The 111,496-nt window shown below is 73.4% G+C and carries 114 protein-coding genes (1 of these 114 running past the window's edge); 50 read left to right on the top strand and 64 right to left on the bottom strand.

Annotated elements, in window-relative coordinates; all coding sequences use genetic code 11:
* The 7 genes from O7600_RS02675 to O7600_RS02645 all read right to left on the bottom strand — a co-directional run.
* Positions 1-1,460: the 5' portion of a discoidin domain-containing protein gene (locus O7600_RS02675; protein WP_281592104.1), read on the bottom strand. It extends 2,827 nt beyond the left edge of the window; the window shows 1,460 of its 4,287 coding nt (coding positions 1-1,460); the start codon lies at positions 1,458-1,460; its stop codon lies off the left edge, out of view.
* A gap of 97 nt (positions 1,461-1,557) precedes the next feature.
* Positions 1,558-4,431: a discoidin domain-containing protein gene (locus O7600_RS02670; RefSeq protein ID WP_281592103.1), complete on the bottom strand. Its 2,874-nt coding sequence runs from the start codon at positions 4,429-4,431 to the stop codon at positions 1,558-1,560.
* A 151-nt stretch (positions 4,432-4,582) separates the two neighbouring features.
* Positions 4,583-6,214 carry a glycoside hydrolase family 13 protein gene (locus tag O7600_RS02665; protein WP_281592102.1) on the bottom strand — a complete coding sequence of 544 codons (1,632 nt, stop codon included), beginning with the start codon at positions 6,212-6,214 and terminating at the stop codon, positions 4,583-4,585.
* A 50-nt stretch (positions 6,215-6,264) separates the two neighbouring features.
* Complete coding sequence (locus tag O7600_RS02660; protein ID WP_091575051.1) at positions 6,265-7,152, bottom strand: carbohydrate ABC transporter permease; 888 nt, start codon at positions 7,150-7,152, stop codon at positions 6,265-6,267.
* A gap of 3 nt (positions 7,153-7,155) precedes the next feature.
* Complete coding sequence (locus O7600_RS02655; RefSeq protein ID WP_281592101.1) at positions 7,156-8,115, bottom strand: sugar ABC transporter permease; 960 nt, start codon at positions 8,113-8,115, stop codon at positions 7,156-7,158.
* 57 nt (positions 8,116-8,172) lie between these two features.
* Positions 8,173-9,549: a sugar ABC transporter substrate-binding protein gene (locus O7600_RS02650; protein WP_281592100.1), complete on the bottom strand. Its 1,377-nt coding sequence runs from the start codon at positions 9,547-9,549 to the stop codon at positions 8,173-8,175.
* 245 nt (positions 9,550-9,794) lie between these two features.
* Positions 9,795-10,796, bottom strand: a complete 1,002-nt coding sequence (locus O7600_RS02645; RefSeq protein ID WP_099161186.1) for a LacI family DNA-binding transcriptional regulator — start codon at positions 10,794-10,796, stop codon at positions 9,795-9,797.
* A gap of 212 nt (positions 10,797-11,008) precedes the next feature.
* Here O7600_RS02645 and O7600_RS02640 point away from each other — a divergent pair, with 212 nt between their 5' ends.
* Positions 11,009-13,039 carry a glycosyl hydrolase family 28-related protein gene (locus O7600_RS02640; protein ID WP_281592098.1) on the top strand — a complete coding sequence of 677 codons (2,031 nt, stop codon included), beginning with the start codon at positions 11,009-11,011 and terminating at the stop codon, positions 13,037-13,039.
* A 100-nt stretch (positions 13,040-13,139) separates the two neighbouring features.
* Here O7600_RS02640 and O7600_RS02635 read toward each other — a convergent pair whose 3' ends face one another.
* From O7600_RS02635 to O7600_RS02620, 4 genes are all read right to left on the bottom strand, one after another.
* Positions 13,140-13,949: a SigB/SigF/SigG family RNA polymerase sigma factor gene (locus O7600_RS02635; RefSeq protein WP_099161188.1), complete on the bottom strand. Its 810-nt coding sequence runs from the start codon at positions 13,947-13,949 to the stop codon at positions 13,140-13,142.
* Between the two features lie 140 nt (positions 13,950-14,089).
* Positions 14,090-14,650 carry a GerMN domain-containing protein gene (locus tag O7600_RS02630; protein WP_281592097.1) on the bottom strand — a complete coding sequence of 187 codons (561 nt, stop codon included), beginning with the start codon at positions 14,648-14,650 and terminating at the stop codon, positions 14,090-14,092.
* On the bottom strand, positions 14,647-15,996 hold the full coding sequence (locus O7600_RS02625) for a HAMP domain-containing sensor histidine kinase (protein WP_281592096.1): 1,350 nt from the start codon (positions 15,994-15,996) through the stop codon (positions 14,647-14,649). Before O7600_RS02625 ends, O7600_RS02630 begins: the two co-directional genes overlap by 4 nt.
* Positions 15,993-16,667 (bottom strand): response regulator transcription factor, encoded by a 675-nt coding sequence (locus O7600_RS02620; protein WP_281592095.1) that lies wholly within the window; start codon positions 16,665-16,667, stop codon positions 15,993-15,995. The genes O7600_RS02625 and O7600_RS02620 overlap by 4 nt, the downstream gene beginning before the upstream one ends.
* A 151-nt stretch (positions 16,668-16,818) precedes the next feature.
* On the opposite strand from O7600_RS02620, the gene O7600_RS02615 reads away from it, so the two are divergent.
* From O7600_RS02615 to O7600_RS02595, 5 genes are all read left to right on the top strand, one after another.
* On the top strand, positions 16,819-17,190 hold the full coding sequence (locus tag O7600_RS02615; RefSeq protein WP_281592094.1) for an STAS domain-containing protein: 372 nt from the start codon (positions 16,819-16,821) through the stop codon (positions 17,188-17,190).
* Positions 17,191-17,199: 9 nt separating this feature from the next.
* Positions 17,200-17,499 (top strand): hypothetical protein, encoded by a 300-nt coding sequence (locus tag O7600_RS02610; RefSeq protein WP_281592093.1) that lies wholly within the window; start codon positions 17,200-17,202, stop codon positions 17,497-17,499.
* Complete coding sequence (locus tag O7600_RS02605; RefSeq protein ID WP_281592092.1) at positions 17,496-18,032, top strand: STAS domain-containing protein; 537 nt, start codon at positions 17,496-17,498, stop codon at positions 18,030-18,032. The genes O7600_RS02610 and O7600_RS02605 overlap by 4 nt, the downstream gene beginning before the upstream one ends.
* Positions 18,033-18,054: 22 nt before the next feature.
* A complete protein-coding gene (locus tag O7600_RS02600; RefSeq protein WP_091575089.1) occupies positions 18,055-18,345 on the top strand; it encodes a BON domain-containing protein in 291 nt (96 codons plus the stop codon).
* A gap of 149 nt (positions 18,346-18,494) precedes the next feature.
* On the top strand, positions 18,495-19,943 hold the full coding sequence (locus tag O7600_RS02595; RefSeq protein WP_281594056.1) for a cellulase family glycosylhydrolase: 1,449 nt from the start codon (positions 18,495-18,497) through the stop codon (positions 19,941-19,943).
* A gap of 43 nt (positions 19,944-19,986) precedes the next feature.
* Here O7600_RS02595 and O7600_RS02590 read toward each other — a convergent pair whose 3' ends face one another.
* Positions 19,987-20,889 carry a diiron oxygenase gene (locus tag O7600_RS02590; RefSeq protein ID WP_281592091.1) on the bottom strand — a complete coding sequence of 301 codons (903 nt, stop codon included), beginning with the start codon at positions 20,887-20,889 and terminating at the stop codon, positions 19,987-19,989.
* A 48-nt stretch (positions 20,890-20,937) separates the two neighbouring features.
* Between O7600_RS02590 and O7600_RS02585 the strand changes: the two genes are divergently transcribed.
* From O7600_RS02585 to O7600_RS02570, 4 genes are read left to right on the top strand one after another with little or no spacing between them, the layout of a single operon-like run.
* Entirely contained in the window at positions 20,938-21,654 is a 717-nt protein-coding gene (locus O7600_RS02585; protein WP_281592090.1) for a TetR family transcriptional regulator, read from the top strand.
* A complete protein-coding gene (locus O7600_RS02580) occupies positions 21,651-21,920 on the top strand; it encodes a DUF4873 domain-containing protein (protein ID WP_091575103.1) in 270 nt (89 codons plus the stop codon). The genes O7600_RS02585 and O7600_RS02580 overlap by 4 nt, the downstream gene beginning before the upstream one ends.
* A gap of 20 nt (positions 21,921-21,940) precedes the next feature.
* Positions 21,941-22,594 carry a YdcF family protein gene (locus O7600_RS02575; RefSeq protein WP_281592089.1) on the top strand — a complete coding sequence of 218 codons (654 nt, stop codon included), beginning with the start codon at positions 21,941-21,943 and terminating at the stop codon, positions 22,592-22,594.
* Between the two features lie 57 nt (positions 22,595-22,651).
* On the top strand, positions 22,652-23,416 hold the full coding sequence (locus O7600_RS02570) for a glycosyltransferase family 2 protein (protein ID WP_281592088.1): 765 nt from the start codon (positions 22,652-22,654) through the stop codon (positions 23,414-23,416).
* Between the two features lie 8 nt (positions 23,417-23,424).
* Here the strand turns inward: O7600_RS02570 and O7600_RS02565 are convergent, their stop codons facing one another.
* The 4 genes from O7600_RS02565 to O7600_RS02550 all read right to left on the bottom strand — a co-directional run bounded on the left by O7600_RS02565 (position 23,425) and on the right by O7600_RS02550 (position 29,108).
* Positions 23,425-23,547 carry a 50S ribosomal protein L36 gene (locus tag O7600_RS02565; protein WP_091575115.1) on the bottom strand — a complete coding sequence of 41 codons (123 nt, stop codon included), beginning with the start codon at positions 23,545-23,547 and terminating at the stop codon, positions 23,425-23,427.
* Between the two features lie 109 nt (positions 23,548-23,656).
* A complete protein-coding gene (locus O7600_RS02560; protein ID WP_281592087.1) occupies positions 23,657-26,242 on the bottom strand; it encodes a discoidin domain-containing protein in 2,586 nt (861 codons plus the stop codon).
* 275 nt (positions 26,243-26,517) lie between these two features.
* Positions 26,518-27,867, bottom strand: a complete 1,350-nt coding sequence (locus O7600_RS02555) for a PHB depolymerase family esterase (RefSeq protein ID WP_281592086.1) — start codon at positions 27,865-27,867, stop codon at positions 26,518-26,520.
* Between the two features lie 134 nt (positions 27,868-28,001).
* Entirely contained in the window at positions 28,002-29,108 is a 1,107-nt protein-coding gene (locus O7600_RS02550; protein WP_281592085.1) for a DUF4037 domain-containing protein, read from the bottom strand.
* 100 nt (positions 29,109-29,208) lie between these two features.
* Between O7600_RS02550 and O7600_RS02545 the strand changes: the two genes are divergently transcribed.
* Positions 29,209-30,132 (top strand): 5'-3' exonuclease, encoded by a 924-nt coding sequence (locus tag O7600_RS02545; RefSeq protein ID WP_281592084.1) that lies wholly within the window; start codon positions 29,209-29,211, stop codon positions 30,130-30,132.
* A 147-nt stretch (positions 30,133-30,279) separates the two neighbouring features.
* Here O7600_RS02545 and O7600_RS02540 read toward each other — a convergent pair whose 3' ends face one another.
* Positions 30,280-31,167, bottom strand: coding sequence for an MHYT domain-containing protein (locus O7600_RS02540; RefSeq protein ID WP_281592083.1), 888 nt, complete (start codon positions 31,165-31,167; stop codon positions 30,280-30,282).
* 164 nt (positions 31,168-31,331) lie between these two features.
* On the bottom strand, positions 31,332-34,124 hold the full coding sequence (locus O7600_RS02535; RefSeq protein ID WP_281592082.1) for a DEAD/DEAH box helicase: 2,793 nt from the start codon (positions 34,122-34,124) through the stop codon (positions 31,332-31,334).
* Between the two features lie 86 nt (positions 34,125-34,210).
* Between O7600_RS02535 and O7600_RS02530 the strand changes: the two genes are divergently transcribed.
* Both O7600_RS02530 and O7600_RS02525 read left to right on the top strand, forming a co-directional pair.
* The gene (locus O7600_RS02530) at positions 34,211-34,975 is read left to right on the top strand and encodes an HAD-IA family hydrolase (protein WP_281592081.1); all 765 of its coding nucleotides are present in this window, start codon (positions 34,211-34,213) and stop codon (positions 34,973-34,975) included.
* 27 nt (positions 34,976-35,002) lie between these two features.
* Positions 35,003-35,935, top strand: a complete 933-nt coding sequence (locus tag O7600_RS02525) for an EamA family transporter (RefSeq protein ID WP_281592080.1) — start codon at positions 35,003-35,005, stop codon at positions 35,933-35,935.
* On the opposite strand, the gene O7600_RS02520 is transcribed toward O7600_RS02525, so the two are convergent.
* The gene (locus O7600_RS02520; RefSeq protein ID WP_281592079.1) at positions 35,898-36,824 is read right to left on the bottom strand and encodes a diacylglycerol kinase family protein; all 927 of its coding nucleotides are present in this window, start codon (positions 36,822-36,824) and stop codon (positions 35,898-35,900) included. The two genes, O7600_RS02525 and O7600_RS02520, sit on opposite strands and share 38 nt — an antisense overlap.
* A 95-nt stretch (positions 36,825-36,919) precedes the next feature.
* On the opposite strand from O7600_RS02520, the gene O7600_RS02515 reads away from it, so the two are divergent.
* A complete protein-coding gene (locus O7600_RS02515; protein WP_281592078.1) occupies positions 36,920-37,663 on the top strand; it encodes a hypothetical protein in 744 nt (247 codons plus the stop codon).
* Between the two features lie 45 nt (positions 37,664-37,708).
* On the opposite strand, the gene O7600_RS02510 is transcribed toward O7600_RS02515, so the two are convergent.
* The 3 genes from O7600_RS02510 to O7600_RS02500 form a co-directional block, all read right to left on the bottom strand.
* Positions 37,709-38,359, bottom strand: coding sequence for a fasciclin domain-containing protein (locus tag O7600_RS02510; protein WP_281592077.1), 651 nt, complete (start codon positions 38,357-38,359; stop codon positions 37,709-37,711).
* Positions 38,360-38,449: 90 nt separating this feature from the next.
* Complete coding sequence (locus O7600_RS02505; protein ID WP_281592076.1) at positions 38,450-39,493, bottom strand: zinc-dependent alcohol dehydrogenase family protein; 1,044 nt, start codon at positions 39,491-39,493, stop codon at positions 38,450-38,452.
* Between the two features lie 106 nt (positions 39,494-39,599).
* Positions 39,600-40,298, bottom strand: coding sequence for a hypothetical protein (locus tag O7600_RS02500; protein WP_281592075.1), 699 nt, complete (start codon positions 40,296-40,298; stop codon positions 39,600-39,602).
* 177 nt (positions 40,299-40,475) lie between these two features.
* Between O7600_RS02500 and O7600_RS02495 the strand changes: the two genes are divergently transcribed.
* Positions 40,476-41,360 (top strand): ABC transporter substrate-binding protein, encoded by an 885-nt coding sequence (locus O7600_RS02495; RefSeq protein WP_281592074.1) that lies wholly within the window; start codon positions 40,476-40,478, stop codon positions 41,358-41,360.
* Between the two features lie 462 nt (positions 41,361-41,822).
* Here O7600_RS02495 and tatC read toward each other — a convergent pair whose 3' ends face one another.
* The 5 genes from tatC to O7600_RS02470 form a co-directional block, all read right to left on the bottom strand.
* Positions 41,823-42,776 (bottom strand): twin-arginine translocase subunit TatC, encoded by a 954-nt coding sequence (gene tatC, locus O7600_RS02490; protein WP_281592073.1) that lies wholly within the window; start codon positions 42,774-42,776, stop codon positions 41,823-41,825.
* Between the two features lie 21 nt (positions 42,777-42,797).
* On the bottom strand, positions 42,798-43,139 hold the full coding sequence (gene tatA / locus O7600_RS02485) for a Sec-independent protein translocase subunit TatA (protein WP_091575150.1): 342 nt from the start codon (positions 43,137-43,139) through the stop codon (positions 42,798-42,800).
* Between the two features lie 217 nt (positions 43,140-43,356).
* Positions 43,357-43,605: a hypothetical protein gene (locus tag O7600_RS02480; RefSeq protein WP_091575152.1), complete on the bottom strand. Its 249-nt coding sequence runs from the start codon at positions 43,603-43,605 to the stop codon at positions 43,357-43,359.
* A 10-nt stretch (positions 43,606-43,615) separates the two neighbouring features.
* Positions 43,616-44,641, bottom strand: a complete 1,026-nt coding sequence (locus O7600_RS02475) for a YafY family protein (RefSeq protein WP_281592072.1) — start codon at positions 44,639-44,641, stop codon at positions 43,616-43,618.
* Complete coding sequence (locus O7600_RS02470) at positions 44,638-45,639, bottom strand: WYL domain-containing protein (protein ID WP_091575158.1); 1,002 nt, start codon at positions 45,637-45,639, stop codon at positions 44,638-44,640. Before O7600_RS02470 ends, O7600_RS02475 begins: the two co-directional genes overlap by 4 nt.
* 115 nt (positions 45,640-45,754) lie before the next feature.
* On the opposite strand from O7600_RS02470, the gene O7600_RS02465 reads away from it, so the two are divergent.
* Both O7600_RS02465 and O7600_RS02460 read left to right on the top strand, forming a co-directional pair.
* Positions 45,755-46,738 (top strand): cation diffusion facilitator family transporter, encoded by a 984-nt coding sequence (locus O7600_RS02465; RefSeq protein WP_281592071.1) that lies wholly within the window; start codon positions 45,755-45,757, stop codon positions 46,736-46,738.
* Positions 46,739-46,781: 43 nt separating this feature from the next.
* Positions 46,782-47,867 (top strand): DUF3866 family protein, encoded by a 1,086-nt coding sequence (locus O7600_RS02460; protein WP_281592070.1) that lies wholly within the window; start codon positions 46,782-46,784, stop codon positions 47,865-47,867.
* Positions 47,868-47,879: 12 nt separating this feature from the next.
* Here the strand turns inward: O7600_RS02460 and O7600_RS02455 are convergent, their stop codons facing one another.
* The 9 genes from O7600_RS02455 to arc form a co-directional block, all read right to left on the bottom strand.
* Positions 47,880-48,110: a hypothetical protein gene (locus O7600_RS02455; protein WP_281592069.1), complete on the bottom strand. Its 231-nt coding sequence runs from the start codon at positions 48,108-48,110 to the stop codon at positions 47,880-47,882.
* A 63-nt stretch (positions 48,111-48,173) separates the two neighbouring features.
* Positions 48,174-49,532 carry a Pup--protein ligase gene (gene pafA / locus O7600_RS02450; RefSeq protein ID WP_091575167.1) on the bottom strand — a complete coding sequence of 453 codons (1,359 nt, stop codon included), beginning with the start codon at positions 49,530-49,532 and terminating at the stop codon, positions 48,174-48,176.
* Positions 49,533-49,678: 146 nt separating this feature from the next.
* Entirely contained in the window at positions 49,679-50,512 is an 834-nt protein-coding gene (gene prcA / locus O7600_RS02445; RefSeq protein ID WP_281592068.1) for a proteasome subunit alpha, read from the bottom strand.
* Between the two features lie 55 nt (positions 50,513-50,567).
* Positions 50,568-51,407: a proteasome subunit beta gene (gene prcB / locus O7600_RS02440; protein ID WP_172967792.1), complete on the bottom strand. Its 840-nt coding sequence runs from the start codon at positions 51,405-51,407 to the stop codon at positions 50,568-50,570.
* The gene (locus O7600_RS02435) at positions 51,326-51,808 is read right to left on the bottom strand and encodes an endonuclease VII domain-containing protein (RefSeq protein ID WP_281592067.1); all 483 of its coding nucleotides are present in this window, start codon (positions 51,806-51,808) and stop codon (positions 51,326-51,328) included. The genes prcB and O7600_RS02435 overlap by 82 nt, the downstream gene beginning before the upstream one ends.
* Positions 51,809-51,999: 191 nt before the next feature.
* A complete protein-coding gene (locus tag O7600_RS02430) occupies positions 52,000-52,206 on the bottom strand; it encodes a ubiquitin-like protein Pup (RefSeq protein ID WP_073836803.1) in 207 nt (68 codons plus the stop codon).
* A 107-nt stretch (positions 52,207-52,313) separates the two neighbouring features.
* Positions 52,314-53,831, bottom strand: coding sequence for a depupylase/deamidase Dop (gene dop / locus O7600_RS02425; protein ID WP_091575175.1), 1,518 nt, complete (start codon positions 53,829-53,831; stop codon positions 52,314-52,316).
* 168 nt (positions 53,832-53,999) lie between these two features.
* A complete protein-coding gene (locus tag O7600_RS02420) occupies positions 54,000-54,761 on the bottom strand; it encodes a hypothetical protein (RefSeq protein WP_281592066.1) in 762 nt (253 codons plus the stop codon).
* Positions 54,762-54,853: 92 nt separating this feature from the next.
* Entirely contained in the window at positions 54,854-56,635 is a 1,782-nt protein-coding gene (gene arc / locus O7600_RS02415) for a proteasome ATPase (RefSeq protein WP_281592065.1), read from the bottom strand.
* 177 nt (positions 56,636-56,812) lie between these two features.
* Here arc and O7600_RS02410 point away from each other — a divergent pair, with 177 nt between their 5' ends.
* Complete coding sequence (locus O7600_RS02410) at positions 56,813-57,106, top strand: ferredoxin (protein WP_013286103.1); 294 nt, start codon at positions 56,813-56,815, stop codon at positions 57,104-57,106.
* Positions 57,107-57,160: 54 nt separating this feature from the next.
* Here O7600_RS02410 and O7600_RS02405 read toward each other — a convergent pair whose 3' ends face one another.
* The 3 genes from O7600_RS02405 to O7600_RS02395 all read right to left on the bottom strand — a co-directional run bounded on the left by O7600_RS02405 (position 57,161) and on the right by O7600_RS02395 (position 59,924).
* On the bottom strand, positions 57,161-57,733 hold the full coding sequence (locus tag O7600_RS02405; RefSeq protein WP_091575184.1) for a hypothetical protein: 573 nt from the start codon (positions 57,731-57,733) through the stop codon (positions 57,161-57,163).
* Between the two features lie 191 nt (positions 57,734-57,924).
* Entirely contained in the window at positions 57,925-58,869 is a 945-nt protein-coding gene (locus O7600_RS02400; RefSeq protein ID WP_091575186.1) for a tRNA (adenine-N1)-methyltransferase, read from the bottom strand.
* Positions 58,866-59,924, bottom strand: a complete 1,059-nt coding sequence (locus tag O7600_RS02395; RefSeq protein ID WP_281594055.1) for a site-2 protease family protein — start codon at positions 59,922-59,924, stop codon at positions 58,866-58,868. Before O7600_RS02395 ends, O7600_RS02400 begins: the two co-directional genes overlap by 4 nt.
* Before the next feature lie 165 nt (positions 59,925-60,089).
* On the opposite strand from O7600_RS02395, the gene O7600_RS02390 reads away from it, so the two are divergent.
* The 4 genes from O7600_RS02390 (at position 60,090) to O7600_RS02375 (ending at position 65,538) form a co-directional block, all read left to right on the top strand.
* Positions 60,090-61,007: a PD-(D/E)XK nuclease family protein gene (locus O7600_RS02390; protein WP_281592064.1), complete on the top strand. Its 918-nt coding sequence runs from the start codon at positions 60,090-60,092 to the stop codon at positions 61,005-61,007.
* 274 nt (positions 61,008-61,281) lie between these two features.
* The gene (locus O7600_RS02385; protein WP_281592063.1) at positions 61,282-61,965 is read left to right on the top strand and encodes a response regulator transcription factor; all 684 of its coding nucleotides are present in this window, start codon (positions 61,282-61,284) and stop codon (positions 61,963-61,965) included.
* Between the two features lie 256 nt (positions 61,966-62,221).
* Positions 62,222-62,989, top strand: a complete 768-nt coding sequence (locus tag O7600_RS02380; RefSeq protein WP_091575196.1) for an ABC transporter ATP-binding protein — start codon at positions 62,222-62,224, stop codon at positions 62,987-62,989.
* Complete coding sequence (locus O7600_RS02375; protein ID WP_281592062.1) at positions 62,989-65,538, top strand: ABC transporter permease; 2,550 nt, start codon at positions 62,989-62,991, stop codon at positions 65,536-65,538. The genes O7600_RS02380 and O7600_RS02375 overlap by 1 nt, the downstream gene beginning before the upstream one ends.
* Before the next feature lie 52 nt (positions 65,539-65,590).
* Here the strand turns inward: O7600_RS02375 and O7600_RS02370 are convergent, their stop codons facing one another.
* From O7600_RS02370 to O7600_RS02360, 3 genes are all read right to left on the bottom strand, one after another.
* Positions 65,591-66,229 carry an HAD family phosphatase gene (locus O7600_RS02370; RefSeq protein WP_281594054.1) on the bottom strand — a complete coding sequence of 213 codons (639 nt, stop codon included), beginning with the start codon at positions 66,227-66,229 and terminating at the stop codon, positions 65,591-65,593.
* A gap of 113 nt (positions 66,230-66,342) precedes the next feature.
* Positions 66,343-67,167 (bottom strand): neutral zinc metallopeptidase, encoded by an 825-nt coding sequence (locus O7600_RS02365; protein WP_281594053.1) that lies wholly within the window; start codon positions 67,165-67,167, stop codon positions 66,343-66,345.
* Between the two features lie 20 nt (positions 67,168-67,187).
* Positions 67,188-67,688, bottom strand: coding sequence for a hypothetical protein (locus tag O7600_RS02360; protein ID WP_281592061.1), 501 nt, complete (start codon positions 67,686-67,688; stop codon positions 67,188-67,190).
* Between the two features lie 55 nt (positions 67,689-67,743).
* On the opposite strand from O7600_RS02360, the gene O7600_RS02355 reads away from it, so the two are divergent.
* Together O7600_RS02355 and O7600_RS02350 are read left to right on the top strand one after the other, a co-directional pair.
* Positions 67,744-68,160: a hypothetical protein gene (locus O7600_RS02355; protein ID WP_281592060.1), complete on the top strand. Its 417-nt coding sequence runs from the start codon at positions 67,744-67,746 to the stop codon at positions 68,158-68,160.
* 43 nt (positions 68,161-68,203) lie between these two features.
* The gene (locus O7600_RS02350) at positions 68,204-69,019 is read left to right on the top strand and encodes a class I SAM-dependent methyltransferase (protein WP_281592059.1); all 816 of its coding nucleotides are present in this window, start codon (positions 68,204-68,206) and stop codon (positions 69,017-69,019) included.
* Between the two features lie 11 nt (positions 69,020-69,030).
* Here the strand turns inward: O7600_RS02350 and O7600_RS02345 are convergent, their stop codons facing one another.
* Positions 69,031-69,210, bottom strand: a complete 180-nt coding sequence (locus O7600_RS02345) for a hypothetical protein (protein ID WP_091575208.1) — start codon at positions 69,208-69,210, stop codon at positions 69,031-69,033.
* A gap of 273 nt (positions 69,211-69,483) precedes the next feature.
* On the opposite strand from O7600_RS02345, the gene O7600_RS02340 reads away from it, so the two are divergent.
* The 4 genes from O7600_RS02340 to O7600_RS02325 all read left to right on the top strand — a co-directional run bounded on the left by O7600_RS02340 (position 69,484) and on the right by O7600_RS02325 (position 71,461).
* Positions 69,484-70,143, top strand: coding sequence for an HNH endonuclease family protein (locus O7600_RS02340; protein WP_281592058.1), 660 nt, complete (start codon positions 69,484-69,486; stop codon positions 70,141-70,143).
* A gap of 177 nt (positions 70,144-70,320) precedes the next feature.
* The gene (locus O7600_RS02335; protein ID WP_281592057.1) at positions 70,321-70,665 is read left to right on the top strand and encodes a hypothetical protein; all 345 of its coding nucleotides are present in this window, start codon (positions 70,321-70,323) and stop codon (positions 70,663-70,665) included.
* Positions 70,662-71,129: a MerR family transcriptional regulator gene (locus tag O7600_RS02330; RefSeq protein WP_281592056.1), complete on the top strand. Its 468-nt coding sequence runs from the start codon at positions 70,662-70,664 to the stop codon at positions 71,127-71,129. Before O7600_RS02335 ends, O7600_RS02330 begins: the two co-directional genes overlap by 4 nt.
* A complete protein-coding gene (locus tag O7600_RS02325) occupies positions 71,126-71,461 on the top strand; it encodes a YnfA family protein (protein ID WP_281592055.1) in 336 nt (111 codons plus the stop codon). The genes O7600_RS02330 and O7600_RS02325 overlap by 4 nt, the downstream gene beginning before the upstream one ends.
* Here O7600_RS02325 and O7600_RS02320 read toward each other — a convergent pair.
* Positions 71,389-71,922 (bottom strand): hypothetical protein, encoded by a 534-nt coding sequence (locus O7600_RS02320; RefSeq protein WP_281592054.1) that lies wholly within the window; start codon positions 71,920-71,922, stop codon positions 71,389-71,391. The genes O7600_RS02325 and O7600_RS02320 overlap by 73 nt on opposite strands.
* A 178-nt stretch (positions 71,923-72,100) precedes the next feature.
* On the opposite strand from O7600_RS02320, the gene O7600_RS02315 reads away from it, so the two are divergent.
* The 5 genes from O7600_RS02315 (at position 72,101) to O7600_RS02295 (ending at position 76,566) form a co-directional block, all read left to right on the top strand.
* On the top strand, positions 72,101-72,955 hold the full coding sequence (locus O7600_RS02315; protein WP_281592053.1) for an ABC transporter ATP-binding protein: 855 nt from the start codon (positions 72,101-72,103) through the stop codon (positions 72,953-72,955).
* Positions 72,952-73,776 carry an ABC transporter permease gene (locus O7600_RS02310; protein ID WP_281592052.1) on the top strand — a complete coding sequence of 275 codons (825 nt, stop codon included), beginning with the start codon at positions 72,952-72,954 and terminating at the stop codon, positions 73,774-73,776. Before O7600_RS02315 ends, O7600_RS02310 begins: the two co-directional genes overlap by 4 nt.
* On the top strand, positions 73,734-74,960 hold the full coding sequence (locus O7600_RS02305; RefSeq protein WP_281592051.1) for a sensor histidine kinase: 1,227 nt from the start codon (positions 73,734-73,736) through the stop codon (positions 74,958-74,960). The genes O7600_RS02310 and O7600_RS02305 overlap by 43 nt, the downstream gene beginning before the upstream one ends.
* The gene (locus O7600_RS02300) at positions 74,957-75,580 is read left to right on the top strand and encodes a response regulator transcription factor (RefSeq protein ID WP_281592050.1); all 624 of its coding nucleotides are present in this window, start codon (positions 74,957-74,959) and stop codon (positions 75,578-75,580) included. The genes O7600_RS02305 and O7600_RS02300 overlap by 4 nt, the downstream gene beginning before the upstream one ends.
* A 230-nt stretch (positions 75,581-75,810) precedes the next feature.
* Complete coding sequence (locus tag O7600_RS02295) at positions 75,811-76,566, top strand: hypothetical protein (protein ID WP_281592049.1); 756 nt, start codon at positions 75,811-75,813, stop codon at positions 76,564-76,566.
* 69 nt (positions 76,567-76,635) lie between these two features.
* Here the strand turns inward: O7600_RS02295 and O7600_RS02290 are convergent, their stop codons facing one another.
* Together O7600_RS02290 and O7600_RS02285 are read right to left on the bottom strand one after the other, a co-directional pair.
* The gene (locus O7600_RS02290; protein ID WP_281592048.1) at positions 76,636-77,277 is read right to left on the bottom strand and encodes a nucleoside monophosphate kinase; all 642 of its coding nucleotides are present in this window, start codon (positions 77,275-77,277) and stop codon (positions 76,636-76,638) included.
* 160 nt (positions 77,278-77,437) lie between these two features.
* Entirely contained in the window at positions 77,438-77,851 is a 414-nt protein-coding gene (locus tag O7600_RS02285; RefSeq protein ID WP_281592047.1) for a MarR family transcriptional regulator, read from the bottom strand.
* 108 nt (positions 77,852-77,959) lie between these two features.
* Between O7600_RS02285 and O7600_RS02280 the strand changes: the two genes are divergently transcribed.
* Positions 77,960-78,874 carry an alpha/beta hydrolase gene (locus tag O7600_RS02280; protein WP_281592046.1) on the top strand — a complete coding sequence of 305 codons (915 nt, stop codon included), beginning with the start codon at positions 77,960-77,962 and terminating at the stop codon, positions 78,872-78,874.
* Positions 78,875-79,096: 222 nt separating this feature from the next.
* Here the strand turns inward: O7600_RS02280 and O7600_RS02275 are convergent, their stop codons facing one another.
* A complete protein-coding gene (locus O7600_RS02275; protein ID WP_281592045.1) occupies positions 79,097-79,504 on the bottom strand; it encodes a CPCC family cysteine-rich protein in 408 nt (135 codons plus the stop codon).
* Positions 79,505-79,649: 145 nt separating this feature from the next.
* Between O7600_RS02275 and O7600_RS02270 the strand changes: the two genes are divergently transcribed.
* Both O7600_RS02270 and O7600_RS02265 read left to right on the top strand, forming a co-directional pair.
* Positions 79,650-79,943, top strand: a complete 294-nt coding sequence (locus tag O7600_RS02270; RefSeq protein WP_013289120.1) for a transposase — start codon at positions 79,650-79,652, stop codon at positions 79,941-79,943.
* A gap of 11 nt (positions 79,944-79,954) precedes the next feature.
* Entirely contained in the window at positions 79,955-80,854 is a 900-nt protein-coding gene (locus tag O7600_RS02265; RefSeq protein WP_281590201.1) for an IS3 family transposase, read from the top strand.
* Positions 80,855-81,270: 416 nt separating this feature from the next.
* Here the strand turns inward: O7600_RS02265 and metH are convergent, their stop codons facing one another.
* Complete coding sequence (gene metH, locus O7600_RS02260) at positions 81,271-84,786, bottom strand: methionine synthase (protein WP_281592044.1); 3,516 nt, start codon at positions 84,784-84,786, stop codon at positions 81,271-81,273.
* Positions 84,787-85,026: 240 nt separating this feature from the next.
* Between metH and O7600_RS02255 the strand changes: the two genes are divergently transcribed.
* A complete protein-coding gene (locus O7600_RS02255) occupies positions 85,027-85,896 on the top strand; it encodes a PAC2 family protein (protein WP_091575251.1) in 870 nt (289 codons plus the stop codon).
* Between the two features lie 115 nt (positions 85,897-86,011).
* On the top strand, positions 86,012-86,803 hold the full coding sequence (locus tag O7600_RS02250; RefSeq protein WP_281592043.1) for a GntR family transcriptional regulator: 792 nt from the start codon (positions 86,012-86,014) through the stop codon (positions 86,801-86,803).
* Between the two features lie 102 nt (positions 86,804-86,905).
* Here the strand turns inward: O7600_RS02250 and mshC are convergent, their stop codons facing one another.
* The 4 genes from mshC to O7600_RS02230 all read right to left on the bottom strand — a co-directional run bounded on the left by mshC (position 86,906) and on the right by O7600_RS02230 (position 90,421).
* Positions 86,906-88,144 (bottom strand): cysteine--1-D-myo-inosityl 2-amino-2-deoxy-alpha-D-glucopyranoside ligase, encoded by a 1,239-nt coding sequence (gene mshC / locus O7600_RS02245; RefSeq protein ID WP_281592042.1) that lies wholly within the window; start codon positions 88,142-88,144, stop codon positions 86,906-86,908.
* Positions 88,145-88,210: 66 nt separating this feature from the next.
* A complete protein-coding gene (locus O7600_RS02240; RefSeq protein WP_281592041.1) occupies positions 88,211-89,029 on the bottom strand; it encodes an SCO1664 family protein in 819 nt (272 codons plus the stop codon).
* Positions 89,026-89,607 carry a DUF3090 domain-containing protein gene (locus tag O7600_RS02235; protein ID WP_281592040.1) on the bottom strand — a complete coding sequence of 194 codons (582 nt, stop codon included), beginning with the start codon at positions 89,605-89,607 and terminating at the stop codon, positions 89,026-89,028. The genes O7600_RS02240 and O7600_RS02235 overlap by 4 nt, the downstream gene beginning before the upstream one ends.
* 103 nt (positions 89,608-89,710) lie before the next feature.
* Entirely contained in the window at positions 89,711-90,421 is a 711-nt protein-coding gene (locus O7600_RS02230; RefSeq protein WP_281594052.1) for a histidine phosphatase family protein, read from the bottom strand.
* A gap of 411 nt (positions 90,422-90,832) precedes the next feature.
* Here O7600_RS02230 and O7600_RS02225 point away from each other — a divergent pair, with 411 nt between their 5' ends.
* Entirely contained in the window at positions 90,833-91,414 is a 582-nt protein-coding gene (locus tag O7600_RS02225) for a hypothetical protein (protein ID WP_281592039.1), read from the top strand.
* Positions 91,415-91,475: 61 nt separating this feature from the next.
* On the opposite strand, the gene O7600_RS02220 is transcribed toward O7600_RS02225, so the two are convergent.
* Together O7600_RS02220 and O7600_RS02215 are read right to left on the bottom strand one after the other, a co-directional pair.
* Complete coding sequence (locus O7600_RS02220) at positions 91,476-92,312, bottom strand: undecaprenyl-diphosphate phosphatase (protein ID WP_099161247.1); 837 nt, start codon at positions 92,310-92,312, stop codon at positions 91,476-91,478.
* Positions 92,309-93,361, bottom strand: coding sequence for an LLM class F420-dependent oxidoreductase (locus O7600_RS02215; RefSeq protein WP_281594051.1), 1,053 nt, complete (start codon positions 93,359-93,361; stop codon positions 92,309-92,311). Before O7600_RS02215 ends, O7600_RS02220 begins: the two co-directional genes overlap by 4 nt.
* A gap of 164 nt (positions 93,362-93,525) precedes the next feature.
* Between O7600_RS02215 and O7600_RS02210 the strand changes: the two genes are divergently transcribed.
* Both O7600_RS02210 and O7600_RS02205 read left to right on the top strand, forming a co-directional pair.
* Positions 93,526-94,497, top strand: coding sequence for an aldo/keto reductase (locus O7600_RS02210; protein ID WP_281592038.1), 972 nt, complete (start codon positions 93,526-93,528; stop codon positions 94,495-94,497).
* 101 nt (positions 94,498-94,598) lie between these two features.
* Entirely contained in the window at positions 94,599-94,790 is a 192-nt protein-coding gene (locus tag O7600_RS02205) for a DUF5703 family protein (RefSeq protein ID WP_091575272.1), read from the top strand.
* A 55-nt stretch (positions 94,791-94,845) separates the two neighbouring features.
* Here O7600_RS02205 and O7600_RS02200 read toward each other — a convergent pair whose 3' ends face one another.
* Positions 94,846-95,499, bottom strand: a complete 654-nt coding sequence (locus tag O7600_RS02200) for a hypothetical protein (protein ID WP_091575275.1) — start codon at positions 95,497-95,499, stop codon at positions 94,846-94,848.
* 61 nt (positions 95,500-95,560) lie between these two features.
* Positions 95,561-96,880 (bottom strand): M20/M25/M40 family metallo-hydrolase, encoded by a 1,320-nt coding sequence (locus O7600_RS02195; RefSeq protein WP_281592037.1) that lies wholly within the window; start codon positions 96,878-96,880, stop codon positions 95,561-95,563.
* Between the two features lie 115 nt (positions 96,881-96,995).
* Between O7600_RS02195 and O7600_RS02190 the strand changes: the two genes are divergently transcribed.
* The 3 genes from O7600_RS02190 to O7600_RS02180 are packed head-to-tail and all read left to right on the top strand — an operon-like array spanning position 96,996 to position 98,904.
* Entirely contained in the window at positions 96,996-97,613 is a 618-nt protein-coding gene (locus O7600_RS02190; protein ID WP_281592036.1) for a hemerythrin domain-containing protein, read from the top strand.
* 47 nt (positions 97,614-97,660) lie between these two features.
* Positions 97,661-98,647, top strand: coding sequence for a LysR family transcriptional regulator (locus O7600_RS02185; protein ID WP_281592035.1), 987 nt, complete (start codon positions 97,661-97,663; stop codon positions 98,645-98,647).
* A 20-nt stretch (positions 98,648-98,667) separates the two neighbouring features.
* Positions 98,668-98,904, top strand: a complete 237-nt coding sequence (locus O7600_RS02180; protein WP_091575286.1) for a hypothetical protein — start codon at positions 98,668-98,670, stop codon at positions 98,902-98,904.
* Between the two features lie 46 nt (positions 98,905-98,950).
* Here the strand turns inward: O7600_RS02180 and O7600_RS02175 are convergent, their stop codons facing one another.
* From O7600_RS02175 to O7600_RS02165, 3 genes are all read right to left on the bottom strand, one after another.
* Positions 98,951-99,301: a DUF3140 domain-containing protein gene (locus O7600_RS02175; protein ID WP_091575288.1), complete on the bottom strand. Its 351-nt coding sequence runs from the start codon at positions 99,299-99,301 to the stop codon at positions 98,951-98,953.
* The gene (locus O7600_RS02170) at positions 99,301-99,474 is read right to left on the bottom strand and encodes a hypothetical protein (RefSeq protein WP_157779062.1); all 174 of its coding nucleotides are present in this window, start codon (positions 99,472-99,474) and stop codon (positions 99,301-99,303) included. Before O7600_RS02170 ends, O7600_RS02175 begins: the two co-directional genes overlap by 1 nt.
* 62 nt (positions 99,475-99,536) lie before the next feature.
* A complete protein-coding gene (locus O7600_RS02165; protein WP_281592034.1) occupies positions 99,537-102,086 on the bottom strand; it encodes an ATP-dependent Clp protease ATP-binding subunit in 2,550 nt (849 codons plus the stop codon).
* Positions 102,087-102,199: 113 nt separating this feature from the next.
* Here O7600_RS02165 and O7600_RS02160 point away from each other — a divergent pair, with 113 nt between their 5' ends.
* The 5 genes from O7600_RS02160 to O7600_RS02140 all read left to right on the top strand — a co-directional run bounded on the left by O7600_RS02160 (position 102,200) and on the right by O7600_RS02140 (position 107,243).
* Complete coding sequence (locus O7600_RS02160) at positions 102,200-102,577, top strand: hypothetical protein (protein ID WP_281592033.1); 378 nt, start codon at positions 102,200-102,202, stop codon at positions 102,575-102,577.
* Positions 102,578-102,767: 190 nt separating this feature from the next.
* Positions 102,768-103,028: a hypothetical protein gene (locus O7600_RS02155; protein WP_091575295.1), complete on the top strand. Its 261-nt coding sequence runs from the start codon at positions 102,768-102,770 to the stop codon at positions 103,026-103,028.
* 9 nt (positions 103,029-103,037) lie between these two features.
* Positions 103,038-103,916, top strand: coding sequence for a hypothetical protein (locus tag O7600_RS02150; RefSeq protein ID WP_281592032.1), 879 nt, complete (start codon positions 103,038-103,040; stop codon positions 103,914-103,916).
* Positions 103,909-106,581, top strand: a complete 2,673-nt coding sequence (locus tag O7600_RS02145) for an FtsK/SpoIIIE domain-containing protein (protein ID WP_281592031.1) — start codon at positions 103,909-103,911, stop codon at positions 106,579-106,581. Before O7600_RS02150 ends, O7600_RS02145 begins: the two co-directional genes overlap by 8 nt.
* Positions 106,578-107,243, top strand: coding sequence for a hypothetical protein (locus tag O7600_RS02140; RefSeq protein WP_281592030.1), 666 nt, complete (start codon positions 106,578-106,580; stop codon positions 107,241-107,243). The genes O7600_RS02145 and O7600_RS02140 overlap by 4 nt, the downstream gene beginning before the upstream one ends.
* Positions 107,244-107,312: 69 nt before the next feature.
* Here O7600_RS02140 and O7600_RS02135 read toward each other — a convergent pair whose 3' ends face one another.
* Both O7600_RS02135 and O7600_RS02130 read right to left on the bottom strand, forming a co-directional pair.
* Positions 107,313-108,584, bottom strand: a complete 1,272-nt coding sequence (locus O7600_RS02135; protein WP_281594050.1) for a cupin domain-containing protein — start codon at positions 108,582-108,584, stop codon at positions 107,313-107,315.
* A gap of 9 nt (positions 108,585-108,593) precedes the next feature.
* Entirely contained in the window at positions 108,594-108,896 is a 303-nt protein-coding gene (locus tag O7600_RS02130) for a hypothetical protein (protein ID WP_281592029.1), read from the bottom strand.
* Between the two features lie 187 nt (positions 108,897-109,083).
* Between O7600_RS02130 and O7600_RS02125 the strand changes: the two genes are divergently transcribed.
* Positions 109,084-109,827, top strand: coding sequence for a PIG-L deacetylase family protein (locus O7600_RS02125; protein WP_281592028.1), 744 nt, complete (start codon positions 109,084-109,086; stop codon positions 109,825-109,827).
* Positions 109,828-109,875: 48 nt separating this feature from the next.
* On the opposite strand, the gene O7600_RS02120 is transcribed toward O7600_RS02125, so the two are convergent.
* From O7600_RS02120 to O7600_RS02110, 3 genes are all read right to left on the bottom strand, one after another.
* Positions 109,876-110,304 (bottom strand): DUF2267 domain-containing protein, encoded by a 429-nt coding sequence (locus O7600_RS02120; RefSeq protein WP_281592027.1) that lies wholly within the window; start codon positions 110,302-110,304, stop codon positions 109,876-109,878.
* Positions 110,305-110,309: 5 nt separating this feature from the next.
* Positions 110,310-110,492: a hypothetical protein gene (locus O7600_RS02115; RefSeq protein WP_091575315.1), complete on the bottom strand. Its 183-nt coding sequence runs from the start codon at positions 110,490-110,492 to the stop codon at positions 110,310-110,312.
* An 84-nt stretch (positions 110,493-110,576) separates the two neighbouring features.
* Positions 110,577-111,467, bottom strand: coding sequence for a DUF72 domain-containing protein (locus tag O7600_RS02110; RefSeq protein ID WP_281592026.1), 891 nt, complete (start codon positions 111,465-111,467; stop codon positions 110,577-110,579).
* Between the last annotated feature and the right edge of the window lie 29 nt (positions 111,468-111,496).

Below are 111,496 nucleotides of genomic sequence, written 5' to 3'. Positions count from 1 at the left end.
TTGCTGTTCGCCGACACGTTCCCGGCCGCGTCGCGGGCCCGCACGTGGTAGGAGACGGTGGCGCTGTCCGGCTGGCTGTCGGTGTAGGTGAGCGTCGAGCCGCTCACGGTGGTGCGCAGGGACCCGTTTGCCCACACCTCGTAGCCGGTGACGCCGACGTTGTCGGTCGACGCGGTCCAGGTCAGCCGGATCTGCCCGCTCGCCGGCTGGGTGTAGGCGAGGTTGGCGGGCGCGGTGGGCGCGGTGGTGTCGCCGGTGTTGCCGGTGCGGGTGACCGTGTTGCTGTTCGCCGACACGTTGCCGGCAGCGTCCCGGGCCCGGACGTGGTACGACACGGTGGTCCCGGCCGGCTGCGTGTCGGTCCAGGTCAGCGTGGTGCCGCCGACGCTGGTGCGCAGCACGCCGTTGGCGTAGACGTCGTAGCCGGTGACGCCGACGTTGTCGGTCGACGCGGTCCAGGTCAGCCGGACCTGGTCAGTGGCCGGCTCGGTGAACGCCAGGTTGCCCGGCGCGCTGGGCGCCTGGGTGTCGCCGGTCGCCGTGCCGTAGATCTCCAGCTCGGAGAGCTGCCCGGCGGGCCAGGCGCTGTTCGCGGTGAACAGCAGCCGCAGGTAGCGGGTGGACGCGGTGGGCACGGTGACGGTCACCGTGTTGCCGCCGGCCGGGTCGAACGCGTACGACGCGGACCCGACCAGGGTGCCGAAGGAGGAGCCGTTGGTGCTGCCCTGCACGGTCAGCGTCTGGTTGCGCGCGCCCCAGCCGGTGGGCAGCCGCAGCACCAGCCGGTTGACGCTGGTCGCGGCGCCCAGGTCGGCCTGGATCCACTGCGGGAACGCGTTGTTCGGGCTCTCCCAGTAGGTGGCCGCGTTGCCGTCGTTGGCGTTGCCGGCGGCGTAGACGTCGGAGTGGCCGCTCTCGGTCATGGTCTTACCGAGCGCCAGGTTGGTCGACGAGGAGGCCGTGCCGTAGACCTCCAGCTCGGCGAGTTGGGCGGCGGCCCAGCCGGTGTTCGCGGTGATCACGACCCGCAGGTAGCGGGCGTTGGTGGCGGTGAAGCCGAGCGTCACCGTGTTGCCGGCGGCCGGGCTGAACGACCGGGCGGCGGACGCGACGACCGTGGTGAAGCCACTGCCGTCGGCGCTGGCCTGCACGGACAGCGTCTGGTTGCGCGCCTCCCAGGCGGCCGGCAGCTCGAGCACCACCTGGTCGACGGCACGGCTGGTGCCGAGGTCGACCTGGGCCCACTGGGGCAGCGTGCCGCTGCTCTCCCAGTAGCTGCCCTGGTTGCCGTCGGTCAGGTTGGCCGCGACGTAGGGGCCGTTGACGCTGCTGGCGGTGGCGGTCCGGCCGGCGGCGAGGTTCGGGCCGCCGGCGGCGAGGGCCGGCGGGGCCGGCGCCGCGGTGACGGCCAGGCCGACCGCGGCGAGCACCGCGACCACTCTGGTACGGAGTCTGGACATGGTGGACGGACACCTTCTTCCGGGGGAGGTGGAGAGGCGTTGACGGGGGTGGGGGTGTGGTGCGGCGGGGACCCGGGCCGGGTCCCCGCCGCGCCGGTCAGGAGGCGTAGACCTCGAACTCGGACAGCTGGCCGGCGGGCCAGCCGGTGTTGCCGGTGAAGGTCAGCCGCACGTAGCGGCGGTCGCCGGCGGGCAACGCGATCGACACGCTGTTGCCGCTTGCCGGGTCGAACGTGTAGCCGGCCGCCGCCTTGAGGGTGGCGAACGACGAGCCGTCGGTGGAGCCGAGCACGGCCACCGTCTGGGTTCGGGTCTGCCAGGCCGTCGACGGCGGCAGCTTGAGCACCACCCGGGACACCGGGCGGGCGCTGCCCAGGTCGACGGTGACCGACTGGGGGAAGGCGTTGTTGGCGCTCTCCCAGTAGGTGGTGGCGTTGCCGTCGACCGTGTTGCCGGCGCCGTAGACGTCGGCGTGGCTGGTCTCGGCGACCGGCCGCCCGGCGGCGAGGTTGCCGGTCGGCGGCGCGGTGGTGGGCGGCGGGGTGGTGGTGGGCGGCGGGGTGGTCGTCGTGCCGTCGCCGTACACCTCCAGCTCGGAGAGCTGGGCCGCCGGCCAGCCGGTGTTAGCGGTCACGGTGACCCGGACGTACCGGCGGGCGCCGGACGGCAGCGCGATCGACACGCTGTTGCCGGCCGCCGGGTCGAACACCCGACCCGCCGACGCGGCGAGCGTGGCGAACGAGGAGCCGTCGGTGGAGCCGAGCACGGAGAGCGTCTCGGTGCGGCGCTCCCAGCCGGCCGGCAGCTTGAGCACCACCCGGTCGACCGTGCGCGACGCGCCCAGGTCGACCGTCAGCGACTGCGGGAAGGCGTTGTTGGCGCTCTCCCAGTAGCTGGCCGCGTTGCCGTCGACCGCGTTGCCGGCCGCGTAGACCTGGTTGACGCTTGTCGCGGTCGCCGGCCGGCCCAGGGCCAGGTTCCCGCCGGTCGGCGGCGGGGTGGTCGGGGGCGTGCTGGTCGGCGGCGTCGTGGTCGGGGGCGCGGTGGTCGGGGGCACGCTGGTGGGCGGCGGGCTGGACGGTCCGTTGCCCCACTGCGGCTGCGGCCACGGCCCGCAGTACGGGGTGGACGTGTACCAGCCGGAGTTGCCGGCGCCCTGGGTGATCTGGAAGCCGCTGCCGACGCAGTTGTGCATCGGGTTGGACTGGGCGATGTTGGTGGCCCGCACGTTCGTGAAGCTGACCTGGCTGGGTGCCTGGACCTGGAGCGCGTACGTGCCCGCGCCGTCGATCCGGACGTTGGTGAACGAGATGCCGCTGGTCTGCCCCTCGATCCAGTGCAGCGCCGCGTAGGAGCTGTCCAGGATGTCGGTGTCGGTGACGTTGATGCTGGCGCCCTGGATCGGCTCGTTGAGCGCGGAGAACCAGATCGCGCCCACCCCGAACTGCCAGTTGTAGTCGGAGTTGCCGTTGCGGATCAGCGTGTTGCGGGCCACCGTGATGGTCCCCGCGACGGCCGTCGACCCGTTCACCCCGGGATAGCGGTTCGCCACGTGGATGCCGCCGCCGTTGGTCACCGAGTCGGCGGTCACGTTGTCGGCGATGGTGATGTTGCGCCCACCGTACGTGACCAGGTGGTTCGCCAGGATGGTCACGCCGATGGTGTTGTGGGTGAAGGAGTTGCCGACGTTCGGCACGCTCTGCGCCCACATGGCCAGCGCGTCGTCGCCGGTGTTGCGGACGAACGTGTTGGTGACGGTGGAGTTGGTGACGCCCCAGTGGAAGTTCACCCCGTCGGCGGTCTGGTCGAGGATCCGGCTGTTACGGATGGTGAAGTTGTCCATCGGCCCGTCCATCCACGCGCCGACCTTGGTGTGCTGCAACCAGAGGTTGTCCACCACCGAGTCGGTCATCGCGCCGCCGAGCGCGTTGACCTGGTCCTCGTCGACGCGTTCCCGGATGTCGCCGATGATGGCGAAGTCCCGCAGCGTGACGTTGCGGCTCGGCCCACCGGCCTCGTGCGAGCGGATCTCACCGGAGTAGCCGCCGCCGGGCACGTACTTGCCGTAGATGCCGGCGGCCCGCTTGCGGTCGGTGGGGTGCCGGCCGCCGAGCACCGAGTACCACGGCCCGGCGCCGCGCAGCGTCACGCCGTCGACCAAAACGTGGTCCCAGAGCGTGAACGTGCCGGAGGGGATCCACACCGCTTTGCCCTGCGCCTTGCCGGCGTCCACCGCGGCCTGGAACTTCGCGGTCGAGTCGGTGGCGCCGGTCGGGTCCGCGCCGAAGTCGGTGACCACGTCCAGCGCGCCGGACGGCTTGCTGATCGGCGCCCCGACCAGCTCGAAGTCGGCCAGGTCGATGGTGAAGGTGGGCGACTGCGCGGTCGAGGAGACCTGCAGGCGGATCTTCGTGCCGGCCGGCCAGGTGGTGCCGAACATGGCCCGGGTCTCGTCGTAGAAGTGGTGCGGGTTGGTGTCGCCCGGGTTGTTGTTGAACGGGTAACCGCCGTAGTACCAGCCGTACCGGGAGGTGACCGGGACGGCCTTGACCAGGGTGCCGTTGGCCCGCAGGTCGATGCTGGCGTCCCGGCCGGTGCCGGCGGCGCTGTCCGGCAGGCTGTAGCGGAAGGTGACCGCGTTCGCCGGGGCGGTGAGCGTGAACTCGACGTACTCGCCGACGGCGTCGAGGGTGACCGCCTCCCGGCCGGACGCCTCGGAGGGCAGCGTGCCGTAGCGCCGGTCGGGGCCGATCTTCGAGCCGGTGTGCGTGGCCTGTTCCGCCTCCTGCTCCCGGAACGGCACGGTGGCGCCGCGGCCGGCGATGTCGAACGGGGACAGTCCGGCGGCGTGGGCCGGCGTCGCGGTGGAGGTGAGCGCCACGACGGTCAGTGTCGAGGCGGCGAGCGTGGCGGCGGCCAGGGCCGCGAGCCCGGTGGTGCGGTGGCGGTGCGGGGTGCGGTGCTCGGCCATGCGGGGTGTGCTCCCTTTCGTCGGTGGCCAGGTCCCCCGTGCGGCGGTGCTCCTGTCTCCTTCCTGTCCTCCCCAGGTGCTTCTGCGGCGGCCGGACGGGTCGCCGGATGCCGCGGCGCCGGCGGCGGGACGGTGCCGCCGGCGCCGCGGGTCAGGTCGTCCGGGTACGCAGCCAGACCGCGGTGTCCGGTGGCAGCCGGTCGTCGTCGAGCGGGCCGCTGGCCAGCAGCAGCTTCTCGTGCGCGGGCAGCGGCACGGCCCGGTCACCGAGGTTGACCAGGCAGGCGAACCCGGGATCGCGGCCGAAGGCCAGCACCCGGTCGGGAGCGGGCAGCCAGCTCAGCGGGCCGTCACCCAGCGCGGGCTCGGCCCGGCGCAGCGCCAGCGCGGTCCGGTACAGCTCCAGCATCGAGTGCGGGTCGCCGGTCTGGGCGCGGACCGTGCGGTCCTTCCAGTCGGCCGGTTGCGGCAGCCAGGGCGCGACGGCCGCGCCGTCGGGGCTGAACCCGAACGGCGGGGCGTCGCCCTGCCAGGGCAGTGGCACCCGGCAGCCGTCGCGGCCGGGGTCGACCCGCCCCGAGCGCTCCCACATCGGGTCCTGCCGCAGCTCGTACGGGATGTCCTCGACCTCCCAGAGCCCCAGCTCCTCGCCCTGGTAGACGTAGGCGGCGCCGGGCAGCGCCAGGGACAGCAGCGCGGCGGCCCGGGCCCGGCGGGTGCCCAGCTCCAGGTCGGTGGGGATGCCCTCGCGCTTGGCGGCGAAGCTGAACCGGGTGTCGGCCCGGCCGTAGCGGGTGACGTGCCGGGTGACGTCGTGGTTGGACAGCACCCAGGTGGCCGGGGCGCCGACCGGGGCGTGCGCGCCCAGCGTGCCGTCGATGCTCTCGCGCAGCGCGGTGGCGTCCCAGGCGCAGCCGAGGAAGTCGAAGTTGAACGCGGTGTGCAGCTCGTCCGGGCGCAGGTAGTTGGCGAAGCGCTGCCGGTCCGGCAGCCACACCTCGCCGACCAGCGCCCGGTCGCCCGGGTACTCGTCGGCGATGCGCCGCCAGGCGCGGTAGACGTCGTGCACGCCGTCCTGGTCGCGGAACGGGTGCGGCCGGTCCGGGTGGACCTCGGGCAGCGTGCCGTCCTTGACCAGCAGGCCGGCCGAGTCGATCCGGATGCCGTCCACGCCCCGGTCGAACCAGAACCGCAGGATGTCGGAGAACTCGGCGCGTACCCGGGGGTGGTCCCAGTTGAAGTCGGGCTGCTGCGGGGCGAACAGGTGCAGGTACCAGTCGCCGGGGGTGCCGTCCGGGTCGGTGGTGCGGGTCCAGGTGGGGCCGCCGAACTCGCCGGTCCAGTCGGTGGGCGGGAGGTCGCCGCCGGGACCGCGTCCGGCGCGGAACCAGAACAGCTCCCGCTCGGGGGCGTCCGGCCCGCCGGCCAGCGCCGCCCGGAACCACGGGTGCGCGTCCGAGCAGTGGTTGGGCACCACGTCGACGATGGTCCGGATGCCGAGCGCGTGTGCCTCGTCGATCAGCGCCTCGACCTCGCCGAGGGTGCCGAAGACCGGGTCGATGTCACGATAGTCGGACACGTCGTAGCCGGCGTCGGCCATCGGGGACGGGTACCAGGGGCTGAACCAGATCGCGTCCACACCGAGCGCGGCGAGGTGGTCCAGGCGGGAGCGGATGCCGGCGAGGTCACCGATCCCGTCGCCGTTGCCGTCGGCGAAGCTGCGTGGGTAGACCTGGTAGATCACCGCTGATCGCCACCACGGGCTGCTGTCGACAGTGGACACGGGCACCTGCTTTCTGCGGGTCGGTTCTGATGCGGCGGGCGGTGCGCCCGTCAGCCCTTGAGGCCGCCGGTGGTCAGGCCGGACATGATGTTCCGTTGGAAGATCAGGAACAGCACGACGGTGGGGATCGCGGCGATGACGGAGGCGGCGATCACCACGTTCATCGGGGTGCCGCCGGAGAAGGCGTAGATGCCGACGCTGACGGTCCGCGTCTCCGGCGACGGCATGACCAGCTTCGGCCAGAGGAAGTCCTTCCACACCGCGGTCACCGCGAAGATCGCCACCACGCCGAGGATCGGGCGGGACATCGGCAGGACGATCGACCAGAGCGTGCGCAGCGGTGAGGCGCCGTCCATCACGGCGGCGGCCATCAGGTCCTCGGGGATCGAGTCGAAGAACCGCTTGAGCAGAAAGATGTTGAACGCGTTGGCGACCAGCGGCAGCCAGATCGCGAACGGCGAGTCCAGCAGGTTGAGGTGCACGATCGGCAGGTCGATCACGGTCACGTACTGCGGGACGATGAGCACCATCGCCGGGATCATCAGCGTCGCCAGCATCAGGCCGAGGATCAGCCCGCCCAGCACCGGGCGCAGCTTCGACAGCGCGTACGCGGCGGCGGTGTCGAACACCAACTGGAACAGCACCGCGCCGGTGGCGTAGTAGAACGTGTTGAACAGCAGTTTCGCCAGGTCGAGGTTCGTCCAGGCGTCGACGTAGTTCTGCGGCTGGGGGTCGCGCGGGAACAGCGACGGCGGGGTCTGCGCGATCTCCTGGCCGGACTTCAGCGCGCCGGTGACCATCCAGTAGAGCGGTCCGAGGAAGACCAGGGTGAACGCCACCACGACGACGGTGAGCACGGTCCAGTAGAGGACCCGGCCGCGACCGCGCCGCAGTTGGGCCGGGGAGATGAGGGTCCGGGTGGTGCTGTCGGCTGCCATGTCCTAGTCCTGTCTCGCGGTCAGTCGCACGTAGACGGCGGAGAACCCGGCCAGCACCACCAGCATGATGACGCCGAGTGCGGCGGCGCCGTTGAGGTCGTTCTGGAAGAACCCGTGCTGGTAGATCAGGTAGGCCACCGAGGTCGCGGAGTCCTGCGTGCCGGCGCCGTTGGCGAGGATCAACGGTTCGATGAACAGCTGCATGGTGGCGACGATCTGGAGCATCGCCAGCAGCGCGAGGATCAGCCGGGTCTGCGGGATCGTCACGTGGCGGATCCGGCGCCACACCCCGGCGCCGTCGATCTCGGCCGCCTCGTACAGCTCGCCGGGGATGTTCTGCAACGCCGCCAGGTAGATCAGCACCGCGCCGCCCATGTTCATCCAGGTCGACGCCAGCACCATGGCGGGCATCGTCATCGTGGGTGACTGCATCCACTCCGACGTGGGCAGGCCCACCGCGGTGAGGATCGCGTTGAACAGCCCCGCCTCACTCGGGTCGTACGCGTAGAACTTGAACAGGAACAGCGCGGACGCCGGCGGCAGCATCACCGGCAGGTAGACCAGCACGCGCAGGTAGCCCTTCGCGTGGCGCAACTCGTTGAGCAGGATCGCCACGAGGAACGGCACGGCGTAGCCGAGCACGAGCGCCAGGCCGGTGAAGACGAACGTGTTCTTCCAGGCGGTCCAGAAGCTCGGATCGGCCATGATCCGGGTGTAGTTGTCCCAGCCGACCCAGGTGGTCTCGCCCCGGCGGGTGCGCTGGAAGCTCATCACGACGCCGCGGACCATCGGGTACCAGGAGAAGACGGCGAAGCAGGCGACCGCGCCGATCAGGAACGTGTGCCCGGTGAGGTTGTCCCGCACCCTGCGGCCGAGACCGGCCCGGCGCGCGGCGGCGCGCGGCGGTGTCGGTGCGGGACGGCCGGGGCGGCGGGTGGCACCCGGGGCGGTGGTGAGCGCCAAGGCGACTCCTGCGGTAAGGGGTGGGGGCCGGTCGGGGCCGACCCCCACCCGGTCGGGTCAGCTGCCGGCGGCCAGGAGCTGGTTGACCTTGTCCTCGGCGGTCTTGAGCAGGGCGTCGATGTTCGCGTTCGGGTTCGTCAGCACCCCGGACATCGCCGCGTCGAGCACCGCGTAGATGGCCTGCGCGTTGCGCGGCTCACCCTTGATCGGCACCGGGTTGGCCTCGAAGGCCGTGAAGTTGGTGGTGTCGACGTTGGCGTTGGCCTTGCGCAGGTCGAGTTCCTGCTTCTGCGCGTCGCTGCCGTTGGTGAACAGCAGCGGCTGGGGCAGGCCGACCGGGTAGTTCTGCGGCTTGGCGCGGACGTAGTCGAACTGGCCCTTCCCGGGGGTGAGCTTCTGGTAGGCGATCCACTTCAGACCGGCCTTGACCTGCTCCGGGGTCAGGCCCTTCTTGAAGAAGTAGCCCTCGCCGCCGCCGAGGGTCGCCTTGGCCGGGCCGTCCTGGCCGGGCAGCGGGCCCATCGCCCAGTCCTGGTACTTGCCCTGGAACTGGCTGACGATCGCCTGGGTGGCGTCGGGTGCGCCGATGAACATGCCGACCTTGCCGGCTCCGGCGTTGGTCAGCAGGTCACCCCACTGGAGCAGTTGGCGGCTGCCCATGCTGTCGTCGCCGTAGCGCATGTCCTTGAGGTTCTGCAGGACCTGCTTGCCCATCGGGTTGTTGAAGTCGGCCTTCTTGCCGTCGGCGCTGAGCACCTGGCCGCCCTGCGAGTAGAGCAGCGAGGTGAAGTGCCAGCCGCCGGTGTTGCCGGCGCTGTACTCGGAGTAGCCGGCGACGCCGCCGCCGAGCGCCGAGATCTTCTTGGCCGCGGCCCGCACCTCGGACCACGTCTTCGGCGGGTTGGCCGCGTCGAGGCCGGCCCGCTGGAAGAGCGCCTTGTTGTAGATCAGACCCATCGAGTAGTTCTTCACCGGTACGCCGTAGAGCTTGCCGCCGTCGGTGAAGACCTCCTTGAGCGCCGGGTCCACGCTGTCCCAGGTGGGGATGGTGTCCTTGGTGGCGTACTCGGTGATGTCCATCGCCTGACCGGAGTCCAGCACCTGCTGAAGGTCGGTCATGTAGCCGTAGAACACGTCGGTGACGGTGCCGCCGGCCAGGCGGGCGGTGAAGTCCGGCGGGTTGTTGCACTGCTCGCCGACGCTGACGCTCTTGACCACGATGGTCGGGTTCTGCCGCTGGAACTCGGCGACGTCGTCGTTCCAGTTCTTCAGCAGTTCCTTCTGCGCGCCGACCGGCTGGCAGTCGACGGTGATGGTGACCTTGCCGCCGGCCTCGCCGGAGTCGTCGCTCTTGGTGGAGCACGCCGCGAGGCTGAGCCCGAGGCCGGCCGCGAGGGCGACCGCCGCGACCTTCCGATACTGCGGTACGGACATGTGTCCATCCCTTCGGGAACGGGTGTATCGATGGTTTGCACTGATCTGCGGTGACCGCGCGGCTGCCGCGCCCCGAGGTCCGGTGGAAGTGGAGTCAATGTAGCGACGCCGACTCTTTACAGCAAGGTGTCGACTCGAAGACGAAAGAACACGACTTTGCAACGGCTGATCACGACGGAGGCGTCCGAGGGCACAAAAAGGCCGCCGACCGCGGGTAGCGGTCGGCGGCCGGGTGGCGCGTCGGGTCAGGTGCGGGGAGCGGGGGCGGTGGAGCCGCGGACCACCAGCTCGGGCTCGAAGAGCAGCTCGTCGTGCAGCACGCCGGCCCCCTCGATCTGGGTGACCAGCAGGTCGACGGCGGCTTGACCCATCGTCTCGATCGGCTGGCGCACCGTGGTCAGCGGCGGGTCGGTGCAGGTCATGAACGCGGAGTCGTCGAAGCCGACCACCGAGACGTCGGCCGGCACCGCGCAGCCGAGCCGCCGGGCGGCCCGGATGGTGCCCAGCGCCAGCACGTCGCTGGCACAGACGATGCCGGTGGCGCCGCGCTCGATCAGCTTCGTGGCGGCGACCCGCGCGCCCTCCATGGAGAAGCTGGACCGCTCCACGAGGGACCGGTCCTCGCCCCAGCCGGCGGCGCGGACCATGGCGTCGAGCTTGCGGCGCGAGGGCACGTGGTCGCCCGGGCCGAGCACGATCCCGATCCGCTCGTGGCCGAGGGAGCGCAGGTGCCCGTACGCCTGCTCGACGGCGACCGCGTCGTCGGTGGACACCCGGGGGAAGCCCAGCTCCTCGACGCCGGCGTTGACCAGCACCACGGGCAGCCCGCGATCGGTCAGGCGCCGGTAGTGCTCGTGCGAGGCGTCCGCGAGCGCGTACGAGCCGCCGGCGAAGATGACGCCGCTGACCTGGTGGTCCAGCAGCATCTCCACGTAGCCGGACTCGGGCACGCCGCCGATGGTGCGGGCGCAGAGCGCCGGGGTGAAGCCGCGTTGGGCCAGCGAGCCGGTGACCACCTCGGCCAGGGCCGGGAAGATCGGGTTCTGCAGCTCGGGCAGCACCAGACCGACCAGCCGGGCGCGCTCCCCGCGCAACTTGGTCGGGCGTTCGTAGCCGAGCACGTCGAGGGCGGTCAGCACGGCCGTCCGGGTCGCCTCGGACACGCCGCCGCGGCCGTTGAGCACACGACTCACGGTCGCCTCGCTGACACCCGCCTTGCGGGCCACCTCCGTCAAGCGTTTCGTCACGGCGGCAATCCTACGTCGGGTTCTTGCAAGAAATGAACAGCCGGACCGCCCGATTCTTGACGCCCCAACGCGCAGCACGAGCGAAAGATTCGAACATGACAATGCTTGAAAGAGAGCAGGGGGCAGGAATAACATGAGGCACCTTGTCGGCGGGCACCTCTCACCCGCGCCGAGGCCACCACCGTCCCCTCCTCGCGAAAGTGGGTGCTCCGATGCAACGGAGCGTGCAAGGCACCACGGGCCGCCGCCCGTACGTGCCGAGGATCCTCGCGGCGGCGGTCACCGCCGCCGCCCTGGTCGTGCCGCCCGGCTCCGCCGCCGCGGCGACCGCGCCCCCCGGCCCGGCGCCGGCGGTCACCCGGGCCGCCCTCGACCCGGCACTGGTGGCCGGGCGCGGCGCCGCCGTCGACTACGTCGAGCAGGAGGCCGAGAACGCCCGCACCACCGGCACCGTCATCGGCCCCGACCGGTCCGCCTACACCCTGGCCGGCGAGGCGTCCGGCCGCCGGGCCGTCCGCCTGCTCCCCGGCCAGTACGTCGAGTTCACGCTCCCCCGGGCCACCAACGCGCTGACCGTGCGCTACAGCATCCCCGACGCGCCGCGCGGCGGCGGCATCACCGCGCCGCTGCGGGTCGCCGTCGGCCGGGCGCCCGCGCGCACCATGACGCTCACCTCGCAGTACGCCTGGCTCTACAACCAGTACCCGTTCACCAACGACCCCGACGCGGACCTGCTGCACCCGGACTGGTGGATCACCGAGTGCGCGTGCGTGCCGGCGGCCACCACACCGGCCCCGGTCGTCGCCAAGCCGTTCCGGCCGCACCACTTCTACGACGAGCAGCGGATGCTGCTGGGGCGGACCCACCGGGCCGGCGAGGTGGTCCGGCTGACCGCGCCGACCGGCACGGCCGCCACCTGGACCGTGATCGACCTGCTGGACGCGCACCTGGTCGCCCCGCCCCGGGTGGTTCCCCGCGCGGTGAACGTGCTCGCCTTCGGCGCCGACCCGACCGGGCGGCGTGAGTCCGCCGGCGCGTTCGACCGGGCCGTGGCGTACGCCCGCCGGGTGGACCGCCCGCTGTACCTGCCACCGGGCATCTTCCAGGTCAACCGGCACGTGATCGTCGACGACGTGACCATCGTGGGCGCCGGCAGCTGGTACACCGTCGTGAAGGGACGCGAGGTCGCGCTCGACACCCCGGCGCCGGACGGGTCCCGGCACACCGGCGTCGGCTTCTACGGGCGCGCCGCCGCCGACGGCGGCAGTCGCCACGTCCACCTCTCCGGTTTCGCGATCGAGGGCGACGTCCGCGAGCGCATAGACACCGACCAGGTCAACGCGATCGGTGGCGCGCTCAACCACAGCACCGTCGACGGCCTCTACCTGCACCACACCAAGGTCGGCATGTGGTTCGACGGGCCGATGACCGAGCTGCGGGTCACCGACACCGTGATCGCCGACCAGATCGCCGACGGGCTGAACTTCCACACCGGCGTCACCCACTCCTCGGTCACCGACTCGGTGGTCCGCAACAGTGGCGACGACGCCCTGGCCATGTGGTCGGAGGGGACCGCGAACGCGTCCAACACGTTCGCGTACAACACCGTGCAGTCGCCGGTGCTCGCCAACGGGATCGCGCTCTACGGCGGCGCCGACCTGACCGTCGCCCACAACCTGATCGCCGACCCGGTCCGCGAGGGCAGCGCCATCCAGATCGGCTCCCGCTTCGGAGCCGAGCCGTTCGCCGGCCGGATCCGGATCACCGGCAACACCACGGTCCGGGCCGGCACGTACGACCTCAACTGGAACATCGGCCTCGGCGCGATCTGGTTCTACGCGCTGGACCGCAGCATCGACGCCGACATCCAGGTCACCGGCGACGCCTACCTGGACAACACCTACAACGCGATCATGCTGGTCAGCGACTGGCCGGTGAAGGACAGCGTCCGGATCGACAACGTGCGGTTCCGCGACATCCGGGTCGACGGCACCGGCACCTCGGTGGTGAGCGCCCGGACCGCCGGGAGTGCCAGCTTCAGCGATGTCGACGCGCGCAACGTGGGCGCGGTCGGGGTGAACAACTGCGGCTCGTTCCACTTCACCCCGGCCGGATCCGAGTTCGGCCTCACCGACCTCGGCGGCAACGACGGCGGGTGGCTGGCCCCGTGGCTGCTGCCGAACACCGTCACCTGCGACGACCGGCCGCCGGTGGTGCCGCCGCCCCCACCGTCCACCTGGTGACGGGGGCGGTCCACGACGGCACCCTGCGGGTGGTCAGAACGACGCGACCGCCACCGGTCGAGGACACCGGTGGCGGTCGCGGACGGGGAAACGGGGTGGATCAGGCCTCGGTGAGCTGACCCCGCAGCTTGGTCAGGGCGCGGGCGAGCAGCCGCGACACGTGCATCTGGGACACGCCGACCCGGGCGGCGATCTCGCTCTGGGTCAGGTTGCCGTAGAAGCGCAGCGTGAGGATCTTCTGCTCGCGCTCGTCGAGCGTGGCCAGCGCCGGCCCCAGCGAGGCGCGCAGCTCGGCCAGCTCGTACTCGTTGTCCTCGGTGCCGAGCGTGTCGCCCAGCTCGGTGGCGCTGTCGCCGTCGCCGATCGGGGTGGAGAGCGAGACCGCGTTGTAGGCGCGGGCACCCTCCAGGCCCTCCAGAACCTCTTCCTCGGTGACGTCGAGGTGGGTGGCGATGTCGGCCACGGTCGGGGCCCGGTTGAGGGTCTGGGTCAGCGTGCTGTTCGCCTCGGAGATGCGCAGCCGCAGCTCCTGGAGGCGACGCGGGACCCGGATGTTCCAGGTGCGGTCGCGGAAGTGCCGCTTGATCTCGCCGAGGATGGTCGGGATGGCGAAGCCGGCGAAGTCGACCCCGCGGGAGGCGTCGAACCGGTCGACCGCCTTGATCAGGCCGAGCGCCGCGGTCTGGGCCAGGTCGCCGGCCGGCTCGCCGCGACCGCTGTAGCGGGCGGCCAGGTGGTTGGCCAGCGGCAGCCACGCCTCGATGACCTGATTGCGCAGGCTCGCCCGCTGCGGGTGGTCCGCGGGCAGGGCGGCGAGCGCCCCGATCAGCTCGCTGGCGCGGGACTCCTCACCGGTCTGCGGCGCGCGGTGCACCTCGGTGGCGGACGGTGCCATGGTCATCGTGGTCATGCTGCCCTTCCTGTCCTCGGAGAACGGGTGGCCTCCCACACCGGTCGTGCCAGCCACACTAGACCAAAGGTCACCGCCAAATCAACCGAACGGACGATGGAGATTTACGGCTATATCGGACAAAAACGCATGGGATCCGGTCAGCGGGGTAGCAGCGGCCGGTAGTCGGCGGCGGTGAGCGGGAGCGCCGAGACGCTCCCGTCGGCCCGGGGCACCTCCAGCGGCTGCCCGTCCCGGCGGAACGCCACGCTGTCCACGTCCGGCCGTTGGGTGAGGCTGCACACGATCTGCCCGAAGGCGAGCACCTCGTCGCTGCGCCCGGTCTCCTCGCCGGCCTGGCGCACGTCGACCGTTGCGACGCTGCCGGCCAGGGTGGCCCCCGCGACCGCCACCGTGCCCGGCAACGCGGTGGCCAACCCGCGACCGCGCTCCCAGCGGTCCGGCCCGGCCAGCAGGTGCTGGAGGTGGGCGTCCACGCCGGGCAGACGGTCCGCCGGACGGGTGATCACCGCCAGGCCGTCCTCCCGGACGAAGCAGAACGGCTCGTCGACCCGACCCTCCGGGTCGGCGGTCGTGGTGCCGGCCGGGGTCGGGAACCGGCCGGGCGGCGGCTGCACCAGCCGGGGCTCGTCGTCGACCGGCACGCCGCACCCGGCGAGCAGCGCTGCCGCGAGCAACGTGGGGATCAGCCGGCGCCTCATCGGACCGCTCCGGGCAGCTCGACCCGGAACCGGGCGCCGGAACCCCGGTCCAGCACGACCGCCGTTCCGCCGTGCGCCGCCGCGTGCTGGGCCACCAGGGCGAGGCCGAGACCGGTCCCGTCGGTGTCGGCCCGGGCGTGTGCCGCCCGACCCCGGACGAAGCGGTCGAAGATGATCTCCCGGTCCGTCACCGGCACGCCCGGACCGTCGTCGTCGACCTCCAGGACGCCGACGCCGTCCTGCGCGCCGAGCCGGACCGCGACCGGGCCGCCGCCGTACCGTTCGGCGTTCTCCAGCAGGTTCAGCAGCACCTGGGCGAAGCGGCGACGGTCGACCCACCACCGGTGCGGCGCGCCGGCCGACACCTCCACCAGGTTCTCCGGCAACGACCGCTCGCGGCAGGCGGACCGCGCGAGGTCGACCACGTCGACGGTCTCCCGGTGCGCCGGCTGCTCGGTGCGGGCCAGCTGGATCAGGTCGTCCACCAGGCGCTGGAATCGGGCCACCTCGTCCGCCACCAGGCCAGCCGCGGTGGCGGTGCGCTCGTCCTGGTGGTCCCGGCGGCGGGTCAGGACGCTCGCGGCGGCGGCCAGCGTCTGCAGCGGCGAGCGCAGCTCGTGGCTGACGTCCGCGGCGAAGCGCCGGTCCCGGTCGATCCGCCGGACCAGCTTGTCGACCATCTCGTTGAACGAGCTGGACAGGCGGGTCAGGTCCGGGTCGGTGGTCGGGTCGAGCCGGGTGGCGAAGTCGCCGCCGGCGATCCGCTCGGCCGCGTCGGCCACCGCGGTGAGCGGCCGGAGGCTGTGCCGGGTGGCGTACCAGCCCAGCGCCGCGCCGGCTCCCGCGATCATGATCGCGACCGCGGTCAGCGCCAGCCCGACCACCTGGAACGTGTCCTCCACCTCGCGCAGCGAGGTCAACTCGTAGTAACCCAGCTCACCGGGGAGCGGCACCCCGACGAGCAGCGTCGGTTGCCCGTCCAGGCGGATCCGCTGCACCGCGGGCCGACCCTCGGCGACCACCCGTTGCAGTTCGACCGGCACCGAGCTGGCGCCCACGTCCGCGGTGCGGGCGTACCAGCCGTCACGCAGGTGCAGCAGCGGGCGTCGGGCGCTGCCGGTGTCCAGCGAGCGCAGCACGGCCACCACGTCCGGGGTGCCGGTGTCGAGGCCGGACCGGACCACCGCGGCGTCGTAGTAGGCGGCGCGGACGGCGGTGCGCTCCCGCTCGTCGAGCAGCGAACGGCGGGTCAGGTCGTAGGAGAAGAGGGCCATCGACGCGGCCAGCAGCAGGGCGCCCACGGCGAACGCGGCGGTCACCCGGGTACGCAGTCCGGGACGGCTCATCGCTGGAGCTTGTAGCCGAGACCCCGCAGGGTCACCAGGTGGCGGGGGTTGGCCGGATCCAGCTCGATCTTCTGCCGGAGCCGGCCGACGTGCACGTCGACCAACCGCTCGTCACCGGTCTCGTAGCCCCAGACGCGGCTGAGCAGCTGTTGGCGGGACAACACCTTGCCGGCGTGGTCGGCCAGCTCGCAGAGGAGCCGGAACTCGGTCCGGGTCACCGGCACCGGCCGGCCGGCGCGTCGCACCTCGCCGGCCTCGGCGCTGATCTCCAGGTCGCCGAAGAACTGCGCGGGCGCGGGGCCGGCCACGGTTCGGACCCGGCGGCGCAGGGCCCGCAGCCGGGCCGAGAGCTCCTTGATCGCGACCGGCTTGACCACGTAGTCGTCCGCGCCGGCCTCCAGTGCGGCGACGATGTCGTGGGTGTCGTCGCGGGCGCTGATCACCACGACCGGAACGTCGTCGTCGCGACGTAGCTGCCGGATACCGGTGAAACCGTCCATGCCGGGCAGCATCAGGTCCATCAGCACGTAGTCGGCCGGGTTCTCCCGCTGCCGCCGCAGCCCGTCCTCGGCGGTCGCCGCGCCGTAGGCCTCGTAGCCCTCCTCCTCCAGGGCGAGCTGCAGCGCGAGCCGGATGCGGTCGTCGTCCTCGATCACCAGTACGGCCGTCATATGGGCATCATGACCGGCTCGCCACGGGTCGCCCAATCGCGTCGGCCGTTCAGGGTTTTTGTCACCGAACCGTCATACAACCGTCCGGTGACCTCCAAGGTCGCTGACCAGAGTGGGAGCCGAACCGGAACCCCGTCACGGAAGCGACCTGATGACCAGCACCCTGCCGTCCGCCCCGCCGGAGTCCACCGTGCCGCACGTCCGGGTGGAGATCACCGACGAGCTGGACCTCGCCGGGCTGTCCGAGGTCGCGCACGTGCTGGACCGCGTGCTGGCGCTACGACCCCGGAAGGTGACGATCGACCTCGCGCAGTGCCGGCACGTGGACGCCGCCGCGATCGCGCTGCTGCTGGACGTGCACCGCCGCCTGGCCCGCCGGGACGCGGTCCTGGCCCTGGGCAATCCGCACCCCCGGATCCGGCGGATCCTGGCCACCGCCGGCCTGGGCGCGTCCGTGCCCGTCGTCGACACGCCCCGCCCGGCCGCCCGCGGCCGCGCCCGGGTCCCGTCCGCGCGGCGCTGAGGAGGAGTGGTGACCGGCAGCACGCTCGTCGGAGCGCTCGTCGTGGGCCTCGCCGTCGGTGCGGTGGGACGACTCGTCCTACCCGGGCGCAAGGCCGTCCCGGTCTGGTTGACCCTCGCGCTCGGCGTGGCAGCGGCGCTGCTCGGCGCGATCGTGGTCGGGCTGGTCGACCGGCGTCCCGGAGGCTCCCCGCTGCTGCCCCTGGTGGTGCAGACCGGGTTCGCCGCCGTGGCGGTCGTGCTGGCGGTGGTCGCCGCCGGCCGGCAGGCGTCGCCCGACCCGGCCGCCCGGCGGAAGGAGGAGGTGTGACGGTCGTACCGGCGGAACACCTGATGATGCTCATCTGCGACGGCTGTGGTGACAGCGTCACCGGCACGGGTGCCACGCTGCCCGACGCCGAGGTCGTGTGGACGCTCGTCTTCGAGCACGACTGGGTCGGCTCCCCCTTCGCCTCCGGGCCGCACCACTGCCCCCGGTGCAGCGCCCGGGCGGCGGTCGCCGACGACGGCCTGGGCCTCGACGACGTGGAGGCGGTCGCCGGGCCGCGGCCCACCCCCGACGCCGACGCCGCCGAGGCGGTACGTCGGGCGCTGGCCGACCGGTTGATCCGGGCCGACCGGGAGCTGGTCGACCTCGCCGGGCTGGAGGTGATCGACTCCGCCGGGCTGGGTCTGCTGGTCCGGGCGCACCAGGAGGCCCGGCGGGACGGTCGACGGTTGTGCCTGGTGGCGCCGTCCCGGTTCGTGCTCACCGTGTTGCACACCATGCGGCTCGACGGCGTCTTCGCCGTCGTCGACGACCGCGCCGCGGCGTCGGGCGTCGCGCCCGCCCCCCGGTCCTGACCGAGCAGAAGGAGCCCTCCCCGTGATGATGCCCTGGCCGTACCCGGACTTTCCGTTCACCGGCGGCGGGCCCGAGCCCGACGGCGCGGACGTGGCGCTCGCGTCGCTGGTCGCGCAGCGCCTGAGCACCGACTGGACCACCCGGCGCCAGCAGATCACGGTCACCGTGCAGAACCGGGTGGTCATCCTCGCCGGAATGGTCGCCGACCCGGAGACCCGTCGCGTCGCCGCCGAGCTGGCCTGGGACGTGCCGGGCGTGTTCGACGTCTGCAACGCGCTGCGGCTCTACGGCGGCCGGCGCGCCCGGCGCTGACCCCGCCGCGACGCCTCGGGCGGTTGCACGCATCGGCATCCGCCTCTACCCTCTGCGTGGGAGCGCTCCCCCGGGCACCGCGTCGACCTTCCGGGCAGGTTCACGTCGGGCATCCTCCGATCACCACCCACCAGATGGGACCTTCCCGCATGTTCTCCATCCCCCGGCCGTCCCGGCGGCACCTGTTCGTCGGCGCCGCCGTCGGCGCGCTCGCCCTGGCGGCGACCGCCGTCCTGCCGTCGACGAACGCGATGGCGGCGACCGGTTGCGCCGTCACCTACACCACCAACTCCTGGCAGGGCGGCTTCACCGCCACCGTGACGGTCAAGAACCTCGGTGACCCGGTGAACGGCTGGACCCTGGGCTTCACCTTCCCGGACGGCGGCCAGCGCGTGGTGCAGGGCTGGTCGGCCACCTGGCAACAGAGCGGATCCGTCGTCACCGGGCGCAGCCTGGACTACAACGGCGCGCTCGGCACCGGGGCCAGCACGACCGTCGGCTTCAACGGGTCCTGGACCGGGTCGAACCCGAGCCCGACCTCGTTCACGCTCAACGGCACGGCCTGCACCGGCGGCACCGGCACACCGCCGCCGAGCACGCCGCCCCCGACCACTCCCCCGCCCACCACCGCGCCGCCGACGACCCCGCCGCCCACCGGCACCACGCCGGTCGCGATCAACGGTCAGCTCCGGGTCTGCGGGGTCAACCTCTGCAACCAGTACGGCCGGCCGATCCAGTTGCGCGGCATGAGCACGCACGGGTTGCAGTGGTTCGCCAACTGCTACCCCGACGCCTCGCTCGACGCGCTGGCGAACGACTGGCAGGCCGACCTGCTGCGCATCTCGATGTACGTGCAGGAGCAGGGCTACGAGACCAACCCGTCCGGGTTCACCGCCCAGGTCAACTCGCTGGTGGACAAGGCCGAGGCGCGGGGCATGTACGCGTTGGTCGACTTCCACACGCTGACCCCCGGCGACCCGATGTACAACCTGGAGCGGGCGAAGACCTTCTTCGCCACCGTGTCGGCACGCAACGCGGCCAAGAAGAACGTGATCTACGAGATCACCAACGAGCCGAACGGCGTGAGCTGGTCGACCATCCGCACCTACGCCGAGCAGGTCATCCCGGTGATCCGAGCCAACGACCCGGACGCCGTGGTCATCGTCGGCACCCGGGGCTGGTCCTCGCTGGGCGTCTCCGAGGGCGGCGACTCCGACGAGATCGTCAACAATCCGGTGCGGGCACAGAACATCATGTACACGTTCCACTTCTACGCCGCCTCGCACCGGGACAACTACCGCAACGAGGTCGAGCGGGCCGCCGCCCGGCTGCCGCTGTTCGTCACCGAGTTCGGCACGGTCACCTACACCGGTGACGGCGCGGTGGACACGGCCAGCAGCAACGCCTGGCTGGACCTGCTGGACCGGTTGAAGATCAGCTACGCCAACTGGACGTACTCGGACGCGCCCGAGGGCAGCGCGGCGCTGCGGCCGGGCACCTGCGCGGCGGGCACCTTCGCCGGCACCTCGGTGCTCACCGAGTCCGGCGCGTTCATGCGTAACCGGATCCGCACGCCCGACAGCTTCCCCACCTCCTGACCGGGCGGCCGGCGGCGGTCCATCCCCTTCGGGCCGCCGCCGGTCAGCCCTCGATCAGCCCGCACCGGCGCCACAGCAGCCGTCCCGGGCCGGCGATCAGCCCCAGCTCGGTGAGGTGCTCGGCGATCCGCTGGGCGGACCACCGCAGGGTGGCCTGCCAGTGCGGGTTCGCGCGGGCCGCGGCCAGGCCGACCGCCGGCGCGATGCCGACCGCCGCGTACGCCCGCGGGTTCACCAGGCGCCGGGTGATCGAGTACGCCGCCCGGCCGATCACCAGGCGCGCGTAGCCGAGCGCCGCCGGGCCGGCCGCCTCCACCTGGCGGCCCAGCTCGTCGCGGGCGAAGCGCACGTGCCGGGCCTCCTCCACCACGTGGATGCGGGAGACCATCCGGATCAACGGCTGCAACGACTCGTCGGCCATGATCTCCCGCTGGAACGAGTCGAGGATCTCCTCGGCGATGAGGATGGCGGCGTACATCTGCGGACCGGTCGCGGTGGCCTTGAGCCAGCGGCCGAGCAGGTGGTCGACCGGGGCGGCCCGGTAGACCGGGGTGCCGATCGCCTCGATGAGCCGACCGAACATGATGGAGTGCCGGCACTCGTCGGCGACCTCGGTGAGCGCGTACTGGGCGTGCCGGCTGGTCGGATCGGCGTCGTAGTAGTGCCGGATCAGCATCTGCATGAGGATCGTCTCGAACCACAGCCCGGCGCTGGCGGCGCTGGCCACCTCGTGCTTGGTCAGCTCGACGCGCTGCTCCTCGGTCATGTCGTCCCACAGCGGGGTGCCGTAGAGGCTGCTGCGCCGTGGCGGCAGCCAGTAGGCCCCGGGCACCGGCGGCGCCGACCAGTCGAGGTCGACGAGGGGGTCGTAGCTGGTCCGCACCGAGGCGGTGAGCAGGCGGTCGGCGACCGCCTCCCGCGGGAATCCGGCCGACGTCCGCTCCATGACCCCTCCAGGTTGACGTAACTTCCAGTAACTGTTACGAGTGGTAGCATGCGACGCACCTCCACCGATGTCAATGGCTCCGGCGCTCCGGCGGCGCCGCCCCCGCCCCGGTCCGGCGGCCGGCGCGACCGCTGGGCCGACCACCGCGAGCAGCGACGTCAGGAGCTGGTCGCCGCCGCCGTGCAGGCGTTGCTGCGGTACGGCCCCGGCGTCGACATGGACCAGGTGGCGGCCACGGCCGGAGTCAGCAAACCGGTGCTCTACCGTTACTTCGCCGACAAGGCGCAGCTCTGGCTGGCGGTCGGCGAGGTGGTCGCGGCGCGGGTGGTGGACGCCATCGCGCCCGCGGTGGAGCAGGTACGCGAGGAACGGGCGCTGGTCGAGGCGACCATCGACGCGTACCTGAGCGTCATCGAGTCCGAGCCGACGCTCTACCGGTTCCTGGTGCACGACTCCGGCCTCCCCGGCCTCCAGCAGGTGGTCAGCGGCACCAGCCGGCAGGTCGCCACCGGGCTGGCCCGGGTGATCGGCGACCGGCTGCGCGCGCTCGGCCTCGACGCCGGCCCGGCCGAGCCGTGGGCGTACGGGCTGGTCGGGTTCGTCCAGGCGGTCGGCGACTGGTGGACCACGCACGGCCAGCCGATCCGCCGGGCCGCGCTCACCGACTACCTGACCACCCTGCTCTGGAGCGGCATCGAAGGCGTCCGACGCGGCGCGGACCTGCCGCCGGAGCTGACCCGCGCGCACGAGCGGATCGACAGGTGAGCTGGCAGGGCCCCGCCGAGATCGCCGGCACCCCGGTCCGGCTGCACGCCGGCGGCCGGTGGGAACCGGTCGACGGCCGCTACCACTGGGCCGGGCGCACCGACCCGGAGCCGCGCCTGGTACGGCTGCTGCGCTCCGGCCGGCGCGACGTGGAGGTCCGTGTCGGCGACCGGGTGACCCGGGCCCGGCTGACCGAGGTGGACCCGTGGGGCGGCGTCCGGGTCACCGGGGTCGGCGCTGCGCCCTGGCCGGCGGAGGAGGACTGAGCCGCACGTACCGTGGGGGAATGACGCCGACCGCCACCGTGCTGCTGGTCTTCGGTCGCGGGGTGGTGGCCGCCGACGACGGCTACCGGCTCACCGCCGAGAGCGCCGCGCGCACCGACGCCGCCGTGGCGTACGTCCGCGCGCACGCCGCCGCGTTCCGCCGCGACCCCGCGGCGCGGGTGGTGTTCACCGGCGGCTGGCCGCACGGGCCGGCCGGCGCGCCGGGCCCGCCGGCCGGCTTCCGGGAGGGCGAGCTGATGCGCGCGCTCGCCCGCGACGCCGGTCTCGACGCGCACGTCCGGTCGGCCGTGGAGACCCGGTCCCGGACCACGTTGCAGAACCTGGCGCACACCGTGCAGGACGGGCTGCTCGACCCGGCCGAGTTCGGCGTGGACCGTCCACTCGGGCTGGTCACCCATCCCTGGCACCTGCCGCGCGTCCGGCTGCTCGCCGGGCGTGCGCTCGGACTGTCCGGCCCGGCGCTGCGGGACGTGCCGGTGACCGGGCCGGATCCGGTGCCGGCGCGGCGGGAGCGGGCCGCTCGGGTCGCGTGCCGGCTCGGCTATCTCGGCCTGCGTACCCCGGAGGCGCTGCTGCGCCGCGAGCGCGGACTGACCCGGGCGGCCCGGCTGCTCGGCGGCGGGCGGGGATTCGCCGGCGGACGACCGGGGTAGAACGCTCGTCGATCGACCCGCGGACCTGCCGGCGGGCGAGTCCCCCGGGAGGTTTCCGTGATCGCGCTCGTGCCGGTGTACCGACCGGGTGACCGTCTGCCGCCGCTCGTCACCGACCTGGTCGCGGCGCTGCCCGGGGTCTGCGTGCTGGTCGTCGACGACGGCAGCGGCCCGACCGCCGCCGCGGTGCTCGCCGAGGCCCGCGCCCGGGGCGCGACGGTGTTGCGCCGCCGGGTCAACCGGGGCAAGGGCGTGGTGCTGCGCACCGGCTTCCGGTACGCCGTGACCGACCGTCCCGGTCACGACGTGGTGTGTGTGGACGCCGACGGTCAGCACCGGGTGGACGACGTGGTCCGGGTGACCGACCGGATGCGCGCCACCGGGGCGGCGACCCTCGGCGTGCGCCGGTTCGACGGCGAGGTCCCGGCCCGCAGCCGGTTCGGCAACGCGACCACCCGGGCGGCGTTCCGGCTGGCCACCGGCCGGGACGTGCGGGACACCCAGACCGGGCTGCGCGCCTATCCGGCGGGGATGCTCGGCTGGCTCGGCACCGTCCCCGGCGACCGCTTCGAGTACGAGATGAACGTGCTGCTGCACGCCGTGCGGGACGGGCTGCCGATCGAGCAGGTCGACATCGCCACCCGGTACCACGCCGGCAACTCGGGCTCGCACTTCTCCGCGCTCGCCGACTCGGTGCGGATCTACCGGCCGCTGGTCGGCTTCGCCGCCGCCCGCTTGTTCTCCCCCACGCCGCCGGAGCCGCACCCCCCGGTGGACGGCGTCACGCCCGCGCGTCCCACACCTGTGACTCGAACCCCCTGACCACCGGCTCAGCCCTGCCGGGCCTTCTGCCGCCGGTCGGCCTTGTTGATCACGAACAGCTTGCCGCGGCGGCGGACCACTATCGAGTTGGCCTTGCGCTTCAACGCGCGCAGCGAGCTCCGGACCTTCATCTGCGCCCCTCCCGTTCCCCCGGTGTCTTCTCCGGCGCGGGTACCCGCCGGGGTGGCGGTCATGCCCGGGGGCGGCCGGCACGTGCGGCCGGCCGCCCCGGGGCTCCGGTCAGGGGTAGCTGACCACGTTCACCGGCACGGTGTTCGTGCCCTGTGCGGTGCCGCCGGTGTCGTTGATGACGTGGGTGATCGACCCGTTCCCGCCCAGCGAGACGGTGAGCAGGTCGTGGAACCGGACGCCCGACCTGGTGGGGGCCTCGAAGGAGTGGTAGGCCGCGATGGTGGGGTCGACGTTGAAGTAGCAGTAGCTACCCATGCCCCATCCCTCGAACGTGGTGACCGCGTCGGCGACCTTGAACGCGGCGTAGCCCACCCGGGAGCCGTTCATCCAGGAGGCCGCGTTCGGCGGGTCGTACGGCAACTCGTTCTGGAAGAAGATCGTCCGCCCGTTGTTGCCGTTCCAGATCACCTCGTACTTCTGGTAGTGCTCGACGAAGAGCCCGAGCGCGGTGACGTTGTCGCCGTTGACGATCAGGCCGGTGTCGGCGGTGTTGACGGTCCAGCCGATGCCGGTGCCGTGGTCGCCCCGCCAGGCCCAGATGTGGTCGATCAGTGCGTCGTCCTGGTTGACCACCAGGCTGGTGGTGGCCTTGCCGGCGTGGGCGCCGCCGATGCGGAAGAAGACGTCCTGGATCGAGGTGGGGTTGGTGGCGTGGCTGGCGGCCGATCCGGCCGGGCCGACCTGGAGCAGTACCGGCGAGTTCACCGCGCCGGCGTCGAAGAGCAGCCCGGCGAGGCGGACGCCGTCGACGTCGGCGACCGTCATCGGCACCACGCCGTTCTGCGGCACCAGCGTCGGGTAGCCGATGCCGAGCACCACCGTGCCGGCCCGGTTGACCGCGATGGTCTGGTCGACGGCGTAGACGCCGGGGGTGAAGAGCAGGTTCAGGCCCTGGGCCAGGGCGGCGTTGATGGTGGCCGCCGAGTCGCCGGGCTTGGCCACGTAGAACTGGCTCAGCGGGATCGACGTGCCCGGGGTGGCGCCGCCGAGCCAGGACGCCCCGCTGGCGTTGGTCCGGGTGGAGGGCACGAAGACCTGGTAGGCGCCGCTCCCGTCGAGGTAGAGGTAGGGCACGTCGCGGCTCACCGGGGTCTGTGCCAGCGTGGTGTACGGCGGGTTCGGGAAGCTGGTCGCGGGCGCGCCGACCACACCGGAGTTGGTCACGTTCCACACCGCGTTGAGGTAGCCGCCCACGTTGCTGTCCCGGGTGTACCACTGCTGCTGCGAGTACGGCTGCACCACGCCGGTCACCCGGCTGTCCGCGATGTAGCCGCCGCTGGCCCAGCCGTAGCCGTTCGGGGCCAGGTTCAGGTCGCCCTGGATGTCCATCCGACGGAACGGCGCGGCCTGCGACACCGCCCAGCGGGTGAACCCGGCCGACGGGAAGACCTGCATGTTCGACGCCGAGCGCCAGAAGTTCTGGGTGGCGTTGCCGTTGAACCAGCCGGCGTCCACCGTGATGTCGCCGTGGATCCGCACATCGCCGGGGTTCCGGCCGAGCCCCATGATCGAGGTGTAGAAGCCGATCTGCGCGTTGATCCCGGAGTAGTCGCCCGGCTTGAACATCAACGCGTATCGCTGGGTGCCGAACTGGTTGGACTCCTGGGTGCGGAAGACGGAGTCGAGCTGGCCCTGGATGCTGGCGGCCGACATCGACGGGTCGAACGTGATGACGTTGGGTCCGAGCGACCCGCCGCCCGGCACGGTGCCGCCGCCGGTGGTGTGCACGGTGAACTCCCACAGCGAGTAGCCCCAGCCGGTGGCCCGGGCGGTCCCGTAGACGCGGACGTAGCGACCGGAGCCGTTGACCGTCAGGGTGTCGGTCCCGCCGTCGCCGCTGGTGGTGCTGTAGACGGAGGTCCAGGTGGCGCCGTCGGTCGAGGTCTGGATCTGGTACGCGCGCCCGTAGGCCGCCTCCCAGCTCAGCACCACCCGGCAGACGGTGCGGACGCTGCCCAGGTCGACCTGGAGCCATTGCGGGTCGGCGGCGGCGCTGGCCCAGCGGGTGCCCGGGTTGCCGTCGACCGCCGCGCCGGCGGGGGTGCCGGCGTTCTCGGTCGAGGAGGCGGTGGCGGGCCGGCCCTGGGCCGCGTTCGTCGCGGTGTCGCAGCCGCTGCCGCCGCCGGTGCTGCCGTAGACCTGGAACTCCCAGAGCGAGTAGCCGTAGCCGGTGGCGCGGGCGGTGCCGTACACCCGCACGTAGCGGCCGGTGCCGCTGACGGTCAGGTCGTCGGTGCCACCGTCACCGGTGGTCGTGCTGAACACGGTGGTCCAGGTGGCGCCGTCGGTCGAGGTCTGCACCTGGTACGCCCGCGCGTAGGCACCCTCCCAGGCCAGGCTGACCCGGGAGACGGTGGCGGTCGCGCCGAGGTCGACCTGGATCCACTGGGGATCGGCGAAGGCGCTGGACCAGCGGGTGCCGGAGTTGCCGTCGGTGGCGTTGGACGCCGGGGTGCCGGCGTTCTCGGTCGAGGAGGCGGTGGTGGGCCGCCCCTGCGACAGCAGCGGGTCGGCGGCGCGGGCCGGACCGGGCGGGCCGACCAGCGCCACGGCGGCGAGCAGGGCGGTCAGCGCGGCGACCTTCCGCCGGGCCGACCGGCGGGGTGGGGACAGCAGGAGTCGTACGGGTGACATGGGCATCTCCGGGACGGGTGGAGTGCGGGGCGGGGGTGGCGGTTCCGGTGCGGCGGACGGGTTCCGGCCGGATGACCGGTGCCCGCCCGTGCGGTGGACCATCCCCGCGCGCAGTGGCGCATGTCAATTCCCGAGCACTCCGCGCACACCTTTTTTCGCGCCTTGTGAAAAGTCCGGAACAAAGGCTCTCGCCATGATCGGATCCGGCGTGCCGGGGTGGTGGCACCGCTGCGGCGCGACGCCGCCACCCCGGCTGGTGGCCCGGGTCAGCGGGTTCAGGCCACGGCGCAGGGGCTGCCGTTGAGCGTGAACGCGGCCGGACTACCGGTGTTGCCGGTGTGGGTGGCCTGGAAACCGATGGTCACCGAGCCGCCCGGCGCGACGGCGCCGTTGTAGGAGACGTTGCGGGCGGTCACCGCCCCGCTGGTCGGCGCGTACGTGGCGTTCCAGCCACCGGTGATCGTCTGCCCGCCCGGCAGGGTGAAGGCGAGACTCCAGCCGTTGACCGGCGAGGTGGCCGTGTTCGTGATCGTCACGGACGCGGTCAGCCCGGTGTTCCAGGCGTTCACCACGTACCCGACCCGGCACGCGCCCGACGGCGGCGCCGTCGTGGGCGGGGCGGTGGTGGGCGGGGCGGTGGTGGGCGGGGCGGTGGTGGGCGGGGCGCTGGTCGGCGGCGTGGTCGTCGGCGGCGTGGTGCTGTCCAGGCCGAAGAAGCGGATCGCCTGGGCCGCGTCGACCGGCAGGTTGTGCGAGACGCCCTGCATGCTGATCGCCTCGACGGTCGCGGTGCCGCCGGTGCCGCCGTAACGGGTGCGCGTCCAGCCCGGCTGCGGACTGTCCGTGTAGGCGGGCGTCTGGCTCAGCCCGTTGATGTTGGTCCACTGGTCGATCTCCTCGCCGAAGTTCGGGTAGCGGAGCGTCTCGTCGTTGGTGCCGTGCCAGAGCTGCATCCGGGGCCGTGGGCCGGAATAGCCGGGATACGCGTTGCGCACCAGGTCGCCCCACTGCTGCGGGGTCTTCAGGACCTGGCCGTTGGCGCACTCGCTGTTCCACTCGGAGCCGTTGGTGGTGGCGAAGCACCCGAACGGCACCCCGGCGAAGGCCGCACCGGCGCGGAACACGTCCGGGTAGACGCCGAGCAGCACGTTGGTCATCATCGCCCCGGACGAGGTGCCGGTGGTGAAGATCCGCTCCGGATCGACCGGGTACCGCTCCCGCACGTAGTCCACCATGGACTTGATGCCCACCGGGTCGCTCCCGCCGTCGCGGCGCAGCGCCTGCGGCGACGAGACGTCGAAGCACTTGCTGCTGCGGGTGACCGACGGATAGACGACGACGTAGCCGTACCGGTCGGCGAGCGCCGCGAACTGGGTGCCGGAGTACATCGCGGGTCCGCTGCCGGTGCAGTAGTGGTTGACCACGAGCAGCCCCGGCCGGGCCGCGACGGTGTTCGGGACGTACAGATACATCCGCAGGTTGCTCGGGTTGGCGCCGAAGTTCGTCACCTCGGTCAGCGACGCCGCCGCGGCCGGGCTCGGGGCGGCCAGCGCCGCGACGGCGGCGAGCCCGGCCGCGGCCAGGGCCGCGCCGAGCAGTCGGAGTCTGCTCCTTCTGGACAGCATGGGTTCTCCTCGGTGGTGGGGACACCGCGCGGTGGCGCGTCGCGGCGTGGTCGCCGACGAGGCGCCTGCGAAGGGCGGCCCGGACCCTCGGAGACGAGATAGACGGTCGCAGATCGATGCGACCGAGTCGGAGTCTAGGCCCCCGGCCCGGAGTCGACAACCGGCGGCCGGTCCGGCAGCACCGCCGCGGCCACCCGGCGGGCCTGGCCCGGGCGGGTGAGCACGTCGACGTTGTCGAGGTACTGGTCCACCGCGCCGAGCGGCGGCCGGTCGCGCAGGCGCGGGTCGGTGATCGCGGCGCGCAGCGCCTCGGTGAACCGCCCCGCGTCGAGCACCAGGAAGGGCCGGTCGTGGAACGGCCGTGCGGTCGGCTCCACGGGCGCGGTGAGGCCGGTGCCGTTGGTCCAGTCGGCCACCGTCTCCAGCGCGCGGACCAGGCCGGACTGCCGGGCCGGCCAGTCACCCGGCCCGAGCGCGGTGGTCAGCGCGTCCACCACCGGCGCCGCCGCCGGCAGCGCGGCGAAGACGGTGCCGAGCCACTTCGCGTACGGGGGCCAGCGGCGGTGCGCCAGCAGGCCCAGGCGCATCAGGTCCCGGGCCAGCCCGGCGGCCACCACCCGGCTGCCCAGGTCGTCGCCGACCTCGGCGCAGCGGCCGGCCAGGTGCTCGGCCTGCGCCACCCGCTGCCAGCACGCCGCCAGGACGTGCCGCCAGACGTCGTCCGGATACCAGGCCAGCCGCGCCCGGACGGCGGTGAGCGCGCCGTCCAGCCCGTCGTGGAACACCGCCCCGCCGGTCAGCTCCGCCAGCCGCTGGGTCGGCGTCGCCAGCCAGTCCGCCGCCGTCAGGCCGGCGCGCGGGTCGACGCCCAGCCGGTCGCGCAGCCACGCGCCCAGCTCGTCGACGCTCACGCCGTGCCGGTCGCCGTCCGCCCGGAGGGTGCCGAGCCGGACCGTCGGCCCGCCGGCGAACCGGGTCGGCCAGCCGAGGAACTGCGCCGGCAGCTCCGCGTCGAGAACCGCCCGCACCGCCGCCGCGTCCGGCGCGGCGGCCACGAAGACCTGGGTACGCGGACCCCAGTCGTGGTCGGTGGAGCGCGCCGTGTCGAGGCCGAGCAGCTCGGACCCGCCGTCGAGCAGCCCGGCGGCGTAGCGCAGGCCGGGCAGCCGCCGGGCCAGCAGCGGGGCCACCACCTCGTCGTGGAAGCGGCGGGCCAGGGTCAGGCCGGGTACGAAGCTCACCCCGTCAGTCTGCGCACCGCGGACCGCCCGCGCCTTGGGGTTTCCCGGCGCCGTGCCGGCCTCCCACATCTCGTCGGAGGGCTGTGCCACGCTGGTCGGCGTGGCACACCGACCCCCGATCCTCCTGATCGACTCCCCCAGCCTCTACTTCCGCGCCTACTTCGGCATCCCCGAGTCGGCGGCGAAGACGGACGACGGCCAGCCGGTCAACGCCGTGCGCGGGTTCCTCGACATGCTCGCCCAGCTGGTGCGCACCCGCCGGCCCGACCGGATGATCTGCGCGCTCGACCACGACTGGCGGCCGGCGTGGCGGGTGGAGCTGCTGCCGTCGTACAAGGCGCACCGGGTCGCGCCCGAGGGCGGCGAGGTCGTGCCGGACACGCTGTCCCCGCAGGTGCCGATGATCCTGGAGGTCCTGGCGGCGCTCGGCATCCCCGCCGTGGGCGCCGACGGCTACGAGGCCGACGACGTGCTCGGCACGCTGTCGGTCACCCAGCCGGGCCCGGTCGAGGTGGTCTCCGGCGACCGCGACCTGTTCCAGCTCGTCGACGACGCCCGGCAGGTGCGCCTGCTCTACGTCGGCCGGGGTGTGGCCAAGCTCGACGACTGCGACGACGCGGCAGTCCGGGGTCGCTACGGCGTGCCCGCCGACCGCTACGCCGACTTCGCCGCCCTGCGCGGCGACCCGAGCGACGGCCTGCCCGGGGTGCCCGGCGTGGGCGAGAAGACCGCGGCCCGGCTGATCGACCGCTACGGCGGCCTCGACGGCATCCTGGCCGCCCTGGACGACCCCGGTTCCGGCTTCGCACCGGGGCTGCGCGGCAAGCTCGACGCCGCCCGCGACTACCTGGCGGTGGCGCCCAAGGTGGTCCGGGTCGCCACCGACGTGCCGCTGCCCGAGCTGGACCCGGCGCTGCCGACGCCCCCGGCTGACCCGGACCGGCTGCTCGACCTGGCGCAGCGGTGGAACCTGGCCGGCTCCTGCCGCCGGCTGGTCGACGCCCTCGCCACCCCCCGCCCCTGACGGGCCGAGCCGCGCCAGCGACCTGACCGCCTCCACCTCGGCGAAGTGGCGGCATCCGCGCCCACCGGACGCCGCCACCTCGCCGAGGTGGTGTCGATCATGTCCGGGGAGGCGGCCCGGGGCGGGTGACCGGTCGTGATTAGTTGATCACGGCCGGCGGTCGGTGCTCCGGCGCGACGGGAACGGGGCGCCGGGCTGGGCCAGGGTGGAGCGGCCGCGCAGGCCCACCGGGTCCGGCGCCGGTTCGGCCGCGGCCGCCGACGGCGCGCCGTCGAGCCGCGCGGCCACGTAGGCGGCGCCAGCCCGGTCGTCGTCGGAGGGGGCCGCGAGCAGCGCGTAGACCAGCCCGACCACGCCGAAGACCACGGCGAGCACGATCGGCACCAGCAGACCACTCACCTCGGTGCCGGTGGCCGCGCCGCGCCCCTCGTGCAGGTGCACCGACAGTGCGCTCATCCCGGTGAAGTGCATGCCGTTGACCGCGATGCCCATCACCAGCGCGGAGGCGATGATGGCGAGCGCCCGCCGGACGGTCATCGCCAGCCACAGCGCCACCGTGGCGGCCACCAGCGCGATGACGACGGACAGCGCCACCCGCAGCGGGTCGTAGGCGAGCGAGCCGTCCAGCCGCATGGCGGCCATCCCGGTGTAGTGCATGGCGGCCACGCCGGCGCCGGTGAAGAACCCGCCGGCGAGCAGCCGCAGACCGGTGAGCCGGCCGGTGCCCACGATGGCCAGGCCGATGCCGACGGCGGCCACCGCGATGGCCGTGCTGGCGGCGGTCAGCGGCACGTCGTAGCGGATCCGGGTGCCGCTGACGGCGAAGCCGAGCATCGCCATGAAGTGCATCGCCCAGATGGCCGTGCCGCCAAGGGCCCAGGCCGCGAGCAGGCCCCACCACGCCCGCTGGCCGGCGCCGGTGGCGGTCCGGATCCGGCCGGCGCAGACCAGGCCGAGCGCCGAGCCGAGCACGGACAGCGCGTAGCTGAGCGCGGGCGTGATCCACCCGTACTCAAAGTGATTGATCTCGCCCACGGCGACCTTCCCCCCGATCCGCTACCGACGCGTAACCCGCGCCTCGGACATGATCGGGCAGGCGTTGACCAGGCATGACACCGGCCCCCCGAATGTTCGGGGGGTGGTGTCACAGTGACGGACCGATGCGTCGATTTCCCGCCGACGGTGACCGAAAGTGATTGTCAGGCCGAGGCGTGGTAGGCCAGGACACCCCGGTTGACGGCCGCGATGGCCTGCCGCGCGGTAGCCCGCAGCTCCGTCGAGGCGCCGCCCGAGTCGGCCAGCTGGCCGAGCAGGTCGACCACCTGCCGCGCCCACCGGACGAAGTCGCCGGCCGGCATCTCGCCGTCGACCTGGTGCCCGCTGGCGAGCACCTTGGCCAGCGCCTCCCCGCGCGCCCAGCGGTAGATCGGCCAGGCGAAGCCCAGATCCGGCTCCCGGGTGACGGTCAGCCCACGCGCCGCCTCGTCCGCCTCGATGTCGCTCCACAGCTTGAGCGTCTCGTCGACCGCGTCGGCGACCGCGTTACGCGGCAGCGAGGCCCGCTCGTCGACGTCCCGCCGGGCCTCGAAGACCACCACCGACACGGCGGCGGCCAGTTCGGCCGGGGAGAGCCCGTCCCACACCCGGCGTCGCAGGCACTCGGCGACCAGCAGATCGGCCTCGGTCCAGATCCGCGCCAGCATCCGGCCGGCGTCGGTGACCTCGCCGTCGGCGGCGAGGTAGCCGCGCGCGGTCAGCAGCGCGACGATCCGGTCGAACGTGCGGGCCAGCGAACCGGTCCGCCCCGACACCCGCTGGCGCAGCTCGTCGGTGTCGCGCTCCAACCGCCGACGGCGCTCCGCCCAGCGGGCGTGCTCCTCCCGGTCCGGGCAGGCATGGCAGGGGTGGGTGCGCAGCTCGACCCGGAGCTGGCCGAGCTGGTGGTCCTCCCCCACCGCCTGGCGGGACCGCCCGCCACGGCGGCCGGCGTGCCGGTCCAGCCCGGTGCCGCTGACCGCCGCGGCCAGGTCGCGCCGGGCGGCCGGGGAGCGGTGGTTGAAGTGCTTCGGCACCCGGATGCGGGTCAGCACCTCAGCCGGGGTGGTGAAGTCGCCGGGGCTGACCCGCCCGGCCCAGCGGTCCTGGGTGAGCACCAGTGGGCGGGGCTCACCGAACCCGCCGGTGGCCGGATCGAGCACCACGGCCAGCCCGGCCCGTCGCCCGGACGGCACCCGGATCACGTCGCCGACCCGCAGCCGCTCCAGCGAGGCCACGGCCGCCGCCTTGCGCTGGGTCTGCCCCTGCCGGGCGATGGCCCGCTCCCGGTCGGCGATCGCCACCCGCAGCGCGAAGTATTCGTCGAAGTCGCCCTGGTGGCAGGCGGCGTCCGCGCCGTACGCCTCGATCGTCTCGGTGTTGCGCTGCACCTGCCGCGCCAGGCCGACCACCGACCGGTCCGCCTGGAACTGCGCGAACGAGGACTCCAGCAGCTCGCGGGCCGGCGCCGCGCCGACGCTGCCGACCAGGTTGACGGCCATGTTGTAGGACGGCCGGAAGCTGGAGCGCAGCGGATAGGTGCGGGTGGACGCGAGCCCGGCCACGTGCCGGGGGTCGGTCTCCGGCGACCAGACCACCACCGCGTGCCCCTCGACGTCGATGCCCCGCCGACCGGCCCGGCCGGTGAGCTGGGTGTATTCGCCCGGGGTGAGGTCGACGTGGGCCTCGCCGTTGAACTTGACCAGCCGCTCCAGCACCACGCACCGGGCCGGCATGTTGATGCCCAGCGCGAGGGTCTCGGTGGCGAAGACCGCCTTGACCAGGCCCCGCACGAACAGCTCCTCGACGACCTCCTTGAACGCCGGGAGCATGCCGGCGTGGTGGGCGGCCAGGCCGCGCTCCAGACCGTCGAGCCACTCCCAGTAGCCCAGCACGGACAGGTCCTCGCCGGGGATGGCGGTGACCCGCGACTCCACCACCCGGCGGATCTCCGCGCGCTCCTCCGGTGAGGTCAGCCGCAGTCCGGCGGCGAGGCACTGCTGCACGGCGGCGTCGCAGCCGGCCCGGCTGAAGATGAACAGGATCGCCGGGAGCAGCCCCTCCCGGTCGAGCCGGTCGACGATGTCCGGGCGCATCGGGCCCCGCCAGCGCGGGCCACGCCGGCCGCCGCCCGGGCCGGCGCTGCGGCCCTCGCCCAGCTCCAGCCGGCGCATCGTGTCGCGGGTGTAGCGCAGCAGCTCGGGGTGGACGTCGTGCTTGCGGGCCGCGTCCGCGTCGTGGAACAGGTCGAACATCCGCTTGCCGACGAGCATGTGCTGCCACAGCGGCACCGGGCGGTGCTCGGAGACCACCACGGCGGTCTCGCCGCGCACGGTGACCAGCCAGTCGGCGAACTCCTCGGCGTTGGAGACGGTGGCCGACAGCGAGACCAGCGTGACCGACTCCGGCAGGTGGATGATCACCTCTTCCCAGACCCCGCCGCGGAACCGGTCGGCGAGGTAGTGGACCTCGTCCATCACCACGTAGGCCAGGCCGTCGAGCGTGGCCGAGCCGGCGTAGAGCATGTTGCGCAGCACCTCGGTGGTCATCACCACCACTGGCGCGTCGCCGTTGATCGCGTTGTCGCCGGTGAGCAGACCGACGTGCTCGGCGCCGTAGCGGTCGACCAGGTCGTGGTACTTCTGGTTGGACAAAGCCTTGATCGGGGTGGTGTAGAAGCACTTGCGCCGGGCGGCCGGCGCGTCGTCGCCCGCCGGCGCGCCGGGCGCGCCGCGCAGGGCCAGGTGCACCGCGAACTCCCCCACCACGGTCTTGCCCGCGCCGGTCGGCGCGCAGACCAGCACCCCGCTGCCCCGTTCCAGGGCCTCGCACGCCTCACGCTGGAAGTCGTCGAGATCGAACCCGAGGTCACGGGCGAATTCGTCCAGGGCCGGGAAGGCGGAGGCCTGCGCGGCCCGGCGGCGCGCCGCGGCGTACCGCTCGGCGGGGCTCGACATGAACCCAAGATTAATCGGTACCGCCGACGACCACCGGTCAAGGCCGTCCGGCAGGGCGCTCGGAGCGGGTCGGTAGGGTGCACGACGTGCCGGACCGTACCGAACTGCCCCACGCCTCGAGCGGCGCCGACGACGCCGTCCGCCCGAGCCCGTCCCGCCGGCCCGTGGAGGCGGTGCTCTTCGACTTCCACGGCACCCTCGCCCAGGTGGAGGAGCCGCTGGCCTGGGTACGGGCCGCCGCGGCCGCCTGCGGGGTCGAGCTGGACCGGATCCGGGCCACCTCGCTGGCCGACCGCCTGCTCACCGCCGGCCGCGCGGGCGGGCCGTTGCCGGCCCGGGTGCCGCCCCGGCTGGCCGAGCTGTGGGCCGACCGCGACCTCTACCCGCACGCCCACCGGGGCGCCTACACCGGGCTGGCCGAGACCGTCGACACCGGCATCGACGGGCTCGCCGACGCGCTCTACGAGCGGGTGCTCGTGCCCGAGGGCTGGGTGCCCTACCCGGACACCGGGCCGGTGCTCGGCGCGCTGCGAGCCGCCGGGGTGAAGGTGGCGGTGGTCAGCAACATCGGCTTCGACCTGCGCCCGCTCTTCGCCTCGTGGGACCTCGACGCTCTGGTCGACGCGTACGCGCTGTCGTACGAGGTGGGGCGCTGCAAGCCCGACCCGGGCATCTTCCTGCGCGCCTGCGGCATGCTGGGCGTCGACCCGGAGCACACCCTGATGGTCGGTGACACCCCGGCCGACGCGGGCGCGGTGGCGGCCGGGTGCGGTGTGCTGGTGCTGCCGTGCGCCGACGCCGGCCGGCCGAACGGCTTGGGCGCGGTGCTCGACCTGGCCGGGGTCGGCTGACCGGGCGCCCCGGTTAGGGTCAGGGGCGTGACCGCCGACCGCCCCGTACCGTCGCGCGCGCCGGGCCGGCTCGGCGGGGTCGCGCTGGTGCTCGGCGGGGCGCTGTCCGTGCAGTTCGGCTCCGCGGTGGCCGCGCTGCTGTTCCCCCGGACCGGGGTGGCTGGGGCGGTCACCCTGCGGCTGACCCTCGGCGCGCTGCTGATGCTGGTGGTGTGCCGGCCCCGGCTACGCGGGCACGGGCGCGACGACTGGGCGGCGGTGATCACGTTCGGCCTGGCGTTGGCCGGGATGAACTCGATCTTCTACCAGGCGATCGGGCGGATCCCGCTCGGTCCGGCCGTCACGCTGGAGGTGCTCGGCCCGCTGGCGCTGTCGGTGCTCGGCGCGCGCCGGCTCGCCGCCTGGTGCTGGGCCGGGCTGGCGCTGGCCGGGGTGGCCCTGCTCGGGCAGGGCGGGTTCGACCGGCTGGACCCGCTCGGCGCCGCGCTGGCGCTGCTGGCGGGCACGATGTGGGCCGCGTACATCGTCTGCTCGGCCCGGGTCGGCGCGCGGTTCCCCCGGGCCGACGGGCTGGCCCTGGCCCTCGCGGTGGCCGCGCTGGTCACCCTGCCGTTCGGGCTTCTCGACGCGGGCGGCCGGCTGTTCCACCCGGCGGTGCTGGGGCTCGGCGCCGGGCTGGCGCTGCTCGCCTCGGTGCTGCCGTACAGCCTGGAGTTGGCGGCGTTGCGGCGGCTGCCCACGGCGGCGTTCGCGGTGCTGATGAGCCTCGGGCCGGCGATCGCCGCGCTGGCCGGGTGGCTGGTGCTCGGTCAGGCGCTGCACCCGGTCGAGGTCTCCGCCATCGCGCTGGTGGTCGCGGCGAGCGCCGGCGCGGTCCGGGCCGCCACGCCCCCGCCGGCACCGGTCCCGTCGACGCCGGCGGTCAGCGGAGCAGCCGCAGGGCCGACGGCACGGCGGTGACCGTCACCGGCAGGTCGAACGACCGTTCCCCGTCGACGTAGGTGGTGATGCCCTCGGCGGCCAGCTCCACGGTCCGCGCCCGGTACGCGCGCACCAGCGGGTGCGTCACGTGGGTGCCCTGGTAGATCCGCGGCTTCACCCGCATCAGGGTGCGCCGGTCGAAACGACCGCCCACCACCACGTCCAGCAGCCCGTCGGTCGGGTCCGCGTCCGGGCAGATCCGCATCCCGCCGCCGTAGCTGGCCGCGTTGCCGACCGCGACCAGCACCGCGTCCACCTCCTGCGGCACCCCGTCGAGGGTGAGCCGGTAGCGGCGCGGGCGCAGCCGGGCCAGCTCCACCAGGATCGCCAGGTCGTACCGGCGGGGCCCGCGCGGCCGGCGCATCCGGTTGGCCCGCTCGTTGACGATCGCGTCGAAGCCGGCCGCGAGCACCGCGCCGTACCAGCGGTCGTCGCCGCCGGGGCGGGACAGCCGGGCCAGGTCGACCGGGCGGGACCGGCCGGCGGCCAGCGCGGCGGCGATCGTGTCGACCGCCTCGAGCGGGTCGGCCGGGAAGCCGGTCTCCACCGCGAAGTCGTTGCCGGTGCCCGCCGGGACCGGCCCGAACGGCACGGCCGTGCCGGCGACCGCCTGCACCGCGCGGTGCACCGTGCCGTCGCCGCCCACCGCCACCAGCGCCCCGGCTCCGCCGGCCACCGCGGCGTGGCACGCCGCCTCCGCCTCCACCGGGGTACGGGCGGTCAGCAGCTCCACCGGGCGGCCGGCGCCACCGAGGCGCTCCAGGATCCGGGGCAGCAGGCCCCGGTGCCGTCCCCGGCCGGCGGTCGGGTTGGCGAGCACGGCGACGGGGCCGGGCGGGACATGATCGTGCGCGGTCACGGCGAGCACCGTACGGCACGAGCCGCGCCCGTCACCAGGGGCGACGTCGCCACCGCCCGGCGACGGGGCCACGACGCCGGCGGCGGTGCGCAATACTGCCCGCCATGCGACCACGCACGTTGATCGCCGTCCTCGCCCCGGTGGCGTTCGCCCCGCTCCTGCTGGCCGGTGGGCTCTGGTGGGCGCAACGGCCGGTCGAGCCGGCCTGGCACGACAACGCGGTCGCCGACGCGACCGACACCGTCGACCGGATCGAGGCGAGGTTCGCCCGCGACCACCTCTACACGGCCGAGGAGTTCGTGCACGCCGCCGGGCAGGAGCCGACGGTCACCGTGCTCCAGGTGCGCGGCGAGACGCACTGGCAGACCGGTGTGACGCTGGTGCTGCGGGTGACCGGGCACGGCGCGGGGGTCAACGGCCGGGGCGAGACGGTCGAGGGCACCGAGACGGTCTGCTTCCGGCTGCGCCTCGGCCCCGAGCGGGACGACCGCGACGACGACATCGACTGCCCGGCCGGCGATCCGGTGCCCGTCCCGCAGGACCCGTCGCTGGACGGCGTCGACGACCGGCTCCGCCGGGCGCTCAGCACGGCCGGCCCCGACGAGGCAGCGGTGCGCGCCGCCGTGGCCGGCCTGAAGCTCGACCCGGCCGTCCGGCAGGAGATCGCCGTCCGGGGCGGCACGGTCGGTGTCGCGTTGCGCGCGAGCCGGTGCGACTGCCTGCTGGCCCGCGTCGACGCGACGGGTGCGCAGACCTGGCGGCCGTCGCACACCCAGCTCGCCCCCGGCGAGCTGAGCTGCTCCGCCGGGCTGGCCCTGAGCAGCCAGTTCGGCCGCCGCGAACGCTGACGGCGCCCGGCACGGAAGGTGCCGGGCGCCGTCGGGGCCGATGCGTCAGGGCAGGTCGATCGGGCGCAGCACCCGGTCCACCGCGTGCGCGATCTGCTTGTTGCCCTTGTTGATGTCGTAGCGCACCACCCGCGCGTCGCGGTCGCTGGTGTCGGCGTCGACCAGGCGGACCTGCCGGCCGTACCAGCAGTGCTTCACGTCGACCTCGACGGTCGCGCCGAGCGCGGTCGTCAGGTCCGCGCCGTCGGCCTTCAGCGCCGCCTTCCGGTCGATCGTCGCGCCCGGCACCACGTGGTAGAGCAGCACGTCCTCCACGGTGTCCACACCCAGGCCGGCGACCGCGTCGAAGGCCGCCTTCTCGCCCGGCAGCTTCCTGGCGGAGGTGATGTCGCGGACCAGCTCGCGGAACGCGTAGTCGTTCGGCACGAACGCGGTCAGCGCGACCGTGCCGTCGGTGAGCACCTTCACCGGCGAGTCCGGCTTGGCCTGCAGCACCGTCAGGACCGCCTTGGTGAGCACGTCGAAGTCCCGCGAGTTGCGGTCGAAGCCGCTCTTGTCGGCGGTGAGCACGGCGGCCAGCGACCGGGTGCCCTGCTGCTTCGCGCCGGCCTGGGCGGGAGCGGCGACGGCGGTGGTGGCCACCGCCGCGGCCGTGGCGCCCGCGGCCAGGCGGGCGGCGAGACGAGCGATGTTCATCGGGGAGCCTTTCGTCGAGGCGACCGGATCCGTGACTGTCGTCACGACCCTTGCTTCGCCGCGACCGTCCCCGGTGGATGCACCCCGGGATCAGAAGGTGACGCGGACCTTCAGCGCGGTCCGCTCGTCCATCGCCCGGTAGCCCCCCGGCACGCCGTCCAGCGGCACCGACAGGTCGAACACCGGCGACGGGTCGATCACGCCGGCGAGCACGTCGGCCAGCAGTTCCGGCAGGTACGCCCGGGCCGGCGCCACCCCGCCGGCGAGCGCCACGTTGCGGTTGAACATCTGCTGCACGTCCACCCCGGCGCTGCCGCCGTGCGGCACCCCGACATAGCCGACCGCGCCGCCGTCGCGGGCGATCGAGATCGCGGTACGCATCGACTCCTCCGTGCCCACCGCCTCCAGCACCGCGTGCGCGCCGTGTCCGCCGGTCAGCTCCCGGACCGCCTCGACCGCCGCCTCACCGCGCTGCGCCACCACGTCGGTGGCGCCGAACCGCCGGGCGATGTCGGTGCGGGCCGGGTGCCGGCCCAGCGCCACGATCCGCTCCGCGCCGAGCCGCCGCGCGGCCAGCACCCCGCACAGGCCGACCGCGCCGTCACCGACCACGGCCACCGTCGCGCCCGGACGCACCCGCGCCGCCAACGCGGCGTGGTGGCCGGTGGCCATCACGTCCGACAGGGCCAGCAGCGCGGTCAGCAACCGGTCGTCGCCGGCCGCCTCGGCGGGCAGCCGCACCAGCGTGCCGTCGGCGTACGGGACGCGTACCGCCTCGCCCTGCCCGCCGTCGGAGCCCGGCGTGCCCCAGAACCCGCCCCGCGGGCAGGACGTGTGCAGTCCCTCGCGGCAGAACTCGCACGTGCCGTCGGACCAGACGAACGGCGCCACCACCAGGTCACCGACCCGCACCGAGGTGACGTCCGCGCCGACCTCCTCGACCACGCCGAGGAACTCGTGCCCGATCCGCTGCCCCGGTGTCCGCTTGGCCACTCCCCGGTACGCCCACAGGTCGCTGCCGCAGATGCAGGCGAGCACGGTACGCACCACGGCGTCGCCGGGTTCCCGGACGGCGGCGTCCGGCACCTCCTCGACGCGGACGTCGTTCGGGCCGTGGATGACGGTGGCGCGCATCGGTGGTTCCTCCGGGCGGTGCGGGCGGGTGGCTTGGCGCGAACACTAGACCGCGCGTCGCCCGCCCCCGCCGCACCGCCCCGACCCGGTGGTGGCGCTCACCCGATCAGCGGACGAGCAGCCGCTTGCTCAGTGAGGCAACCCCGTCGCCCTTGACCTTGAGCGTCCAGTTCCCGGCCGCGCCCAGCGTCACCACCGTCTCGGCGGTGCCGTTCGGCTCCGCCTTCAGCTCGGCGACCCGCTTGCCGTCCGGGTTGAGCAGGTAGAGCGTCCGCGCGCCGGCCGTCTTGTTGGCCACCTTCAGCGCGAGCTTCTCGCCCGGTTCGGCGATCAGCCCGTCGACGCCGGTGAGCGTGTCACCGGACAGCTCGATGGTGAGCGCCCGGTCGTACGCGGTCTCGGCCGCGGCGCTGGCCACCGTGCCGTCGTCGGAGACGGTGATCCGGGTCCGCACCCCGTCGCCCTGCCGGCCCGGCTTGCAGGCCACCTCGTACGAGCCGGTCTCCAGCTGGGCCCGCAGGTCACCCGTGCGACCCGCCGGCACGTCGGCCACCTCGGCGACCACCTTGGTGAAGCCCGCGCCCTCCCGGCCGTAGAGGTAGACCCCGGTGGCCTGCTGCCCCCGGTTGGTCACGGTGAAGGTGACCGTGCCCGGCGTGAACAGCGTGGTGGTGACCTCGCAGCTGGTGTCGGTGGCGGTCACCGGGACCTGCTCGCCCTTCGGCGCGGGCTCGTCGTCACCGCAGGCGGTGAGCGCGGTGGCGGCGCAGAGGGTGACAAGGACGGCGGCGGTACGGCTCTTCATCGGGCTCTCCGGAGCGGAGGTCAGCGCGCTGACCGGGGGTGGGGCGCCGACGCCACCCCGGGACACCGCCCCGGGGGACTCGGCGGAGTCAGCAGAGTCTAAGCGGGCGCGGCGTCCCGGCAAGGCCCGAGGGCAGCCGAATGTCCGCCTCCCCGCCGGCCGGGCATGATGGGCGGCATGCGGCTGGTCTCCCTGCTCCCCTCCGCCACCGAGATCGTGTACGCCCTGGGCCTCGGCGACGACCTGCTCGGGGTCACGTTCGAGTGCGAGGTGCCCCCGGCGTACCGCGCCGGCGTCACCGTGGTCGTGGGCGGCCGGGACACCCGGGGCATGAGCCCCGGTGCGATCGACGCGTACGTCAAGGAGCAGCTGGCGGCCCGCGCCGACCTCTACACGCTGCACGCCGGCGCGCTGGCCGAACTGGACCCGGAGCTGATCCTCACCCAGGACCTGTGCCGCGTCTGCGCGCTTCCATCCGGCACGGTCACCGACGCCGTCGAGCATCTCGGCTGCCGGGCCGACGTGCTGTCGCTCGACCCGTACACCCTGGACGACGTGCTCGACTCGATCCGCGCGGTGGGTACGGCCGCCCGGGTGCCCGACCGCGCGGAGGCCCTGGTGGACGGGCTGCGCGCCCGACTGGCGGCGATCCGCGCGGCGGTGGCCGGTCGACCCCGGCGGCGGGTCGCCGTCGTCGAGTGGGTGGACCCGCCGTTCGGCGCCGGCCACTGGATCCCGGACCTGGTCGACGTCGCCGGCGGCGAGCCGGTGGCCACCCACCCCGGGGCCCGGTCCGCGCCGACCACGTGGGCCGACCTGCGGGCGGCCCACCCCGAGGTGGTGCTCGTCGCGCCGTGCGGTTTCCACCTCGACGGGGCAGTCGACCAGGCGGCCTCGGTCGCCGGGCACTTCCCGGACGCGGAGGTGTGGGCGTTGGACGCGGACGGGCTGATCGTGCGGGCCGGCCCCCGGCTGGTCGACGGCGCGGAGACGATCGCCGCGATCCTGCACCCCGACGCCGTCCCCGCCGCCCGACCCGACGCGGCCCGCCGCATCGCCTGATCCCACCGGACCCAGGCCCGCACCGCCGGCCCTTGGTGTCGCCCGTGGCCCTTGCCACGCACCCGCAGCACGAGAGGGGCGGCCCGACGGCGCCTCCCAGTGACCATCGGTCAGCGCGCGGCACGGCCGTCCAGGACGACAGACCACCTTCAGTCGATATACCGCTGAGTCATCTTTATGACCCAGCGGTATATCGCTCCCGATGAGTCTCGCCCACTTTTGCCCAGCACTCGGCAACGCGCACTCGGGGAACTGACCGGGCCCTCCGTTCGCCGCACTCGTCGCTCGCCGCACGCGTCGATCTTGGACTTGTGGTGGGGAACGAAAGCGCCCATCACGGGCGTTCGAGGCGCCACAACTCCACGATCGGCGGTCACGTGGCGGGCGGGGCAGGCCCGAGACGCGCGAACGCCGTCCCCGTTGCCGGGGACGGCGATCGTGGTGCGGCGTGACGGGGACCGGTCAGGTCATGTCGTCGTAGCGGCGCTCGATCGGCGCCGGCGCGGCGACCGGCTCGGGCGCCGCGATCGGGGCGGACGCCTCGATCCGGGCACCGGTCGGTACCGGCTCACTCGACAGGTCCAGCGGCGACACCTCGTCGTCGGCGATGCCCGCGTAGACCTCCTGCCCACGCCCGCGCCGCCGGTCGTTGAGGAACGCCACCCCGACCGCGGCGAAGTAGAGCGCGGAGAGGCAGAGGGCCAGCGCGGTCATGCCGAACGGGTCGGGCGTCGGCGTGACCACCGCGGAGAACGCGAAGAACACGAAGATCGCCACCCGCCACCAGCTCAGCAGCCGCTTGGCGCTGGCCAGGCCGACGAAGTTGAGCATCAGCACGATCAGCGGGAACTCGAACGCCACGCCGAACAGCAGGATCAGGTTCGTGACGAACGAGATGTAGCGGGTCACCTCGAGGGTCGTCGCGATGTCGTCGCCGGAGACGTTGAGCAGGAACTCGAGGCCCTTGGTGGTGACGAAGAACGCCAGCACCGCGCCCGCGGCGAACAGCGGGGCCGCCAGCGCGGTGAAGATGTACGCGTAGCGCCGCTCGTGCCGGTGCAGGCCGGGCGCGATGAACGCCCAGAGCTGGTAGAGCCAGATCGGAGCCGCGATGATCAGGCCCACCCAGAGGCCGATCTTCAGGTTCAGCAGGAAGACGTCGGCGACGCCGAGCTGCACGAACAGGCACTTGCCGGTTTTTGGATCGATCGCCTGCGGCAGGTCGCAGTAGGGCCTCGACAGCAGCTCCCGGACCGGCGTGGCCAGCCAGATGCCGAAGCCGAAGCCGACCAGGATCGCGAGCGACGCCCGGAACAGCCGGTTACGCAACTCCCGGATGTGCTCCATGAGAGTCATGGAGCCGTCGGCCGCGCGTTCGAACGTGCTCGGGCCGCGCTTCCTCAACGCGAAGGCCACGGTGGTGGGGGCCCTTCCGGATCAGTTCTCGCGGACGCGCTGCACCGGGTCGACCGGCGGGGCGACCGGCTGCTGCGGCTGCGGGGCGTACCCCGGCTGCGGCTGCGGCGCGTAGCCCGGCTGCGGCGCGTACTGCTGCTGGCCCTGGATCGGCTGCTGCGGCGGGAGCGGCTGGTAGCCGTTCTGCGCGTCGGCCTTCTCGGCCAGGTCGCGGTCGTCGTCGTGCAGGCTCTTCGTCTCGGCCTTGATGATCCGCAGCGAACGGCCCAGCGAGCGGGCCGCGTCGGGGAGCCGCTTCGCGCCGAACAGCAGGATCAGCACGACCACGAGTACGGCGATGTGCCACGGCTTGAGGGCACCCATGGGAAGCTCCAGTCGCTCTGTGTCGGTGAGGGTGGGGTCGCCGCCCATCGTACGTGCGTCGCAGCGGCTTGCCACCCCCGGCGGCCCTGCTGGTGCGGGCCGGCCGGTGAAGTCTCGACCAACCCGAGTTGTCCCGTCAACCACCCACGGGGGCGCATTCGTGCACGCAACCGCCCCGGATCGCGCAGCTATCGCTCGCCGGACCGACCAGCGTCGATCACTCGCCGCGCCTGGCCTTGATCAACGCGATCCGGTCCTGCGCCACGGCCGCCCGCTCCTGCAACGACTCGGCGCGCGCCTGCAACTCCTCGGCGGCGGACCGCAGCGACTCCGCCTCGGCCTGCCGGCTCTGCAACGCCAGCGCCGAACGGCGCAACCGGGGCAGCCGCGCCACCACCGGGCGGATCGCCAGGGCCAGCACGACCAGCGCGAACACCACGACCCCGAGCACGATCCACATCACCACGGCGGTCAGCCTAGCGGGTGACGCCGGTGGCCGCCGGATCGGCGCTGCCGGCCGGGGTGGCGCTGCCGGCCGGGCTGGCGTACGCGTCGAGCGCGGCGACGGCCTGGGCGCGGACCTGCTCGGCCAGCTCGGCCGGGGCCACCACGGTCACCTCCGGACCCAGGCCGAGCACGAACCGGCGGGCCCAGCCCAGGTCGGTGACGCGCAGCGACACCAGCCACTGCTCGCCGTCGGCCTCGACCCGCTCGCACGGATAGTATTCGGTGATCCACCGCTCGCCCCGGCCGATGCGCAGCGTGATCAGCGGCAGGTCGGCCGAGGGCCGGAACACACCGTCGCTGAGGTCGTGCGGGCGGGCCTGCGGCGGCACCACGGCCTGCTCCGGCAGCTCGATGACCGCGTCGATCCGGTCGGCCCGGAACAACCGGACCGCCTCGGCCCGACGGCACCACGCCTCCACGTACGCCCGGCCGCCGACCATCAGCATCCGCAGCGGGTCGATCGTGCGCTCGGTGGTCTCGTCCCGGGCCGGCGTGTAGTAGGTGATCCGCAACGCCCGGCCCCGCTCGACGGCGGCGCGCAGCTCGCGTACCCGGGCATTGTCGCCGGGCAGACGGACCTCGACCGGCGCGCCGGCCAGGTCACCGGCGGCGCTCTCGATCTTGGCGAGGGCCCGCTCCACCGCCTCCCGGTTGGCCACCCCCGGCGTCTCGGCGAGCATCCGCAACGCCACCACCAGGGCCAACGCCTCGTCCGGGGTCAGGCGCAGCGGGCGGTCGATGCCGGCGTCGTAGGTGATCGTCACCCGGTCACCGTCGAACGCCATGTCGATCAGGTCACCGGGGCCGTAACCGGGCAGCCCACACACCCAGAGCAGCTCCAGGTCCTCGCGGAGCTGCCGCTCGGTCACGCCGAGGTCGTGCGCCGCCTCGGCGATCTCGATGCCGGGGCGGGCCAGCAGGTAGGGCACCAGGTTGAGCAGCCGGGCCAGCCGGTCGGCGGAGGCGCGGCCGGCGCGGGCCGCGGGGCGGGTCACCGGGCACCTCCCCCGGCCACCGCCAGCTCGTCGTGCCGGGCGGCGACCTCCTTCAACCGCTGGATGACCGCCTCGCGCACCTCCGGAGGTTCGAGCACCCGCACGTCCGGGCCGTAGCCGACGATCTGGCCGGCCAGGAAGTCGGCGTCGGCGTACGGCAGGACCAGCCGGTCGCCGTCCGGGCCGGCGTGGCTCTCCACCGCCCAGCGGCGCAGCCCGGCGGCGCGGCCCGGCGCGGCCAGCACGGTCGCCCGGCCGGTGCGTTCCACCGGCCCGGACCAGCGGGCCACGTGGCTGATCAGGTCCACCCCGGCGGGCGGCTCGTAGGCGCCGGCGTCACCGGTCGCGCGGACCGTGCCGACCACCCGGGACAGCCGGAAGCAGCGGGTCGCCGCGCGGTCGAGGTCGTGGCCGACCACATACCACCGGCCGCGCCAGCAGACCACGCCCCACGGCTGCACCCGGCGGCGGGTCGGCGCGTCCCGGTCGGGCACCCGGTAGTCGAAGCTCACCTCGCGCCGGTCCCGCGCGGCGGCGGTCAGCGGCGCGAACGCCGGGTCGACCGTCACCATCGGCTCCAGACCCAGCGTGGCCTGCGGGTCCACGTCGATGCCGGCGGCCCGCAGCTTCGCCAGGCCGGAGGACGCGGCGGCGGCCAGGCCGGCGTGCTGCCACAGCCGGGCGGCGATCCCCACCGCGGCGGCCTCGTCCGGCTCGAGCGGGATGTCGGGCAACGCGTATTCCCGGTGGGCGATCCGGTAGCCCGGCTCGGCGTCGAAGACGCTGGCCGTGCCCGTCTCCAGCGGCACCCCCAGCTCCCGCAGCTCGGCCTTGTCCCGCTCGAACTTGCGCTGGAACGCCTCGTGGTCCTTGGCGTCCTCCGGGTCGTGCTCGTAGCCGGGCACGGTCGCGGCGATCTGGGCGGCGGTCAGGAAACGCCGCGTGGACAGCAGGCAGATCACCAGGTTGACCAGGCGTTCGGTACGGGTCCGGGACACGTGCAAACGCTAGCAGCCCGCGCGTCCGACGCGGGCACCCGCGCGGGCGCGGCGCGGCCATCCACCCGTTCGTCTCCGCCGCGCGGCCGGACGAAGCCGGACCTAGGGTGATCGCATGGCGGATGCGGAAGTCAAGTCCGAGAGCGTCGGCACGGTCGTGGTGGCCGGCGCGGCGAACCTCGCCATCGCGGTCGCCAAGCTGGTCGCGGGTCTGATCTCCGGTTCCGCCGCGATGCTCTCCGAGGCCGCCCACTCGGTGGCCGACACCACCACCGAGGTGCTGCTCTACCTGGCGCTGCGGCGGGGCGCGCGGCCCGCCGACACCCGGCACCCCTTCGGGTACGGCAAGGAGAGCTACGTCTGGGCGTTCCTCGCCGCGCTGTTCACCTTCGTCGCCGGCGCCGGCTTCGCCATCACCCACGGCGTCACCACGATCCTCGTGCACGAGCACACGGGCAACTACCTGATCTCGTACGTGGTGCTGGCGGTCTCGTTCGCCATCGAGTCGGTGTCGCTGGCCCGGGCGGTGCGGCAGGTACGCCGGGAGTCCCGCCGCTGGCGCGCCACCCCCCGCCGCTACCTGCGGCTGACCGCCGACACCACCGTGAAGGCGGTCTTCCTGGAGGACACCGCCGCCCTGATCGGCCTGCTCATCGCCGCCGTCGGGCTCACCCTGTCCCACCTCACCGGCGACGAGCTCTACGACGGGATCGCCTCCATCCTCATCGGCGCGCTGCTGCTGGTGGTCGCCGGCATCCTGGCCCGCAGCAACATCTCGCTGCTGGTCGGCCGCGCCGTCTCCGAACGGGTGCACCGGCAGATCGAACGGGAGCTGGCGGCGGTGCCGACGGTGGACCGCGTCGACACCCTGATGACCATGTTCCTCGGCCCGGAGGACATCCTCGTCGCCGCCAAGGTCGACTTCCGCGACGACGCCACCGGCGCCGACATCGAGGCCGCCTCCGACGAGGCCGAACGCCGGCTCACCGACCGGTTCCCGGAGATCGCGTACGTCTTTCTCGACCCCACCCGCTCCCGCGGGCCCGCCGGGCGCGCCCGGACCACCCAGGAGGAGCGCCCGCCCGGCCGGGACGGCTGACCCGGCCTCCGGTCGCCCCGACGCCGGCCGATAGCGTGCCGACATGGTGCGATGGCGGTCCGGCACGGTCACGACGGTACGGCGGCGGTGGGCCGGCGCCGTCGAACTCGACGTCGCCCTGCCCGACGGCGCCCGGATGCGCGCCCTGGCCTACCCGGCCCTGGTCGGCGACCCGCAACCCGGCGACCGGGTGCTGCTCAACGCCGGCGCACTGCTGATGGGCCTCGGCACCGGCGGCTACGCCCTGGTCGTCGCGCTGCCCGACCGGCTCCCCGCCGACCCGCCGCAGGCCGGCGACACCCGCGACGCCGGGCACCTGGTCAAGGCCCGCTACACGCCGCTGCAACCGATCCTGCTCGGCGTCGACGAGGAGGCCTCCCCGCACCACGACCGGCTGGCCGCCGCCGAGTCGGTCGACGGGATGCCGGTGGTCACCGCCGACCTGCACTCCGCGCTGCCGGCGATTCTCGCCGGCGTGCACGCCGACGCCCCCCGCGCCCGGGTCGCCTACCTGCTCACCGACGGCGGCGCGCTGCCGGCCTGGTTCTCCCGCACGCTGGCCGGCCTGGCCGACCGTCTCGTCGGCACGGTCAGCGTCGGCCAGGCGTTCGGCGGCGACCTGGAGGCCAGCACCCTGCACAGCGGCCTGCTCGCCGCCCGGCACGTGCTCGACGCCGACGTGGCCGTCGTCGCCCAGGGCCCGGGCAACCTCGGCACCGGCACCCGCTGGGGCTTCTCCGGCGTGGCCGTCGGCGAGGCCGTCAACGCCGTCGCCACGCTGGGCGGACGCGTGGTCGGCTCGCTGCGGATCTCCGCCGCCGACCCCCGGCCCCGGCACCGGGGCGTCTCGCACCACAGCCTCACCGCGTACGGCCGGGTGGCGCTCGCCCCCGCGGAGCTGGTCGTGCCCGACGGCCTCGACCCCGACCTGGCCGCCGACGTGACCGCGGCGCTCGCGCCCCTGACCGACCGGCACCGGATCGTCACCGTGCCCACCGACGGCCTCGACGCCGCACTGCGGGCCAGCCCGGTCGGGCTGTCGACGATGGGCCGCGGGCTCGACGCCGACCACGCCTACTTCCTGGCCGCGGCCACCGCCGGCCGGTACGCCGCCGGCCTGCTGCGCTGAACGGAAACGCCCTCAGCCCAGGAAGAAGATCAGGCCCAGCCAGACGCCCACGATCAGCGCCAGCGCCACCGCCAGCACCCAGGTCGGCACGGTGTACTCACCGCGGCGGTTGCGTTCGATCTCGGCGCGGATCTTCTCCCGCCGCCGGTCGATCCAGTTGAGCTTCTCGGTGCCGCCGTCCCGCTCGCGGCCGGAGGTCCGGCCGGGCTCGCGGCCGTGAGGTTGCGGTTCGGAAGTCTCCATGGCGACGCCAGCGTACCGGTGCCGTGGCGGCCGGCGCCCCCGGCACCGGCCGCCCCCCCGACCTCACATGCTCGCGATCAGCCGCTCCACCCGCTCGTCGTACGCCCGGAACGGGTCCTTGCACAGCACCGTGCGCTGCGCCTGGTCGTTCAGCTTCAGGTGCACCCAGTCCACCGTGAAGTCACGCCGCTTCTCCTGCGCGTGCCGGATGAACTCGCCCCGCAACCGCGCCCGGGTGGTCTGCGGCGGCGTCTCCTTCGCCTCGAAGATCTCCGGGTCGGTGGCCACCCGGTCCACCTCGCCCCGACGCTCAAGCAACCCGTACAGGCCCCGCCCGCGCCGCAGGTCGTGGTAGGCCAGGTCCATCTGCGCCACCCGCGGGTGCGACAGCGGCAGGTCGTGCTTGCGCTGGTAACGCTCGATCAGCTTCAGCTTGGTGATCCAGTCGATCTCCCGGGCCACCGGGTCCAGGTCGCCGGTCTCCACCGCGCGCAACACCCGCGCCCACAGGTCCACCACCCGCTTGGCGGTCTGGTCGCCGCCCCGGCGCTCCACAAACTCGGTCGCCTTGGCCAGGTATTCCTGCTGGATCTCCAGCGCCGACACCTCCTTGCCGGAGGACAGGCGCACCTTGCGCCGGCCGGTGATGTCGTGCGACACCTCGCGGATGGCCCGGATCGGGTTCTCCAGCGTCAGGTCCCGCATCACCACACCGGCCTCGATCATCCGCAGCACGATGTCGGCCGTGCCGACCTTCAGCAACGTGGTGACCTCGTTCATGTTCGAGTCACCGACGATCACGTGCAGCCGGCGGTAGCGCTCCGCGTCCGCGTGCGGCTCGTCCCGCGTGTTGATGATCGGTCGGCTCCGGGTGGTCGCCGAGGAGACGCCCTCCCAGATGTGCTCGGCCCGCTGGGACAGGCAGTAGACCGCGCCGCGCGGCGTCTGCAACACCTTGCCCGCGCCGCAGATCAACTGCCGGGTGACCAGGAACGGGATCAGCACATCGGCCAGCCGGCCGAACTCGCCGTGCCGGGACACCAGGTAGTTCTCGTGGCAGCCGTACGAGTTGCCGGCCGAGTCGGTGTTGTTCTTGAACAGATAGATCTCGCCCGCGATGCCCTCGTCGTGCAGCCGCTTCTCCGCGTCGACGAGCAGGCCCTCCAGGATCCGCTCACCGGCCCGGTCGTGGGCCACCAGGTCGGTGACCGAGTCGCACTCGGGTGTCGCGTACTCGGGGTGCGAGCCCACGTCCAGATAGAGGCGGGCGCCGTTGCGCAGGAACACGTTGCTCGACCGGCCCCACGACACCACCCGCCGGAACAGGTACCGCGCGACCTCGTCGGGGGAAAGCCGGCGCTGCCCGCGATAGGTGCAGGTGACGCCGTACTCGGTTTCGAGGCCGAAGATTCGCCGCTCCATGATGAGACACTAGCCGCCCGGAGCCCCCGATGGGCAGCGCCGACGCTCACCGCTTGCGATCTCCCCCGCGCAGATCGGGGAGATGGCGGCTCCGCACGCGAAGGACCCCGCCACCTCGGCGAGCTGGCGGGGTCCGCAAGCGCACGTCACTCGGCGGGCTTGTCCTCCGCGTTGCCCTCCAGATCGGCCGAACCCGCCGACGTGGTCGGCTTCTTCGCCTCCTCCGTCGGCACCGTCGGCGTCTTCGCCCGGCCCGGCGCCGGGGGGACGTCCCCCTCCGCCTCGCCGTCCAGCAGTGCGGTCAGCGCCGCGCCGGTCACCCGCCGGAACGTACGCCCCACCCGGCGCCGGTCGAGGACCGCCACCTCGAGCTGGTTCGCGGCGATGGTGCGGGCCGCCCCGCCCTCGCCGCCGACGCTGCTCAGCGCCTTCATGGCGGCGCGGACCGCCTCGGACAGCGTCATCTCCGGCCGGTGCTCGTTCTTCAGCACCCCGGTGATCGCCTCGGCCTGACCGCCCATCGCCATCCGGCCCGGCTCGTCGTTCACCGAGCCGTCGTAGGTCACCCGGTAGAGGGAGTCGTCGTCCGGCGTGGCGCCCACCTCGGCCACGCAGATCTCCACCTCGAACGGCTTCGACTGCTCGGTGAAGATCGCGCCCAACGTCTGCGCGTACGCGTTGGCCAACGCCAGGCCGGTCACGTCCCGACGGTCGTAGCTCAGTCCGTTGAGGTCGGCCATCCGCACGCCCGCGCGCCGCAGGTTCTCGAACTCGTTGTACCGGCCCACGGCGGCGAAGCCGATCCGGTCGTAGATCTCGCTGACCTTGTGCAACGTGCTGGACAGGTTCTCGGCGACGAAGAGCACCCCGCCGTCGTAGCTCAGGACCACCGCGCTGCGGCCCCGGGCGATGCCCTTGCGGGCCAGCTCGGAACGGTCGCGCATGATCTGCTCGGGCGAGGCGTAGAACTGCATGGCCACGGCGGCGGTTCTCCTTCTTGCGGGACTGCTGACTCGATGGACGGTGGAAGCGGCGTCAGCCGCCGGGGTTCTCCATCCGGCCGGACACCACGCCCTCCGCGATCGTCGCCGTCTCGGCGTCGGTGAGCCGGTGGGTGCCGTCGGCCGTCGCGGTCATCACGACCGGGTAGATCCGCCGGGTCAGGTCGGGACCGCCGGTGGCGGTGTCGTCGTCCGCCGCGTCGTAGAGCGCCTCGACGGCCAGTCGGGTCGCGTCGTCGATCGACAGGCCCGCCCGGAAGCGCTTCTTCAGCGCGGACTTGGCGAACAGCGAGCCGGAGCCGATCGCGTCGTAGCCGGTCTCCTCGTAGGGGCCGCCGGTCACGTCGAAGCTGAAGATCCGGCCGGCCCGCGCCGGGTCGCTCGCGGCCAGGTCGAAGCCGGCGAAGAGCGGCACCACGGCCAGGCCCTGCATCGCCGCGCCCAGGTTGCCGCGGATCATCGAGGCCAGCCGGTTGGCCTTGCCGTCAAGCGAGAGCATCGCGCCCTCGATCTTCTCGTAGTGCTCCAGCTCCACCTGGAACAGTCGCATCAGCTCGATGCCGATGCCGGCGGTGCCGGCGATGCCGACGAGCGAGTACGCGTCGGCCGGGTGCACCTTCTCGATGTCGCGCTGGGCGATCAGGTTGCCCATCGTGGCGCGCCGGTCGCCGGCCATGACCACGCCGCCGGCGGCCGCGATCGCCACGATGGTGGTCGCGTGCGGCGCCATGTCGGCGGCCATGCCGGGCGGCAACGGCCGACGACCGGGCAGCATCTCCGGGGCGACCTTGCTCAGGAACGTTGTGAAGGAGGACGTCCCCGCGTTGGTGAACACATCTGGAAGACGCCCGGATGGATCAAAACCCGCTGCCACGTGGTTCCTCTCAGGTACGTGATCGCCCTGGCCAGGCTGTCGGGACTGTCCCGGAACTGGCCAAGACCACCGTTGCAGTTGAAGCAGAGTATCCCGCGCACCCATCCGGTGCGATGATCGTGGTCCAGATGTTCCGGATCGGGGCGCCGGCAGATCGCGCACACACCGCCCTGCTCGGCCAGGAGCTCCTGGAACTCCTTCTCGCCGACCCCGTAGCGGCGACGCAGGTGGTACTCGCGGTTGCCGCCGTAGAGCCGCTGCTTGCTCTCGTTACCGCGGGCGATGTGGCACGGCTTGCAGTAGCTGTGCCGACCGCTGGCGTTCGTCGTTCGCGGGAAATCGTCGACGGGCTTGATCTGCTCGCAGTCGGGGCACCACTTGAGGCCATCCGCTACCGGCACGGCAGCCCTTCGCTGCGGCGCGATGCCACGCTTCCGGCGACTCGCCTCTGAGCGAGCAGCGGCACACGTCCTGCAGTAGAAGGCCAGCCCGTCCGGGCGCCGCCGGTTACGGTGAAACGCCGACGCCGGCAGCGAGCGGCCACACTGGGGGCAGAGCCTGTCCGAAGCCTCCGGCAAATCGGACATAAGCCTCACTGGCCCCCTTTTTGCACATATCCTCTCACGAACTCCTCGGCGTTCTCCTCCAGGACGGAGTCGATCTCGTCGAGCAGGTCGTCGACGTCCTCGGTGATCTCGGCGTGCCGCTCGGCCACCTCGGGGTTGGCCTGTGCGGTGACCTCCTCGACCTCCTCGTGGGACTTGCCGGACTGGGTCTGACCACCCTCTTGCGTCGCCATGGTGGTGCCTCCTCCACGATCGCCTGCGATCAACTTACCTCGCGGGAGCGACGAAAGGCCCGTCGCGCGCCGGGTTCCGGCACTCGACGGGCCTTCCGGCATCCGGGTCACCCGCCGGTGAGCATCTCCAGCAGGTCCTTGGCGCTCTCGCAGCGGTCGAAGAGCTGCCCGACGTGCGCGCGGGTGCCCCGCTCGGGCTCCATCATCGGCACCCGGACCAGCGACTCGCGGCCCACGTCGAAGATGACCGAGTCCCAGCTCGCGGCCACCACCTCGGAGGCGTACTGCGCCAGGCAGCGGCCCCGGAAGTAGGCCCGGGTGTCCTCCGGCGGCTCGGTCATCGCGGTGCGGGTCTGCTCGTCGGTCAGCAGCGTCTTCATCGAGCCGCGCTGGACCAGCCGGTGGTAGAGCCCCTTCTCCGGACGCACGTCGGAATACTGCAGGTCGACCAGTTGCAGCTTGTGCGAGCCCCAGGCGAGCTTCTCCCGCTCCCGGTAGCCCTCCAGCACGCGCAGCTTGGCCACCCAGTCCAGCTCGTCGGCGCACTCGAACGCGTCGCGGCCGAGCCGGTCCAGCACGCTCTCCCAGCGGTCGAGCACGTCGGCCGTCTGCGCGTCGACGTCCTGGCCGTAGCGGTCGTCCACGAAGGAACGGACCCGCTCCAGGTAGGCCCACTGCACGTCCAGCGCGGTGAGCCGGCGTCCGTCCCGCAGCCGCATCAGGTGCTTCAGCGACGGGTCGTGGCTGACCGCGCGCAGCTCCCCGACCGGGTCGGCGATGCCCAGGTCCGCGCCGAGCGCCTTCTCCTCGATCATGGCGAGGATCAGCGACGTGGTGCCGACCTTGAGGAACGTGGAGATCTCGGAGAGGTTGGCGTCGCCGATGATGACGTGCAGCCGGCGGTACTTGTCGGCGTCGGCGTGCGGCTCGTCGCGGGTGTTGATGATCGGCCGCTTGAGCGTGGTCTCCAGCCCGACCTCGACCTCGAAGAAGTCGGCGCGCTGGGAGATCTGGAAGCCGCTCTGGCCGCCGTCCTGGCCGATGCCGACACGGCCCGCGCCGCAGACGATCTGCCGGGTGACGAAGAACGGCGTCAGGTACGCCACGATGTCGGCGAACGGCGTCTGCCGGCGCATCAGGTAGTTCTCGTGCGCGCCGTAGCTGGCGCCCTTGTTGTCGGTGTTGTTCTTGTACAGGTGGATGGGGTGGGTGCCCGGGATGGTGGCCGCCCGGCGGGCCGCCTCGGCCATCACCCGCTCCCCCGCCTTGTCCCACCGCACCACGTCGAGGGGGGTGGTCACCTCGGGGGTGGAGTATTCCGGGTGGGCGTGGTCGACGTAGAGCCGCGCTCCGTTGGTGAGTATGACGTTGGCCAGGCCGAGGTCCTCGTCGGCGAGCGCCTCGGCCGGGTCGTAGGCCGCCCCGGAGTAGGTGAAGCCGCGGGCGTCGCGCAGCGGCGACTCCTCCTCGTAGTCCCAGCGGGCCCGCCCGCCCCGGTTGAGTTCCGGTCGGGCCCCGTACGCGTTGACCACCTGCGAGGAGGTGACCATCGGGTTGGCTCCGGCCTGGCCGGGCACGGAGATGCCGTACTCGACCTCGGTGCCCATGATCCGTCTGACGCTCATCGACCTGCCCGCTCCGCTCGCCGTCCCGGTCCCCGTCACGTCGAGCGTAGTCGGCACTTCGACGGTAGGTGGCGCGCCGGGCCCCGGCGGGCGTCGTTCGACGGTCCTCGACGGCGGCCGGAGCGGTGCGGTGCGGACCGTCCGGCCGTCGCCGTGGTGGACCGACGGTCAGAAGAAGCGGTACGCCTCGGCGGCGGCGGCCTCGGTCTGCGACGCGGGCGGCGCGGTGATGTCGACCGGCTCGCCGAAGCTGTGCATCTTCATCTCGTTGTCGATCTTCCCGGCCGCGGTGTCGAACGTGTAGGTGAGCAGGGTGAGCCGACCCTCGCCGTCCAGGGTGGCCTCGAACGGCACCGTCTTCGTCTTGAGCACCTTGAACGCGTTGCGCAGGGTGGCCTTCTCGGCGTCGCTGGAGGCCGCCGCGATGGCCTTCTCCGGGTCGGCGACGCCGGTGTAGCGGCCGTCGCCGGCCGGTTCGGCGGAGACGACACCGCCGAGGATGCCGGCCTGTGCCCGGACGTCGAGGCCCTGCGCCAACTGCCCGTCGGGGCGGAGCCGGCTGCGGTCGAGCTTCATCCAGGGTTTGCCGTCGGACTCGTCCTGCTTGACGTAGACGGCGTCGGTGGTGACGACCATGCTGACCGGCTCGGGCGTGCGCATGTCTAGCGTCATCGCGCCCGTGGCGGGTTCGACGGCCGACCGCATGGTGACGGTCTGGTTGCCCGCCTTGATGGTGACGTCCATCTTGAGGGTCTTCTCCAGGCTCCGCTGGAAGCCCTGGCGGATCGCGGCGGGCGCGTCGGCGGTGGTGGTGGGCGCGGAGGCGGACGCCGAGGTGGTGGGCGCGGAGGCGGTGTCGGTGGTGGTGCCGCAGGCGGTGAGCAGGGCGGTCAGGCAGCCGAGCAGGGCCGGGGCGAGTGATCTACGCACGGGCAGACCCTAGCGGGCGCGGCCCGGTTTCGTGGCCCCGCCGAGGACCGACCGGGGCGGCGCCTGCGCGGCGCCGCCCCGGTGGGCCCAGGTCAGAGGTACTGACCGGTGTTGCTGGCGGTTTCGATGGACCGGCCGGCCTCGGCGCCCTTGCCGCCGGAGACGAGCGTGCGGATGTAGACGATCCGCTCGCCCTTCTTGCCGGAGATGCGGGCCCAGTCGTCGGGGTTGGTGGTGTTGGGCAGGTCCTCGTTCTCCCGGAACTCGTCGACGCAGGCGTCGAGCAGGTGCTGCAGCCGCAGCCCCTTGCGCCCGGAGGTGAGGAACTCCTTGATGGCCATCTTCTTGCCCCGGTCGACGATGTTCTGGATCATCGCGCCGGAGTTGAAGTCCTTGAAGTAGAGGACTTCCTTGTCGCCGTTGGCGTAGGTGACCTCGAGGAAGCGGTTCTCCTCGGTCTCGGAGTACATCCGCAGGACCACCGCGTCGATCATGGCAGCCACCGTGGCCTGCGGGTCGCTGCCGTGTTCGGCCAGGTCGTCGGCGTGCAGCGGCAGGCCGGCGAGGATGTACTTGGAGAAGATGTCCTTGGCCGCCTCGGCGTCCGGACGCTCGATCTTGATCTTCACGTCGAGTCGGCCGGGGCGCAGGATCGCCGGGTCGATCATGTCTTCCCGGTTGGAGGCGCCGATGACGATGACGTTCTCCAGGCCCTCCACGCCGTCGATCTCGCTGAGCAGCTGCGGGACGATGGTGTTCTCGACGTCGGAGGAGACGCCGGAACCGCGGGTGCGGAAGACGGAGTCCATCTCGTCGAAGAACACGATCACCGGCGTGCCCTCGCCGGCCTTCTCCCGTGCCCGCTGGAAGATCAGCCGGATGTGCCGCTCGGTCTCGCCGACGTACTTGTTGAGCAGCTCGGGGCCCTTGATGTTGAGGAAGAAGCTGGTGTGCCGCTCCTTGCCCTCCCGCTCGGCGATCTTCTTGGCCAGCGAGTTGGCCACCGCCTTGGCGATCAGCGTCTTGCCGCAGCCGGGCGGGCCGTAGAGCAGGATGCCCTTCGGCGGCCGGAGCTGGTGCTCGCGGAACAGGTCGGCGTGCAGGAAGGGCAGCTCCACCGCGTCGCGGATCTGCTCGATCTGCGCCTGGAGGCCACCGATGTCCTCGTAGTTGACGTCGGGCACCTCCTCCAGGACCAGTTCCTCGACCTCGCTCTTGGGAATCCGCTCGTACGCGTACGCCGAGCGGGGTTCGATCATGAGCGAGTCGCCGGCCCGGATCGCGCTGCCGATCAGGGTCTCGGCGAGGTGGACGATGCGCTCCTCGTCCGAGTGGGAGACCACCAGCGCCCGGTCACCCGGAGCGCCGTCGGGACCCGCCAGGATCTCCTTGAGCATCACCACCTCGCCGACCCGCTCGTAGCCGAACGCGTCGACGATGTTGAGGGCGTCGTTGAGCAGGACCTCCTGGCCCCGGCGCAGCTCGTCGACCTCCAGCGAGGGCGAGACGGCCACCCGGAGCTTGCGCCCGCCGGTGAACACGTCCACCGTGCCGTCGTCGTGCTTGGCCAGGAAGACGCCGTAGCCACTGGGCGGCTGGGCGAGACGGTCGATCTCCTCCTTGAGCGTCACGATCTGCGCGCGAGCCTCCTTGAGGGTGCCCACGAGCCGTTCGTTGTTCTCGGTCAGCCGCGCCAACTGCGCCTGGGTGGCCGCCAGCCGCTCTTCGAGCTGCCGGACGTGTCGGGGGCTTTCGGTCAACTTGCGCCGCACCAGAGCGAGCTCCTCTTGCAGGAACGCGACCTGCGTGGAGAGATCGTGGGCTTCCTTTTCCCACCGTGCGGCGCGCGAGTCCGCGTCGTCGCTGCGTGCCACGTCCCACCTCCCCGGGGGGCTTGAACGTTCTGACCTAACACTAGCCGCTATGAGCCCGATTCGGTCCTCCGCAACGCGCTCGTCACCGAAGCTTGATCGCCAAGGGCTGGTCGCGGGGCGGGTACGGGCGTTCGGGTACCGTCGGAGTGTGGGACGGGAGAACATGGGGGGTGCTTCGTGACCGACGTCGCGACCGACCAGTTGCAGGTCTGGGTGGATCAGGACCTCTGCACCGGCGACGGGCTCTGCGTGCAGTACGCGCCGGAGGTCTTCGAGTTCGACGTCGACGGCCTGGCGTACGTCAAGGGCCCGGACGGCGAGCTGCGGCAGGCCCCGGGCGCCCGGGTGGACGTGCCGGAGCACCTGCGCCTCGAGGTGATCGACTCGGCGAAGGAGTGCCCGGGCGAGTGCATCCACGTGGTGCGCGGCAGCGACGGCGTCGAGGTGGCCGGCCCGGAGGCCGAGGACTGACCAGTGACGGACACGACGGGCCGGGGACGACGTCCCCGGCCCGTCGTGCGTCCGTCAGAGCAGGGGCCGGCCGACCACCGAGGCGACCAGCCGGGCGAACTCCTCCAGCCGGGCGATCTGCCCGGCGCCGCCGTCGTCGAGGGTCTTGCCGAAGCGCAACGCGTCGTGCCGGGGCGTGCCCGCCACCTCGTCGCTGGGCGGCGCCTCGTCCAGCGAGCTGAGCAGCAGGTAGACGTCGATGCTGTCGATCCGGACGGTGCCGTCGTCGGTCCGGGTGAGCCGGCGCCGGCAGCCGACCTCGGTGACGGTGGAGACCGGCACCACGCGCAGCGAGGAGGTCATCGCGCCGGGTGGCCCCTCCCCCGGCGGGACGTCCTCGCCGTGCCAGAGCACCAGCCGGCTGCCGTCGCAGACGACGACCTCCTGCCACACCCCGTTCACCTCGTTGACGAAGCGTTCCAGGGTGAAGCCGAGGACGGAGGCGCCGCGCAGCACCCCGCCGAGCGCCTCCAGGGCGATGTCGGGGTCCCGCAGGTAGGCGCGGGCCGCCGACTCCAGGTCGGTGTAGGGCGACCAGTCGGGGAAGACGGCGGGCAGGTCACCGTTGCCGTAGCCGGGGTTGCTCACGCCACCTCCCGTCGGCCCGAACCGCCGTCACCGCCCGTGCGCCGCCGTCGGCTCCGGTGACCGGGACGGGCGCGCCGCCCGCCGCGCGCTCCGATCCGCTCGCTCATGCCCACCGTCTCCACCCACCTCGGTGTCGTCGTCCCCACGGGCACACATGATCCGCCCGCCCGCCGCCGTGCGCGCGGCGGGGGTCAGGACTGCTCCGGTTCCTCCGCCGCGCGGGCCGCCGCCGCCGCGCGCAGGGCGTCCCGGCGCTGCGCGTACGCCTCGGCGCCCTTGCTGGGCTTGCGCCGGCGCGGCGGCGCGGTCACCCCGGGGGCGAGCTTGCGCGCGGACACCAGGAACGCGGTGTGCGCGATCATCCGGTGGTCCGGTCGCACCGCCAGCCCCTCGGCGTGCCAGTCGCGCACCAGCGACTCCCAGGCCCGCGGCTCGGTCCAGCCGCCGCGCTCGCGCAACGCCTCGACCAGCTCGGACAGCTGTGGGGTGGTGGCCACGTAGCCGATCAGCACGCCGCCGGGGACGAGTGAGCGCTCGACCATGTCGAGCATCTCCCACGGGGTGAGCATGTCGAGGATGATCCGGTCGAACCCGGTCTCGGTGCTGTCGGCGACGTCGCCCACGTGCAGCCGCCAGGCCGGGTGCGGGCCGTTGAAGAACGCCTCGACGTTGCGCCGGGCGATCTGGGCGAAGTCGTCGCGCAGCTCGAACGAGTGCAGCTCGCCCTCGGTGCCGACGGCCCGCAGCAGCGAGCAGGACAGCGCGCCCGAGCCGGCGCCGGCCTCCAGCACCTTGGCGCCGGGGAAGATGTCGCCCATCGCGACGATCTGCGCCGAGTCCTTCGGGTAGATCACCTGGGCGCCGCGCGGCATGGAGAGCACGTAGTCCGACAGCAGGGGCCGCAGCGCGAGGAAGGCGGTGCCGCCGCCGGCGGTGGTGACCACGCTGCCGTCGGGCAGGCCGATCAGCGTGTCGTGCTTGAGGATCCCCCGGTGGGTGTGGAACTCCTTGCCGGGCTCCAGCGTCACGGTGTGCATCCGGCCCTTGGGGTCGGTCAGCTGGACCCGGTCGCCGGGCCGGAACGGCCCCCGGTGGACGGGCGGCAGGGCCGGGACGGTGGAGGTCTCTGCGGTCACGTGTTCGTCTTCCGTTTGGGTTCGAGGAGCTGGGCGAGGTCCGCGATGTGCAGCACGCCGACCACATCTTCGCCTGCCGTCACGACGTACTGCGCGCCCGGGTGGGTGCGGACGGTCTCCAGCACCCGCTCGCCGTCCGCGTCGACCGGCAGGGTGGGCAGGGCGGTCAGGGCGCGGGCCACCTCGTCCACCGCGAGCCACGGCCGCCGTTCCGGGGGTACGGCGGCGACGCGGGCCGGGTCGACCAGCGACACGGTACGGCCGGCGGAGTCGACCACGCTGAGCGCCGCGTCCGGTGTGCCCGTCTCGTCGCGGCGGCGTTGCGCCTCGGCCAGCGGGGTGCCGGTGGGCACCGGCAGCAGTGGCCGGGCCAGCCGGGCCAGGTCGACCAGGTGCAGCCGGCGGCCGATGCGGGCCAGCCGGATGGACTGCCCGGCGCCCCGCCACAGCGTCACCGCGACCAGCAGCAGCAGCGGAAGGGCCAGTGGGGCGAGCGCCCGGCGCAGGGTGAGCAGCACCACCAGGGCGAGGGTGGCTGCCGCCACGGCCCGGCCGACCCAGCCGGCCACCTCGGTGCCGCGGTGCCGGTCCCGGGTGAGCGCCCAGACCGCGGCGCGCAGCGCCCGTCCGCCGTCCAGCGGTAGCCCGGGCAGGCTGTTGAAGATCGCCACCACGACGTTGCTGACGGCGAGCTGGAACGCGAGCTGGTGGCCGAGGGTGCCGGTGGGCAGCGCCAGGGTGGCGGCGACCGCCGCGGCGCCGAGCACGGCCGAGACGGCCGGCCCGGCCAGCGAGATGAGCAGCTCCACCCGGGGGTTGGGGGCGTCCCGGTCCATCTCGGTGTAGCCGCCGAGCAGTTCGAGGGTGATCCCGCGCACACCGATGCCGTGGCGGCGGGCGGTCAGCGCGTGGCCCAGCTCGTGCAGCAGCACCGAGCCGAGCAGCGAGACGACGAACCCGAGGCCGACCAGGTAGCCGGCGAGGTGACCGAGGTCGAGCTGGCGCCGGGCCAGCGCCGCGTAGAGCACCGTGACCACCACGGTCAGCAGCAGCATCGAGGCGTCGACGCGCAGCGGCACCCCGAGGACCCGGCCGAGGCTCAGCCCGGGCCGACGCGGTCGTCGGGTGCGTTCCTCCACCCCGGCGATGCTACGCGGCGCCGATCATGGCCCGGTGCGGCGACGACCGACCTGTCACACGGGTGGCCTAACCTTCCGGGCATGACGGCGGAACCGGTGATCGACGCGCAGGGCGACCAGACGGCGGCACGGGTGCCGGTCACGGTGCGGGCGTCGCTGTCGCCGTCCCGGGCGGCCGACTTCAAGACCTGCCCGCTGCTCTACCGGTTCCGCAGCATCGACCGGCTGCCCGAGCGGCCGACGGTCGAGCAGGCCCGGGGCACGCTGGTGCACGCCGTGCTGGAGCGGCTGTTCGACCTGCCGGCCCCGGCGCGCACCCCGGAGTCGGCGGGCGACCTGGTCGCCCCGCAGTGGGACCGCCTGGTCACCGAGGAGCCGGAGCTGGCGACGCTGTTCGCCGACGGCGACGCGGCGGCCGCGCAGGAGTTCCTGCGTTCGGCGGCGGCGCTGCTGGAGGGCTATTTCGCGGTGGAGGACCCGCAGCGGCTGGAGCCCGCCGAGCGGGAGGCGCTGATCTCCGCGGTGGTCGATGACGAGCTGCTGATCCGGGGCTATCTCGACCGGCTCGACGTGGCCCCGGACGGCGCGCTGCGGGTGGTCGACTACAAGACCGGCGGCGCGCCGCGCGAGGCGTTCGAGGCGCGGGCGCTGTTCCAGCTGAAGTTCTACGCCCTGGTGCTGTGGCGCACCCGGGGCGTGGTGCCGCGGGTGCTGCGCCTGCTCTACCTCAAGGACGCCGAGGTGTGCGACTACGCCCCGGACGCCGAGGAGCTGGTGCGCTTCGAGCGCACCGTGGTGGCGTTGTGGCGGGCGATCGAGCAGGCCACCGCGCGGCAGGACTTCCGGCCCCGGCCGAGCCGGCTCTGCGACTGGTGCAGCCACCAGTCGCTCTGCCCGAGCTTCGGCGGCACGCCGCCGCCGTTCCCGGTGGCGAGCGCCGCGCCCGACCCGCTGGTGGACGCCCGCTCCCGCCCGGCCTCCCCCGGCGCCGACGAGTGATCCTTCTCCCTCCCGCGCAGGAGAGCGGGTTCGGGTCCGGCGCCGGGCCGACCTGACGCTCGGGCACGACCGACCGGCTGCCGGCCCGCCGGGCGCGCGCCGCGCCGCTCACCGCCGTCGTGACGTAGGCGTGGGGCCGCGTGCGCGAGCACGTCGCCCTCTACGGTGGGTCCTGCGGACCGGCCGGCGCCGGGCGGCGGCTTCCGGGCGTGCGCGCGGAACCCGGCCGGCGCGGTCCCCGCCTGACCACCACCGGGCACGACGAGGGGGACCCATGACCGACGGCGCCGCGCCCCGACCGGTCCGGGTCCTGCTCGCCGACGACCAGCCGTTGCTGCGCACCGGGTTCCGGATGGTGCTGGGCGTCGAGGACGACCTGGACATCGTGGGTGAGGCAGGCGACGGCGTGGAGGCGGTGGAGCTGGCCCGGCGGCTGCTGCCCGACGTGGTGCTGATGGACATCCGGATGCCCCGGATGGACGGGGTCGCCGCCACCCGGGCGATCGTGGACGCCCGGCTGCCGGTGCGGGTGCTCGTGCTCACCACGTTCGAGCTGGACGAGTACGTGGTCGGGGCGCTGCGCGCCGGGGCGAGCGGCTTCCTGGCCAAGGACGTGCCGGCCGAGGACCTGGTGACCGCGATCCGCACGGTGGCGGCCGGGGAGGCGGTGGTGGCGCCGCGGATCCTGCGCCGGCTGCTGGACCGGTTCGCCGACGTGCTGCCGGACCCGGTGACCGCCCCGCCCCGGGTGCTGGACCCGCTGACCGAGCGGGAGCGGGAGGTGCTGATCCAGGTGGCGCGTGGGCTGTCGAACGCCGAGATCGCCCGGGAGCTGTCGGTCAGCGAGACCACGGTGAAGACGCACGTCGGGCACGTGCTGACCAAGCTGCGGCTGCGGGACCGGGTGCAGGCGGTGGTGCTGGCCTACGAGACGGGGCTGGTACGGCCGGGGAAATAGGTGGCGGCCCTCACGTACCGTGACCAACGGCGGCGACGCGGGGTTGACCATGACGCGACGTGAGGTTCTACCGTCGGCGCCGCCGGCCGGTCAGGGATCACCCTGAGCCGGCCTGGGGGGCGACCCCCACCGGAAATTCGGCACGGATTCCGCCCGGGGTCGGACGGTTCCGCCGCCGGTGGCACCGAGGATGGAACTGCCGCACCGACCAGCGGGGGCGGTGCGGATCAGCAGCCAGACGGAAGAGGTAGATGACGTGACCGCGACGGTAGGCCGGCAAGCGCAGGCCGCGGCCCGGGCGAACGACGTGTGGAAGGTGTACGGCAGCGGTGAGGCGCAGGTCATCGCGCTGCGGGGGGTGAGCGCCGAGTTCGAACGCGGCCGGTTCACCGCGATCATGGGGCCGTCCGGTTCCGGCAAGTCGACGCTGATGCACTGCCTCGCCGGTCTGGACTCGGTGACCCGGGGCACCGTGATGATCGGTGACACCACCGTGACCGGGCTCAACGACTCGGGCCTGACGAAGCTGCGCCGGGACAAGGTCGGCTTCATCTTCCAGCAGTTCAACCTGCTGCCCACGCTCACCGCACAGGAGAACATCCTGCTGCCGCTGTCGATCGCCGGGCGCAAGGCCGACCCGGCCTGGTACGACACGGTGATCGACACGGTCGGGCTGCGGGAGCGGCTCGGGCACCGCCCGGCGCAGCTCTCCGGCGGTCAGCAGCAGCGGGTGGCGTGCGCCCGGGCCCTGGTCGCCCGCCCCGACGTGATCTTCGCGGACGAGCCGACCGGCAACCTGGACTCCCGCTCCGGCGCCGAGGTGCTCAACTTCCTGCGCAACTCGGTGCGCGAGCACGGCCAGACCATCGTCATGGTCACCCACGACCCGACCGCCGCCGCGTACGCCGACCGGGTGGTCTTCCTCGCCGACGGCCAGATCGTCTCGGAGCTGATCGAGCCGACCGCCGACACGGTGCTGGACACCATGAAGAAGCTGGACGCTCCGGTCGAGGTGGGCAACTGATGTTGCGGGCAACGCTGAAGAGCCTGCTGGCGCGCAAGCTGCGCCTGCTGCTGTCCGGCCTGGCGGTGGTGCTCGGCGTCATGTTCGTCTCGGGCGCGTTCGTGCTCACCGACACCCTCGGCCGGTCCTTCGACGCGGTCTTCGCCGACGCGTACGCCGAGGTCGACGTGAACGTCGCGGCGAAGCCGAAGGTGGAGCTGTCCGAGACCGAGGGCGAGCAGGTGGCCGCCCCGGTGCCGGCGTCGCTGGTCGAGCGGGTGAAGGCGGTGCCCGGCGCGGCGGACGTGCAGGGCGTGGTCGCCGCCGACGGCGCCCGTCTGATCGGCGCCAACGGCAAGGTGGTCACCTCGTTCGGCCCGCCGCAGCTCGGGGAGAACTGGCTCGGCGAGAGCGACCTGGTGAAGCTGCGCGAGGGCCGGGAGCCGCGCGCGGACGACGAGATCGTGGTCAACGCCGCGCTGGCCAAGGCCGCCAACGTGACGGTCGGCGACCGGGTCGGCGTGCTGACCCTGGCGCCGAAGAAGGAGTTCACGCTGGTCGGCGTGTTCGGCTACAGCGGCGGCCGGGACTCCGTGGGCGGCGCGAACGAGGTCGCCTTCACCACCCCGGTGGCGCAGCAGCTGATGCTCGGCAAGCCGGACGTGTTCAGCAACATCAGCGCGCGGGCCGCCGACGGCACCACCCCGGAGGCGCTGCGCGACGAGGTGTCCCGCGCGGTGGGGACCGGCTACGACGTGAAGACCGGTGAGCAGCTCGCCGACGACGCGTCGGCCGGGCTGAAGGAGGGGCTGTCCTTCTTCAACAAGATCCTGCTCGGCTTCGCCGCGGTGGCGTTGCTGGTCGGCACGTTCCTGATCCTCAACACCTTCTCGATCATCGTGGCCCAGCGCACCCGTGAGCTGGCCCTGATGCGGGCCATCGGCGCCAGCGGCCGGCAGGTCATCGGCTCGGTGGTGCTGGAGGCGGTCGCGGTCGGCCTGATCGCCTCGGTGCTCGGGCTGGCCGCCGGCATCGGGGTGGGCGCGCTGCTGGCGTACCTGTTCGGCAAGCTCGCCGGCGGTCTGAGCCTGGCCGGGCTGGGCGTGCCGCCGGCGGCGGTGATCGGCGCGTTCGCGGTCGGTCTGGTGATCACGGTGGTCGCGGCGCTGCTGCCGGCGCTGCGCGCCGCGCGCATCCCGCCGATCGCGGCGATGCAGGACGTGGCCACGCCGGACCGGCCGCTGACCAAGGTGACCGTCGGCGGCGCGGTGGTCACCACGATCGGGGCGGTGCTGCTCTTCCTCGGTCTCAGCGGCAACGCCGGCGACAACACGCTCGCGACCATCCTCGGTGGGGTGCTCTTCGCGTTCATCGGGGTGGCGCTGCTGACGCCGGTGATCAGCCGGCCGGTGGTCTCGCTGCTCGGCGCGATCTTCTCCTGGTCGGTACCGGGCAAGCTGGGCCGGCTCAACTCGGGTCGTAACCCCCGCCGGACGGCGATCACCGCCGCCGCGCTGATGGTGGGCATCGCGCTCGTGACCGGGGTGACGGTGATCCTCGACTCGGCCAAGGGCAGCATCAGCGCGCTGGCCGAGGACACGATCAAGGCCGAGCTGGTGATCTCCGGATCCGCGTCCGGGCCCCGCCCGCCGAGCTTCGACCCGGCGGTGCTGGACAAGACCGCCGCGATCCCCGGCGTGCAGCTGGTCGACGGCGAGTACGGCGACATGGCCACGGTCGGCGGCAAGCGGACCTGGGTGGCGGCGTCGAGCAACGTGGCGGCGTTGGAGCGGATCTTCGGGGCGAAGGCCACCGCCGGTGACATCAGCCGGCTGGCCCCCGACCAGATGCTGCTCAGCTCCGACACCGCCAAGGCCCGCAACCTGTCGGTCGGCTCGACCGTGCCGGTGCAGCTGTCCCGCGGCGAGGCCCGCACCTACACGGTCAGCGGCATCTACGAGAGCTCCCAGCTGACCAACCCGGTGGTGCTGCCGCCGCAGGCGGCCGCCGACTTCGCCATCCCGCAGCCCATCCAGGGCTTCGTGCAGCTCGCCCCGGGCACGTCGGTCGGCGCGGTGCAGCCGCAGGTCGAGCGGCTGCTGGCGGACAGTCCCGAGGTGTCGGTGGCGGACCGGGCCGCGTTCATCAAGCAGCAGACCAGTCAGCTGGACACGCCGCTGCGGATGATCCAGATCCTGTTGGCGCTGGCCATCGTGATCGCGGTGCTGGGCATCATCAACACGCTCGCCCTGTCGGTGCTGGAGCGGACCCGGGAGTTGGGTCTGCTGCGGGCGATCGGCCTGCGCCGGGCGCAGACCATGCGGATGATCACCGTCGAGGCGGTGGTGATCTCGATCTTCGGCGCGCTGCTCGGCGTCGTGGTCGGCACCGGCCTCGGCGCGGCGGTGGTCCGGGCGCTCAAGGACGAGGGCATCACCGACCTGGTCCTGCCCTGGGGTCAGATGGTGACGTTCCTGGTGCTGGCCGCGATCATCGGCGTGGTGGCGGCGGTGCTGCCGGCGATCCGCGCCGCGCGGATCAACGTGCTCGGCGCCATCGCCCACGACTGAGGTGCAAGGAAGGGGCCCTTCTTATCGCCTGAGCGATAGGAAGGGCCCCTTCCTAACGGTTGAGCAGGGCCGCGAGCAGTTCCAGGTCCGCCGCGGTCAGGCTCTCCACCTGGTGCACGCCGTCGGTCGCCGGCAGCGGCACCTCGGCCGGCACGGCGAGTACGGCGGCCCCGGCGGCGAGCGCGCTCGCCACGCCGGTCGGCGAGTCCTCGATCGCCACGCACCGCTCGATCGGCACGTCGAGCAGCCGCGCGGCGGTCAGGTAGGGCTCCGGGTGCGGCTTGGGATCGCCCACCTCGTCGCCGCAGACCACCGCGTCGAAGCTGTCCCGGCCCAGCGTGTCCAGGGCGACCTCGACCAGGGGCCGCCCGCTGGAGGTGACCAGCGCGGTGGGGATCCCGGCGGTCCGGACCGCCCGCAGCAGCGCGAGCGCGCCGGGCCGCCACCGCAACCCGGTGCGGAACAGGTCGAGGATGCGCGCGCTGATCCAGTCGGCGCTGGCCTGCGGGTCCCGCTCCGGTTGGCCCAGGTCGTCGTGCACGATCCGCATGGCGTCGGCCATCCCGGTGCCGACGATGGCGCGGCGGGCCGCGTCGGACAACGTGCCGCCGTAGACGGCGGCCAGTTCCTGCAACGCGACGTCCCACAGCTTCTCGCTGTCGACCAGGGTGCCGTCCATGTCGAAGAGCACGGCGGCGGGGCGTGGGCTGTTCAGCGGGGCCTCCTTCGGTACGCGTACCCGCCGATCCTGCCAGCCCACCCGGGCCCGGCCGGCGCCGTCCCCGATCGGGGTGACCTGCGGCATCAACCGAGGTCGCACGCCTTCAGCGAATTCTCGTAGCCGCTGAAGAACTTCTCGCTGCGCTGCTCGGCGGTGCCGTGCGCGCCCTCGGCGAACCAGGGCTGGTCGGGGTCGTCGCCGACGGCGAGCAACCCCTCCCGGAACTCGTCCAGGTCACCGTCGGCCAGGGTCAGCGCCCCGGAGCGCACGCTGTCGCCGAGGTACGCCCCGGCCATGCAGTCGGCCTGCAGCTCCTGCTGGATGGTGAAGTCGTAGCGGATGCCGAGGCGGACCTGCACCCCGTGGGCGTACTCGTGGCCGAGCAGGTAGAACAGGAACGCGTCGCCGATCTCCCGGAACGCCGAGACGGACCAGTTCACGTCGTAGGCGATGAAGTCGCCGGCCGAGCAGTAGACCGCGTTGTTGCGGGGCAGTGCCTGCCCGCCGCAGGACACCTCGCCGGCCCGGCTGTAGGGCACCACCCGCCGGATCGGCCGGAACCGCTCCCCGGAGGCGCGGAACTGCGCCGTCCAGTACTTCTCGGCCAGTGCGACGGCGTCCTCGAAGTCCTGCTTGAACTCGGCGACGCTGGTGGTGCCGTCGGCCCGGGTGGTCCGCGCTTCCGGCTCCGACCGGCTGCTCTCGCGCGGGGCGGGCTGCTGCGGCTCACCCTGGTCGAGCCCGCCGCCCATGCAGCCGGCGGCCACCACCGCGGCCACCACCAGCCCGGCGAGCGGCCCGAGCCGCCGACGTCGCGTACTGTCCCCCACGGTTGACCTCCCGGCTGTCGAACCCGTGCTCCGCTGCTGTACCCCCGGCCGACGCCGGTGATGCCCACCGGCTCTCACGTACCGGGGTCGGGAAACGTTCACGTGTCGACGGCGGTGAACAGCAGCAGCGACCGCTCGGGGTCGAACCACACCTCGGCGCCGCCGGCGGCGTCGTGGTCGGCGCTGCGCCGCCAGCGCACGCCGTCCGGCACGTGTCCGGTCAGGCCGGGCCAGACCTCGGGCGCCGCGCCGGTCACCGGCGTCCAGGCGTACGTGGTGGCCAGGGCGCGCGCGTCGGCCGGCGCGAGCCGCACCACGCCCTGGTAGCGCAGGTCGGTCGGGCCGGGAGCCCGGGAGCAGGCGAAGCTCGGGTAGTCGACCTGCCAGTGGATCTCCGGGTACACGCCGATGCCGGGCACGTCCCGGTCGGTCCAGCGCCGGTCGGTGCGGATCGTCGCCTCCTCGGCGGCGACCCGGGCCGCGCAGTCCCGCTCCCCGGTGTCGGCGGACCGGGCGAGCCGGAACGCGCCGCCGCAGGCGGCCAGCAGGACCACGCCGAGCGCGGTGGACGCGGCCAGCAGCCAGGAACGTCGGGTCACGCCGGCAGGGTAGCCACCGCCGGCCACCGTGGACCGCCCCGGTACAGTCGCCGCCGTGAACCCGCAGGTGGCCCACGCGAGCATCGTCTACTGGCGACGCAGCCTCTGGAACGGCATGCGGTGCGTGCCGGTGCTGATGACCCTCGACCAGGGCTGGCTACGCGCCCGGGACCGGCACGGTGTGGAGGTGTTCGCCGTGCCCGCCGGCCAGGTGGGCGGCCGGTTGACCCGCCTTGGCACGCTGCTGCTCGACGTCGGCGGGCGCCGCTACGCCCTGGTCGGGCGCGGGTCCGACGCGTCGCCGCGGCCCAGCACCGACCAGGAGCGCGGGTGCGCGGACTTCTGGTCCCGGCACACCCCGCCGACCGGCGACGGACCGGGTGTGCTGGACCAGGTCCTCAACGGCGCGGCGGCGTTCCGGACCCGGTCCTGGCGCGACGCCCTGGCGCGCGCCGGCGCGCCGCTGCGCTGACCGGGGGCAGCGCGCGGCGGCTGCAGCCCCTAGGCTCCGCCGCATGATCGACATCGACTTCGACGCCCACGAGCGCTCCCGCTGGGCCGGGCGGGCGCGGGCCTACGGGCGCAGCTTCGGCGGGCTCTGCGCGTACCCGACGGCGGCGCTGCTGGCCGCGGCGCGGGTGCGGGCCGGGCAGCGGGTGCTCGACGTCGGCACCGGGCCCGGCACCGTCGCGGCGGCCGCGCTCGGCCGTGGCGCCGCCGTGGTGGCGGTCGACGCGGAGGCCAGCATGCTGGCGGAGGCCCGGGCGACCGCGGCCGGCGCCGGCCTGGTCGGCGGCGCGCTGCCGCGGTTGCCCCTGCCCGACGCCCGGTTCGACGCGGCGGTGGCCAACTTCGTGCTCAACCACGTCGGCGACCCGGCCGCCGCGCTGGTGGAGCTGCGCCGGGTGGTACGCCCCGGCGGGCGGGTGGCGGTGACGCTCTGGCCGTCGCCGCATCCGCCGTTGCAACGCCTGTGGGGCGAGGCCATCAGCGCCGCCGGCGTGACCCCGCCGGCGGACCTGCCTCGACTGGCGCCCGGGCGGGACTTCCCGCGCACCGAGGCCGGCGTGACCGGCCTGCTGAGCGCCGCCGGGCTGACCGACGTCGCGTGCACGACCCTGACCTGGACCCATCGCACGGATCCGGAGGACTGGTGGGCCGGGCCGGCGGCCGGCATCAGCGCGGTCGGCCTCGTCGTGCAACGGCAGGAGCCCGCGGCGCGGGACCGCATCCGCCGGGAGTACGACCGGCTCACCGCCGCGTTCCGGGAGGCCGACGGGCGGTTGGCGCTGCCGACGGCCGCGCTGCTCGGTTCGGCCTCGGTCGCCTGATCCCGGCGCGGTCAGTCCAGGCCACGCATGATGTGCGGCTCGCCGTCGTCGTCGCCGAAGCAGCGGTGCAGCACCTGGGCGCGGGCCCACAGGTCGAGGCTGCTGGGCGGCCCGACCGGCGGTGGCCCGGCCGGTGCGCTCAGCACGGGGGCCGGGTCCGGCGGAACCTTCGACGTCACCTCGTCGGTCATCTCCGCCCCTTTCGTCGTACCCATGCTCGCCCTCGGGCGTCTCCGCCGCATCAACCGGACGGCGCGGGCGTGGACGCGGCGCTCCTGGACCGGGCGCCGGCCCGTACTCCGGTGACGGTAGCCCGCCGGGCCGGCCGGCACAGCCGTATTCCCGACGTCCGAGCAGGTGGCGGCCGATCGTCATCCGATGTTCACGGAAGTTGATCTGGCTCATTACTTCTACATCTGTCTATATGGGTGCAGGTATTCGCCATCCCGTCGGACGGAGTTCCCATGTCCCGCACCCTGCGCGCCACGGCCATCAGCCTGGCCGCGATCGTGGCCGCCACCCTCGGCCTCACCGCCCCCGCCCCGGCCGCCGGCTACTCGGCCCCGCTCACCACCGCCGTCGCCGGCCTCACCGTCGCCGCCGAGGTCCGCACCGGATACAGCCGCGACCTGTTCCCGCACTGGATCGACGCCGACGGCGACGGCTGCCACACCCGCAACGAGGTGCTCTACGCCGAGGCCACCACCAAACCGACGATCAGCGGCACCTGCACGCTCTCCGGCGGCCGCTGGTACTCCTACTACGACGCCGCGACCTGGACGGCCACCGGCGATGTGGACATCGACCACATGGTGCCGTTGGCCGAGGCGTGGGACTCCGGCGCGCGGAGCTGGACCACCAGCCGCCGCCAGGCGTACGCGAACGACCTGGGTGACGCCCGCGCGCTGGCGGCGGTCACCGACAACGTCAACCAGGCCAAGGGCGACCAGGACCCGGCGACGTGGCTGCCGCCGTACGCCTCGGCCCGCTGCCGCTACGTCGGCGAGTGGGTGGCGGTGAAGATCCGGTGGCGGCTCACCGTGGACAGCGCGGAGAAGAGCGCGCTGACCAGCTGGGCGAACAACTGCCCGGCGGCGACGATCTCGGTCACCTACGCGTACTGATCCGCCGTCCCCGCCCCGGGCCGCCCGGTCCGGGGCGGGCACCCGGCATGATGGGACGACATGAGCGCGGAGCACGAGGAACCGGCCACCGCCCGGCTGTCCCCGCGCCGCCCCACCGCCATGACCTCAGCCCCGCGACTTGCATCCGGTACCCGGGTACGGGCTTACCGTCGGGGAGTGAGCGACGAACACGGATCCTCCTGGGTGCCCGACGCCTGCGCCCTGCCGACCACCGAACGGCCGCTGCGGCTGGCCGAGTTCGACAGGCTGTTCCGCGCCGCCGTCCGCGCCGTCGACCGGCCGTCGGCCCGGCACCTGCGGCTGCGCCTCGACGGGGCCGACCAGGTCGAACGCACGGCTCGCGATCTCGCCGCGCGCGAATCGGCGTGCTGCTCGTTCTTCACCTTCGACCTCGCCCGGCCGGACGACGGGCCGCTGACCCTCGACATCCGGGTGCCGGCGGCCCACACCGACGTCCTCGACGCTCTCGCCGCCCGGGCCGTGTCCCGCCACGACCGATGACCGCCGAGCCCGGGCTGCGCAGCGGCCAGCTCGCCGCCGCGGTGGGGGTCAACGTGCAGACGTTGCGCTACTACGAGCGGCGCGGGCTGCTCGCCGCGCCCCGCCGTTCGCCGGGCGGACACCGCCTCTACCCCGCCGAGGCCGTCACCCTGCTGCGGGTGGTCAAGGCCGCGCAACGCCTCGGCTTCACCCTCGCTGAGGTCACCGACCTGATCACGGCGGCCCGGCGCACGCCCCGCGCCGACAGCGGCCTACAGGCCCGCGCCCGGGACAAGCTCGCCGAGGCGGAGCAGCGGCTCGCCGACCTCACGGTCGTGCGCGACACGCTGCGCGCCGCCGTCGCGGCCGGCTGCGACGACCTGGTCGCCTGCGCCGCCAGTCCCCGCTGTCCCCTGCCCTTCGACGAGCTCGCCGAGCTCGCTGACCTGCGCCGCGCGACCGTCACGCTACGGTCGGACGCATGACGGTCGCGCGTTCCATCCGGCTGTTCCTGATCGCCGCGCTGGCCGAGATCGGCGGCGCCTGGCTGGTCTGGCAGGGCTGGCGGGAGAACCGAGGGCTGCTCTGGATCGCCGCCGGGGTGATCGCGCTCGGCCTCTACGGATTCGTGGCCACCTTCCAACCCGACCCGAACTTCGGCCGGATCCTCGCCGCCTACGGCGGCATCTTCGTCGCCGGCTCGCTGGCCTGGGGCATGGTGGTCGACAGCTTCCGCCCCGACCGTTACGACCTGGTCGGCGCGGCCATCTGCCTGGTCGGCGTCGCCGTCATCATGTACGCGCCGCGAGCGAGCTGAGCCCACCTGCTGTTCGTGCCGCGGACGCCGACCACGAGATCCGGGTACGGGGCACGCGGGCGCCCGGCTTCGACGAGCTGGTGGTGACCTGGCCGCGCCGTCGGTTGCGCGGCTGGCGCGGCCGGGTCGGCTTCGGCGACCGGGAACAACAGTCGGACCATCCGCTCCGCGACCCAGAAGCGGTTCATCACCTCCCGGGTCCGCGTCGGCCACTTCTCGCCGTCGCTCCACCGGTCGGGCCGGGTGAAGGCCCAGCGTTCGGCCTCGGCCGCCACGCCGACGAACCGTTCCACCAGGGCGAGCCGCTCGGCGCGTCGGCTCTCCGTCCGGGCGAGCTCCTGCCGACGCTGCTCGGCCCGCGCGGCCGTGCGCTGCGTGGAGTGCTGCACCAGATAGGACAAGCCGCCACCGATCGCCACCCCGCCCAACGACGTCACCGCCGTCCACACCTCGGCCGACACGCACGCATGGTGCCCATTCCGTCAGACCCTGTCCACCCCGCACCCGCCGGACACCGGACGTGTGCCGCGTCGGCGACCGGGACAGAGGAGCCGGGCGCGGTGTCCGTCGACCGGTGGACACCCGCCCTCGACCGGCCGGTCGTGCCGCGGTCGCCGCGACGGGCGGAGCATCAGGGGCATGACGAATTCCCCCGCGGTCCGGGTGCGCGGACTGCACAAACGGTACGGCCGGCGGGTCGCGCTGGCCGGGATCGACCTGGACATCGCGTACGGGGAGGTGGTCGCCCTGCTCGGCCCCAACGGCGCGGGCAAGACCAGCACGGTGGAGATCCTGGAGGGACACCGGAGCCGCGACGGCGGCGAGGTGAGGGTGCTCGGGGTGGACCCGGCGCGGGTCGGCCACTCCGGCCGCGCCGCCCGGGACTGGCGGGCGGGCATCGGCATCGTGCTGCAGGAGGCCACCGACCTCGGTGAGCTGACCGAGGGCGAGGTGGTCCGGCACTTCGCCCGCTACTTCCCCGCGCCCCGCGACCCGGCCGAGGTGATCGAGGTGGTCGGACTGGCTGACCGGGCCCGGTCCCGGGTCCGCGCGCTCTCCGGCGGTCAACGACGCCGGCTGGACGTGGCCGTCGGCCTCGTCGGCGACCCGCGCCTGCTCTTCCTGGACGAACCCACCACCGGATTCGACCCGGCGGCCCGCCGGGGGTTCTGGGACCTGATCCGCACCCTGGCCGGCGCCGGCACCACGATCGTGCTGACCACGCACTACCTGGACGAGGCGGAGCAGCTCGCCGACCGGGTGGTGGTGCTGGCCGCCGGTCGGGTGGTCGCCGACGGCCCGCCGGCCGTCCTGGCCGGGCGGGCCGGCCACCAGGCCGTCGTGCGGTGGTCCGGCGGTGAGCGGCGCACCGACGACCCGGCCGCGGTGATCGCCGAGCTGACCCGACGCCACGGCGGCCCGGTCCCCGACCTCACCGTGACCAGACCCAGCCTGGAAGACGTCTACCTCGACCTGATCGGAGGGCGGCCATGACGACGTCGCACCGCACCGGCCACCCGTCCGTGTTGCTGCTCGGGCTGCACCGGGGCGTGATCGAGCTGAAGGTGTTCTTCCGCGAGTGGGACGCGGTGGCCTTCACCTTCGCCCTGCCGGTGGTGACCCTCGCGCTGCTCGGCTCGATCATCTCCGGGGTGTACCCGGGCAGCGACGTCACGTCCGCCCAGTACCTGGCGCCGAGCATGATCGCCGCGGGCGTCGCGGCCACCACCTTCGTCAACCTCGGCGCCGGCATCGCCGGGGACCGGGACGACGGCACACTCAAACGGCTGCGGGGCACCCCGATGCCACCGGCCGCGTACGTCCTGGGCAAGACCGTGCAGACGACGGCCGTGGTGGCCGCGGAGACCGTGCTGCTGCTCGCCGTCGGGACGGTCCTGTTCGAGCTGCGACTGCCCACCGATGCGGGGCGCTGGCTCACCTTCGGCTGGGTGTTCCTGCTCGGCGCCACCGCGTGTTCGCTGCTCGGCATCGCGGTGAGCAGCGTGATCCGCTCCGTCCGCAGCGCGGGGGCCGTCACCCAGCTGCCGCACCTGGTGCTGGCGTTCGTCTCCGGCATCTACGTCACCCCGATCAGCGCGCTGCCGCAGCCGCTGCTCGTGCTGGGCTCGGTCTTTCCCCTGAAATGGATGGCGCAGGGCTTCCGCTCGGCGATGCTGCCGGACACGATTCTTGGTGCGGAGGTCGTACCTGACTGGGAGCACGGTCGGACCGCGCTCATCCTCGCGGCCTGGTGCATCGGAGGTCTGCTGCTGTGTCTGAGCACGTTCCGCTGGCGCGGCCGGCGGTCCCGGTGAGCGGGGGTGACCCACCGCCCTCGGCGACGTGGGTCGCCCGGTTCCCGTTGTGGGACGCCTACTTCGCGGTCCTGGCCGTCGCCGTGGGGGTCGCCGTGGCCACCAGCACCCCGCCGGCCGCGTCGTACCGCGCCGGCTCCGCCGCGCTGCTGGCCGCGATCGGCATCTGGTACGTCGCCTTCGGCCGCGCTCTCATGCGGTACGACATCGGCGGCTGGCGCGCGTACCTGTATCTGGGGGTCGCCTTCGCGCTCTACGCGCCGGCCGTGGTGCTGGCGTCGTCCGCGTCGTTCGCCATGTTCGTGCTCCTGCCGCAGGCGTTCATGCTGCTGCCGACGATCCGCGCGGTCGCCGTGGTGGTGTCGTTCACCGCCGTGCCGGTGGTCAAGGACTGGTTGAGCAACGGCGCCGGCCCGGACACCGGGGGCTCGCTGCTGGCCGCCGGAATGGTCGCTCTCGTGGTGTCGGTGACCGGCGGCTGGATCCGGCACCTGTTCGTCGACGCCGACCGGCGGGCCGCACTGGTCGACGAACTGGCCGCCTCCCGGGACGAGGTGGCCCGGCTGTCCCGTCAGGCCGGCGTCGCCACCGAACGGCAACGGCTGGCCGGCGAGATCCACGACACCATCGCCCAGGGGCTGTCCAGCGTGGTCATGCTGATCCAGGCCGCCGACGCGGAGCTGGACCGCGACGCCGCGCGGGCCCGCCGGCACCTGGCGCTCGCCGTGGACACCGCACGGTCCAACCTCGCCGGGGCGCGGGCGGTCGTCGCCGCGCTGACCCCGGCGGAGCTGGCCGGATCGCCACTGGTCGAGGCGGTGCGGCGGGTGTCGGACCGGTTCGTCGCCGAGACCGGCGTGCCCGTCGTGCTGACCATGCCGGAAACGCCGCACCCCCTGCCCACCCCGGTCGAAGTGGTGCTGCTGCGGGTCGCCCAGGAGGCGTTGGCCAACGCCCGCAAGCATGCCGGCGCCGGCCGGGTCGAGGTACGCCTCGATCGCCGCGACGACGCCGTCGTGCTGGAGGTCCGCGACGACGGCCGCGGCTTCACCGGCCCCCCGGCCGGCGACGGATACGGTCTGGCCGGCATGCGCCACCGGGTCGAGCGGGTCGCCGGCACGCTGCGGGTGACATCCGGCCCCGGCGCCGGCACCACGGTACGGGCGGAGGTACCGATCAGATGATCTCGGTGTTGCTGGTGGACGACCATCCCGTGGTCCGGGCCGGGGTGCGCGGCATGCTCGCCGGCGAACCGGACATCGCGGTGGTCGGCGAGTGCTCCTCGGCCGCCGAGGCGGTCACCGCCGTCCGGGCGGTACGCCCCGACGTCGTCCTGATGGACCTGCGGATGCCCGGTGTGGACGGCGCGGCGGCGACCGCCGAGGTGCGGGCCGTGGCCCCGGACACCCGGGTGGTCGTGCTCACCACGTACGACACCGACGGGGACATCCTGCGCGCGGTCGAGGCCGGCGCGGCGGGCTACCTGCTCAAGGACGCGTCCCGGACCGAACTGGTCGACGCGGTCCGGGGCGCCGCCCGCGGCGAGACCGTCGTCGCGCCGGCCGTGGCCGGTCGGGTGTTCCGCCAACTCCGCCACCCCCGGCCGGTCACCCTCTCGCCGCGGGAGGTGGACGTGTTGCGGCTGGTGGCGCAGGGGCTGTCGAACGGCGAGATCGGGCTGCGGCTGCACATCACCGAGGCCACCGTGAAGACCCACCTGCTGCGCGCGTTCGGCAAGCTCGGCGTCGGCGACCGGACCGCGGCGGTGACCACCGCGATGGCCGCGGGCCTGCTGCCCACCTGATCCCGCAGCGGGCGACGGACATCGTCCGACGTCGGGCCGAGGCGGTGCTGGCGGCGATGTCGCCGCGACGGGCGGGCCTCCTGCACGGGCCCCTGCGGATCGGCCGCCTGTCCCCGAGGGACGCCGCCGCCGAGCTGTCCACGGCCGCTGTCGACGACGTCGTCCAGCTGGAGGCCCCCCTCGGCAGCACCTGGCTCCACGCCACGCTGTCCGCCATGGAACCGGCCCGCGTGGCCGCGATCCTCGGCGACCGGATGCTCCTCGACCACGTACCGGCCGACGTGCAGGACTTCGTCGAGGCGATGCCGACGGCCCGCCAGGCGACGGTGCTGGCCTGGCTGCCACCGGCGCGGGCCGCCGCCGTGGTCGCCCGCCTCGGGAACGAGCAGGTCGGCCGGTACGTGGTCGAGATACCCGCCCGGTGGGGGGCCGTGCTCGCGGCGGGAATGCCCGTCGAGCGCCGCCGGCACATCCTGGACAGCCTGCCGAGGCAGGTTCGCCAACCGCTAAGCAACGTCCAACTCACCACACGTATGGTGCCATCCGGACGCGGACCCCGCCCGACCGTCGCGCGGCATCAGCCCGTGGGCCGGCCCGGGGCCGTCTGGCATCCTTCCCCGATGGCCAGCGTGTCGATAGATCGCAGCGGGGACGATCCCGCCGTCGTGGTGGTGATGCTGCAGACGCCCACGTGGGAGTTCCACTTCTGGGCCCACCTCAGCGAACTCGCGCGCCTGCGGTCCATCCGCCAGGCCGACTGGTCCGCTCGACGCGCACTGCAGATCGGCGACGCCGCCGGCATACCGGTGCACTGGGCCATCAACGACGACACCGTCACCGCCCTGATCGGCCACGACGACGAGACCTGGCACATCGCCTTCTCCATGCCCGTCGAGACGATCGACCGTCTCGCCGCCGAGGCCGCGGAGCTCCTGCCGGAACCGGATCCGCCCACTCCGTACCCCGGCCAGCTCGAGATCTTCTAGCCGGACACGACGTCGACACCGATCGTCAGCAGAGGGCTGGCGCCGTCTCGGCTCGACCCACGCGTTCGGTCAACTCCGCGCGAGTCGACCGGCCAGCTCGGTGGTGATCTCCTCCGCCGGCCGGGCGGCGTCGACGCGGATCAGGGAACCCGCGAAGCGGTAGCGGGCCAGCACCGGAGCGCTGTGCAGGTGGTGGACGCCCAGTTGGCGGGCGACGGCCGCGGGGAGATCGTCCTCCCGATGGACCAACCCGCTACCGCAGCGGTCGCAGACACCGTCGACCTGCGTCGGTGCCGACTTGACGTGCCAGACCCTGCCGCAGTCCCGGCACAGGCGGCGCCCCGTCAACCGCCGTGCCGCCTCGGCATCGGCCAGGACCAGCTCGACCACCTGGAACCCCGACGTCTCCAGCGCCCGCAACACCGCCAGCACCGGAGACTCCGTCCAGAAGACGAAGCCGTCGACCGCGTCAGGCTCGCCGAGCCGGCGCTGCACGATCGCGGCGATCAGCTCGAGCGGTGGCGCCTGCCCGGCGTCCATGAATCGACGCAGCTCGTCGCCCAGCGCCGATCCCGTACGCACCGCTGACTGCACCGCGTCCACGATGGAGATCGAGGGGACGCCGAGCCAGCCGGCGAGGCGGCACGCCACCTCGGCCGTCTCCGCGCCGGGCGGCCCGATCAGGGCCAGCCTGGCCACCGCCGTCGCCACGTCCGGATCCTATTGTCCGGAGTCAACGACGCCCTGCGACGTGGGCTGGTGCTCTGTCGGGAAGGTTCGCCGGGGCGGTCGTCCGGGCCGACGATCTACGCGGTCACCGCACTGGCGAGCAGGGGCTCACCGGGCAGACGGACCGCTCGTGACCATGGACTCATGCGGGCGAGAGCATCTCCTTGAGGATGCGCTGCAACTCCATGCGGTCCTGGGGGGTGACCCTCGCCAGCCTGCGGTCGTACTCCGCTGCGAGGGCTGCAAGTGCTCGATCGCGTGCTTTCGTGCCCTCGTCGGTCAGTACGAGCCGATGACGTCGCAGGTCCGCCTCGTCGATCTCGCGGCGGATGAAGCCCTTGGCGACGAGGTTGCGCACGTAGACCGTCACGCTCGCCTTGGGCAGCAGCAGCGCGGTCGCGATCTCGGCCGGGTACGGCGATGCCTCCACCTCGGCCAGGACGAAGAACTCCTTCGTCTCCAGCCCGAGCTCGGCCAGTTCCTCCGTGCAGGCGTCCATCACGACTGCCAGCAGCCGCTGGTTCAGCGTCCACAGCTGTGCCCCGTCGACCGACACGCGGTCCCCCCATCCATGTGGTACAGTTTCGTATTAGTTTCATATCGTACAAGATGCGGCCTTGTACTGGACTCTCATGGAACAACAATCTCACGAAGGAAGCCAGGCATGATTCAGCACCTCACGATCCCGCGCGGTCCCATCAACCTCGCGGCGGATCTCCACCTGCCCGACAACGCCTACAGCAGCGCACCGCTGCGCGCCGTTGTGCTCTCCACCCCGGGCAGCAGCGTGAAGGAGCAGATCGGCGCCAACTACGCCTCCCGTCTCGCCGCCCGGGGCATCGCCGCGCTCGTCCTCGACCCCGCCCATCAGGGCCAGAGCGAGGGCGAGCCCCGCGACCTCGAAGACCCCTACCGCCGAGGTGAAGACATCTCCTACGCCGTCGACATGCTCACCGTCACCCCCGGCATCGATTCACGGCGCATCGGCGTGCTCGGCATCTGCGCCGGTGGGGGCTACGCCGTGCACACCGCCCGCACGGATCACCGCATCAGGGCGGTCGGCACGGTCGTCCCCGTCGACATCGGCGCCGCGTTCCGCAGCTTCTCCCCGGACGGTCCTGCCGCAGCACTCGACGCCCTCGCGGACGCACGGACCGAAGAGGCCCGCTCCGGCGAGACGACCCGCGTGAACTGGCTGCCCGACACCCTTGCGGACGCCACGGCAGCGGGCCTGAGCGACATCGACACCACTCAGGCCGTCACCTACTACCGCACCGCGCGCGGCGGCAACGAACACTCCACGAACCGGCGCCTCCTGCGCAGCGACTCCCTCCTGCTGGGCTATGACGCCTTCCACCTGGCCGATCAGCTCATGACCCAGCCGCTGCAGGTCGTCCTCGCCGAACGCCTCGGCAACACCGGCTCCTACGACACCGGCATGCAGTTGTGGAAACTGGCCCCCAACCCGGTCGACCTCATGGTGATCGACGGCGCCGGCCACTACGAGATGTACGACGAGCCCGCATACGTCGACGCCGCCGTCGAAAGGCTCACCACCTTCTACGTCAACAACCTGTGAGGCATCCGACCCGGCGACGCCATGCGGTCACAGCACCAGAGCATCGAGGCGGTGTTCCCGCAGATCAGGCGCGGTGGACGGCGTGAACCGCCCCGGGTTCTGTGGAGACTCTCTACAAGATCCGGGGCGGTTCAGTCCGGTCTTAGGACCTCCGTGACACATCGGTATCAGGACCTGGGTGACACTCCGCGAGAGCGCCGAAGCGACCGGCGTGCGATCCAATCACGTCAAGTCGTCTTGGGCGCCCGATCGGCGGCGTCTGCGCGCTTCCCAACGGGCTTGTCGCTCGGCATAGGCACGCCGCGCATCCGCCAGGCTGACCGGCCGTTCGGCGTAGGCGCGTCGGGCATCCGTCAGACTGAGCGAACCGTTGGGGCCGCCGCGCACCGTGTCAGCGTCTTCGTCATCCTGCCCGTCGTCCTCCCAGCCGCAGGCGAAGCAAATCTCGAACTGACCTCGCCCCTCAAGCGTCGGGTGCCGACAGCAGGGACACGCGTACGGTTCGCCCCGCGCTTCAGCCACTACAGATCGCTGGTTCAACGCCTCGACGTACTGCTCAAACCACCTGGTGCGGCTCGCGAGTTCTTCCGCGGACGGCCCCTCCTGCTGACCGGCATGCTCGTCCGTCATCTGCACCTCTCGCTGTCGATCCAGTTCACGTATCGAGCTCAGCACAGAAGGGCCCCACCGCCGCAGGGAGGTGGTGCTACTGAAGTGACCCCCTGAGACCGGACACCTCCTGACTTGGCATCCTGCCGAGGAGGAGGAAACCGCTGTGGCTCGACAGAGCAAGTACCCCGAGGAGTTCCGCCGCCAGGCCGCGGCGTTGGTGCTCGACTCCGGTCGCACGATCCGTGACGTGGGTCGGGAGTTGGGCGTCAACCACGAGACGTTGCGCAACTGGGTCGACCGGATGCGGCAGGAACGTGACGGCGGCCGGCCCAGCGACTTGGCCGCGGATGAGCGGGCTGAGCTGGTGCGGTTGCGGCGTCAGGTCGCGCAGCTGGAGCTGGAGAAGGAGATCCTGAAAAAAGCCGCGGTCTTCTTCGCACGCGAGACGGAGCGGTGAACCGTGCCGACGTGTACCGGTTCATCGACGCGGAGAAGACCTCCTACCCGGTCCGTCTGCTCTGCCGGCTGCTCGGCGTCGGTCACAGCGCCTTCTACCAGTGGCTCCGAGCCGGCCGGCACCATGCCGCCGACCGGCATCGCCAGGACCAGCATCGGGTCGAGGTGACCCGGCAGGCGTGGTCGGAGCATCGAGGCGTCTACGGCGCCCGCCGGCTCACCGCCGAGCTCCATGACCGCGGCCACCGGTGGAACCGCAAAGCGGTAGCGAGACTCATGCGCCTGGCCGGCATTGAGGGCGCCCACCGCCGGCGACGCGGCAAGCCCCGCCGCAAGGCCGCAGCCACCGCGACCGCGCCGGACCTGGTCCAGCGCCAGTTCACGGCGACCGCCCCGAACAGGTTGTGGGTCGCGGACATCTCCTACCTGCGCACCTGGGAAGGCTTCCTCTACCTCGCCGTCGTGGTCGACACCTACTCCCGCCGCGTCGTCGGGTGGGCGATGGCCGACCACCTGCGCACCGAACTGATCCTCGACGCGGTCGGCATGGCCATCCAGCACCGCCGACCCGCCCGCGACCAGCTCATCCACCACTCGGATCGCGGAAGCCAGTACACCTCGTTCGAGTTCGGCCGCACCCTACGCTCCTGCGGCGTCCTGGCCTCCATGGGCTCGGTCGCCGACTGCTACGACAACGCCATGGCCGAGACGTTCTTCGCCACCCTTAAAACCGAACTGGTCTACACCCGCGCCTGGCCCAGCCGTCACGAGTTGGAGATGGAGGTCTTCTCCTACATCGAAGGCTTCTACAACCCTCGCCGCCGACACAGCCGTCTAGGTAACGTCAGCCCCGACACCTACGAGAAGATCCACCAAGAGCCCCTGACAGACATCGAGGTGTCCGGCCGATAGGGGTCACTTCAGGGTATGTGCTGCTCATCCTTGGCCTGACACACGACCCGGCCGCCCGGCCGATCATCACGCCGTACCTCAACCATCCGGAGGCGTCTGTTCGGTTGGAGGCCAACGATGCTTTGACGGAGCTGTCAGCGCGGCGGCCGACGATCATCCATCCAGACGTGTCCCGCACGTCCTGAGCCTGATCTGTCACGCACGTCCTGAGACCCGAGGCGCTGTCCCTGTACCTCGGCCACGCCGAGCCCGGCTTCATGCTGCGGGTCTACACCCACCTGCTGCCCACCAGCGAGGACCGTACCCGCTGGGCGATCGACACTGCTTCGGGCGGAACCCCACGGCCCCGACGGCCTGACCACGGCCTGAACACCCATCGGGAAAGTGTTTGCGCAGCTCAAGCCGGGTGACGGCGTCTATTTGGCGTTGAAGTAGCTCGCCTCCGGGTGGTGGACGACGATGGCGTCGGTGGCCTGCTCCGGCACCAGCTGGAACTCCTCCGACAGCTGCACCCCGATCCGCTCCGCGCCCAACAGCTCCACGATCTTCGCCCGGTCCTCCAGGTCCGGGCAGGCCGGATAGCCGAACGCGTACCGGCAGCCCCGGTAGTCGGTGCGCAGCAGACCCGCCAGGTCGGCCGGGTCGTCGTCGGCGACCGTGCCGCCGCCGGGCAGCACCAGCTCGGCCCGGATCCGCCGGTGCCAGTACTCGGCGAGCGCCTCGGTGAGCTGCACCGACAGGCCGTGCACTTCCAGGTAGTCGCGGTACTCGTTGGCGGCGAACATCTTCGCCGTGTACTCGCTGATCGGCTGCCCGACCGTGACCAGCTGCAACGCGACCACGTCGAGCTGCTCGCCCCGCGGCCGGAAGAAGTCGGCCAGGCACAGCCGGCGTTCCTGCCGCTGCCGGGGGAAGGAGAAGCGGGCCCGCTCGCTGTGCCCGTTCTCGTCCAGCACCACCAGGTCGTTGCCCTCGGAGTACGCAGGGAAGTAGCCGTATACCACGGCCGCCTCCAGCACCTGGTCGGAGATGAGCCGGTCCAGCCAGTAGCGCAGCCGGGGCCGCCCCTCGGTCTCCACCAGTTCCTCGTACGACGGGCCCTTGCCGCCCCGGGCGCCGCGCAGCCCCCACTGGCCCAGGAACGTGGCCCGCTCGTCGAGCAGCGCCGCGTAGTCGGCCAGCGGCACACCCTTGACCACCCGGGTGCCGAAGAACGGCGGGGTGGGCACGCCCACCTCCACGGCCACGTCGGACCGCACGGAGGCGTCGTCCAGCTCGGGCAGCGCCTCGCGGACCATGGCCCGCTGCCGCTCGCGCCGCTCCCGGCGGGCCGCCAGCGCGGCCTCCCGCTCCGGGTCGACCATCGGCGCGCCGCCCCGCTTGGCCGCCATCACCCGGTCCATCAGGGACAGCCCCTCGAACGCGTCCCGCGCGTAGTGCACCTGGCCCGGGTAGACCGAACGCAGGTCGTCCTCGACGTACGCCCGGGTCAGCGCCGCCCCGCCGAGCAGCACCGGCCAGCGCTCGGCGACGCCCCGCTCGGCCATCTCGGCCAGGTTCTCCTTCATGATGACCGTGCTCTTGACCAGCAACCCGGACATGCCGATGGCGTCGGCCCGGTGCTCCTCGGCCGCGTCGAGGATCGCGGCGATCGGCTGCTTGATGCCGATGTTGACCACGTCGTAGCCGTTGTTGGACAGGATGATGTCGACCAGGTTCTTGCCGATGTCGTGCACGTCGCCCTTCACGGTGGCGAGCACGATCCGACCCTTGCCGTCGTCGTCGGTCTTCTCCATGTGCGGCTCCAGGTAGGCCACCGCGGTCTTCATCACCTCGGCGGACTGGAGCACGAACGGCAGCTGCATCTGCCCGGAGCCGAACAGCTCGCCGACCACCTTCATGCCGTCCAGCAGCAGGTCGTTGATGATGGACAGCGGCGTGCGGCCCGCGGCCATCGCGGTGTCCAGGTCGGCCTCCAGGCCGTTGCGCTCGCCGTCGACGATCCGCCGCTTGAGTCGCTCGTCCAGCGGCAGCGCGGCCAGCTCCTCGGCCCGGGTGGCCCGCGCCGACGAGGCGTCCACGCCCTCGAAGACCTCGATGAACCGCTGCACCGGGTCGTAGCCCTCGCGGCGGCGGTCGTAGACCAGGTCCAGCGCCACCTCGCGCTGCTCGTCCGGGATCTTCGACATCGGCAGGATCTTGCTGGCGTGCACGATCGCGGAGCTGAGCCCGGCCTGGGCGCACTCGTGCAAAAACACCGAGTTGAGCACCTGGCGGGCCGCCGGGTTCAGACCGAACGAGACGTTGGAGATGCCGGCGGTGAAGTTGACGCCCGGGTAGCGGGCGGCGATCTCCCGGATCGCCTCGATCGTCTCGATGCCGTCGCGCCGGGTCTCCTCCTGCCCGGTGGCGATCGGGAAGGTCAGCGCGTCGATGAGGATGTCCTCCCGGCGCAGCCCCCACCGACCGGTCAGGTCGTCGATCAGGCGGGCGGCCACCCGTACCTTCCACTCCCGCGTACGGGCCTGGCCCTCCTCGTCGATGAGCAGCGCCACGACGGCGGCGCCGTGCTCCCGGACCACCGGCATCACCCGCGCGTAGCGGGAGTCGGGTCCGTCGCCGTCCTCGAAGTTGACCGAGTTGACCACGCACCGGCCGCCGAGCATCTCCAGCCCGGCCTCGATGACCGCCGGCTCGGTGGAGTCCAGCATGATCGGCAGGGTGGACGCGGTGGCGAACCGACCGGCCAGCTCCCGCATGTCCTGCGTGCCGTCGCGCCCGACGTAGTCGACGCAGAGGTCGAGCAGGTGCGAGCCGTCCCGGGCCTGGCTGCGGGCGATCTCCACGCAGGCCTGCCAGTCGCCGGCGAGCATCGCCTCGCGGAACGCCTTCGAACCGTTGGCGTTGGTCCGCTCCCCCACCATCAGGATGCTGGCGTCCTGGGCGAACGGCACGTGGTGGTAGATCGAGGAGACGCCGGCCTCCGGCTGGGGCTCCCGGGCCGCCGGCCGGCGCCCGCCCAGGCGCTCCACCAGCATCCGGATGTGCTCCGGCGTGGTGCCGCAGCAGCCGCCGATCAGCCCGACGCCGTAGTCGTCGACGAACCGCTCCAGGGCGTCGGCCATCTCCTCCGGGCCGAGCGGGAAGTAGGCGCCGTCGGCGGTCAGCACCGGCAGGCCGGCGTTCGGCATCACCGACACCGGGATACGCGAGTGCTGCGCCAGGTAGCGCAGGTGCTCGCCCATCTCGGCCGGGCCGGTGGAGCAGTTGAGCCCGATCAGGTCGACCCCGAGCGGCTCGATCGCGGTCAGCGCCGCCCCGATCTCGCTGCCCAGCAGCATGGTGCCGGTGGTCTCGACCGCCACCTGGCAGATGATCGGCACGTCCCGGCCCGCCGCGTCCCGGGCCCGCTTCGACCCGACCACCGCGGCCTTGACCTGGAGCAGGTCCTGGCAGGTCTCGATGATCAACGCGTCCGCCCCGCCGGCGATCAGGCCGGCGGCGTTCTCCTGGTACGCGTCGCGCAGCGAGGCGTAGCTCGCGTGCCCCAGGGTGGGCAGCTTGGTGCCCGGCCCCATCGAGCCGAGCACGAACCGCGGCCGCTGCGGCGTGGCGAAGGCGTCGGCGGCCTCCCGGGCGATCCGCGCCCCCGCCTCGGAGAGTTCCCGGATCCGCTCGGCGATGCCGTACTCGGCGAGGTTGGGCAGGTTGGCCCCGAACGTGTTGGTCTCCACGCAGTCCGCGCCGGCGGCCAGGTAGGCGTCGTGCACGCCACGGACCACGTCCGGCCGGGTGACGTTGAGGATCTCGTTGCAGCCCTCGAGGCCGTCGAAGTCGTCCAGGGTGAGGTCGGCTGCCTGGAGCATCGTCCCCATCGCGCCGTCGGCGATCAGGATCCGGTCCGCCAGCAGGTCACGCAACGAAGTAGGCACAGGGCCAGGTTAGTGCGCGCGGGGACGGCCCGGTCACACCAACGGGGGCATCCCACATAGTGTCAGGCGGATCACCGCGTACCCTTCGTCCGGTTCGCGCGGGTGGTCCGGCCGGGCGACCGGCGCGGCCGACGGGCCGGCTCCCGCGGCGGCACGTAGGCTGACGGACGTGAAGGACATCAGGGACGCGACGGGGCGATCACGCGGCGCCGCTCCCGACGAGCAGGGTGAGGTGACGGCGTGACCGAGTTCGACGGGCTGCCGGTTCTGCGCTCCCCGGTCGCCATCGCGGCCTTCGAGGGCTGGAACGACGCCGCGGACGCCTCGACCGCCGCCGTGGAGCATCTGGAGCAGGTCTGGCAGGCCCGGCAGGTCACCGAGCTGGACCCGGAGGACTTCTACGACTTCCAGGTCAGCCGGCCGACCATCACCATGGCCGACGGGGAGACCCGCCGGGTCGAGTGGCCGACCACCCGCTTCATGGTGGCCAGCCCGGACGGCACCGAGCGCGACGTGGTGCTGATCCGCGGCATCGAGCCGAGCATGCGCTGGCGCACCTTCTGCGAGCAGGTGCTGGAGATCTGCCACAGCCTGGAGGTCGAGCGGGTGGTGCTGCTCGGCGCGCTGCTGGCCGACGTCCCCTACACCCGGCCGCTGCCGATCAGCGGCAGCGCGTCGGACGCCGACGCGGCCAAGCGCTACCAGCTCACCCCCACCCGGTACGACGGCCCGACCGGCATCGTCGGCGTGCTGCACGACGCCTGCACCCGGGCCGAGGTCGACGCCGTGTCGTTCTGGGTGCACGTGCCGCACTACGCCAACAACCCGCCCTGCCCGAAGGCGACGCTCGCGCTGCTGCACCGGGTCGAGGAGGTGCTCGACCTGCCGGTGCCGATGGCCGACCTGGCCGAGGAGGCCGCCGAGTGGGAGCAGCGGGTGCGCAGCGCCGCCGAGCAGGACGCCGAGCTCGGTGAGTACGTGCGCGAGCTGGAGGAACGGGTCGGCGACGCCGGCATCACCCCGTTGACCGGGGACGAGATCGCCCAGGAGTTCGAGAAGTACCTGCGCCGCCGCGGCGGTTCCGCCGGTCCGACCGCGGGCTCCTGGTAGCTCCTTTCGTCGAAGCCGGGCCCTCTTGTCGGGGCCCGGCTTCTTCGTGTCCCGGGTAGCGCCGTCACAACCTCTAGGGCATCCTAGGAACCTAGCTGTTCTGAGGAGGCGGGCAATGCAGATCAACCCGGGCGCGGCCGAGTTCCCGCACCGGCAAATCGCCGCGCAGCTCAAGGCGCAGGTGCGCCGCGGCGACTGGGCGCCGGGCGAGCGGCTGCCATCCATCCCGGCCATCGCCGAGATGTTCGGCGTCGCCAAGCAGACCGTGCAGCGCGCCGTCGACCAGCTGCGGGTCGAGGGCGTCCTGATCACGAAACCCGGCTCGGGTACGTACGTCCGGGGCACCCGGCGCCGCCTCAACCGCCTGGCCCGGGGCCGGTACGGCGGCTTCCGCGGCTACCACACCGACCTGGCCGCGCGGTACCGCCAGCAGCTCGTCTCGGTCGGCCGCTCCCCCGCCCCGGCGGAGGTGGCCGACGCGTTCGGCGTCGCCGACGGCACCGACCTGCTCTGCCGGCGGCACCTGGTCCGCACGGACGACTCCCCGGTCGAGGTCGGCGCGTCCTGGTTCCTGCCCGGCGACACCGCCGGCACCTCGCTGGAACGCGCCGAGGCGTTCGGACGGCCGCTCTACCAGGAGGCCGAGGAGGCCACCGGCCGCCGGTACGTCACCGCGACGGACACGATCAGCGCCCGGCAGCCCAGCCGGGAGGAGGCGGAGATCCTGCAGATCCGCCCGGACACGCCGGTGCTGCACCTGCTGCACGTCGCCTTCGACGAGCGGCACAAGCCGATCGAGGTCGCCCAGGCCACCTGGCCCGGCCCGATGACCACGCTCACCGAGGAGTACAAGATTCCCGCCCCGGCGCCCGAGCAGGACCCGGACCCCGGCCTCGTCCTGGGCTGATCCGCGAACGCGGCAACCCGACGACAGCCGGGCCGGCGCTCGATCGGCAGGTGTTAAGCGGGGGCCCCTCCTCTACCGCAGGCGTTAAGAAGGGGCCCTTCCTTACAGGCGGATGCCGAGCAGGGCGTCGACGGTGTCGGCGAACAGCTTCGGGGCGTCCCGGTCGTCGGCCACGCCGGCGAGGGTCTGGGCGGCCCAGGCGTCGGCCACCGCCAGGGCGCCCGGCGTGTCCAGGTCGTCGGCGAGGCGCTCACGCACCCCGGCCAGCAGCGCCGTGCCCGACGGTCCGGCCGGCGCGGCGGCGGCCCGCCGCCAGCGGTCCAGCCGCTGCTGCGCCTCGACGAGCAGCTCGTCGGTCCAGGAGCGGTCGCTGCGGTAGTGGCCGCTGATCAGCGCCAGCCGCACCGCCATCGGGTCGACCCGGTCGGCCCGCAGCCGCGACACGAAGACCAGGTTCCCCTTGGACTTCGACATCTTCTCGCCGTCCAGGCCGATCATGCCGGCGTGCACGTAGTGGTCGGCGAACGGCGCCTCGCCGGTCAGCCGCTCGGCGTGCGCCGCGGAGCACTCGTGGTGCGGGAAGAGCAGGTCGTTGCCGCCGCCCTGCACGTCGATCCGGTCGCCGAGCAGGTTGAGCGCGATCACCGCGCACTCGATGTGCCAGCCGGGGCGGCCGGCGCCCAGGTCGCCGCCGGGCCAGGACGGCTCGCCCTCGCGGGCGCCGCGCCACAGCAGCGGGTCGAGCGGGTCCCGCTTGCCGGCGCGGTCGGGGTCGCCGCCGCGCTCCGGGAAGATCTCCAGCATCTGCTCGCGGGACAGGTTCGACTCGTAGCCGAACTCCGGCGCGGCGGAGATGTCGAAGTAGACGTCGCCGGTGCCGTCGTCGAGCCGGTACGCCGCGCCGTCCTTGAGCAGCACGAGCACCTTCTCGGCGATGTCCGGGATGGACTCGACCGCGCCCACGTAGTGCGCCGGCGGGATGATCCGCAACGCCTCCATGTCCTCGCGGAACAACGCGGTCTCCCGCATGGCCAGGACCTTCCAGTCCTCGCCGTCGCGCTCGGCCCGCTCCAGCAGCGGATCGTCGATGTCGGTGACGTTCTGCACGTAGCTCACGGTCAGGCCGGCGTCGCGCCACATCCGCTGCACCAGGTCGAATGTGATCATGGTCGCGGCGTGCCCGAGGTGGGTGGCGTCGTACGGGGTGATGCCGCAGACGTACATCGAGGCGGCGCTGTCGGGCCGGCTGACGTGGGGCCCCTGCCGCGCCGAGTCGTACAACCTCAGCGGTGCGCCCTCACCTGGCAGCCGTGGCACCTCGTGCCCTACCCAAGACTCCATAACGCCAGCCTAACGACCGCGCGGACGCTCAGGAGCCGGCCCACGGGTGATCAACGCGACAGCGGCTCACATCGGCGGCCAGGGCATCGCCGGCCACTCCTCCGGCGGCTGCGGGAAGCGGCCGGTGTCGCGCAACCGCCGCACCCGGGCGGCCAGCGCCGCCACCTCGCCGATGGTCAGGTGCTCGGACAGCTCCTCGCCCAACGCGCCGCCGAGCTGACCGGTGAGGCCGTCGAGCATCTCGACCGCGTCCGACGGCAGGTGGCGGCCGGCCCAGCCCCAGAGCACCGTGCGCAGTTTCTCCTCCACGTGGAAGGTGACGCCGTGGTCGACGCCGTAGATCCGGTCGTCCGGGCCGACGAGCACGTGGCCGCCCTTGCGGTCGGCGTTGTTGATCACCGCGTCGAGGACGGCCAGCCGGGCCAGCCGGGGATCGTCGGCGTGCGCCAGCGCGTACGGCGTCCCGTCGTCGTCGCGGGCCGCGGCGATCGGGAACCAGCGCGGCGGCACCGACTCGGCCGGGACGAACCCGACCAGCGGCTCGGCGTCGGACGGCTCGTCGATCCAGAGCTGGCACGAGCCGGGCCCGAAGGGGCCGTCGCGCAGCACGGTCGGCGGCACCAGGTCCCATCCGGTGGCGTGGGAGACCAGGTAGGCGGCGACCTCCCGGCCGGCGAGCGTGCCGTCCGGAAAGTCCCAGAGCGGGCGCTCACCGCGTACCGGCTTGTAGACGCAGTGGGCGGTGAGCCCGTCGAGGGCGATGACACCGCGCAGCGTGGCGTTGGAGGCGTCGACCAGCCGCCCCTCCAGGGTCAGCTCACCGTCGGCGAGCAACCGCAGCGCCTCGGCGCCGTCCTGGCGGGGCTGCAGTTCCGACGAGGTCACCGGTGATAGCCGTTGTTCCGGGGGCAGAGGTGACCGGCCGGGTCGAGCGGCTGCCCGCAGAGCGGACAGGGGGGCCGGCCGGCGTTGACCACCCGCTTGGCCCGTTCGATGAACTCGCGGGTCGCCTCGGGGGTCAGCCGCACCCGGAGCCGGTCGAGGTCGTCGTCCGGCTCCTCCGGCTCGTCCTCGACGTCGTCGTCCGCGTCGCCCAACTCGACCTCGACCTCGGCCTCACCGACGGCGATCGCCTCGATCACCACGGTGGCGGTGTCGACGTCGAAGGCCAACCCCAGCGTGCCGACCCGGAACTCCTCGTCGACCGGGGTGTCCAGGGGCTCGTTGTCGCCCCCCACCGGCGGGGCCGCCTCCGGCAGCTGCACGCCGAACCGGCGTTGCGCCTCGGAGAGCAGTTCCTCGAGCTTCTCGGCGAGCAGCGACACCTGGACCTTCTCCAGCGCGACGCTGACCAGCCGGCCGCCGCCCCGCGCCTGGAGGAAGAACGTGCGCTCCCCCGGCGGGCCGACCGTTCCGGCGACGAACCGCTCCGGCGGCTCGAAGGCGTGCACCTGGTGCGTCATACCCACGACCCTATCCGGCGCGCGGAAGCACCGCGCAGCCCACCGACGCCGAATCCGCCCAGAGCGCAACGCCCCGGTCGCGCCCGGTCCCGCCGCCTCCGCCTCACCCGGCCGCCCCGGCGCCGCCGCCGACCGCCGCGTCCGAGGTGGCGGGCCGGGCCGTCCGCCGGCGCCGCCGGCGCGGCGGGACCAGCGACGACAGGTCGCCGCCGGTGTCGTTGAGCCGGACCAGGAACGGCCGCAGCGGCGTGTACCGGATCGCCGTCACCGACGCCGGGTCGGCCACGATCCGCTGAAAGAGATCCAGGTGTACGCCGAGCGCGTCCGCCACGATCGCCTTGATCACGTCGCCGTGGCTGCACGCCAGCCAGACCGCCTCGGGCCCGTGTCCGGCGGTGACCCGCGCGTCCCACGCCCGCACCGCGGCGACCGCGCGCGCGGACATCGCCGCCATCGACTCGCCCTCGGGGAAGGCCGCGGCGCTCGGGTGCTGCTGGACCACCGGCCAGAGCGGCTCCTTCGCCAGCTTCTTCAGCGACTGCCCCTCCCAGGCGCCGTAGCCGCACTCGATCAACCCGTCCTCGACCACCGGCTCGACGCCGGGCAGCGCCAGGTCGAGGGTCTGTCGGCACCGGATCAGCGGACTGCTCACCACCGCCGCGAGCGGCAACCCGGCGAGCCGTCCACCGACCGCCGTGGCCTGGGCCCGCCCGGTGTCGTCCAGCTCGACCGGTTGCCGGCCGGCCAGGCCGCCGTCGGCGTTCGCGGTGGTCCGGCCGTGTCGCAGAAGCAGAAGGGTCGCCACGCTGACCACCCTAGGCGCTGCCACCCCGGACACCCGTCCCCCACCGCGCCGACGGGCGCCCCCACACTTCGCAGAGCGCACAGCACGCCGAAAATGGGACATCCGTCCCGCATCACAGGAACAGGGGAACCGGGGTCCGTCTGGGCGGTGTGTCCGGTTCGGGGGTGGTCGGGGACACCGGCCGGGCGGAATGGGTCCGCGGGCCGGGGCGTTGTACCGGGTGCACGGCTGAGCAGCGGAAACGCCCACCACCCCGCGGAATGACGGCGGGTCGCCGGTCGTTGCACAGGGTTCCGCCGCCACCACGAGGCCCCCGGCCCGGTGAGCCGGTCGAACCCTTCCCCCGAAGACTTCTCCGAGCGCCTGACGGCTGCTCGCGTGCCCACCCCCCGGGCGCGTCGACCCCCGAACGGAGCCCCCATGAACACCATGCTGCGTAAGAGCATCCTCGGTATCGCCGGTCTGACCGTCGCCGGTGGCCTCGCCGCCGGCCCGCTGAACCACTCCGACGGCACCCCCGCGCCGCGGGAGAGCGCCGTGGCCGTGCAGACCCGCCTCGACACCGCCGCGCTGATCCCGCACGGCGTGCAGGGCGCCCAGTCCCACATCGACCTCGACGACGAGCAGACCGCCAACGCCAAGGCGATCATCGCCGCCACGAAGAAGACCGGCATGGACGAGCGCGCCGCGGTCATCTCGATCGCCACCAGCCTGCAGGAGTCGAAGCTGGAGAACCTCGGGCACCTCGGCGACCGCAACGACCACGACTCCCAGGGCCTGTTCCAGCAGCGCCCCTCCTCCGGCTGGGGCACCGTGGAGCAGATCACCGACCCCGAGTACTCGACCACGGCGTTCCTCAAGGCCCTCAAGCAGGTCGACGGCTGGCAGGACATGCCCCTCACCGTCGCCGCCCAGACCGTCCAGGTCAGTGCCTACCCCGACCACTACGCCCAGTGGGAGCAGCAGGCCGCCGACATCGTCGCCCAGCACTGGAACGCGTAAGACCGACAGCGAAGGCCGGCACCCCGGGCGGGGTGCCGGCCTTCGTCGGGTCCGAGCGCCCTCAGGTGGCGCTGATGGTGCCGGTGGCCAGCAGGCAGATGAGCAGACTGCCCAGCGCCACCCGGTAGAGCACGAAGACGTACAGCGTGTGGTGGGCGACGTAGCGCAGCAGCCAGGCGATGGCCGCGTACCCGATGGCGAAGGCGATGACCGTCGCGACCACCATCTGCGCCACGCTCGGCGCGGCGGTGCCCGGCGCGGAGGGTTCGAACACGTCCGGCAGGCTGAACAGGCCGGAGATCACCACGGCGGGGATGGCCAGCAGAAACGAGTACCGGGCCGCGGTCTCCCGGGTGAGGTTGAGCAGCAGGCCGGCGGTGAGGGTGCCGCCGGAGCGGGACACACCCGGGATGAGCGCCGCGGCCTGGGCGAAACCCATCACCACGCCGTCGCGCATCCGGAAGTTCTCCAGCGTACGGGTCTGCCGGCCCCAGTACTCCGCGAAGGCCAGCGCGATCGCGCCGAGGATCAGCGTGGTCGACACCAACCGCAGGTCCCGCCCGGCGGTGCGGATCTGGTCCTTGAAGAGCAGCCCGAAGATGCCGATCGGGATGGTGCCGATGATGACGTACCAGCCCATCCGGTAGTCGAGGCTGGAGCGCACCGAGCGGTCGACCAGGCCGAGGCACCAGGTGCGGACGATCCGCCAGATGTCCTTGAAGAAGTAGATGAGCACGGCGGCCTCGGTGCCGAGCTGGGTCACCGCGGTGAACGACGCGCCCGCGTCCCGGCCGAAGAAGATCGCCGAGGTGATCCGCAGGTGCCCCGACGACGACACCGGCAGAAACTCGGTGAGCCCCTGGACGATGCCCAGGACGATGGCCTCGACCCAGGTCACTCGCCGACCCCGGACAGGTCGAGGGCCTCGGCGACGGTGCGCAGCGTCTGCACGCCGCTGTCCCGGTCGGCCACGAACAGCGTCACCGACAGGGTGGTGACGCCGGCGGCGGCGTACTCCCGCATCCGCTCGGCGATGCGCTCCTTCGGGCCGAGCAGCGAGGTGCGGTCGATGAACTCCATCGGCACCGCGGCGGCGGCTTCGCGCTGCCGCTTGGCCAGGTAGAGGTCCTGCACCTCGCGGGCGGCGTCGCCGTAGCCCATCCGGGTGGCGAGCTGGTTGTAGAAGTTCTGCTGCCGGCTGCCCATGCCGCCCACGTAGAGCGCGGCGTACCAGCGGACCAGCTCGGCGCAGGTGGCGATGTCGTCGCCGACCACCACCGGCACGGACGGCACCACGTCGAAGCCGGCCAACTCCTTGCCGGCCCTGGCCCGTCCGGCCCCGACGGAGGCGAGCTGCTCCTCGGCGAACTCGGGGGCGTAGAAGACGGCCAGCCAGCCGTCGGCGATCTCACCGGCCAGCTCCAGGTTCTTCGGGCCGACCGCGGCCAGGTAGATCGGGATGTGCTCGCGCGGCGGGTGGAAGCCCAGCCGCAGCGCCTTGCCCGGCCCGTCGGGCAGCGGCAGCGTGTAGTGCTCGCCGCCGTACGCGACCTCCTTGCGGGCGACCGCGAGCTTGACGATGTCGACGTACTCCCGGGTGCGGGCCAGCGGCTTGGCGAACCGGACGCCGTGCCAGCCCTCGGAGACCTGCGGGCCGGAGACGCCCAGGCCGAGGCGGAACCGGCCGCCGGAGAGGGCGTCGATGGTCGCCGCGGTCATCGCGGTCATCGCCGGGGTGCGGGCCGGGATCTGCATGACCGCCGCGCCGACGTCGATCCGTTCGGTCTGCCCCGCCATCCAGGCCAGCATGCTCGGCGAGTCGGAGCCGTAGGCCTCGGCGGCCCACACCACCGAGTAGCCGAGACGGTCCGCCTCCTGGGCGAGCGCCAGGTGGTCGGCCGGCGTGCTCCACGCCGTCTGGTATCCGAGGCTGAGCCCGAGTCGCACTGGTCCTCCCACCGTCCGCACCACAGGTCGCATCAGGTTACGCAATGAGGGTGGCACCCCCGACCACCGGCTCGCCCCGAACACGTCACACCGGTCTGCGGTCGCGCGGGAAGTTGACTGCGGCGAGGATATCCGTGACGCCGGGTTCGAAATAAGGTTCACGCATGCAACAGCGACCGCTCGGCCGAAGCGGGCTGGCGGTTTCGCGGCTCGCGCTCGGCACCATGACCTGGGGACGGGACACCGACGCCGACGACGCGGCCGCCCAGCTGAAGAGCTACCTCGACGCGGGCGGCAACCTCGTCGACACCGCCGACGTGTACGCCGACGGCGACGCCGAGTCGGTGATCGGCTCCCTGCTGGGCAGCCTGGTGGACCGCGACGAGCTGCTCATCGCCACCAAGGCCGGGCTGCGCCCCGGCAGTGGGCGCCGCCGCGACGGGTCGCGCGGGCACCTGCTGCGGACGCTGGACGCCTCGTTGCGCCGCCTCGGCACCGACCACGTCGACCTGTGGCAGGTCCACGGGTACGACCCGGACACGCCGCTGGAGGAGACGCTCACCGCACTCGACCACGCCGTGTCCAGCGGGAAGGCCCGGTACGTCGGCGTGTCGAACTTCTCCGGCTGGCAGACCGCCCGCGCCGCCGCCTGGCAGGCGGCCTGGCCGGGGCGCGCCCCGGTGGTCGCCGCGCAGGTGGAGTACTCGCTGCTGGAGCGCGGGATCGAGCGGGAGGTGCTGCCGGCCTGCGCCGGGATGGGGCTGGGTGTGCTGCCCTGGTCGCCGCTGGGCCGGGGGGTGCTCACCGGCAAGTACCGCAACGGCCGCCCGGCGGACTCCCGCGCGGTGTCGCCGCACTTCGAGCGCTTCGTGGCCACCTACCTGGAGCCGCGCTGCTCCAGCATCGTGGAGGCGGTGGCGATCGCGGCCGGCGGCCTCGGTGTGTCGCCGCTGGAGGTGGCGTTGGCCTGGGTCCGGGACCGGCCGGGTGTGACCGCGCCGATCCTCGGCGCCCGCACGGTCGGGCAGCTGCTCGGCGCCCTGCAGGTGGAGCGGGTGACGCTGCCGGACGAGATCGTCACCGCGCTGGACGACGTCTCCGCCGTGCCGGTGGGCTACCCCGAGCGCGACGGCTGACCGGCGACCGCCGATGCGGCGTGCGGCGGGTGCGCGCCGGCGCGGCCCGGGTCACCGTCAGGGGGTGGCGGAGGGCCCGCGAGCTGGGCAGCATAGGGGGCATGGACTACGAATACGCGCCGCTGCGGTTGCCGTCGAACGTCGATCGGCTGACCGCCGCGGCGCAGCTGGCGATCCAGGCGGAGTTCTCCGGCTGGGAGTTGGCCCGGGTGCAGCTCTACCGGGACGGCACGCGGCAGGTGCTGTTGCGGCGCCGCCGGGTGAACCAGCCGCAGCCGGGCCTGTCGTACTGACGCCGGCGTCGTCCCGGGGCCGCGCCGCGCGGTGCGGCCCCGGGACGGCCACGGCCTAGTGGGCGTGGTCGTGCTCCTCGTCGAGTTCCAGGAACGGGTGCTCGTCGAGCCGGCCGACCAGCCGGTCGTCGGCGGCCGGCTGGAACGGGCCGACCGGGTCGTCGTCGTCGAACGACTCCAGGTCGACCGGGGTGCCGACCTCGCTGACCATGACCACGCCGTCGAGCGGCTCCAGCTCCGGCACGTCGAGCGCGGACAGCGAGCCGTCGCCGCTCTGCAGCAGCTCCAGCACCGCCTCGCCGACGCCCTCGACCGGCGCCGGCTCGTCCTCCTCGGGGGTGCCCTCCCGGCGGGCCGCCTCGGCCGCCCGCAGCAGCGCGGCGACGCTCGGCACCCGGTAGTCGCGGCGCTGCCGCACCGAGATCACCCGGGGGTGCGGATCGGTGGGCTCGCCGCCCTCGACGGCGCCGAAGCGCTCGTCCGCCTCGTCCGGGTCGATCGACTCCACGTCCCAGGGCGTCACCTCGCCGAACGCGTCGAGCAGCTGCTCGTCGTAGGCGAACGAGGCGTTGTTCAACGCCACGTACGCCTGCCAGACGGCGTCGTCGTCGATCCGGCCCTGGGCGGCCCGGACGGCGGCCAGGTGGGCGCGGGCGGCGTCGATCACGCGCTCGAGGGCGGCGTCCAGCTCACCGTGCTGGTCGGTCATGTGAGGCAGTCCCTTCGCGATGGGGGGAGGTTCCGCGCCGGCGGCGCCGCGGTGGGCGCGGTCAGCAGTTGCGGAGGAAGCGGTCGAGAACCCGCACGCCGAACTGTAGTCCGTCCAGCGGAACCCGCTCGTCGATGCCGTGGAACAGGCCGGAGAAATTGAGATCGGCGGGCAGCCGCAGCGGCGCGAAGCCGAAGCAGCGGATGCCGAGCTGGGAGAACGCCTTGGCGTCGGTGCCGCCGGAGAGCATGTACGGCACCGGGTGGGCGCCCGGGTCCTCGGCGCGCAGCGCGGCCGACATCTGCGCCACCAGGTCGCCGTCGAACGTGGTCTCCAGCGCCGGCTGGCGCTGGACGTACTCGATGGCGATGTCCGGCCCGACCAGCTCGCGCAGCTGCCGCTCCAGCTCCTCGCTCTGCCCGGGCAGGCTGCGGCAGTCGATGGTGGCGGTGGCCCGGCCGGGGATGACGTTGTCCTTGTAGCCGGCGGCGAGCCGGGTCGGGTTGGCGGTGTTGCGGATCGTGGCGCCGATGATGTTGGCGATCGGGCCGAGCTTCGCGATCGCCGTCTCCGGGTCGTCCGGGTCGATCTCGATGCCGAGGACGTCGGAGACCTCGGCCAGGAACGCCCGTACGGTGTCGGTCATCACCACCGGGAAGCGGTGCCGGCCGACCCGGGCGACCGCCTCGGCGAGCGCGGTCACCGCGTTGTCGTCGTGCACCATCGAGCCGTGGCCGGGCCGCCCCCTGGCGTGCAGGCGCAGCCAGTCGATGCCCTTCTCGGCGGTCTCGATCAGGTAGAGCCGGCGCTGCTCGTCGACCGAGTAGGAGAAACCACCGACCTCACCGATCGCCTCGGTGCAGCCGTCGAACAGGTCGCGGTGCCGCTGGGTCAGGAAGTGCGCGCCGTAGTCGCTGCCGGCCTCCTCGTCGGCGGTGAACGCGAGCACCACGTCGCGCCGGGGGCGGACGCCGGTGCGCTGCCAGTCACGCACCACGGCCAGCACCATGGCGTCGAAGTCCTTCATGTCGATCGCGCCGCGGCCCCACAGGTAGCCGTCGCGGATCTCGCCGGAGAACGGGTGCACCGACCACTCGTCGGGGTCGGCGGGCACCACGTCGAGGTGGCCGTGCACCAGCAGCGCGTCGCGTCCCGGCTCGGTGCCGGCGATCCGGGCGACCAGGTTGGCCCGCCCGGGCGCGGACTCGTGGATCTCGGCGTCCACACCGACCTCGGCGAGCTTCTCCGCGACGTACTCCGCGGCGCGCCGCTCCCCCACGCTGGTGTCGTTGTCCCCGGTGTTGGTGGTGTCGATGCGCAGCAGGTCGCGGCAGAGGTCCACGACCTCGTCGGTGGGCTCGGGTCGGGCGGAGGTCGTCATCGCTTCCTTATACCAGCCGGGCGGGACCCGACGGCCGGCGCGGTGCGCGCCGGTTTCGCGCCACGCGCGACCGGGTAACGCCGAACATCGATTCCGCAGTCCCGAGGAGGGCACCATGACCGTCCCCCTGCCGCCGTTGCCGCCGGCCGCCGACGACGCGTACCGGCCGGGTGGGCGGAGCCTGGCCGACCTCGTGGACGCCGAGCACCGCGCGCTGCTCGGGCTGGCCGACCAGGTCACCGATCCGACGCTGGACGCGGCCGGCCGCCGCGCCGTGCTCGACGTGCTCACCGCCGCGGTGTCGCGGCACCTGTCCGCCGAGGAGCAGTACCTGTTCCCGGCGGCCCGCGCCGCGGTGCCGGAGAGCGAGGAGCTGGTCGCGCGGGAGATCGAGGCCGACGCCGCCCTGCTCACCGCGTTGAAGGCGCTGTCCGGTCCGGACGACCCGACGGTCGCCGAGGTGGCCGAGCGGGTACGCCGGCACGTCAGCCGGGTCGCCGCCCTGGTCACGCCGCTGCGGGAGGTGGCCAGCGACGCCGAGCTGATCCGGCTGGGCAACCGGTGGGAGATCGCCGAGGAGGCCGCGCCGACCCGGCCGCACCCGGGCACGCCGGCCACCCCGCCCTGGAACAAGATCGTCGAGCCGGCGGTGGGCGTGCTGGACAAGGTGCGCGACGCGGTGAGCGGTCGGCGTACCCGGTTGGCCGACCTGGAGCACCGCCGCGACGCCTGAGCCGATCGCCCCTTCCGCACACCGGTTCGTGGTCCTACCGTCACCCTATGAATCTGGAGCTGCGACACCTGCGTGTGGTCTGCGCGATCGCGGAGACGGGGAGCGTCACCAAGGCCGCCTCCACGCTCGGCCTGGCCCAGCCGGCGCTGACCGCCCAGCTCCAGCGGATCGAGCGGGCGCTCGGCGGGCCGCTGTTCGAGCGGGACCGGCGCGGCGCCCGCCCCACCGCGCTGGGCGAGCTGGTGCTGGACCGGGCCCGGGTGCTGCTGCCGGCGATGAAGGGCCTTCAGGACGAGGCGGCGCGGCTGGCCGGCGCGGGTGATCCGCTGCGCCGTTACCGGTTCGGTGGGGTGAACAGCCCGATCCTGGGCCGCCTGGTGCACCGGCTCGCCGCCGAGCGTCGCGACGTGCAGATCACCACGTACGCCTCCTGGTCGGTGGACGAACTCGCCCAGATGGTCGGCGGTGGGCGGCTCGACTTCGCGTTGACCGGCGTGTGCGGCGACGCGGCGCCGTCGGCGGTGTTCGGGTTGAGCTGGCGGGAGGTGGCCGTCGACCCGGTCTTCGTGCTGCTGCCGCAGACCCACCCGCTGGCCGGCCGGTGCGAGATCGACCTGGTCGACCTGCGCCGGGAGCAGTGGGTGGCGGCGCCGGGCGACGGCTGCTTCGGCGACTGCTTCGCCGCCGCCTGCTCCCGCGCCGGTTTCACCCCGCGCAAGGTCTACGAGGCGGACGTGCGGGCCGCCCTGGACCTGGTGGACGCGGGCGAGGCGGTGGCGCTGTGCCAGGCCACCTTCCGCCCGGTCGCCGGCCTGGTCACCCGCCGGCTGGCCGGTACGCCGCTGCGCTGGCGGCTGCTGTTCGGCTGGCATCCGGACGCGCCCGCCGCGGCGGTGGCCGAGCCGGTGCTGGAGAGCGCGGTGGCGGCGTACACCGACGCGCTGGCCCACCATCCGGACTATCTGACCTGGCTGCTGGCCCATCCGGACTTCGGGGTGCAGGCGACCGGGTCGGGCGGGGTGCGAACCGCCTGAACGCGGGTATCACCGCCGGCATGACTGATCTGTATCCGGCCGCCGACGAGCGGGAGCTGCTGCGCCAGGCGGCCACCGCGCACACCGCCGCCGCCGCCGACGTGGAGGCGTTCCTGCGCCGGTTGCCGGAGGTGCCGGACCCGGCGGACGTCACCGAGTACGCCAACCTGCTCAGCCGCGAGGAGCGGGCCCGCGCGGACCGGCAGGCCGCGGCGGACGCGGCCGGCCTGTTGCTGCCCAGCCTGGAGTCGGAGTAGACGCCGGTGCCCGGGCGGTCGTCCGCCCGGGCACCGCCGCGTCCGCTCAGCGTTCGACCAGCACGTCGTGACCCAGGTCGAGAAGCGCGTGCCGCCACTCGTCGTCTGCGTTGCCCCGGCGCGGCTTCTGCTCGCTGAGCTCCCGGATCCGGGTGATCGCGTCCCGCATCACCTCGATGTCCTCCGGCGTCAGGTCCACCTTGCGTTTGCGCAGCACGGCGAGGATCTGCCGGCCCGGTTCGGGCAGGTCCAGGTCCGGGTCCGGGCCGAACGCCTCCTCCCCCGACCCGCGGGTCAGCAGCCACTGCCGCAACTGCTCGGAGGGAACGTTCACCTCGGCGTGGAAGTCGTCCCAGATCACCTCGACCTCGGGGTCGAGTCGCGCCTCGCGTACCATCACGCCTCCTCTCCCGGCGACGGCCCGGACACCTCCGGCTCGCCCTCGCCCTCCGGTCTCTGCTGGGTCAGTCCCTCCGGCGGCACCCGGACCCGGGACGGGTTGGCGGTCGGGGCCACCGTGATCGGTTCGCCGGCCGCGGTGTCCTCCCGGGTCTCCTCGGGCTCGGTCATGTCCGCCCTCCGATCCGTCGGCGACGGGCCGCGCCGGCCCGTCGGGGATGGGCCGTCCCCCCTCACCGGGGGTGGGACGTGGTGGCGGCCGTGTAGCCGCGCTCGCCGGCGGACACCTCGAAGACGAGTTGGTCGTCCCGGGCGTCCACGGTGACCTTCTGCCCCGGTGAGATCTGGTTCTCCAGCAACATCCGGGACAGCCGGTTGTCGACCTCGCGCTGGATCACCCGGCGCAGCGGGCGGGCGCCGAACTCCGGCTGGTAGCCGTGCTCGGCGAGCCAGTCGACGCCGGCGGTGCAGAACTCGACCTGGATGTCCTGGGCGTGCATCCGGCGGCGGGTCTCCTCCAGCAGCAGGCCGGTGATCTGCCGCAGCTGCTCGGCCTCCAGCCGCTGGAAGATGATGACCTCGTCGATGCGGTTGAGGAACTCCGGCCGGAAGTTCTCCTGCAACCGGCGCATCAGCCGTTCCCGCAGCTCGGTGGACTCCTGCTCGCCGGGCTCGCCGGTGGCGAAGCCGACGGTGCGCTGGGTGCCGGTGATCAGCTCCGAGCCGAGGTTGCTCGTCATGATCAGCACGGTGTTCTTGAAGTTCACCGTCCGGCCCTGGCTGTCGGTGAGCCGCCCGTCGTCGAGCACCTGGAGCAGGATGTTGAACACATCCGGGTGGGCCTTCTCGATCTCGTCCAGCAGCACCACCGCGTACGGGCGGCGGCGGACCGCCTCGGTGAGCTGACCGGCCTCCTCGTAGCCGACGTACCCGGGCGGGGCGCCCACCAGCCGGCTGACCGTGTGCCGCTCCTGGAACTCGCTCATGTCCACCCGGACCATCCGGTCCGCCTCGCCGAACAGCGCCTCGGCGAGCGCGCGGGCCAGCTCGGTCTTGCCGACGCCGGTGGGGCCGAGGAACAGGAAGCTGCCCATCGGCCGGTTCGGGTCGGCCAGGCCGGTACGGGAGCGGCGCACCGCCTCGGCCACCGCGCTGACCGCGTCGTCCTGCCCGATCACCTTCTCGTGCAGGTGCCCCTCCAGGCGCAGCAGCCGGTCGCGTTCCTCCTCGGTGAGCTGGTTGACCGGGATGCCGGTGGCCCGGGAGACCACCTCGGCGATCTCCTTCGGCCCGACCTCGGGCACGTGGTTGGGTCCCTCGTCGCCGCGGGCGCGGCGGATCTGGTCCTCCAGCTCGGCGAGCCGGTCGCGCAGCGAGGAGGCCCGCTCGTACTGCTCGTCGGAGACGGCCTGCTCCTTGTCCCGGCGTACCTCGTCGAGCTGCTGCTCCAGCTCGCGCACGTCGGAGGCGGGGGTGCGGGTGCGCAGCCGGACCCGGGCGCCGGCCTGGTCGATCAGGTCGATCGCCTTGTCCGGCAGGAACCGGTCGGTGACGTACCGGTCGGACAGCTCCCCGGCGGCGACCAGCGCCTCGTCGGTGAACCGGACCTGGTGGTGGGCCTCGTAGCGGTCGCGCAGGCCGCGCAGGATGGCCACGGTGTCCTCGACGGTCGGCTCGGGCACCAGCACCGGCTGGAACCGCCGGGCCAGCGCGGCGTCCTTCTCGATGCTGCGTCGGTACTCGTCCAGCGTGGTCGCGCCGATCACCCGCAGTTCCCCGCGGGCGAGCGCCGGTTTGAGCATGTTGGACGCGTCCATCCCGCCCTCGCTGCCGGCGCCCCCGGCGCCGACCAGGGTGTGGATCTCGTCCAGGAAGATGATCAGCTCCTCCCGGTGGGCGCGGATCTCGTCGATGACCTTCTTCAGGCGTTCCTCGAAGTCGCCCCGGTAGCGGGTGCCGGCCACCAGGCCGGCCAGGTCGAGCTGGATGACGCGCTTGCCGATCAGCGTCTGCGGCACGTCGCCGTCGCAGATCCGCTCGGCCAGCCCCTCGACGATCGCGGTCTTGCCGACCCCGGCCTCGCCGATGAGCACCGGGTTGTTCTTGGTCCGCCGGGACAGGATCTCCACCGCCTGCTCGATCTCGTCGGCGCGGCCGATCACCGGGTCGATCTGGTCCATCCGGGCCAGCTCGGTGAGGTCCTGCCCGTACTGGTCGAGCGTGGGGGTGCCCCGGTCCGGGCGGGGGCCGTTGGCCGCGCCGCGTTCGGCGCTGGCCGCCTGCAACGACTCGGGTTGGATCCGGCCGGCAGCGAGCATCCGGCCGGCCGGCGATTCGGGGTTCAGCGGCAGCGCCATCAGGATGTGCTCGGGCCCGATGTAGTTCGCGCCCATGGCCCGGGAGAGCTGGTGGGCGTCCAGCAGCGCCCGCTTGGCCGCCGGGGTGAGCGACAGGTTCGGCGGCACCTCGCCCCGGGGCGCGCCCTCACCGCGCCCGCCGAGCGCGTTGACCAGCGCGTCCGGGTCGGCGCCGGCGCGGCGGACCAGGTCCCGCAGCGGCTCGCGCTGCAACGCCGCCCAGAGCAGGTGGTCGGTGTCCAGGTCGTTGCTGTGCTTCTGGGCGGCCCGCCGGGCCGCGTCGGCCAGCATCTCCCGCGCGTCGGCGGTCATCAGGCGGGTGATGTCCACCCGGTGGGCCGGTCGGCGTCCCCCCTCGCCCCGGCCGAAGTAGCGGGCCAGGAACTCGTCCCACGGGTCGTTGCCGAAGTCACCGGGTCCCATCATCTTCGTCCTCCGCAGTCGGTCGGCACGGCCGGGACGCGACAGGGCGCGGCACGGTCGGCGGTGGCTACCCGGCGGTCGGCGCGACAAACGCGGACGGATGGCAGGCTGGGGTCATGGAGAGCAGACCGCTGCTGGTCGTCGACGGCGCGAACGTGGTGGGCTCGCGCCCGGACGGCTGGTGGCGGGACCGGGCCGGCGCGGCGACGCGGCTGCGCGACGCGCTGGCGCCGCTGGCCGGCGCCGGAGTGCCGCCGGAGCTGCCACCCCCGGTGCAGGTGGTGCTGGTGGTGGAGGGGGCGGCCCGGCACGTGGCCCCGACGGACGGGGTCGACGTGGTGTCCGCGCCCGGTTCCGGCGACGACACGGTGGTCGAGCTGGTGGCCGCCGCGCCGGAGCGCCGGCGGGTGGTGGTCACCGCCGACCGGGAACTGCGCGCGCGGGTGAGCGCGCTCGGCGCGGAGGTGCGCGGGCCGCGCTGGCTCGGCCGCTGACCGTCGACGCCGGTCCCGGCGTCGGGACCCGCGCGTCCGCCGACGGGACCGGACGCCCCGCCCCGACGCGGTCTTCGCGCACGTCAGGGCCCCAATCGGACACTCGGGCAGGAACGGCGCGAGGGTGGATGTTCGTCCACCCGTCGGGATGAGTTGTAATGGAGATCTCCCTTGCCCCCAGGAGGTCCCCGTGGCGAGCGTCGCCGAGCTGAAGGCCGCCATCGATGTCGCTCTCCAGCAGATCGGTGACGGGCAGACAGCGGTGCAGGCGGCCGGCGAGAAGCTGGCCGAGGCGCAGCAGACCCTGGCCGGCGCGCTGGAGGGCAGCGGCCACGAGACGGTCGAGGCGGCCCAGTCGTCGCTGACCCAGGCCAGCCAGGAGCTGGAGGAGTGTCTCGCCGCGACGCTGGTGGCGGTGGAGCAGGCACAGCTCTACGTCGCGACGCTCTGAGGGCCGGACGTGTCCATCGTCGAGGACATCGGCGCGCAGGTCCGCGCCGCCGCCGAGGAACTGCCGCTGGGCCAGCTCGCCTTCGCCCTGGAGAAGCTGGGCCAGGCCGAGGAGCGGCTGCGCTGGGTGCGCCAGGAGTCGGCCGACCCGATGGGGGTCCCGGAGCTGACCTCGGCGACCGAGCACGCGGAGACCGCCGGCTACGCGCTGCGCGTGGCGCAGGAGCAGCTCACCGCGTATCTGGCCGCGATCGGGCTGGCCGCCGACGGCGCGCCGCCGGCGCCGCCGGGTGAGCGGCGGCCCCGGCACGACGCGCCGCGTGGCGAGGCGCCGCCGGTGCCCGGCGCGGCCGCGGAGCCGGACGAGCCGCCGGCCGTGCGGCGCTGGTGGGCGGTCCGGGTGGCGGAGCTGACCGGCGGACGCGAGGGCGCCCCGGACGAGCCGGACGAGCGCGTCGACGACGCCCGCGAGCTGCTGCGCCGGGTGGTCCTCGGGATCCGCTCCGGCGACCGGGACCGGCTGCACCGGGAGCTGCGCCGGGCGCACGCCGACGTCGGGCTGGGACTGGCCGCGATCGCCCCGCCGATGCTGCGCGACCTGGCCGGCGAGTTGCTCGGCCACCCGCCCCGGTCCGACGACCTGGCCCGGCTGCGGCGCGAGCTGGACGGGCGGGTCCGCGACCTGCTGCCCGGGCTGCCGCCGGCGGTGCTGGACACCCTGCTCACCCGGGTCTGCCGGATGCCCCCGCCGCGCCGCGACGACGGCCAGGAGCAGCCGCACGCGGCCGACCCGGCGGTCACCGCCGGCGTGCTCACCGGCGTGCTGCTCGACCGGCTCGGCCGGGACCTGCCCAGGGAGACCGACGAACGGGAGCCGTCGCGTGGCTGACGTCCGCGCCCAACTGGTGACGCGGGTCCGGGGCATGCTCTCCGACGCCCTGGGCGCCACCCGTACCCGGCTCGCCGCCGCCGAGGCCGACCTGACCGCCGGCCGGGACCGGCTGGCCCGGACCCGGCGCGCCGCCGCGGCCGTGCCCGACCGGGTGGGCGCGGCCCGCGACCGGCGGCTCGCCGAGATCGACGCCCGGCACTCCGCCCGCCTGGCCGAGCTGGCCCGCCGCGCCGCCGCCGCGGCGCAGCAGGAGGCCCCCGGCGCGGCGTCCGCGCCCTGGGACCGGTGGCAGCCGACGCCCGCCGGCCGGGCCGAGCCGCCCGGCGCGGTGCGGATCGGCACGGTACGCCTCACCGGCGCCGAACCGGTGCCGGCGCTGGTCCCGCTGCTCGACGCCGGGCACGCGCACCTGGCCGGCGGTGACCCGGCCGGGCTCGCCGCGGTGGTGCCGGCGCTGCTGCTGCGCGCGGTGGGCCGGGCCGACCCGGGCGGGGTGCGCCTGCACGGCTACGACCCGGAGCACCTGGGCGGCGGACTGGCCGGGTTCGCTCCGCTGGGCACCGCCGGCCTGCTCACCTTCGTCGGCCCGGGCGGCCTGGGCCGGCTGCTCGACGACCTGGTGGAGCAGATCCGCCGGATCAACGCCACGGTGCTGGCCGGGGAGTACGCCTCGCTGCGCGAGCTGGCAGCCGCCACCGGCCGACGCCCGGAGCCGTGGCGGGTGGCGGTGCTACTCGGCGGCGACGAGCTGTCCCGCCACGAACGCGGCCAGCTCGACCGGGTGGTGCGTACCGGGGCCGCGTGCGGCGTGCACCTGGTGGTCCGGGGCATCGATCTACCCGACGACCGGACCGTCACCCGGGTCGTGGTCGACCCGGACGACGCCCGGATCGCCGGGCTGCCGGTGGTGCTCGACGACCCGCCCCCGCCGGCGCTGGTCACCGAGACCTGCCGGGCGGTCGCCTCCCGGGTGGCCGCCGGGCCACCGCCGACGCCCTTCACCGACCTGCTGCCCCCGCCGGAGGACTACTGGCGGGAGGACTCGGCGCACGGGCTCAGCGCGCCGATCGGCGAGGGCCCGCACGGGCGGCCGGTCCTGCTCACCCTCGGCGACTACCCGCCGCACGCGTTGATCGGCGGTCCGTCCGGCACCGGCAAGACCAACCTGATCTTCGCCTGGATCGGTGCGCTCGCCGCCCGCTACTCCCCCGCCGAGCTGGAGTTCTATCTGCTCGACTTCAAGGAGGGGGTGTCCTTCGCCCGGTTCGCCCAGGGCCGGCGGGACCCGAGCTGGCTGCCGCACATGCGGCTGGTCGGGATCAACGTCAACACCGACCGGGAGTTCGGCCTGGCCCTGCTGCGCTTCCTCGCCGAGGAGCTGCGCCGACGGGCCGACGCGGCCAAGAAACACGAGGTCACCAAGCTGGCCGAGCTGCGCGCGGTCGACCCGACCGGCCACTGGCCGCGGATCGTCGCCGTGGTCGACGAGTTCCAGGCGCTGCTCGCCGGCCGGGACGTGGTCGCCCGGGAGGCCGCCGACCTGCTGGAGGACCTGGCCCGGCGGGGCCGCTCGCAGGGCATCCACCTGGTGCTCGCCTCGCAGGACGTGCGCGGCATCGAGGCGCTGTGGGGCCGCCCCGCCCTGGTCGCCCAGTTCACGCTGCGCATCGCGCTGCCCAAGGCGCTGCGCATCCTGGCCGAGCGCAACGACGCCGCGCAGTCGCTGCCCCGCCACCACGCCGTGGTCAACGCCGAGTCGGGCCTGACCGAGGGGAACGAGGTGGCCCGGATCCCGTCGGCCAGCGACTGGGAGACGTGGAGCGAGTTGCAGCACCGGCTGTGGCGGATGCGCCCGCAGGACGCCTCGCCGGCCCGCCTCTTCGACGGCGACGCCATCCCGCGGCTGACCGAGGCGCCGGACTTCCGTGCGCTGAGCGCGCCCGAGCAGGGGGTGCCCCGCAGCCCGGTGGCGCTGCTCGGCGAGATCATCGACGTGCAGTCCCGGTCGGCCGCGCTGCGGCTGCCCCGGGCGCCCGGGCGGAACCTGGCCGTGCTGGGCACCCGGATCGACGAGGCGTGCGCGGTGCTCGACGCCGCCGCCCGCTCGCTGGCCCGCCAGTACCGCCCCGGCACCGCCCGGTTCTCCATCGCCTGCCTCGACCAGGACGCCGACCCGGCCGCCCGCGCGCTGTACGAGGACCTGGCCGGCGACGCGTCCTGGTACGACGAGGAGACCGTCGCCGAGCTGATGGCCGAGGTCGGTGACGGGCTAGGCGCGCCGGGCGCCGCGCGGACGCCGCACTTCCTGCTGCTGTTCGCGGTGGACGCGGCGGCCGGCGCGCTGGCCGGCAAGGCCGGCACCCGGACCGGCCTGGAGCAGCTGCGCCGGATCCTGCACGACGGGCCGGAACGGCGCACCCACGTGCTGGCCTGGTGGCGCGGTGTGGCGCGGATGCGCGTCGACCTGGGCGGCGCCGGCGCCCGCACCGACCAGATCGGCGCCTGGGTGGCGCTCGACGTGCAGGGCGGTGAGCTGAGCGCGTCGCTCTACCCGGGCAGCGGCGGGCCGGACTGGTATCCCCGGCCGTGGCGCGGTCTCTACTTCGACCGCGCGGTGCACCGCACCGGACAGGTGATCATCCCTTATGGTCCCACCCGATGAACGAACCGGTCTCCAGTGAGACGTACAGCGCGCAGATCCGCCGGCTCGCCGAGCTGACCGCCCGGGTGTCCGCGCAGCGGGCCGAGGCGCACACCTGGTACGCCGAGCAGGTGGCCGCCGCCGACCGGGCGGTGGCCGACGCGGCCGAGCAGGTCCGGCAGGCCCAGGCGGAGGTCGCCGAGGCGCGGCGGATGGTCGACCGGGTGGACGGCGAGGTCACCCACCTGTGGGGGCAGTTGCGCGCCCGGCTCGGCGTGCGCCGCCTGGGTGACCCGCCCGGGCCGACCCGGGACGCCGCCGGTGACCCGGTGCCGCTGCTGCGCGGCGTGCGGGAACTGCTGGAGCGGACCGGCCAGCCGGGTGAGCTGCCCGGCGCGGTGAACCCGCTGCTGATCGCGTGCGGCGTCGGGGGCGCGTTGGTGGCGTTCCTGCTGGGGCTCGGGGCGCGGGCGTTGGGGGCGGGTTCGGGCGGCGACCTGGCGGTCGGGTTGCCGGTGCTGGCGCTGGTGGTGACGCTGCTCGGCCCGCTCGTCGGGTTGGCGCCGGCCCGGCTGCTGGCCGACCGTCGGCACGCGGTGCTGACCCCCCGCCCGATGATCCTGGTGGCGGCCAGTGGCCTGGCCACCACCCTGCTCCTGCTGGTGGTCACCTACACCCGCTGACCGCGCCGTCGATCATGAGGTCGGCGGCGTGACACGCCGTCGTCGACGCCGCCAACCTCATGGTCACTGTCAGGCGGGGACCAGGACGGCCTCCTTGAGCAGGCGACGCACCAGGACCAGGCGGTCGGCGTCGTCGTCGAGGCCGGGCAGGTCGCCGACCCGGGTCGCCTCGCCGGTGAGCAGCGCGCGCAGCGCCGGCTCACAGGTGCCGGGCAGGGTGAGCGTCCGGTCGAACAGGCGCAGGACGACGGTCCCGTCGCCGGTGGGGGCGAGCTGCCAGCGCGACCCGGCCCGGACCGCCACCCGGCTGTCCGGGTCCAGCCGCGCCAGCGCCTCGGCCTGCGCGAGGGGGCGGATCGGCGCCGGCCGGGCGGCCGGCCAGACCCGGGCCCGCAGGCGCGCGGCCACCGCCGCCGGATCGGCGCGCAGCAGCCAGTCGCGCAGCGCCTCGACGGTCTCGGTCAGTTCCGGTTCGATCGCGTCCGGGTCGGCCAGGTCGATCCCGAACGGCAGGTCGGCGCGTAGCCGGGCGTCCTCGGCGGCCAGGCCGAGCAGTTCCTCCACCACGGCGTAGCGGGTCAGTGCCCGGATGCCCACGGTCAGGTGCAGCGAGCTGGACTCCTGCGCCTGCGCGCTGTGCAGCCAGCCGCGCGGCAGGTAGAGCGCGTCGCCCGGCTCCAGCACCACGTCCAGCGCGGGCCGGCCGTCGGCGGTGGCGGCGACCTCGTCGGCCCGACCGCCCCACGGCTGGCGCTCCAGCGGGTCGACCAGCACCGGCGGGTGGATCCGCCAGTGCTTGCGCCCGTCGACCTGGAGCACGAAGACGTCGTGCGTGTCGTAGTGGGTGGCGAAGCCCTGACTGCCGGCCGGGGTCAGGTAGGCGTTGACCTGCAACGGCTGCGCCAACGCGGCGCCCAGGTCACGGGTGAAGTCGACGAGCGCCGGCCAGGTGCGGTGCAGGCCCTGGAGCACCAGGGTGGCGCCGTCGGCGTAGAGCGCCAGCACCTTCTCGTCCAGCACCTGGTCGCCGATCTCGGCGCCGGCGCCACCGCCGCCGGTGTAGCGCGCCGCCGGCACGAGCTGGCCGTCCTTGGCCACCCGCAGGAACGGGGTACGCAGACCGCGCCGGCTGAGCAGGTCGTCGGCGTCGGCCGGGCTCAGCAGGTCGGTGAAGCCGTGCGGGTTGGGCAGCTCGGCGGCCCGGGACAGCAGCGGGCTGCGCCCCCAGTGGTCGGCGGCGAACTTGGCCGGCTCGACGGAGACGCAGCGCGCCAGCGCCTCGACGGCGGAGAGCGGAACCGCCGGGCGGCCGTGGCCACCCGGCGGGTCGACGTACGTCATGGTCATGCGTCAGGCGCTGCCGTCGGCGCCGCCGTCGTGCTGGCCGGGGGTCGCGCCGCCGTCGGCCGGGCCCTCCGCGCTGCCGTCCGCGCCACCGTCGTGCTGACCGGGGGTCGCGCCGCCGTCGGCCGGACCCTCCGCACCGCCGTCCGCGCCACCGTCCTGCTGACCCGGGGTCGCGCCGCCGTCGGCCGGACCCTCCGCACCGCCGTCCGCGCCACCGTCCTGCTGACCCGGGGTGGCACCGCCGTCGGCCGGGCCCGCCAGGCCGCCGCCGCCGCTGGTCTGGATGTCGTCGTCGTTCAATGCCATGGGTGCTCCCTCGGTGTGCCGCCCCGCGCGTTCCGGGGTCCGTGTGCAGCGGGTGGTACCCCACGCCCGATCTTCTCTAACCACACGGTAGACGCCCGGACCCGGCCGTACGGACGGTTCTCGCCGGTAGGCGGCCGACGCCGGCGGGTGCCAGGATGGCGGGAGGAGACGCGCGAGGAGGTGCGAGGTGGCGCAGCCGGAACCGCTCACGCCGCTGGCCGAGGACTGGCAGCGGGCGTTGGCCGTGGTGGCGCACCCGGACGACCTGGAGTTCGGCGCCGCCGCGGCGGTCGCCCGGTGGACCGGGCAGGGCAAGGAGGTCGTCTACTGCCTGCTCACCAGCGGTGAGGCGGGCATCGACGGGATGGCGCCGGAGCGCAGCCGGGTGCTGCGCGAGGAGGAGCAGCGCGCCTCGGCCGCCGTGGTGGGGGTGTCCGCCGTCGAGTTCCTCGGCCTGCCCGACGGGCTGCTGGAATACGGTGTTCCGCTGCGCCGGGCGATCGCCGGGGTGGTCCGCCGGCACCGGCCGGACGTGGTGCTCACCAACAACTTCCGGGAGACCTGGGACGGGGCGTACGCGCTGAACCAGGCCGACCACATCGCCTGCGGCCGGGCCACGCTGGACGCGGTCCGCGACGCCGGCAACCGGTGGATCTTCCCGGAGCAGCTCACCGACGGCACGCAGCCGTGGTCGCGGGTACGCGAGGTGTGGGCGGCCGGGTCGCCGGTGGCCCGGCACGGGGTGGACGTGACGGACACCTTCGCGCGCGGGGTGGACTCCCTGCGGGCGCACGGGGCGTACCTGAGCGGGCTCGGTGACGGCGGCTTCGACGCCGAGGAGTTCCTGGAGGGGATGGCCCGCCCGGCCGGTAGCCGGCTCGGCACGCGGTTCGGCGCCGCGTTCGAGGTCTTCCAGATCAACCTCCAGTAGGGCGGCCCGCCCCGCCGAGGGGGCGGGACGGGCCGGCGACGGGTCGGGTCAGGGAATGAGCTGATCCAGGCCCCGCGGCATGGTCGACTTCACGTCCTGCCACTCCCCCTGCGTGACGTGCCGGCGCAGCGTGTCCAGCACGACCTGCACCACCCGCTGGGCGCCGCCCTCGACGTCGTACGGGAAGCCCTGGCGGACCTCGTAGAGGAAGTCGTCGCGGTTGAGCTTGATCGGCACGTCCTGCGGCTGCCAGCCGTCGAAGTAGATGCCGCGCACCAGCACCGGCAGCTGCTGGGCGAACTCGACGCTCTCCTGCACCGGCAACCGGTCGCGCAGCAGGTGCAGCACCGTGCGCAGCGCCGCGTAGGACTGGTTGCGCCGCTCCGGCGGCCAGCCGTACGCCGACTCGATCTCCTTGAGGATCACGTTCGTCTTGTCCAGCGAGGACTCGAACGCGGACACCAACTGCTCCGCCATCTGTCTCACCCCCGTACGTCGGTCTCCCAGCGGCGGTCGTCGGCGCGCCGGGGTGGCCCGCTGGGACCCCGCCACAGCCGGGTCGGACTGAACCGGCCGGGCCGTTCGCCCCGCCGCGGCGCGTCGGAGTTGCCGACCACGTGCAGTACGCCACCGCGGCGTCGGTCCGCCACCACCCGTACCGTCATGACCCACCTCCTCGTCGCGGCGCCTCCACCGGCGGCGGAGGAGCGCACACGGTCCATGTTGCGGCGAGGGCGGGTGAGCGGGCCTCACCCGTACCGGGTGAGACGCCAGGTGTCCAGCAGGCCGGCGAGGGTAGCGGCGTTGCGCTGGGCGTAGTCCCGGTAGCAGTTGTTCATCAGCACGTGCGTCTGCTCGGCCTGGCCGGCAAGCTCGCGCAGCTTGGGCGCCCAGTCGCGCAGCTCGCGGTCGGAGTAGTCGTAGCCGAACTTCTCGTGGATGTCCTTGCTGGTCCACTTGTCGCTGTGCCCGTGGAAGCGGACCACGGCGAGGTCGGCGGTGGCCGTCAGCACCGGGGGTACGGACGACCGGTGTCCCTGCGGCATGTCCACGCAGACGAACGGCAGCTCGTGCTCGCGCAGGAAGCCGAGCGTCTCCTCGGCGTTGTCGCCGTCGAACCAGGAGGCGTGCCGGAACTCGACGACCGGACGCAGCGGGGCGCAGCGCCGCGCCACCTCCAGCAGGTACTGCTTGTTGTCCCGCTTGATGGTGAACCAGGGCGGGAACTGGAACAGCAGCGCGCCCAGCTTGCCGGCGTCGACCAGCGGGTCGAGGGCCGACAGGAACCGCGTCCAGACCTCCTCGTACGCCTGCGCCGGCAGGTCGTCCGGGTAGACGTTGCGTTTGTCGGTGTCCGGCCGCAGGTCCTTGTAGAGCGCGGACACCCGGGTCGGGTGGCCGGTCAGCAGGCTGAACGCCTTGACGTTGAAGGTGAAGCCGGGCGGGGTGCGCTCCGCCCAGAGCCGCGCGGTCCGCTCGGCCGGCGGCGAGTAGTAGGTGGCGTCCACCTCGACCAGCGGGAACCGGCGGGCGTAGTAGGCCAGCCGCTTCTCCGGCGTGTCGGCGCTCGCCGGGTACCAGCCGGAGTCGAGCAGGGTCCGGTCGGTCCAGGAGGCGGTGCCCACCTTGATCTCACCCATGGGACCGACCGGTGACCCGGGCGGGCGGC

It is taken from the genome of Micromonospora sp. WMMA1998 (assembly GCF_027497375.1).
Classification (GTDB): domain Bacteria; phylum Actinomycetota; class Actinomycetes; order Mycobacteriales; family Micromonosporaceae; genus Micromonospora; species Micromonospora sediminicola.
The sequence above is the reverse complement of the archived record's forward strand: the minus strand, read 5'-3'. Positions and strand labels throughout refer to the sequence as shown.

What these genes read in the sequence shown, in the direction of transcription:
- O7600_RS02620 (WP_281592095.1), bottom strand. Translation starts at nt 16,667, where the DNA reads ATGACGGCCGTACTGGTGATCGAGGACGACGACCGCATCCGGCTCGCG.
- O7600_RS02170 (WP_157779062.1), bottom strand. Translation starts at nt 99,474, where the DNA reads ATGACCGAGCCCGAGGAGACCCGGGAGGACACCGCGGCCGGCGAACCG.
- O7600_RS02515 (WP_281592078.1), top strand. Translation starts at nt 36,920, where the DNA reads ATGCGACCACGCACGTTGATCGCCGTCCTCGCCCCGGTGGCGTTCGCC.
- O7600_RS02350 (WP_281592059.1), top strand. Translation starts at nt 68,204, where the DNA reads ATGATCGACATCGACTTCGACGCCCACGAGCGCTCCCGCTGGGCCGGG.
- O7600_RS02460 (WP_281592070.1), top strand. Translation starts at nt 46,782, where the DNA reads ATGGTGCGATGGCGGTCCGGCACGGTCACGACGGTACGGCGGCGGTGG.
- mshC (WP_281592042.1), bottom strand. Translation starts at nt 88,144, where the DNA reads ATGGAGTCTTGGGTAGGGCACGAGGTGCCACGGCTGCCAGGTGAGGGC.
- O7600_RS02250 (WP_281592043.1), top strand. Translation starts at nt 86,012, where the DNA reads ATGCAGATCAACCCGGGCGCGGCCGAGTTCCCGCACCGGCAAATCGCC.
- O7600_RS02300 (WP_281592050.1), top strand. Translation starts at nt 74,957, where the DNA reads ATGATCTCGGTGTTGCTGGTGGACGACCATCCCGTGGTCCGGGCCGGG.
- O7600_RS02200 (WP_091575275.1), bottom strand. Translation starts at nt 95,499, where the DNA reads ATGACCGACCAGCACGGTGAGCTGGACGCCGCCCTCGAGCGCGTGATC.
- O7600_RS02225 (WP_281592039.1), top strand. Translation starts at nt 90,833, where the DNA reads ATGAACACCATGCTGCGTAAGAGCATCCTCGGTATCGCCGGTCTGACC.
- O7600_RS02430 (WP_073836803.1), bottom strand. Translation starts at nt 52,206, where the DNA reads ATGGCGACGCAAGAGGGTGGTCAGACCCAGTCCGGCAAGTCCCACGAG.
- O7600_RS02190 (WP_281592036.1), top strand. Translation starts at nt 96,996, where the DNA reads ATGACCGTCCCCCTGCCGCCGTTGCCGCCGGCCGCCGACGACGCGTAC.
- O7600_RS02625 (WP_281592096.1), bottom strand. Translation starts at nt 15,996, where the DNA reads ATGAGCCGTCCCGGACTGCGTACCCGGGTGACCGCCGCGTTCGCCGTG.
- O7600_RS02575 (WP_281592089.1), top strand. Translation starts at nt 21,941, where the DNA reads ATGACGCCGACCGCCACCGTGCTGCTGGTCTTCGGTCGCGGGGTGGTG.
- O7600_RS02330 (WP_281592056.1), top strand. Translation starts at nt 70,662, where the DNA reads ATGACCGCCGAGCCCGGGCTGCGCAGCGGCCAGCTCGCCGCCGCGGTG.
- O7600_RS02340 (WP_281592058.1), top strand. Translation starts at nt 69,484, where the DNA reads ATGTCCCGCACCCTGCGCGCCACGGCCATCAGCCTGGCCGCGATCGTG.
- O7600_RS02120 (WP_281592027.1), bottom strand. Translation starts at nt 110,304, where the DNA reads ATGGCGGAGCAGTTGGTGTCCGCGTTCGAGTCCTCGCTGGACAAGACG.
- O7600_RS02595 (WP_281594056.1), top strand. Translation starts at nt 18,495, where the DNA reads ATGTTCTCCATCCCCCGGCCGTCCCGGCGGCACCTGTTCGTCGGCGCC.
- O7600_RS02130 (WP_281592029.1), bottom strand. Translation starts at nt 108,896, where the DNA reads ATGGCATTGAACGACGACGACATCCAGACCAGCGGCGGCGGCGGCCTG.
- O7600_RS02495 (WP_281592074.1), top strand. Translation starts at nt 40,476, where the DNA reads ATGCGGCTGGTCTCCCTGCTCCCCTCCGCCACCGAGATCGTGTACGCC.
- dop (WP_091575175.1), bottom strand. Translation starts at nt 53,831, where the DNA reads ATGAGCGTCAGACGGATCATGGGCACCGAGGTCGAGTACGGCATCTCC.
- O7600_RS02670 (WP_281592103.1), bottom strand. Translation starts at nt 4,431, where the DNA reads ATGGCCGAGCACCGCACCCCGCACCGCCACCGCACCACCGGGCTCGCG.
- O7600_RS02385 (WP_281592063.1), top strand. Translation starts at nt 61,282, where the DNA reads ATGACCGACGGCGCCGCGCCCCGACCGGTCCGGGTCCTGCTCGCCGAC.
- O7600_RS02235 (WP_281592040.1), bottom strand. Translation starts at nt 89,607, where the DNA reads ATGACGCACCAGGTGCACGCCTTCGAGCCGCCGGAGCGGTTCGTCGCC.
- O7600_RS02315 (WP_281592053.1), top strand. Translation starts at nt 72,101, where the DNA reads ATGACGAATTCCCCCGCGGTCCGGGTGCGCGGACTGCACAAACGGTAC.
- O7600_RS02115 (WP_091575315.1), bottom strand. Translation starts at nt 110,492, where the DNA reads ATGACGGTACGGGTGGTGGCGGACCGACGCCGCGGTGGCGTACTGCAC.
- O7600_RS02275 (WP_281592045.1), bottom strand. Translation starts at nt 79,504, where the DNA reads ATGACGGACGAGCATGCCGGTCAGCAGGAGGGGCCGTCCGCGGAAGAA.
- O7600_RS02165 (WP_281592034.1), bottom strand. Translation starts at nt 102,086, where the DNA reads ATGATGGGACCCGGTGACTTCGGCAACGACCCGTGGGACGAGTTCCTG.
- O7600_RS02585 (WP_281592090.1), top strand. Translation starts at nt 20,938, where the DNA reads ATGCGACGCACCTCCACCGATGTCAATGGCTCCGGCGCTCCGGCGGCG.
- O7600_RS02635 (WP_099161188.1), bottom strand. Translation starts at nt 13,949, where the DNA reads ATGACCACGATGACCATGGCACCGTCCGCCACCGAGGTGCACCGCGCG.
- O7600_RS02180 (WP_091575286.1), top strand. Translation starts at nt 98,668, where the DNA reads ATGACTGATCTGTATCCGGCCGCCGACGAGCGGGAGCTGCTGCGCCAG.
- O7600_RS02160 (WP_281592033.1), top strand. Translation starts at nt 102,200, where the DNA reads ATGGAGAGCAGACCGCTGCTGGTCGTCGACGGCGCGAACGTGGTGGGC.
- O7600_RS02375 (WP_281592062.1), top strand. Translation starts at nt 62,989, where the DNA reads ATGTTGCGGGCAACGCTGAAGAGCCTGCTGGCGCGCAAGCTGCGCCTG.
- O7600_RS02390 (WP_281592064.1), top strand. Translation starts at nt 60,090, where the DNA reads ATGACGGCGGAACCGGTGATCGACGCGCAGGGCGACCAGACGGCGGCA.
- O7600_RS02175 (WP_091575288.1), bottom strand. Translation starts at nt 99,301, where the DNA reads ATGGTACGCGAGGCGCGACTCGACCCCGAGGTCGAGGTGATCTGGGAC.
- O7600_RS02395 (WP_281594055.1), bottom strand. Translation starts at nt 59,924, where the DNA reads ATGCTGCTGCTGACCGTGGTGGTCACGGTGCTCTACGCGGCGCTGGCC.
- O7600_RS02465 (WP_281592071.1), top strand. Translation starts at nt 45,755, where the DNA reads ATGGCGGATGCGGAAGTCAAGTCCGAGAGCGTCGGCACGGTCGTGGTG.
- O7600_RS02135 (WP_281594050.1), bottom strand. Translation starts at nt 108,584, where the DNA reads ATGACGTACGTCGACCCGCCGGGTGGCCACGGCCGCCCGGCGGTTCCG.
- O7600_RS02660 (WP_091575051.1), bottom strand. Translation starts at nt 7,152, where the DNA reads ATGGCAGCCGACAGCACCACCCGGACCCTCATCTCCCCGGCCCAACTG.
- O7600_RS02455 (WP_281592069.1), bottom strand. Translation starts at nt 48,110, where the DNA reads ATGGAGACTTCCGAACCGCAACCTCACGGCCGCGAGCCCGGCCGGACC.
- O7600_RS02615 (WP_281592094.1), top strand. Translation starts at nt 16,819, where the DNA reads ATGACCAGCACCCTGCCGTCCGCCCCGCCGGAGTCCACCGTGCCGCAC.
- O7600_RS02210 (WP_281592038.1), top strand. Translation starts at nt 93,526, where the DNA reads ATGCAACAGCGACCGCTCGGCCGAAGCGGGCTGGCGGTTTCGCGGCTC.
- O7600_RS02345 (WP_091575208.1), bottom strand. Translation starts at nt 69,210, where the DNA reads ATGACCGACGAGGTGACGTCGAAGGTTCCGCCGGACCCGGCCCCCGTG.
- O7600_RS02325 (WP_281592055.1), top strand. Translation starts at nt 71,126, where the DNA reads ATGACGGTCGCGCGTTCCATCCGGCTGTTCCTGATCGCCGCGCTGGCC.
- O7600_RS02185 (WP_281592035.1), top strand. Translation starts at nt 97,661, where the DNA reads ATGAATCTGGAGCTGCGACACCTGCGTGTGGTCTGCGCGATCGCGGAG.
- O7600_RS02560 (WP_281592087.1), bottom strand. Translation starts at nt 26,242, where the DNA reads ATGTCACCCGTACGACTCCTGCTGTCCCCACCCCGCCGGTCGGCCCGG.
- pafA (WP_091575167.1), bottom strand. Translation starts at nt 49,532, where the DNA reads ATGGAGCGGCGAATCTTCGGCCTCGAAACCGAGTACGGCGTCACCTGC.
- O7600_RS02640 (WP_281592098.1), top strand. Translation starts at nt 11,009, where the DNA reads ATGCAACGGAGCGTGCAAGGCACCACGGGCCGCCGCCCGTACGTGCCG.
- tatA (WP_091575150.1), bottom strand. Translation starts at nt 43,139, where the DNA reads ATGGGTGCCCTCAAGCCGTGGCACATCGCCGTACTCGTGGTCGTGCTG.
- O7600_RS02195 (WP_281592037.1), bottom strand. Translation starts at nt 96,880, where the DNA reads ATGACGACCTCCGCCCGACCCGAGCCCACCGACGAGGTCGTGGACCTC.
- O7600_RS02205 (WP_091575272.1), top strand. Translation starts at nt 94,599, where the DNA reads ATGGACTACGAATACGCGCCGCTGCGGTTGCCGTCGAACGTCGATCGG.
- O7600_RS02505 (WP_281592076.1), bottom strand. Translation starts at nt 39,493, where the DNA reads ATGCGCGCCACCGTCATCCACGGCCCGAACGACGTCCGCGTCGAGGAG.
- O7600_RS02110 (WP_281592026.1), bottom strand. Translation starts at nt 111,467, where the DNA reads ATGGGTGAGATCAAGGTGGGCACCGCCTCCTGGACCGACCGGACCCTG.
- O7600_RS02140 (WP_281592030.1), top strand. Translation starts at nt 106,578, where the DNA reads ATGAACGAACCGGTCTCCAGTGAGACGTACAGCGCGCAGATCCGCCGG.
- O7600_RS02590 (WP_281592091.1), bottom strand. Translation starts at nt 20,889, where the DNA reads ATGGAGCGGACGTCGGCCGGATTCCCGCGGGAGGCGGTCGCCGACCGC.
- O7600_RS02565 (WP_091575115.1), bottom strand. Translation starts at nt 23,547, where the DNA reads ATGAAGGTCCGGAGCTCGCTGCGCGCGTTGAAGCGCAAGGCCAACTCG.
- O7600_RS02280 (WP_281592046.1), top strand. Translation starts at nt 77,960, where the DNA reads ATGATTCAGCACCTCACGATCCCGCGCGGTCCCATCAACCTCGCGGCG.
- O7600_RS02650 (WP_281592100.1), bottom strand. Translation starts at nt 9,549, where the DNA reads ATGTCCGTACCGCAGTATCGGAAGGTCGCGGCGGTCGCCCTCGCGGCC.
- O7600_RS02555 (WP_281592086.1), bottom strand. Translation starts at nt 27,867, where the DNA reads ATGCTGTCCAGAAGGAGCAGACTCCGACTGCTCGGCGCGGCCCTGGCC.
- O7600_RS02500 (WP_281592075.1), bottom strand. Translation starts at nt 40,298, where the DNA reads ATGAAGAGCCGTACCGCCGCCGTCCTTGTCACCCTCTGCGCCGCCACC.
- O7600_RS02310 (WP_281592052.1), top strand. Translation starts at nt 72,952, where the DNA reads ATGACGACGTCGCACCGCACCGGCCACCCGTCCGTGTTGCTGCTCGGG.
- O7600_RS02630 (WP_281592097.1), bottom strand. Translation starts at nt 14,650, where the DNA reads ATGAGGCGCCGGCTGATCCCCACGTTGCTCGCGGCAGCGCTGCTCGCC.
- O7600_RS02535 (WP_281592082.1), bottom strand. Translation starts at nt 34,124, where the DNA reads ATGTCGAGCCCCGCCGAGCGGTACGCCGCGGCGCGCCGCCGGGCCGCG.
- O7600_RS02510 (WP_281592077.1), bottom strand. Translation starts at nt 38,359, where the DNA reads ATGAACATCGCTCGTCTCGCCGCCCGCCTGGCCGCGGGCGCCACGGCC.